The organism is Methylobacter sp. Wu8 (genome assembly GCF_036440755.1).
Taxonomy (GTDB): Bacteria; Pseudomonadota; Gammaproteobacteria; order Methylococcales; family Methylomonadaceae; genus Methylobacter_A; species Methylobacter_A tundripaludum_A.
On sequence record NZ_JAZGVT010000072.1, the window covers coordinates 57,672 to 164,137 of the forward strand.

112 protein-coding genes, 4 tRNA genes and 1 pseudogene (1 of these 117 only partly in view) are annotated in these 106,466 nt (G+C 48.4%); 69 read left to right on the forward strand and 48 right to left on the reverse strand.

The genetic code is table 11. The features are described 5' to 3' along the window. The 8 genes from V3O24_RS15110 to V3O24_RS15145 form a co-directional block, all read left to right on the forward strand. Positions 1-138, forward strand: the 3' end of a protein-coding gene (locus V3O24_RS15110; protein ID WP_331307856.1) for a pyridoxamine 5'-phosphate oxidase family protein. 357 nt of this gene lie to the left of the window's left edge; only the last 138 of its 495 coding nucleotides appear in the window; its start codon lies off the left edge, out of view; it ends in the stop codon at positions 136-138. A gap of 161 nt (positions 139-299) precedes the next feature. Further along, on the forward strand, positions 300-545 hold the full coding sequence (locus tag V3O24_RS15115; RefSeq protein WP_027148991.1) for a type II toxin-antitoxin system ParD family antitoxin: 246 nt from the start codon (positions 300-302) through the stop codon (positions 543-545). Further along, positions 545-841: a type II toxin-antitoxin system RelE/ParE family toxin gene (locus V3O24_RS15120; RefSeq protein WP_331307857.1), complete on the forward strand. Its 297-nt coding sequence runs from the start codon at positions 545-547 to the stop codon at positions 839-841. The genes V3O24_RS15115 and V3O24_RS15120 overlap by 1 nt, the downstream gene beginning before the upstream one ends. Before the next feature lie 173 nt (positions 842-1,014). Further along, positions 1,015-1,824, forward strand: coding sequence for an NAD(+)--dinitrogen-reductase ADP-D-ribosyltransferase (locus V3O24_RS15125; protein WP_331307858.1), 810 nt, complete (start codon positions 1,015-1,017; stop codon positions 1,822-1,824). An 8-nt stretch (positions 1,825-1,832) separates the two neighbouring features. Further along, positions 1,833-2,717 carry an ADP-ribosyl-[dinitrogen reductase] hydrolase gene (gene draG, locus V3O24_RS15130; RefSeq protein ID WP_331307859.1) on the forward strand — a complete coding sequence of 295 codons (885 nt, stop codon included), beginning with the start codon at positions 1,833-1,835 and terminating at the stop codon, positions 2,715-2,717. Between the two features lie 200 nt (positions 2,718-2,917). After that, on the forward strand, positions 2,918-3,640 hold the full coding sequence (locus tag V3O24_RS15135; RefSeq protein ID WP_331307860.1) for a hypothetical protein: 723 nt from the start codon (positions 2,918-2,920) through the stop codon (positions 3,638-3,640). 15 nt (positions 3,641-3,655) lie between these two features. After that, positions 3,656-4,246 (forward strand): DUF502 domain-containing protein, encoded by a 591-nt coding sequence (locus V3O24_RS15140; RefSeq protein WP_104422937.1) that lies wholly within the window; start codon positions 3,656-3,658, stop codon positions 4,244-4,246. 527 nt (positions 4,247-4,773) lie between these two features. Continuing rightward, the gene (locus V3O24_RS15145) at positions 4,774-5,574 is read left to right on the forward strand and encodes a hypothetical protein (protein ID WP_104422936.1); all 801 of its coding nucleotides are present in this window, start codon (positions 4,774-4,776) and stop codon (positions 5,572-5,574) included. Positions 5,575-5,637: 63 nt separating this feature from the next. On the opposite strand, the gene V3O24_RS15150 is transcribed toward V3O24_RS15145, so the two are convergent. The 3 genes from V3O24_RS15150 to V3O24_RS15160 form a co-directional block, all read right to left on the reverse strand. Further along, entirely contained in the window at positions 5,638-6,765 is a 1,128-nt protein-coding gene (locus tag V3O24_RS15150) for a sodium ion-translocating decarboxylase subunit beta (RefSeq protein ID WP_331307861.1), read from the reverse strand. A 123-nt stretch (positions 6,766-6,888) separates the two neighbouring features. Further along, entirely contained in the window at positions 6,889-8,694 is a 1,806-nt protein-coding gene (gene oadA / locus V3O24_RS15155; RefSeq protein ID WP_331307862.1) for a sodium-extruding oxaloacetate decarboxylase subunit alpha, read from the reverse strand. Between the two features lie 61 nt (positions 8,695-8,755). After that, positions 8,756-8,989, reverse strand: coding sequence for an OadG family transporter subunit (locus V3O24_RS15160; protein ID WP_331307863.1), 234 nt, complete (start codon positions 8,987-8,989; stop codon positions 8,756-8,758). Positions 8,990-9,154: 165 nt separating this feature from the next. Between V3O24_RS15160 and msrB the strand changes: the two genes are divergently transcribed. From msrB to V3O24_RS15195, 7 genes are all read left to right on the forward strand, one after another. Then, the gene (msrB, locus tag V3O24_RS15165) at positions 9,155-9,553 is read left to right on the forward strand and encodes a peptide-methionine (R)-S-oxide reductase MsrB (RefSeq protein WP_331307864.1); all 399 of its coding nucleotides are present in this window, start codon (positions 9,155-9,157) and stop codon (positions 9,551-9,553) included. Next, positions 9,550-10,860 (forward strand): M18 family aminopeptidase, encoded by a 1,311-nt coding sequence (locus V3O24_RS15170; protein ID WP_331307866.1) that lies wholly within the window; start codon positions 9,550-9,552, stop codon positions 10,858-10,860. The genes msrB and V3O24_RS15170 overlap by 4 nt, the downstream gene beginning before the upstream one ends. Next, positions 10,861-11,445, forward strand: a complete 585-nt coding sequence (locus tag V3O24_RS15175; RefSeq protein ID WP_331307867.1) for an alpha-ketoglutarate-dependent dioxygenase AlkB — start codon at positions 10,861-10,863, stop codon at positions 11,443-11,445. Positions 11,446-11,525: 80 nt separating this feature from the next. Beyond that, entirely contained in the window at positions 11,526-12,440 is a 915-nt protein-coding gene (locus V3O24_RS15180) for a hypothetical protein (protein ID WP_331307868.1), read from the forward strand. Positions 12,441-12,581: 141 nt separating this feature from the next. Continuing rightward, on the forward strand, positions 12,582-12,869 hold the full coding sequence (locus V3O24_RS15185; RefSeq protein WP_331307869.1) for a type II toxin-antitoxin system Phd/YefM family antitoxin: 288 nt from the start codon (positions 12,582-12,584) through the stop codon (positions 12,867-12,869). A 6-nt stretch (positions 12,870-12,875) separates the two neighbouring features. Beyond that, entirely contained in the window at positions 12,876-13,001 is a 126-nt protein-coding gene (locus tag V3O24_RS15190; RefSeq protein ID WP_331307870.1) for a type II toxin-antitoxin system RelE/ParE family toxin, read from the forward strand. 715 nt (positions 13,002-13,716) lie between these two features. Next, positions 13,717-14,148: a hypothetical protein gene (locus V3O24_RS15195; RefSeq protein ID WP_331307871.1), complete on the forward strand. Its 432-nt coding sequence runs from the start codon at positions 13,717-13,719 to the stop codon at positions 14,146-14,148. 145 nt (positions 14,149-14,293) lie between these two features. Here V3O24_RS15195 and purD read toward each other — a convergent pair whose 3' ends face one another. The 11 genes from purD to aroQ form a co-directional block, all read right to left on the reverse strand. Further along, entirely contained in the window at positions 14,294-15,574 is a 1,281-nt protein-coding gene (gene purD / locus V3O24_RS15200) for a phosphoribosylamine--glycine ligase (RefSeq protein WP_331307872.1), read from the reverse strand. Positions 15,575-15,653: 79 nt separating this feature from the next. Then, the gene (gene purH / locus V3O24_RS15205) at positions 15,654-17,234 is read right to left on the reverse strand and encodes a bifunctional phosphoribosylaminoimidazolecarboxamide formyltransferase/IMP cyclohydrolase (protein ID WP_331307873.1); all 1,581 of its coding nucleotides are present in this window, start codon (positions 17,232-17,234) and stop codon (positions 15,654-15,656) included. Between the two features lie 100 nt (positions 17,235-17,334). Further along, positions 17,335-17,619 (reverse strand): helix-turn-helix domain-containing protein, encoded by a 285-nt coding sequence (locus tag V3O24_RS15210; protein WP_104422924.1) that lies wholly within the window; start codon positions 17,617-17,619, stop codon positions 17,335-17,337. Position 17,620: 1 nt separating this feature from the next. Continuing rightward, a complete protein-coding gene (gene dusB, locus V3O24_RS15215; protein WP_331307874.1) occupies positions 17,621-18,604 on the reverse strand; it encodes a tRNA dihydrouridine synthase DusB in 984 nt (327 codons plus the stop codon). A 76-nt stretch (positions 18,605-18,680) separates the two neighbouring features. Continuing rightward, on the reverse strand, positions 18,681-19,208 hold the full coding sequence (locus V3O24_RS15220) for a hypothetical protein (RefSeq protein ID WP_331307875.1): 528 nt from the start codon (positions 19,206-19,208) through the stop codon (positions 18,681-18,683). A 13-nt stretch (positions 19,209-19,221) separates the two neighbouring features. Beyond that, positions 19,222-19,407 carry a heavy metal translocating P-type ATPase metal-binding domain-containing protein gene (locus tag V3O24_RS15225; protein ID WP_331307876.1) on the reverse strand — a complete coding sequence of 62 codons (186 nt, stop codon included), beginning with the start codon at positions 19,405-19,407 and terminating at the stop codon, positions 19,222-19,224. Between the two features lie 16 nt (positions 19,408-19,423). Beyond that, on the reverse strand, positions 19,424-20,620 hold the full coding sequence (locus tag V3O24_RS15230; RefSeq protein WP_331307877.1) for a class I SAM-dependent rRNA methyltransferase: 1,197 nt from the start codon (positions 20,618-20,620) through the stop codon (positions 19,424-19,426). 184 nt (positions 20,621-20,804) lie between these two features. Continuing rightward, a complete protein-coding gene (prmA, locus tag V3O24_RS15235; protein ID WP_331307878.1) occupies positions 20,805-21,683 on the reverse strand; it encodes a 50S ribosomal protein L11 methyltransferase in 879 nt (292 codons plus the stop codon). A gap of 99 nt (positions 21,684-21,782) precedes the next feature. Then, the gene (gene accC, locus V3O24_RS15240) at positions 21,783-23,126 is read right to left on the reverse strand and encodes an acetyl-CoA carboxylase biotin carboxylase subunit (RefSeq protein ID WP_331307879.1); all 1,344 of its coding nucleotides are present in this window, start codon (positions 23,124-23,126) and stop codon (positions 21,783-21,785) included. 19 nt (positions 23,127-23,145) lie between these two features. Continuing rightward, a complete protein-coding gene (gene accB, locus V3O24_RS15245; RefSeq protein ID WP_331307880.1) occupies positions 23,146-23,583 on the reverse strand; it encodes an acetyl-CoA carboxylase biotin carboxyl carrier protein in 438 nt (145 codons plus the stop codon). Between the two features lie 5 nt (positions 23,584-23,588). Next, positions 23,589-24,035, reverse strand: a complete 447-nt coding sequence (aroQ, locus tag V3O24_RS15250) for a type II 3-dehydroquinate dehydratase (protein ID WP_104422917.1) — start codon at positions 24,033-24,035, stop codon at positions 23,589-23,591. Positions 24,036-24,337: 302 nt separating this feature from the next. Here aroQ and V3O24_RS15255 point away from each other — a divergent pair, with 302 nt between their 5' ends. Next, a complete protein-coding gene (locus V3O24_RS15255; protein ID WP_331307881.1) occupies positions 24,338-24,679 on the forward strand; it encodes a hypothetical protein in 342 nt (113 codons plus the stop codon). 39 nt (positions 24,680-24,718) lie between these two features. Here V3O24_RS15255 and V3O24_RS15260 read toward each other — a convergent pair whose 3' ends face one another. From V3O24_RS15260 to cutA, 3 genes are read right to left on the reverse strand one after another with little or no spacing between them, the layout of a single operon-like run. Next, complete coding sequence (locus V3O24_RS15260; protein WP_331307882.1) at positions 24,719-25,234, reverse strand: TlpA disulfide reductase family protein; 516 nt, start codon at positions 25,232-25,234, stop codon at positions 24,719-24,721. Continuing rightward, positions 25,231-27,432: a protein-disulfide reductase DsbD gene (dsbD, locus tag V3O24_RS15265; RefSeq protein WP_331307883.1), complete on the reverse strand. Its 2,202-nt coding sequence runs from the start codon at positions 27,430-27,432 to the stop codon at positions 25,231-25,233. The genes V3O24_RS15260 and dsbD overlap by 4 nt, the downstream gene beginning before the upstream one ends. Next, a complete protein-coding gene (gene cutA, locus V3O24_RS15270) occupies positions 27,414-27,752 on the reverse strand; it encodes a divalent-cation tolerance protein CutA (RefSeq protein ID WP_331307884.1) in 339 nt (112 codons plus the stop codon). Before cutA ends, dsbD begins: the two co-directional genes overlap by 19 nt. An 87-nt stretch (positions 27,753-27,839) precedes the next feature. Between cutA and V3O24_RS15275 the strand changes: the two genes are divergently transcribed. Continuing rightward, the gene (locus tag V3O24_RS15275; RefSeq protein WP_331307885.1) at positions 27,840-28,277 is read left to right on the forward strand and encodes an FxsA family protein; all 438 of its coding nucleotides are present in this window, start codon (positions 27,840-27,842) and stop codon (positions 28,275-28,277) included. A 57-nt stretch (positions 28,278-28,334) separates the two neighbouring features. On the opposite strand, the gene V3O24_RS15280 is transcribed toward V3O24_RS15275, so the two are convergent. Next, positions 28,335-28,592 carry a DUF2892 domain-containing protein gene (locus V3O24_RS15280; protein WP_104422911.1) on the reverse strand — a complete coding sequence of 86 codons (258 nt, stop codon included), beginning with the start codon at positions 28,590-28,592 and terminating at the stop codon, positions 28,335-28,337. Between the two features lie 112 nt (positions 28,593-28,704). On the opposite strand from V3O24_RS15280, the gene uvrD reads away from it, so the two are divergent. The 28 genes from uvrD (at position 28,705) to V3O24_RS15420 (ending at position 57,802) form a co-directional block, all read left to right on the forward strand. Beyond that, the gene (gene uvrD / locus V3O24_RS15285) at positions 28,705-30,882 is read left to right on the forward strand and encodes a DNA helicase II (RefSeq protein WP_331307886.1); all 2,178 of its coding nucleotides are present in this window, start codon (positions 28,705-28,707) and stop codon (positions 30,880-30,882) included. A gap of 102 nt (positions 30,883-30,984) precedes the next feature. Next, positions 30,985-31,734 (forward strand): ATP-binding cassette domain-containing protein, encoded by a 750-nt coding sequence (locus V3O24_RS15290; RefSeq protein ID WP_331307887.1) that lies wholly within the window; start codon positions 30,985-30,987, stop codon positions 31,732-31,734. Continuing rightward, on the forward strand, positions 31,721-32,434 hold the full coding sequence (locus tag V3O24_RS15295) for an ATP-binding cassette domain-containing protein (RefSeq protein WP_331307888.1): 714 nt from the start codon (positions 31,721-31,723) through the stop codon (positions 32,432-32,434). Before V3O24_RS15290 ends, V3O24_RS15295 begins: the two co-directional genes overlap by 14 nt. A 45-nt stretch (positions 32,435-32,479) precedes the next feature. Further along, a complete protein-coding gene (locus V3O24_RS15300) occupies positions 32,480-32,740 on the forward strand; it encodes a DUF4160 domain-containing protein (RefSeq protein WP_331307889.1) in 261 nt (86 codons plus the stop codon). Next, positions 32,695-33,009: a DUF2442 domain-containing protein gene (locus V3O24_RS15305; protein ID WP_331307890.1), complete on the forward strand. Its 315-nt coding sequence runs from the start codon at positions 32,695-32,697 to the stop codon at positions 33,007-33,009. Before V3O24_RS15300 ends, V3O24_RS15305 begins: the two co-directional genes overlap by 46 nt. 87 nt (positions 33,010-33,096) lie before the next feature. Next, positions 33,097-33,327 (forward strand): addiction module protein, encoded by a 231-nt coding sequence (locus tag V3O24_RS15310; RefSeq protein ID WP_331307891.1) that lies wholly within the window; start codon positions 33,097-33,099, stop codon positions 33,325-33,327. After that, positions 33,317-33,535, forward strand: coding sequence for a hypothetical protein (locus V3O24_RS15315; protein ID WP_331307892.1), 219 nt, complete (start codon positions 33,317-33,319; stop codon positions 33,533-33,535). Before V3O24_RS15310 ends, V3O24_RS15315 begins: the two co-directional genes overlap by 11 nt. Positions 33,536-33,762: 227 nt before the next feature. After that, positions 33,763-33,969: a type II toxin-antitoxin system HicB family antitoxin gene (locus tag V3O24_RS15320; RefSeq protein WP_331307893.1), complete on the forward strand. Its 207-nt coding sequence runs from the start codon at positions 33,763-33,765 to the stop codon at positions 33,967-33,969. Further along, on the forward strand, positions 33,969-34,193 hold the full coding sequence (locus V3O24_RS15325; protein ID WP_331307895.1) for a type II toxin-antitoxin system HicA family toxin: 225 nt from the start codon (positions 33,969-33,971) through the stop codon (positions 34,191-34,193). Before V3O24_RS15320 ends, V3O24_RS15325 begins: the two co-directional genes overlap by 1 nt. A 359-nt stretch (positions 34,194-34,552) precedes the next feature. Next, a complete protein-coding gene (locus V3O24_RS15330; protein WP_331307896.1) occupies positions 34,553-35,674 on the forward strand; it encodes an ABC transporter substrate-binding protein in 1,122 nt (373 codons plus the stop codon). A gap of 5 nt (positions 35,675-35,679) precedes the next feature. Next, the gene (locus V3O24_RS15335) at positions 35,680-36,474 is read left to right on the forward strand and encodes a class I SAM-dependent methyltransferase (RefSeq protein WP_331307897.1); all 795 of its coding nucleotides are present in this window, start codon (positions 35,680-35,682) and stop codon (positions 36,472-36,474) included. Beyond that, positions 36,474-37,403: a hypothetical protein gene (locus tag V3O24_RS15340; RefSeq protein ID WP_331307898.1), complete on the forward strand. Its 930-nt coding sequence runs from the start codon at positions 36,474-36,476 to the stop codon at positions 37,401-37,403. Before V3O24_RS15335 ends, V3O24_RS15340 begins: the two co-directional genes overlap by 1 nt. 8 nt (positions 37,404-37,411) lie before the next feature. After that, positions 37,412-38,305 carry a branched-chain amino acid ABC transporter permease gene (locus tag V3O24_RS15345; RefSeq protein ID WP_331307899.1) on the forward strand — a complete coding sequence of 298 codons (894 nt, stop codon included), beginning with the start codon at positions 37,412-37,414 and terminating at the stop codon, positions 38,303-38,305. Positions 38,306-38,375: 70 nt separating this feature from the next. Next, a complete protein-coding gene (locus tag V3O24_RS15350; protein WP_331307900.1) occupies positions 38,376-38,654 on the forward strand; it encodes a hypothetical protein in 279 nt (92 codons plus the stop codon). Next, the gene (locus V3O24_RS15355) at positions 38,651-39,067 is read left to right on the forward strand and encodes a PIN domain-containing protein (protein ID WP_331307901.1); all 417 of its coding nucleotides are present in this window, start codon (positions 38,651-38,653) and stop codon (positions 39,065-39,067) included. Before V3O24_RS15350 ends, V3O24_RS15355 begins: the two co-directional genes overlap by 4 nt. A 76-nt stretch (positions 39,068-39,143) precedes the next feature. After that, entirely contained in the window at positions 39,144-40,034 is an 891-nt protein-coding gene (locus V3O24_RS15360) for a branched-chain amino acid ABC transporter permease (RefSeq protein WP_331307902.1), read from the forward strand. A gap of 357 nt (positions 40,035-40,391) precedes the next feature. Then, positions 40,392-41,471 carry a class II fructose-bisphosphate aldolase gene (gene fbaA / locus V3O24_RS15365; RefSeq protein WP_331307903.1) on the forward strand — a complete coding sequence of 360 codons (1,080 nt, stop codon included), beginning with the start codon at positions 40,392-40,394 and terminating at the stop codon, positions 41,469-41,471. A gap of 225 nt (positions 41,472-41,696) precedes the next feature. Next, entirely contained in the window at positions 41,697-42,404 is a 708-nt protein-coding gene (ubiG, locus tag V3O24_RS15370; protein WP_104423007.1) for a bifunctional 2-polyprenyl-6-hydroxyphenol methylase/3-demethylubiquinol 3-O-methyltransferase UbiG, read from the forward strand. 3 nt (positions 42,405-42,407) lie between these two features. After that, entirely contained in the window at positions 42,408-43,085 is a 678-nt protein-coding gene (locus tag V3O24_RS15375) for an HAD-IA family hydrolase (RefSeq protein ID WP_331307904.1), read from the forward strand. Continuing rightward, positions 43,076-43,804, forward strand: coding sequence for an SDR family NAD(P)-dependent oxidoreductase (locus V3O24_RS15380; RefSeq protein ID WP_331307905.1), 729 nt, complete (start codon positions 43,076-43,078; stop codon positions 43,802-43,804). The genes V3O24_RS15375 and V3O24_RS15380 overlap by 10 nt, the downstream gene beginning before the upstream one ends. Before the next feature lie 10 nt (positions 43,805-43,814). After that, the gene (gene sufT / locus V3O24_RS15385; protein ID WP_104422898.1) at positions 43,815-44,363 is read left to right on the forward strand and encodes a putative Fe-S cluster assembly protein SufT; all 549 of its coding nucleotides are present in this window, start codon (positions 43,815-43,817) and stop codon (positions 44,361-44,363) included. Between the two features lie 859 nt (positions 44,364-45,222). Continuing rightward, positions 45,223-45,876: a flagellar brake protein gene (locus tag V3O24_RS15390; RefSeq protein ID WP_104422896.1), complete on the forward strand. Its 654-nt coding sequence runs from the start codon at positions 45,223-45,225 to the stop codon at positions 45,874-45,876. Between the two features lie 780 nt (positions 45,877-46,656). Continuing rightward, on the forward strand, positions 46,657-47,799 hold the full coding sequence (locus V3O24_RS15395; RefSeq protein ID WP_331307906.1) for an efflux RND transporter periplasmic adaptor subunit: 1,143 nt from the start codon (positions 46,657-46,659) through the stop codon (positions 47,797-47,799). A gap of 9 nt (positions 47,800-47,808) precedes the next feature. Continuing rightward, the gene (locus V3O24_RS15400) at positions 47,809-50,919 is read left to right on the forward strand and encodes a CusA/CzcA family heavy metal efflux RND transporter (protein WP_331307907.1); all 3,111 of its coding nucleotides are present in this window, start codon (positions 47,809-47,811) and stop codon (positions 50,917-50,919) included. After that, positions 50,916-52,247 (forward strand): TolC family protein, encoded by a 1,332-nt coding sequence (locus tag V3O24_RS15405; protein WP_258076563.1) that lies wholly within the window; start codon positions 50,916-50,918, stop codon positions 52,245-52,247. Before V3O24_RS15400 ends, V3O24_RS15405 begins: the two co-directional genes overlap by 4 nt. Positions 52,248-52,429: 182 nt before the next feature. Continuing rightward, entirely contained in the window at positions 52,430-53,299 is an 870-nt protein-coding gene (locus tag V3O24_RS15410) for a class I SAM-dependent methyltransferase (RefSeq protein WP_331307908.1), read from the forward strand. A 301-nt stretch (positions 53,300-53,600) separates the two neighbouring features. After that, positions 53,601-54,797 carry a Fic family protein gene (locus tag V3O24_RS15415; RefSeq protein ID WP_331307909.1) on the forward strand — a complete coding sequence of 399 codons (1,197 nt, stop codon included), beginning with the start codon at positions 53,601-53,603 and terminating at the stop codon, positions 54,795-54,797. A 323-nt stretch (positions 54,798-55,120) separates the two neighbouring features. Continuing rightward, positions 55,121-57,802 (forward strand): pentapeptide repeat-containing protein, encoded by a 2,682-nt coding sequence (locus tag V3O24_RS15420; RefSeq protein WP_331307910.1) that lies wholly within the window; start codon positions 55,121-55,123, stop codon positions 57,800-57,802. On the opposite strand, the gene V3O24_RS15425 is transcribed toward V3O24_RS15420, so the two are convergent. From V3O24_RS15425 to V3O24_RS15485, 13 genes and pseudogenes are all read right to left on the reverse strand, one after another. Then, positions 57,799-57,966 carry a hypothetical protein gene (locus V3O24_RS15425; RefSeq protein WP_331307911.1) on the reverse strand — a complete coding sequence of 56 codons (168 nt, stop codon included), beginning with the start codon at positions 57,964-57,966 and terminating at the stop codon, positions 57,799-57,801. The two genes, V3O24_RS15420 and V3O24_RS15425, sit on opposite strands and share 4 nt — an antisense overlap. A 68-nt stretch (positions 57,967-58,034) precedes the next feature. Next, complete coding sequence (lipA, locus tag V3O24_RS15430; protein WP_331307912.1) at positions 58,035-58,991, reverse strand: lipoyl synthase; 957 nt, start codon at positions 58,989-58,991, stop codon at positions 58,035-58,037. A gap of 107 nt (positions 58,992-59,098) precedes the next feature. Then, a pseudogene (gene lipB / locus V3O24_RS15435) lies at positions 59,099-59,695 on the reverse strand (lipoyl(octanoyl) transferase LipB); the annotation flags it as partial. A gap of 256 nt (positions 59,696-59,951) precedes the next feature. Beyond that, entirely contained in the window at positions 59,952-60,215 is a 264-nt protein-coding gene (locus tag V3O24_RS15440) for a DUF493 domain-containing protein (RefSeq protein ID WP_104422885.1), read from the reverse strand. Further along, on the reverse strand, positions 60,212-61,051 hold the full coding sequence (locus V3O24_RS15445) for a D-amino acid aminotransferase (RefSeq protein ID WP_331307913.1): 840 nt from the start codon (positions 61,049-61,051) through the stop codon (positions 60,212-60,214). The genes V3O24_RS15440 and V3O24_RS15445 overlap by 4 nt, the downstream gene beginning before the upstream one ends. Next, positions 61,041-62,210 carry a D-alanyl-D-alanine carboxypeptidase family protein gene (locus V3O24_RS15450; RefSeq protein WP_331307914.1) on the reverse strand — a complete coding sequence of 390 codons (1,170 nt, stop codon included), beginning with the start codon at positions 62,208-62,210 and terminating at the stop codon, positions 61,041-61,043. The genes V3O24_RS15445 and V3O24_RS15450 overlap by 11 nt, the downstream gene beginning before the upstream one ends. Before the next feature lie 35 nt (positions 62,211-62,245). Then, a complete protein-coding gene (locus V3O24_RS15455) occupies positions 62,246-62,962 on the reverse strand; it encodes a septal ring lytic transglycosylase RlpA family protein (protein ID WP_331307915.1) in 717 nt (238 codons plus the stop codon). 56 nt (positions 62,963-63,018) lie between these two features. Beyond that, positions 63,019-63,900 carry a lytic murein transglycosylase B gene (mltB, locus tag V3O24_RS15460; RefSeq protein ID WP_331307916.1) on the reverse strand — a complete coding sequence of 294 codons (882 nt, stop codon included), beginning with the start codon at positions 63,898-63,900 and terminating at the stop codon, positions 63,019-63,021. Positions 63,901-64,193: 293 nt separating this feature from the next. Beyond that, complete coding sequence (gene rodA, locus V3O24_RS15465) at positions 64,194-65,327, reverse strand: rod shape-determining protein RodA (protein WP_104422880.1); 1,134 nt, start codon at positions 65,325-65,327, stop codon at positions 64,194-64,196. Further along, positions 65,317-67,149: a penicillin-binding protein 2 gene (mrdA, locus tag V3O24_RS15470; protein WP_331307917.1), complete on the reverse strand. Its 1,833-nt coding sequence runs from the start codon at positions 67,147-67,149 to the stop codon at positions 65,317-65,319. The genes rodA and mrdA overlap by 11 nt, the downstream gene beginning before the upstream one ends. A 17-nt stretch (positions 67,150-67,166) precedes the next feature. Next, on the reverse strand, positions 67,167-67,649 hold the full coding sequence (gene mreD / locus V3O24_RS15475) for a rod shape-determining protein MreD (protein ID WP_181049843.1): 483 nt from the start codon (positions 67,647-67,649) through the stop codon (positions 67,167-67,169). Then, complete coding sequence (gene mreC, locus V3O24_RS15480) at positions 67,642-68,700, reverse strand: rod shape-determining protein MreC (RefSeq protein WP_331307937.1); 1,059 nt, start codon at positions 68,698-68,700, stop codon at positions 67,642-67,644. Before mreC ends, mreD begins: the two co-directional genes overlap by 8 nt. 216 nt (positions 68,701-68,916) lie before the next feature. Next, positions 68,917-69,960, reverse strand: coding sequence for a rod shape-determining protein (locus V3O24_RS15485; protein WP_104422876.1), 1,044 nt, complete (start codon positions 69,958-69,960; stop codon positions 68,917-68,919). 129 nt (positions 69,961-70,089) lie between these two features. On the opposite strand from V3O24_RS15485, the gene gatC reads away from it, so the two are divergent. Genes gatC through gatB form a run of 4 tightly spaced genes read left to right on the forward strand, consistent with a single transcriptional unit; the run spans position 70,090 to position 73,916 of the window. Continuing rightward, positions 70,090-70,377, forward strand: coding sequence for an Asp-tRNA(Asn)/Glu-tRNA(Gln) amidotransferase subunit GatC (gene gatC / locus V3O24_RS15490; RefSeq protein WP_331307918.1), 288 nt, complete (start codon positions 70,090-70,092; stop codon positions 70,375-70,377). Positions 70,378-70,395: 18 nt separating this feature from the next. Continuing rightward, positions 70,396-71,847, forward strand: coding sequence for an Asp-tRNA(Asn)/Glu-tRNA(Gln) amidotransferase subunit GatA (gene gatA / locus V3O24_RS15495; RefSeq protein WP_331307919.1), 1,452 nt, complete (start codon positions 70,396-70,398; stop codon positions 71,845-71,847). Between the two features lie 12 nt (positions 71,848-71,859). Continuing rightward, positions 71,860-72,465, forward strand: coding sequence for a Uma2 family endonuclease (locus V3O24_RS15500; protein WP_331307920.1), 606 nt, complete (start codon positions 71,860-71,862; stop codon positions 72,463-72,465). Positions 72,466-72,479: 14 nt separating this feature from the next. Further along, positions 72,480-73,916, forward strand: a complete 1,437-nt coding sequence (gene gatB, locus V3O24_RS15505) for an Asp-tRNA(Asn)/Glu-tRNA(Gln) amidotransferase subunit GatB (RefSeq protein ID WP_331307921.1) — start codon at positions 72,480-72,482, stop codon at positions 73,914-73,916. Between the two features lie 193 nt (positions 73,917-74,109). Here the strand turns inward: gatB and V3O24_RS15510 are convergent, their stop codons facing one another. Beyond that, positions 74,110-74,565, reverse strand: coding sequence for a tetratricopeptide repeat protein (locus tag V3O24_RS15510; RefSeq protein ID WP_104422871.1), 456 nt, complete (start codon positions 74,563-74,565; stop codon positions 74,110-74,112). A gap of 310 nt (positions 74,566-74,875) precedes the next feature. Here V3O24_RS15510 and V3O24_RS15515 point away from each other — a divergent pair, with 310 nt between their 5' ends. Both V3O24_RS15515 and V3O24_RS15520 read left to right on the forward strand, forming a co-directional pair. After that, positions 74,876-75,331 carry a prepilin-type N-terminal cleavage/methylation domain-containing protein gene (locus V3O24_RS15515; protein WP_331307922.1) on the forward strand — a complete coding sequence of 152 codons (456 nt, stop codon included), beginning with the start codon at positions 74,876-74,878 and terminating at the stop codon, positions 75,329-75,331. A 211-nt stretch (positions 75,332-75,542) separates the two neighbouring features. After that, complete coding sequence (locus V3O24_RS15520; protein ID WP_331307923.1) at positions 75,543-77,204, forward strand: tetratricopeptide repeat protein; 1,662 nt, start codon at positions 75,543-75,545, stop codon at positions 77,202-77,204. Positions 77,205-77,261: 57 nt separating this feature from the next. Here the strand turns inward: V3O24_RS15520 and V3O24_RS15525 are convergent, their stop codons facing one another. From V3O24_RS15525 to lexA, 3 genes are all read right to left on the reverse strand, one after another. Beyond that, entirely contained in the window at positions 77,262-78,026 is a 765-nt protein-coding gene (locus tag V3O24_RS15525) for an inositol monophosphatase family protein (protein WP_331307924.1), read from the reverse strand. A 527-nt stretch (positions 78,027-78,553) separates the two neighbouring features. Then, positions 78,554-78,706 carry a hypothetical protein gene (locus V3O24_RS15530; protein WP_181049837.1) on the reverse strand — a complete coding sequence of 51 codons (153 nt, stop codon included), beginning with the start codon at positions 78,704-78,706 and terminating at the stop codon, positions 78,554-78,556. A 10-nt stretch (positions 78,707-78,716) separates the two neighbouring features. Next, positions 78,717-79,352, reverse strand: coding sequence for a transcriptional repressor LexA (gene lexA, locus V3O24_RS15535; protein WP_104422867.1), 636 nt, complete (start codon positions 79,350-79,352; stop codon positions 78,717-78,719). A gap of 173 nt (positions 79,353-79,525) precedes the next feature. Here lexA and dhaL point away from each other — a divergent pair, with 173 nt between their 5' ends. Beyond that, positions 79,526-80,200 (forward strand): dihydroxyacetone kinase subunit DhaL, encoded by a 675-nt coding sequence (gene dhaL / locus V3O24_RS15540; protein ID WP_104422866.1) that lies wholly within the window; start codon positions 79,526-79,528, stop codon positions 80,198-80,200. On the opposite strand, the gene dhaK is transcribed toward dhaL, so the two are convergent. Continuing rightward, entirely contained in the window at positions 80,183-81,172 is a 990-nt protein-coding gene (gene dhaK, locus V3O24_RS15545; protein ID WP_104422865.1) for a dihydroxyacetone kinase subunit DhaK, read from the reverse strand. The genes dhaL and dhaK overlap by 18 nt on opposite strands. A 132-nt stretch (positions 81,173-81,304) precedes the next feature. Then, positions 81,305-82,132: an HAD-IIA family hydrolase gene (locus V3O24_RS15550; RefSeq protein WP_104422864.1), complete on the reverse strand. Its 828-nt coding sequence runs from the start codon at positions 82,130-82,132 to the stop codon at positions 81,305-81,307. A 505-nt stretch (positions 82,133-82,637) separates the two neighbouring features. On the opposite strand from V3O24_RS15550, the gene hxlA reads away from it, so the two are divergent. The 6 genes from hxlA (at position 82,638) to V3O24_RS15580 (ending at position 89,287) form a co-directional block, all read left to right on the forward strand. Then, positions 82,638-83,279, forward strand: coding sequence for a 3-hexulose-6-phosphate synthase (gene hxlA, locus V3O24_RS15555; protein ID WP_104422863.1), 642 nt, complete (start codon positions 82,638-82,640; stop codon positions 83,277-83,279). Between the two features lie 2 nt (positions 83,280-83,281). Next, on the forward strand, positions 83,282-83,815 hold the full coding sequence (gene hxlB, locus V3O24_RS15560) for a 6-phospho-3-hexuloisomerase (RefSeq protein WP_104422862.1): 534 nt from the start codon (positions 83,282-83,284) through the stop codon (positions 83,813-83,815). 132 nt (positions 83,816-83,947) lie between these two features. Then, on the forward strand, positions 83,948-85,933 hold the full coding sequence (gene tkt, locus V3O24_RS15565; protein ID WP_331307925.1) for a transketolase: 1,986 nt from the start codon (positions 83,948-83,950) through the stop codon (positions 85,931-85,933). 141 nt (positions 85,934-86,074) lie between these two features. Then, on the forward strand, positions 86,075-86,761 hold the full coding sequence (locus tag V3O24_RS15570; RefSeq protein WP_104422860.1) for a hypothetical protein: 687 nt from the start codon (positions 86,075-86,077) through the stop codon (positions 86,759-86,761). A 3-nt stretch (positions 86,762-86,764) separates the two neighbouring features. Next, a complete protein-coding gene (locus tag V3O24_RS15575) occupies positions 86,765-87,904 on the forward strand; it encodes a hypothetical protein (protein ID WP_331307926.1) in 1,140 nt (379 codons plus the stop codon). A 396-nt stretch (positions 87,905-88,300) separates the two neighbouring features. Further along, positions 88,301-89,287 (forward strand): transaldolase, encoded by a 987-nt coding sequence (locus V3O24_RS15580; RefSeq protein ID WP_331307927.1) that lies wholly within the window; start codon positions 88,301-88,303, stop codon positions 89,285-89,287. 588 nt (positions 89,288-89,875) lie between these two features. On the opposite strand, the gene V3O24_RS15585 is transcribed toward V3O24_RS15580, so the two are convergent. The 11 genes from V3O24_RS15585 to hemA all read right to left on the reverse strand — a co-directional run bounded on the left by V3O24_RS15585 (position 89,876) and on the right by hemA (position 100,260). Continuing rightward, positions 89,876-90,943 carry a tetratricopeptide repeat protein gene (locus V3O24_RS15585; protein ID WP_331307928.1) on the reverse strand — a complete coding sequence of 356 codons (1,068 nt, stop codon included), beginning with the start codon at positions 90,941-90,943 and terminating at the stop codon, positions 89,876-89,878. Then, on the reverse strand, positions 90,940-91,854 hold the full coding sequence (locus V3O24_RS15590) for an AAA family ATPase (RefSeq protein ID WP_104422855.1): 915 nt from the start codon (positions 91,852-91,854) through the stop codon (positions 90,940-90,942). Before V3O24_RS15590 ends, V3O24_RS15585 begins: the two co-directional genes overlap by 4 nt. Before the next feature lie 106 nt (positions 91,855-91,960). Beyond that, positions 91,961-93,631, reverse strand: coding sequence for a secretin N-terminal domain-containing protein (locus V3O24_RS15595; RefSeq protein WP_104422854.1), 1,671 nt, complete (start codon positions 93,629-93,631; stop codon positions 91,961-91,963). A gap of 19 nt (positions 93,632-93,650) precedes the next feature. Then, positions 93,651-94,253 carry a hypothetical protein gene (locus tag V3O24_RS15600; protein WP_331307929.1) on the reverse strand — a complete coding sequence of 201 codons (603 nt, stop codon included), beginning with the start codon at positions 94,251-94,253 and terminating at the stop codon, positions 93,651-93,653. Then, entirely contained in the window at positions 94,246-94,884 is a 639-nt protein-coding gene (locus tag V3O24_RS15605; RefSeq protein ID WP_104422852.1) for a hypothetical protein, read from the reverse strand. Before V3O24_RS15605 ends, V3O24_RS15600 begins: the two co-directional genes overlap by 8 nt. Next, entirely contained in the window at positions 94,874-95,497 is a 624-nt protein-coding gene (locus tag V3O24_RS15610; protein WP_104422851.1) for a PilN domain-containing protein, read from the reverse strand. Before V3O24_RS15610 ends, V3O24_RS15605 begins: the two co-directional genes overlap by 11 nt. Beyond that, the gene (locus V3O24_RS15615; RefSeq protein ID WP_104422850.1) at positions 95,494-96,459 is read right to left on the reverse strand and encodes a hypothetical protein; all 966 of its coding nucleotides are present in this window, start codon (positions 96,457-96,459) and stop codon (positions 95,494-95,496) included. The genes V3O24_RS15610 and V3O24_RS15615 overlap by 4 nt, the downstream gene beginning before the upstream one ends. Positions 96,460-96,575: 116 nt before the next feature. Next, positions 96,576-96,998, reverse strand: a complete 423-nt coding sequence (locus V3O24_RS15620) for a M67 family metallopeptidase (RefSeq protein WP_331307930.1) — start codon at positions 96,996-96,998, stop codon at positions 96,576-96,578. A 75-nt stretch (positions 96,999-97,073) separates the two neighbouring features. Beyond that, positions 97,074-97,913, reverse strand: coding sequence for a peptide chain release factor N(5)-glutamine methyltransferase (gene prmC / locus V3O24_RS15625; RefSeq protein WP_331307931.1), 840 nt, complete (start codon positions 97,911-97,913; stop codon positions 97,074-97,076). A 5-nt stretch (positions 97,914-97,918) separates the two neighbouring features. Further along, a complete protein-coding gene (gene prfA, locus V3O24_RS15630) occupies positions 97,919-99,004 on the reverse strand; it encodes a peptide chain release factor 1 (RefSeq protein ID WP_331307932.1) in 1,086 nt (361 codons plus the stop codon). Then, positions 99,001-100,260: a glutamyl-tRNA reductase gene (hemA, locus tag V3O24_RS15635; RefSeq protein ID WP_104422846.1), complete on the reverse strand. Its 1,260-nt coding sequence runs from the start codon at positions 100,258-100,260 to the stop codon at positions 99,001-99,003. Before hemA ends, prfA begins: the two co-directional genes overlap by 4 nt. 217 nt (positions 100,261-100,477) lie before the next feature. Here hemA and V3O24_RS15640 point away from each other — a divergent pair, with 217 nt between their 5' ends. The 11 genes from V3O24_RS15640 to V3O24_RS15690 all read left to right on the forward strand — a co-directional run. Continuing rightward, positions 100,478-102,223 (forward strand): tetratricopeptide repeat protein, encoded by a 1,746-nt coding sequence (locus tag V3O24_RS15640; RefSeq protein WP_331307933.1) that lies wholly within the window; start codon positions 100,478-100,480, stop codon positions 102,221-102,223. Between the two features lies 1 nt (position 102,224). Then, the gene (gene lolB, locus V3O24_RS15645; RefSeq protein ID WP_258076560.1) at positions 102,225-102,818 is read left to right on the forward strand and encodes a lipoprotein insertase outer membrane protein LolB; all 594 of its coding nucleotides are present in this window, start codon (positions 102,225-102,227) and stop codon (positions 102,816-102,818) included. Further along, positions 102,799-103,680, forward strand: coding sequence for a 4-(cytidine 5'-diphospho)-2-C-methyl-D-erythritol kinase (gene ispE / locus V3O24_RS15650; protein WP_104422844.1), 882 nt, complete (start codon positions 102,799-102,801; stop codon positions 103,678-103,680). The genes lolB and ispE overlap by 20 nt, the downstream gene beginning before the upstream one ends. A gap of 3 nt (positions 103,681-103,683) precedes the next feature. After that, positions 103,684-103,758 (forward strand) — tRNA-Gln (locus V3O24_RS15655). Positions 103,759-103,812: 54 nt separating this feature from the next. Further along, a complete protein-coding gene (locus tag V3O24_RS15660; RefSeq protein ID WP_348529993.1) occupies positions 103,813-104,751 on the forward strand; it encodes a ribose-phosphate diphosphokinase in 939 nt (312 codons plus the stop codon). Positions 104,752-104,809: 58 nt separating this feature from the next. Further along, entirely contained in the window at positions 104,810-105,412 is a 603-nt protein-coding gene (locus V3O24_RS15665) for a 50S ribosomal protein L25/general stress protein Ctc (protein ID WP_331307934.1), read from the forward strand. 18 nt (positions 105,413-105,430) lie between these two features. Further along, positions 105,431-106,000 (forward strand): aminoacyl-tRNA hydrolase, encoded by a 570-nt coding sequence (gene pth / locus V3O24_RS15670; protein WP_104422841.1) that lies wholly within the window; start codon positions 105,431-105,433, stop codon positions 105,998-106,000. 56 nt (positions 106,001-106,056) lie between these two features. Next, positions 106,057-106,141, forward strand: a tRNA-Tyr gene (locus V3O24_RS15675). 17 nt (positions 106,142-106,158) lie between these two features. After that, positions 106,159-106,232 (forward strand) — tRNA-Gly (locus V3O24_RS15680). A 13-nt stretch (positions 106,233-106,245) separates the two neighbouring features. Then, positions 106,246-106,321, forward strand: a tRNA-Thr gene (locus V3O24_RS15685). 26 nt (positions 106,322-106,347) lie between these two features. Beyond that, the coding region (locus tag V3O24_RS15690) for a GTP-binding protein (RefSeq protein ID WP_331307938.1) at positions 106,348-106,466 on the forward strand (119 nt) is incomplete at its 3' end.

Sequence of the window (106,466 nt, forward strand, 5' to 3'; positions counted from 1 at the left end):
GGCGAGGTGGTTAGTATGCTGAGTTCCTTACCGGATTTTCATTTGTTTGCACTGCGTCCGGAAAACGGGCGGTACGTTATTGGTTTCGGTCGCGCCTTCAGTATTAATGTGGGCGATGGTTCCTTGCGTCATATCTAGCCGGGTATCTGTAAAACAGATCGGAAAATAGCTGAGCTTTATGCCGTCAATCCACTCATGTTTCCATCAATAGCCGGTTGTCGCCTTTCTGGAGTAATCGCTTGTAAAAATACCAATAACTATTAATAATTGGTATGTAGATGAAAGTGAGGTTATAGCTTATGCAAAAAAATACCAGCGTTTCGATCGGGCTGCATTTTGAAAAATTCATTGCCGACATCGTTGAAGAGGGCCGGTTCGGCTCGAAGAGTGAGGTTGTCAGGGCGGGACTTAGGCTTTTGGAGGCTCAGGAAATAAAACTGGCCGCTTTACGTTCTGCATTGATTGAAGGTGAAGAAAGCGGAATCGCTGAAAACTATTCGCTAACAGGTTTGATTGAAGAGCTTGATAAAGAAGACGGGGCATAATGCCGTCTTTTCGATTAACAAAGCAAGCCAAAGATGATTTGAAAGCTATTGCTCATTATACGCAAGAAATCTGGGGACGCGATCAGCGAAATAAGTATCTTGGCATATTGGACAATTGTTTTCACCTGTTAGCCGACAAGCCGGATTTAGGTGTGGCTTGTGATGAAATCCGAAAAAATTATCGTAAGTTTTGTATTGAGCGGCATATTATTTTCTACCACAAAGTTGCAGATAGTATTGATGTTGTTCGTATTCTGCATTGCCGGATGGATGTAGAGAAGCAGTTATCCGATTGAATTCGAGGTTTATTAATTACGAACTTAAATTTTTGCGCGAAAGCCCTCTCTGAAAAGGCTCAGCTATGGCTGCGGCCGAAAAGGTCATTTTCAAACGCATTCTGGCTAAACGGACCATTCGGTGTGAAAATTGATTCAACTTTTTATCACCTGAAGATTTCCCTAACCAACCAATGCCCGATATTTCCCAATACGGCCACAGCACCAACTTAATCGGTTTGGCGACTGCGTGCATGGCCAGCTATGTCTTTAACGATAACCCCAAACCGCTGCATATTGCAGGCACCCGCGAATCGGCTTCAGGCCTGTTCGAGCAATTGGCTTTACAGTCGACGCCCGAGGACTGCGGCCGAATATTTCAAGACTATATGTGCGTCGTTTTCGGCTTTGAAACGGAGCAACGTCTGCGGGACGATCATTCGGGAAGGCGGCGCTACCGCAACAGTTATCTCAGGTTAATACAGGATTGGGGCTTGGATTCCAACAACGCCCAAGGCGCGGTTTTTAAAGGCTGGGTCGAAAGCCGCTTCGGACTGTTTCCCACTTATCATAAACAGCGGATAGCCAGTTTCATCAGCAAAGACTGGATCATGTATATCGAAGAAAAGATGAACAGCCGTTATCACAATAACTGCATTTATATGCAGCTGGATCTGCTGTACGAATATTGCCAGTGGGTTATCGAACGGTTTCAGTTCCCGGCGGCAACCCATAAAACCCTCTATCGCGGCGTCAACTCACTGGACGATGATTGGATTGTTCTGGATCAGGATACAACCCATAAAATCGTGCGCTTCAATAATATTGTTTCCTTTACCGACCGCCGCAGCATTGCCAGCGAATTCGGCGCTTATATCCTGGAAGTTGAAGTGCCGATGGTTAAACTGGTTTTTTTTAATGAACTGCTGCCGCACCATGCCTTGCGCGGCGAAGCCGAATATCTGGTGATTGGCGGCGATTACCGGGTCAAAGTGCAGCGTTAGGGGAAAATATGTCTACAGAGCAAGTATTGAACAGAGCGTTGGGCGCTTATTTAGGCTTTGCCTGCGGCGATGCGCTGGGGGCAACGGTAGAGTTTATGACGCCGAAACAAATCCAGAAACGCTACGGCGTGCATCGGGATATGATCGGCGGCGGCTGGCTGGGCCTGGAAGCGGGCCAAGTTACCGACGACACGCAAATGTCGCTCGCCTTAGGGCAGGCCATTATCGATCATCAGGGCTGGAACATTCGGGCTGTCGCCGATAATTTTGTCGCCTGGCTGGAAAGCGGTCCGCCGGATATAGGCGATACCTGCCGGCGCGGTATCATCCGTTATCGGGATAGCGGCGAACTGTTCGGTTTGCCTCGCGATGGCGATGCGGGAAACGGCGCTTGTATGCGTAACCTGCCGGTCGTGCTGGCGACCTTAAACCGGCCGGACTGTTTTAGCGAATGGAGTTTGCAACAAAGCCATATTACCCATAACCATCCGTTGTCCAATGCGGCCGCGTTAACGCTGGGACGGATCGTCAATTGTTTAATCAACGGGCAGGAGATGGATGCTTGCAAACAGGAAGCCGAGCGGTTGATCGGTCAATACGGCGAATTTGCCTATAGTCCTTATCCGGGCAAAGCCTCGGGCTATATTGTCGATACCGTGCAGACCGTTTTGCATTATTTTTTCAGCACCGACAGTTTCGAATCCTGCCTGATTGCAACCGTTAATCAGGGCGGGGATGCCGACACCACAGGTGCGTTGGCCGGCATGCTGGCAGGCGCTAAATACGGCATTGGGCAGATTCCAGGGCGTTGGTTGCAGCAGATGGATCAACAGGTTGTCGCCCAAATACGTCAACAAACGACAGAACTTATGCGGCTTGCGGGATCGCTGTGAAACCTATTCTGTTTGATCGGCATTGCGCCGTTTAATCGCAATTAGCTTGACGGACCTTTTGGAATCCGGGGCTGTTAAAGATTAATAAAACGGATTTTCTTAAGTTAACGTAAACGGCAATCATAAATTTGCCTGCCGGCGCTCTCGGGTATAATGAAACACCGGAATAACAACAACAATAATAATGAAGGAGGAGTTCAATGCCGGTCGATATTTTACTGACGGTTGTCGCCACATCCGTCGTTCAGTCTGTTTTCGGGGTAGGCGTATTATTATTCGGCACGCCCCTGCTGCTTTTACTCGGTTACGGCTTTGTCGATACGCTGGGCGTGTTGCTGCCGGTTTCTATCGCGATAAGCGCTTTGCAAGTGCTAAGGCACTATCAAGATATTGATACCGGGTTTTATAAAAATGTGCTGGTCTACAGCATTCCTTTGGTGGTGCTGTTTTTACTGGCGGTTACCACGGTCAAAATCAATCTTAGTCTGGTGATCGGCGGATTGCTGATTTTGGTGGCGTTGAAAAGTTTCTCGGCGGCTATTGAAAAGGCACTACAGTCCATAGTCAGGCACGAAAAGATTTATCTGATGGCGATGGGCCTGGTTCACGGTGTCAGCAATTTAGGCGGCTCGATGTTAACCGCGATCATTTTCAGCAAGCATTACCCAAAAAACAAAACACGCGTAACTGCTGCGGCGAGCTATGCGACGCTGGCCCTGTGCCAGTTGGCGACGTTATTGATGATCGGCAGTGAGTTTGCAGTATCGTTTGCAGATAGAATAAGTTTTATTCAGGTGGCTGTGGTGATGTTTCTATTGACGGAAGAAATGCTTTATAACGGAATCGATAATGAAAAATACGGCAAGTTGTTTGCCTTGTTCCTGTTGGCCTCAGGTATCCTTTTAATAACAAAATCCTTATAAAAATTGGAGAGAACAATGAAAGAGTTGATTAAAAAGCTGTTGAATTATTTCCTGATCGGTGTTTTTGCGGTTATCCCTATTGTTATTATTTTGCAAATTATGATTTTTGTAAAAGACCGGGTTTCCGATCTGTTTCAATTGGTTTACGGCTATTCGGATAATTATCTCTATACACTTCTGTTTTTTGCGCTCAGTTTTAGCATTCTGATCTATATCGGCCACAAATTAGTCCAGGAAGGCCGCTCCTGGGTTATCGCCGCGTTCGACCATGTTATCGACCGGATTCCATTAATCAATACGCTGTACCGGGTGCTTAAAAAGGTTATCAATATGTTTTCAAGCCATGACCGGACTATTGCGAAGGAAGTGGTTTATGTCGAGTATCCCAAAGACGACATGTGGATGACGGCTTATGTGACCAACCGGCATGAAGATAAATACGTGTTGTTCATTCCTACATCGCCTAACCCGACTTCCGGTTTTACGGTGATCGTCGATAAATCGAAAGTCATTAAATCAACGATGAATATCGAAGAAGCGAGTAGTTTTATCATCAGTGTCGGGGTTGATTACGGCAAGGTTTCGGAAATGACCAAATTACCCTGAGTTTGATCCAGGAAGCGCTGAACAAATCGATTTCGCTCATGGTTCGACAAGCTCACCACGAACGGAGTCGACAATTCTCCGCGAAAGAAATCAAGAGCTTACCCTTCATCCTGAACTTGTCGAAGGATTTAATCAGCGTTTTCTAGGGCAAGCGGTTCGGATGCCGTTCAAGCAACAGCATTAAAAAATAGAGGACGGCGCCCAATAATTTTCATCCCACCCATACCAATCTCCTTTTCGTCGTTCCGGCACGGATTCGCTTCGTGATCTAACCGGAACCAAGAAGCCAAGGATGGCTTGCCGATACACAAGGCTGTCTTCCAATCTAAAAATTTTTAGTTGATCGGGAAATTATAGTTTGCCGGTCAATGCCGATGTCAGATGTAAACAAAATCCGGTATACAAGCGGTCGCAAGCAATTTGATTGGGTTTTGTTGACTTTAAGGAGCTTGTTTGTTATCAATGGTTTCGCCTATCGGCAAAAATAATAATAAATATAAACAATTACATGAGAGAGGAGGACGGGTATGGGATCTGATAATGGCGCTAAAACCGGCAGGTTAGCTAAATTAACCCAGTTGGAAAAAGAGGTGGCTAAGCTTTCCGAGCAGCTGAAAGAGAATAAGAAAACGATCAGCATGCTGAAAAAATCGTTAGCTGAGCGGGATTTAAGAATTCATGAACTGGAATCGAAACTGATATACGCTCAACAATCGCTGCTGAAAAAAACGATATTTACAATTCACCAGTGCAGGGATCAAATCAAGAACGGAATTGACGAAAAAATAATCAATCCGGCTTTAACGCAAATCCAGCAGCAGATTGAAGTCATTCAGGGCATCGTCTATGAGGCCAAGGATCTGATCAGCAAAAAGAAAGTATTGATTCACGAAAACATCCAAACGACTTCGAACATCGTTCACCAATGTCCCGATCACGCGATAAGGTATTTTGAAAAATGGGTCGTTGAGCCGTCCAGACGAATTGTTGAGTTGGCTGATGGCAATGTAAAAAACAGCCAGGCGCTGGTCGAGCAAAAAATCATTTATCCGGGCAAGCTGTGGTACGACAAAGCTGTTGCAACGGCATCGTCGCTGCCGACGGAGGGTCAGGTTATTTTTCAGGTTTGGGTGGCGGAACCGGCCATGCACAAACTGGAGGCTTTATTGGGCATAAGAAAGGAGCTTCGGGCCAATGCGGACGCATTGCTGAAGGGCTTGATCGGGCGGTTGAAATCCAGGGCTGAACAGGGTTTGGAAAATGCCGTCGAAGCCGTAAAAAAATCGCAGTTTTGGGACGGGAAGGGCAAGATGGAAGCTGCGCAATAGGCGGCAAAATTGCGTTTAAAAACGACGAGGCGACCGGGGCGGTCGCCTGTCTTTATCATTGCCTTACTTCACCAGGCTCAACAAAATCCCCGCCGCAACCGCGGAACCAATCACCCCGGCCACATTAGGCCCCATCGCATGCATCAGCAGGAAGTTATGCGGGTTGCTTTCCAGCCCCAGTTTATTGGCTACCCGCGCGGCCATCGGCACTGCGGAGACGCCGGCTGCGCCGATCAGCGGATTGATAGGCGTGCTGCTGAATTTATTCATGATTTTCGCCATGATGACGCCGGCCGCCGTGCCGATGCTGAACGCAATCGCTCCCAAACCCAGGATGCCCAGTGTTTTGACTTGCAAAAAGGCTTCGGCGCTGAGCTTGGAACCTACCGCTAACCCTAAGAAAATAGTAACAATATTGATCAGTTCGTTTTGTGCGGTTTGACTCAGGCGCTCAACGACGCCGCAGGCGTTCATCAGATTGCCCAGCGCGAACATCCCGATTAAAGGCGCAGCCGAGGGCAGCAGCAAGGCGCAAATAACCAGCAGCATTAACGGGAAGACGATTTTTTCGGTTTTGCCGACTACGCGCAGCTGCTGCATTTCAATTTTGCGCTCATCTTCGGTGGTTAAGGCGCGCATGATCGGCGGCTGTATCAGCGGCACTAAAGCCATGTAGGAGTAGGCGGCGACTGCGATGGCCCCCAGCAGGTCGGGCGCCAGTTTCGATGCCACATAAATCGCGGTCGGGCCGTCGGCGCCGCCGATAATGCCGATCGCGGCGGCGTCTTTTAAGCTGAATTCAAGACCCGGTATGACGTTCAGCGCCAGCGCTCCCAGCAGTGAGGCAAAGATGCCGAACTGCGCCGCAGCGCCCAGCAACAAGGTCTTGGGATTAGCCAGCATCGGCCCGAAATCGGTCATTGCACCTACGCCCATAAAGATCAGCAGGGGAAATATGCCGAGCTTAATGCCGTAATACAGGTAATACAAAATGCCGCCTTCTTCGGCGATACCGGCAACCGGGATATTGCTGAGTATAGCGCCAAAACCTATCGGCAATAACAGCAAGGGCTCAAAGCCTTTTTTGATCGCCAGGAACAGCAGCAAAAAGCCGATCAGCATCATGAAGGCCTGGCCGCCGGAAAAGTTGTAAATACCGGTGCTTTGCCAGAGTGAAATGAGATTTTCCATGAGAGGTCTCTTTATTAAATCATGTAGGGGCGGCCGGATGACCGCCCTTGTGCAGATTTACGAAGTGTAAGGCGATCGGAACCGGGCGCCTTACGGTTATTCGTGTTCTCTGTAGTTGTCCTTTTATAAAGAAATCAATACATCGCCGCCGGCAACCGCACTACCTTCTTTGACATAGACGGCGCTGACGATACCGGTCGTTTTGGAGCGTACTTCGGTTTCCATTTTCATTGCTTCCATAATCACCACGACATCGCCTTCGGCAACGATGCTACCCACATCGACCAGGATTTTCAAGATATTACCGGCCATCGGCGATTCAATCGGAACGCCGCTGCTGGCTATCAGTGCGGTATGGGGAGCTGTGATTGCAGGCTCGATCATCATGGCTGAGGCGTTGGCGCCGACGATGACGCTGAAGTTCCTGCCATCGACGTTAACCGTGTAAGCTTCCGTCGGCGGTTGGGCGGCTGAATTGCCGACATTGGCTGCGGCTGCTGGAGCCGTATTGGCGGCGGCAAAGGCTTGCGCATCCGGCGCCGCTTCAAAGGCGGCCGGATTGCCGCGGTTAGCCAGAAACTTCCAGCCGACCTGAGCAAACAAGCCGTTGATCAGCGCATCTTCTTCGACGTTGGCGGCCAGGGTTACGCCTTCGGCTTGAGCTTTCTCCTGTACTTCGGCAACCAGCTTATCCATTTCCGGCGCAATCAGGTCGGCCGGGCGGCAGGTAATCGCTTGCTCGCCGTTCAACACCTTGTCTTGCAGCGCTTTGTTGACCGGCGCGGGCGTGGCGCCGTATTCGCCTTTTAACACGCCAGCGGTTTCCTTGGTGATGTTTTTGTAGCGTTCGCCGTTCATTACGTTGATGACGGCTTGGGTGCCGACGATTTGCGAAGTCGGCGTGACCAGCGGAATAAAGCCCAGGTCTTCGCGGACGCGGGGAATTTCCAGCATGACCTCGTCGAACTTGTCGGCGGCGCCTTGTTCTTTCAGCTGGCTTTCCATATTGGTCAGCATGCCGCCCGGCACTTGGGAAATCAGGATGCGGCTATCGACGCCTTTCAAACTGCCTTCGAATTGCGCATATTTTTTGCGTATATCCCGGAAATAGGTCGCGATATGTTCCAGTTTGACCAGATCCAGGCCGGTATCGCGCCCGGTGCCTTCCAGGCTGGAGACGATGGTTTCGGTGGGGCTGTGGCCGTAAGTCATGCTCATCGATGAAATCGCGGTATCGACATTGTCCACGCCCGCTTCGGCGGCCTTGATCAGCGTGGCGACACTCAAGCCGGTGGTTGCATGGCAATGTAAATGAATCGGAATTTTGGTGCTTTTTTTCAGGCGCTTGACCAGTTCAAAGGCATCGTAGGGTTTCAGCAGTCCGGCCATGTCCTTGATGCAAATGGAATGCGCGCCCATGTCCTCGATCCGTTTGCCCAAATCCACCCATAAATCCAGGGTGTGCACGGGGCTGGTGGTGTAGGAGATGGTGCCTTGCGCATGAGCGTCGGTGCGGAGTACGGCTTTGACCGCATGCTCGATGTTGCGCATGTCATTCATCGCATCAAAAATGCGGAACACGTCGATACCGTTGACCACACAACGCTCAACAAACTTGTCCACGACGTCGTCAGCGTAATGGCGGTAGCCCAGGATATTCTGGCCGCGGAACAGCATTTGCTGCGGGGTGTTGGGCATCGCGGCTTTCAGCAGGCGCAGTCTTTCCCAGGGGTCTTCGCCCAGATAACGGATACAGGCGTCAAAGGTAGCGCCGCCCCAGGACTCAATAGACCAGTAACCGACTTGGTCCAGTTGCTTACAAATCGGCAGCAAGTCTTCAATGCGCAAGCGGGTTGCCAAAATAGATTGATGAGCATCACGCAGAACGACTTCGGTGATACCTAAGGGCTGCTTTTTAACGGTGGCCATGCTTGTTGTTTCTCCTGAAACCTTGGTAAATTGTTTAATCGTTGACCTTTGTTGGAGGCCGTTAGTTATGCTTTTTCCGATACTGGTGCATGGCGGCGGTGATCGCGGCAACAACGCTTTTATCAATGTCGACGGTAATGCCGGGAACCGCTTTTGATGCGGGCGTTTCCGGGAAATAGCGTTGCACCAGCGCCGACATGATGTTGATAGCGACTACCAGCATGGCTAAAAACAGGAACACGATGCCCATCCCGACAAACATTAATTCGATTCCGCTAGTCATTTGTTCTGTCATGGTTGATCACTTATTTAAATTCAATAACTATTGCATTGTAGCATAGGCAAAATTCAGAGCTAATCGATGTTTTTCATATCGGCGTGACCGGCTGTCCTTTTGGCTATGCCGTCTTGAACGCGTACAATAAGCATCATTATAAATGGTTGTTACGGGTGTAAAAATATGACGGATAAAGAACACGACGAAAATGGGCAGTGGCAACAAAAGTTAACGCCCGAGCAATTTAATATTTGCCGCCTGAAGGCCACCGAGCCGCCTTTTACCGGCAAATACGCCGATTGCAAAAAAGACGGCGTTTACCACTGCATTTGCTGCGGCAATCCGTTGTTCGATTCGACGACTAAATACGATTCAGGCTCAGGCTGGCCGAGTTTTTGGGATGTATTGTCCGAGCACAGCGTGGCGGAACATGCCGACTCCAGCCACGGCATGCGCCGGGTTGAAGTGGTTTGCAAATCCTGCGATGCGCATTTAGGCCATGTTTTTGAGGACGGCCCGCAACCGACAGGGCTGCGTTACTGCATCAATTCCGCGGCATTAGACTTGAAAGAAAGATCATGAGCGCAAGGCAGCAGGTTCAAAACTTACTCGATTTTATCGACGCCAGCCCCAGCCCCTGGCATGTGGTTAAAACCATCGAGGCCCAGCTTGCGGCGCAAACGCCGCCGTGGCAGCGCCTCGACGAAACGGCCAAATGGACATTGCAGCCGGGCGGGCGTTATTACGTGGTGCGCGACGATTCGTCCATCATTCTGTTTGTGCAGGGCCAAAAACCGCTGACTGAAACCGGGTTTAAAATTGTCGGCGCACATACCGACTCCCCCGGATTGAGAATAAAGCCGAATGCGGCCAGCAGCTCGGACGGCTTGGTAAGGCTGGGCGTCGAGGTTTATGGAGGCCCGATACTGGCGACCTTTGCCGACAGGGATTTGAGCCTTGCCGGACGTATCGCTTATAAAGACGATCAAGGCCGGATAACCGGTAAGCTGGTCAAATTCGATCAGCCGCTGCTGCGCTTGCCCAATCTGGCAATACACATGAACAGGACGGTTAATGAAGACGGCCTAAAGCTGCAAAAGCAGACCGAATTGCCGTTGATCTTGTCGGTATTGACCGAGGAACAACTGCCGAAAGCTTATTTTTCTGCGCTGCTGCAACAGCAATCAGGCGTAGCCGCAGAGCGTATCTTGTCCTGGGATTTGGCCGTGTACGACACGCAAAAAGGCGTGTTCTGGGGTAAGGACAGCGAGTTTTATGCCGACAGCCAGCTGGATAATCTGGCTTCATGCCATGCGGCGTTACAGGCGCTGCTTGATCCGGCCGCTTTACAGTCGGATGCCACGCGGGTATGCGCGTTGTTCGACCATGAAGAAATCGGTAGCCAAAGCAACAAAGGCGCGGACGGCAGCTTCCTACCCGATGTGCTCCAGCGCATAGCGCTTTCGACCGCAACCGGCAGCGAGGATTATGCCAGGGCGCTGGCGAAAAGTTTCCTAATCAGCGCGGACATGGCGCATGCCTATCAGCCCAATTTTCCCAATGCCTACGATCCCGGACATAAAGTTGCCGTCAACAAAGGCCCGGTGATTAAAGTAAACGCCAACCACAATTACAGCTCGGAAAGCGTCTCGGCGGCGATGTTCGCCGACTGGTGCGAACAGGCCGGAGCGCCGTACCAGAAATATTCGCACCGCTGCGATATGCCTTGCGGCAGCACCATCGGGCCGATTACGTCCGCAAAACTGGGCATACGCTCAATCGATGTCGGCAGCCCGATGTGGGCGATGCATAGCATCAGGGAAAGCGCCGGGGTGCTGGATCATGATTACATGATCAGGGTGATGAAACGGTTTTTTGCCGCACGGTAAATGGCTCCCAATCTGGTCCCGTTTGACGGCGAGCTTTATCTGATCAAACAGTTTTACAGCCTGCCGGAGTCCGACCGGCTGTTTGCGCAGTTGCAAGCCGAGCTGGCCTGGCAGGAAGAGGCTATTTTTATTTACGGTCGCTGGGTTAAGGTACCCCGGCTGATGTGCTGGTACGGCGATAGTGACGCCTGGTACCGTTACTCGGGAGTTAATCATCGGCCGGTGCCGTGGACGCCGGTGTTGCAGGCAATCAGGGAGAAAGTGGAACAACAATGCCAATGCAGCTTTAACAGCGTACTGGCCAATTTGTACCGTGACAGTAACGACTCGATGGGCTGCCATGCCGACGATGAAAAAGAATTGGGGCCAAACCCGGTGATTGCGTCATTGAGCCTGGGCGATGAGCGCTTATTCAGGCTGCATCATAAAAAAACCAAAGACAAACTGGATATAGTTTTAGGTCACGGCGATTTGCTGGTGATGGCCGGAACCTTGCAGCACCACTGGATGCATTCAGTGCCGAAAACCAAAAAATTGAAAACGCCGCGGATCAATCTGACGTTCCGGGCAATCAGGGCGGCTTGATTAAAATCGCAATTGGCTCGTGTGGAATCGGCCAATATGATATTAAACCTTCCACCTTAGACCTATAGGGGAAACCGGTCATGAACGACGATAGACGATCGCACGAAGCCTCTACTCTTAGGGCATTTTTCGACGACCAATTACAGCATCTGCATCAGCTCGTCAGTAATCTGACCAGCCATAGTCACGACACGGAGTTACAGATGAAGGAGGACAGGCAGATCGTCGAAAGTTTCGTTGATGCCTCAAACAGCAAGATGCGGGCCGTAAGCGATTATTCCGACAAGCTAAGGGGGCATGTACGGGCGCTGTACAGACATGTACTCCAAGTCGCCGATCAGATTCCTCCACCCATCGACTTGAACCTGGATGCCTTTGAGATGGATCCACTCGTCAACGCCCTGTTCGTCAATAACAATGACATCGAAAAGCTGTTTACAAACGATCACGATGTGGCTGTCTATTTACGATCCCATTGTAAAACTGAAGTTCCGGTGCTGTATGCACTGTTAACGGCCGACAAGAGCGAAAAACGCACACTGGGCATGGGCGTACAGGGAGACATGCTGATCCGCGAAGTGCCTCAGGAAGTGGTCAATTTTTCTTCGCACAAAATCCATACGCCTTGCGCCGAGAGTGCAGAGCTAAGCACCGCACTCAAAGAGTATCTGTTCGGCCGCGTGGTGGAAGATATTAAACGTGAGATGATGTCTCACATGGCAACCGACAACCCTTTCAAGCCCGGCGGCGAATCTTACGAGGCGAGAGTAAAGAGCTTGGCCAACCCGGATGTTTACCTGGATACGTTGCTAGGGCATCTCGAAGTTCCCGCCAAGCTGTTAAGTATCGATAAAAGTCATTTTAAGCTCAGCAAACTGGGCGTTAAATTAGAGGACGGCGACGACAGCCAGCGTGCAAACGAGTTCGACATCCATGAGCTGAGCTGGAGCGATAACACCCGAAACGTGGTATTGCAAGTTGCTTATGCCCGTTAAGCCAAATGCTTTTTGTTTTTTCGTTGGTGGGGGGGCAGAAAGGATGCGCTCCACTACGTTTAACGCATCCTAAAGTCGGCTTGTTTTTTAAAAATGGCTATAATGGCTGCCATGTAATTCTTATCCATTGGAACTATGAACATGAAAACCATCTCGGCTAAAGAAGCAAAAAATGCATTCGGCAGTTTTTTGGATTCGGCACAAAGAGAGCCGGTAATGATTACTGAAAAAGACCGCCCTATCGGGATCTTTTTTTCAATGCATGATGTTGAAGCGTTGATTCAAGTAAGCGAGGCCTTTAAAAAAGACATCCATGCTGGAATTCTTTCAGGAATCGCCGATGCCGAAGCGGGACGTGTAACTGAATGCAACCAAGACCATATAAACGAGTTGAAGACAAAATTAAGAGCTAGATTAGTCGCTAATTAATTTTGAATGAAAGCCCATAAAGTCGTATTCACTGCAACCGCTAATGAAGGCTTGCTTAACATCGCCGAATATATAGCCTTGGATAACCCGGCGAGAGCGGAAACATTTATCGAGGAAATTGTAGTCATGTAGGCCGGAATAAGACCACCCAAGCGTTAGCGCGAGGTGGCGTTTCCGGCAGATTCTCGCGGTGAGTGCCGGAAACACCTGTTTTTACTATCGTTCAAACAGGCTTATTCCGGCCTACAGGGCTGACAACCTTTGAAAACGGCGAGCATCACATAACCATTCCTGCTCACAATCCTTTGAAAATTGGTACATTGGCAGCGACATCGAGTCGCATTTTAAGCTTACGCGTGACGAATTGCTGAAACAACTCTTTCCTTAATTTTTCTCCGTTTATGACGGTTTGCTAGCGCGAAACCGTCTTACGGGTTCGGTGGTGCGCCGGAAACGTCAGTTCTTGCTGTCGCTCGAACCGGCTTATTTCGGTCTACAGGCCTCGCGTTTTATAACTATATTTTAGGCATGAACAAAATGACGACAACTTTAACTACCAGAAAATCACAGTTCGCACTTCATTTGACCAACAAAGTTGGTGAGCTGAGTTATTTTCTGGAGCAGATCTCGAATATATGCGAACAGTCTAGACAGCGGTTTGAGTCAAAGGAGGGGCAAATTGATGGACAAGGACAACTGTTGAACTACCAGTTTTCCGCTTTCACAGCCCTAGCTCAGACACTCAAAGATATTCTTCCAGTATTGACAGACAACTCAGTAAGTTGGGGAGGTTTGGCGCATATTAGGCACATCGATTTCATCAAGCAGGCTCGAAACGCAATTACCCATGATGGAAATTCAATTATCACACTTTGGTCTGACGGTCGCTATTACGTTCCCTGCGACATATATCTATTACGTTCCCTGCGACATATATAGAATAGATGACAAGGGTAATGCTCAGATTGTACGCGCACCCACTTTGGATATCGGCTTGATCTGTTCCGAATTTACATTCGATCTATCGGTAGAACTACTGAGAATCATAGAGCCATTGATTGATCAGTCGGAATTCTCAATTCCACCATTTGGTTTTGAATTTTTTGATCAGGCCATAATGCATCCGGCCGTTTCGGCTGAGGTGCGCCAGATTTATCTCTCATCCATAGCACCAAACCGACAAATACCGACTTCAAGCAGTATCAGTAATACGTGCGACGCGCTAGAAAAACTGAAAGTCGAAAGCACAACGCGAATAGCGAATCAAACGGCACATTGATGCCTGACCCGCTAATCAACCGAATTTTGCTCGGTAAGCCGGTCAAAGCCGGTTATCAGCAACGCTACCAAAATAAATTTTGCATCAGAACACCATCCGCTGTGGGCCGATTACGGGCAGTCATGTAGGGTGCGCTGTGCGTACCCTACGAGGATTTTATAGCCTTAAAGCCAATATCGGTGCGGTAATAGACATTATCCCAGTGGATGCTGTTAGCCAACGCGTAGGCTTTGCTTTGGGCTTCCTTAATATCACGCCCTAAAGCGCAAGCGCATAATACCCTGCCGCCAGCCGTAACCAAGTCGTTGCCGACTTGTTTGGTGGCTGCATGAAACACTTTGCGGTCTTCGTGTTCATCGGTAGGCAAGCCGGAAATGACATCGCCGCTTCGGGAGGCGTCGGGATAGCCGCCCGCTGCCAAAACCACGCCTAATGCGGCGCGTTCGTCCCAGTCGCTGTCGGTTTTGTCGAGATTTCCGGCCAGCGCGGCTTCGCAAAGCTCTACCAGATCGCTTTTCAGGCGCATCATGATCGGCTGGGTTTCAGGGTCGCCGAAGCGGCAGTTGTATTCCAATACTTTAACGGAGCCGTCGGCGCTGATCATCAAGCCTGCGTACAGAAAGCCGGTGTAAGGCAGTCCGTCTTCGGCCATGCCTTTTAAGGTCGGCTCGATGACTTCGCGCATGACCCGCTGGTGTATTTCAGGGGTGACGACCGGTGCGGGGGAATACGCGCCCATGCCGCCGGTGTTGGGGCCTTTGTCGCCGTTGTCGCGGGCCTTGTGATCCTGGGACGTCGCCATAGGCAACGCGTGCTTGCCGTCGGCAATCACGATAAAGCTGGCTTCTTCGCCGGTCAGGAATTCTTCGACGACGACGCGGTTGCCCGCTTCGCCGAACACATTGCCGGATAGCATGTCCTCAACGGCTGCGATGGCTTCCTGTTCGGTTTGGGCGACGATAACGCCTTTGCCTGCCGCCAAGCCGTCGGCTTTGACCACAATCGGCGCGCCTTGTTGCTTGATGTAAGCGATGGCTTGCTGCTGGTCGGTAAAGGATTTGAAAGCGGCGGTCGGAATGTTGTGGCGGATCATGAAGTCTTTGCAGAAAGTCTTCGAGCCTTCCAGTTGCGCGGCTTTCGCGGTCGGGCCAAAGCATTTGAGACCCGCTTGCTGGAAACGGTCAACGATGCCCAAAACCAGAGGCACTTCGGGGCCGATGATGGTCAGGCCGATCGCTTCTTTCTGTGCGAAGGCCAGCAGTGCGTCAATATCGTTGACGGCAATGGCGACATTTTCAACAGAGGGTTCCAGCGCGGTACCGGCATTTCCGGGCGCGACAAACACTTTTTCGACTTTGGATGATTGCTTGGCTTTCCAGGCGAGGGCGTGTTCACGGCCGCCGCTGCCGACGATGAGGATTTTCATAATTAAAAGGCTAAGGGCTAAGGGCTAAGGGCTAAGGGGGAGGCTTTTTTGCCTTTCGCCCTTTGCCCTTCGTCTAAAATTAATGCCTGAAATGACGCATGCCGGTAAAGACCATCGCGATATTATGCTCGTCGGCTGCGGCTATGACTTCATTATCGCGCATTGAGCCGCCGGGCTGGATGACTGCGGTGATGCCCGCTTCGGCGGCCGAATCGATGCCGTCCCTGAACGGGAAAAAGGCGTCGGAAGCCATTGCCGAACCCGGAACATTCAAGCCCGCATCGGCGGCTTTGATACCGGCGATTTTGGCCGAATAGACCCGGCTCATTTGTCCTGCGCCGACACCGATAGTCTGGCCGTTCTTGCAGTACACAATCGCGTTGGATTTGACGAATTTGGCGACTTTCCAGGCAAACAATAAATCGGCCATCTCCTGCTCGGTCGGGGCGCGTTTGCTGACTACTTTTAGGCCTGCCCTGAGCTTGTCGAAGTGGTCGGCGACGCTGATTTCGCCGATGTCCTTGTCCTGAACCAGCAGGCCTCCGGCAACGCGTTTGAAATCAAGGGATGGTTGGTTATCACTGTTCCAGGCGCCGCATTCCAATACGCGGACATTTTGTTTCTCGGCCAACACGGTTTGCGCGGCTGCGCTGATCGACGGCGCAATAATCACTTCGACAAACTGGCGCTTGACGATTTCAGCGGCGGTTGCTTCGTCCAGTTCCCGGTTAAACGCGATAATGCCCCCGAATGCCGAGGTCGGGTCGGTTGCATAAGCCTTGTCGTAAGCGTCGAGCAGGTTGCCTGCCTGGGCTACGCCGCAGGGATTGGCGTGCTTGACGATCACGCAGGTGGGCTTATCGTCAAACGATTTGACGCATTCCAGCGCCGCGTCGGCGTCGGCGATATTGTTATAGGACAGTTCCTTGCCTTGCAGTTGTTTGGACGCGGCAATCGTGCCGTTAGCCGGCGTTTTCTCACGGTAGAACGCGGCGTTTTGGTGCGGGTTTTCGCCGTAACGCATGGTCTGGTTGCGGTAAAACTGCAAGTTCAGCGTTTCGGGGAACTGGACGCCGTTAATATTGCCCAGGTAAGCCGAAATCGCGGTGTCGTAACGCGCCGTGTGTTCGAAGCTTTTTAGCGCCAGATTGAAGCGGGTTTGATGCGAAAGCCCATTGCTGCTTTTCAGTTCGGCAATAACCGATGCGTAATCGGCCGGATCGACGATCACCGCGACATCGGCATGATTTTTTGCGGCGGCGCGGATCATGGTCGGGCCGCCGATGTCGATGTTTTCAATGGCCGTGTCCAAGTCGCAGTCGGGGTTGGCGATGGTTTGCTCGAAGGGGTACAGGTTGACCACGACCATATCGATCGCATTAATGCCGTTTTCGGCCATTACGGCATCGTCGATGCCCCGGCGCGCCAAAATGCCGCCGTGGACTTTGGGGTGCAGGGTTTTAACCCGGCCGTCCATCATTTCCGGGAAACCGGTGTAATCGGAAACCTCGGTCGCAGGAATATTATGTTCAGCCAGCGTTTTGGCGGTGCCGCCGGTAGACAGGATTTCAATGCCCAGGTGGTTCAGTTCCCGGCAAAAATCCACGATACCGGATTTATCGGATACGCTGACCAGCGCGCGAGTGACTTTTATGTTCATGCAGATCTCGGAATGAAAGAGGTGGTTTGAGAAGAAGGTTGCGGGTGCATGGTTGCAGGCCCAGCGTAGCGGCGCGCCGAAAACCAACCTTGCTTGGGCATTAGGACAGGCCGTAATACTCCAGTTTTTTGCGTAAGGTGCTGCGGCTCAGGCCCAGCGCCTTGGCGGCTTTGGTTTGGTTATAGCCCGAATGTTCCAGCGTCGCCTGCAATAATGGTTTTTCGACTTCGCCGATGACCATTGCATGCAGGTCCACCGCATCATGACCGTTCAGGTGCAAAAAATATTGCTCCACGGTTTGTTTGACATGCGCGGATAAGGGAATGGCCGGGTTTTTTTTGCTGTCTATGTTAATGACTTCAGCACTTTTTTGGGATGCGTTCATATTATGCAGCACGGTCGGTGGTTAAAAGATTAAAGGCCGAATTAATCAGCGCTATTTGGTGCGACGGACATTGCGCCTGATTGATATTGCTTTGCGCATCCTGAGCCACGGAGCCAAGATGTTTAAAATACCAAGCGATATGTTTTCGGGCTATTCTAACACCGCTTGCATTGCCGTAGAAGCCATATAGTTTGTCCAGATGGCTCATCAGTGTGCCGTGTATGTCTGTAACTGTAGGTTTTTCAATATGTTTACCGTGGTTGATAAAGTGACTTATTTGGCTAAACAGCCACGGATTTCCCTGAGCGGCCCGGCCGATCATAATCGCGTCGGCACCGGTCGAATCAAGCACGAATCGGGCCTGTTCGGGGCTATCAATATCGCCGTTGGCGATAACCGGGATGCTGACGGATTGTTTCACTTTTTTAACGGTTTCATGTTCGGCCCGGCCTTCAAATTTGCAGGCGCGCGTCCGGCCGTGAACTGTCAACGCGGCAATGCCCGCATTTTCGGCTATTTGGGCTATTTCAACCGCATTACGGCTGCGCATATCCCAGCCGGTGCGGATTTTTAAGGTGACCGGAATATCGACCGCGTTAACGACGGCATCCAATATCCGCTTGACCAGCGCTTCATCCCGCAACAGCGCAGAACCTGCGGCGACCGAGCACACTTTTTTGGCCGGACAACCCATATTAATATCGATGACTTGGGCGCCCCGTTGGGCGTTGAGTTTTGCCGCATCGGCCATAAGCCGAGGGTCGGTGCCCAGAATCTGTACCGAGCGTATGCCGGTGTCGCCGTTATGATCTGTCTTTAGCAGCGTTGTTTTATGCCGGGTTAAAGCGGGATTGGACGCGACCATTTCAGACACGGCCAATCCTGCGCCGAACTGTACGCACAATTCCCTGAACGGGCGGTCGGTGATACCGGCCATCGGCGCCAGAATCAGGTTGTTTTTAAGTTGGTAAGAACCGATTTGCATGGGGAAGGCGAAGGGCGAAGGGCTAAAGGCGTAACGGAGAGTTTTTTCGTCCTTCGCCTTTTGCCCTTCGTCTAAATCACTTGTCTGTTTCCTCATTCCAGATTGGGTTGTCGCGGTCTTCCGGTTCCAGTTTGACAATGTCTTCAGGATAGATATGCCAGAAAGACTTGTCGATCTTGGCGTTGTCGTAGCCTTCTTTTTTGTCGTGGCCGAACGGACACCACCAGTTCTCAACGATCTTGACCATATAAGCGTGCCATTCAAACAGGGCGACGCTGTAAGGGCAGTACCATGTACAGTTCAGTATCCAGAACAGTTTCGACTGGGATGTGCTGGCTTTGAACGAGCCTTTCATCGTGATCTGGTTTTTTAAGGTATAGCGATGGCTGGCCCGGTCAGGCAGGAAATCCGAGTAAGTCTTGAGATTTTTAGCGCCAATCATCAGCAAATGCCAGTAAGTCATATAGGCGCTGGCAAACACAAACGGAAGGGTTGCTATGGGCAGGTAAACCAAGACCATGCCGATGGCCCTTTGCACTACCGGTACTTTTTGATGGTTTTTGCCGATGTCAACGCGGCCGGAACAGGAATCGCAAGCTTTCATTGTTTATATACCCTCATTTTTTAGTTGTTATAGGTGTTATGGTTGATTTTGTATCGTCTTGATAGAGTAGTTGGTAGATACTTAGACAACCGGCGCAGCAAAATTTCTGCGTACCGTCGCTCGTGGTCAGAGAAAATCCGCTAATTTCAACTGGTTGTCCGCAAAGAACGCAGGGTTCCTTATCTTTTCCATTGAGCATAAAAAGACCTTACATTTTACAAGCTTGAAGCGACAGAACAAAAAAAAGTTTTCAAATATTCGGTCTCGGGAGCGGCCGGGTCGATCGGGTGGTCGGGGCCTTGTCCTCCGCCCGCAAAGAACACCAGATGACGGTCGATGTGCCGTCCTGACGAACGTAAAATCTCATGCAGGTTTTCGCGGCTCAGGTGATGTGAGCAGGATGCCGAGACCAGTATGCCGTCCTTGGACAGGACCTGTAGAGCCAGATGATTCAGACGGCGATAAGCTTCATAGCCTTGTTTGAAGTCTTTTTTGCGTTTAATTAAAGCCGGTGGATCCAGTACGATAATATCATAGAGCCGGTTGTCCAGGCGGGCTTGCTTCAGGAATTCGAACACATCGTTACGCACAAAGTGCATTTTATCCTGAACCTGATTGAGCTTGGCGTTTTCTAAAGCCAGCGTCAACGCGCCTTCCGATGCGTCAACACAAGTGACCTCGGAGGCTCCGCCTATGGCGGCAGGGATGCCCCATGCCCCGGTATAGGAAAATAAATCGAGCACTCGCTGGTTTTTTGCAATACCCGCTAACTGGGCTCGGCTGTTGCGGTGATCGTAAAACCAGCCGGTTTTTTGTCCTTCCAGGATGTCGATTTTAAATTTTGCGCCGTTTTCTTCAATGATCAGCGGGTCGGGGAGCTTGCCGTAGGCCAGCTCGGATTCCAGGCTTAGACCTTCCAGTTGCCGCTGGCCGTTATCGTTTTTCAGGATAATGGCCTCGGGACTCAGCAATTCGTGAAGGGCGGCAAACAGGGATTCCTTGCGTTGTTCTATGCCTGCGGTGGTTATCTGCACCGACAATACCGGGCCGAAACGGTCGATGACCAGACCGGGCAAACCGTCGCTTTCGCCGAAAACCAGGCGGTAGTAAGGTTTGTCGAACAGTTTTTCCCGTAGCGCCAGCGCGGTCGTCAGGCGTTCTTTAAAGAAGTTGGCGCCGCATTTCAGGTTGGGTTTTCTGGACAGAAGCCTGGCGCAGATCAGGGCTTGCGGGTTGATGTAGGCGGTGCCCAGCGCCTTGCCGTCGTCGCTTTTCACTTGCACCAGATCGCCCGCGTTGAACTGTTCAAGCGGCGAGCGCTTGGTGTCGACTTCGTTGCTGAAAACCCATAGATGGCCTTTGCGCAGACGTTTGTCTTCGTTCTTTTTTAAATAAATTTCTGGATGAGCCATGTTAATCAATGAGTTTAAATGTGTAACCGCCGACTTGGTTTGTAGGTTGGGTTAGCGATAGCGTAACCCGACATTCTCGGTTAAACGCGGAATAAGCGAAAGGCCTTTAATTCACCACGAAGACACGAAGATCACGAAGAAAAAAACTTCGTGATCTTCGTGGTGATGCTTTTTTATGGTTAAATCAACACCTGATGCCGTCAAGCCTGATCCAGTCTTCCTGTTGTACCGGCGCGTTGAGCATTATGTATTGCCGGTAAGCGTTCATCACCGATTCGGCCTGTTCATGCAAGATGCCGGATAAAACCAGTTGTCCGCCCGGAGCAACCAGATTGCAAATCTGCTCGGACATGTCGATCAATGGCTTCGCCAGTATATTGGCCAGCACGATGTCGGCCTGAAACGGTGTGAACTGTTCGGGCAGATAGCAGGCGATTTTGTCCTGCACCTTGTTCTTTAGCGCGTTGCTTTGTGTTGCGGTGATTGCCTGCGGGTCAATGTCCACCGCGTGAGCTTCCTTAGCGCCTAACAAAATCGCCGCAACGGCCAGTATGCCGGAACCGCAGCCGTAATCGATGACGGTTTTGCCGGTCAAGTCGTGGCCGGCCAGCCATTCCAGACATAAAGCGGTGGTCGGATGAGTGCCGGTGCCGAAAGCGAGCCCCGGATCGAGAGTCAGGCAAACCGTGCCGGGTTCATATTGTTCCTGGTCGGTCGGGCAGACCCAGAGCTTATCGGCGAATTTCATCGGCTGGTAGTATTCCATCCAGGCGCGTTCCCACTCCTGATCGGCAATTTCTTCATGCTTCCAGTTGTGCAGCTGGTCCGGCTTAAACTGGGCGTAGACCATCGTCTTGATCAGCTCGGGTTCGGCGTCCAGTTCATAAAGCGCAATGACTTCGGTATTGCTCCATATTTTGGTCTCGCCGATAGCGGGTTCGTAAACCGGCTCGTCTTCGGCGTCCATATAGGTGACCGACACGGCGCCCAGCTTGTCGAAAAAGTCGGCAAGGCGCGGCGCAAGGTCTTCATCGGTGATAACGGAAATTTGGTGCCAGGCCATGATGAGGGTCGTTTTAGGTAGGGGCAGGGTAGTTATTAACCACGAAGACACGAAGAATAAACATAAAACTTCGTGTCTTCGTGGTGGATTTTTAAATCTTTAATAAATCCCCAGCTTTTTTTCCAGGTAATGGATGTTTTGTCCACCGGCTGCAAAGGCGCTGTCCATCATGATGTCGTGCTGTAGTGGGATATTGGTCTTAATGCCGTCGATGATGATTTCGCTTAACGCGGTGTTCATCCGGGCGATCGCGCTCTTGCGGTCTTCTCCGTGGGCAATCAGTTTGCCGATCATCGAGTCATAATAAGGCGGCACTTTATAGCCGTTGTAGATGTGAGTCTCGCAACGGATGCCGGGACCGCCGGGCATATGGAACTGGTCTATCGTACCGGGGCATGGCATGAAGGTCTTAGGATCTTCTGCATTTAACCGGCACTCAATCGCATGGCCCTGGATTTTGACCTGATCTTGGGTAATAGACAGCCGCTCGCCCGCAGCAATGCGCAGTTGTTCCTTGACGATGTCAAAGCCTGTCACCATTTCGGTGACAGGGTGTTCAACCTGCACGCGGGTGTTCATTTCAATGAAATAGAACTCGCCTTTTTCATACAAAAACTCGAACGTGCCTGCGCCCAGATAGCCGATATCGACACAGGCTTTGGCGCAACGCTCGCCGATGGCCTTGCGTTGTGCGTCGGTGATGCCGGGCGCCGGTGCTTCTTCAACCACTTTTTGATGGCGGCGTTGCATCGAGCAGTCGCGCTCGCCCAAATGGATCGCGTTGCCGTGTGAATCGGCCATGACTTGAAACTCGATGTGCCTTGGATCTTCCAGGAATTTTTCCATGTACACCGTGGGATTGCCGAACGCAGTACCCGCCTCGGCCTTGGTCATTGCGATAGCATTGAGTAACGCCGCTTCGGTATGCACGGTGCGCATGCCCCGGCCGCCGCCGCCGCCGGCAGCCTTGATGATAACCGGATAGCCGATTTCCTGAGCCAGCTTCAGGTTCTTTTTGTTGTCGTCCGACAGCGGGTCGTTGTTGCCGGGAACGCAGGGAATCCCGGCCGCCAGCATCGCATTCTTGGCGGAAATCTTGTCGCCCATCATGCGGATAGTTTCTGCATTCGGGCCGATAAACACAAAGCCGCTTTGCTTTACCTTTTCGGAAAAATCGGCGTTTTCAGACAAAAATCCGTAGCCGGGATGAATGGCTTCGGCATCGGTCACTTCAGCGGCGCTGATAATGGCCGGAATATTCAAATAGCTGTCAGCCGATGCGGCAGGGCCGATGCAAACGGACTCATCGGCCAAGCGGACATGTTTCAGGTCCCGATCCGCCTCGGAATGCACGGCGACAACCTTGACGCCCAGTTCCCGGCAGGCGCGCAAAATGCGCAGTGCTATTTCGCCGCGATTGGCGATAACGATTTTATCGAACATGAGTTTTCCGTCCCTGGTGTTATTCAATGATGAATAATGGTTGGCCATATTCGACAGGTTCGGCGTTTTCAACCAGGACTTTAGTAATGGTGCCGCTCTTATCCGCCTCAATCTGATTAAGGATCTTCATCGCCTCAATGATGCACAAGGTATCGCCGACCTGGACGGATTGGCCGACTTCGACGAAAACCTTGGTGCCCGGCGAAGCGGAGCGGTAAAAGGTGCCGACCATCGGCGATTTAACGACATGGCCGGTAATTTTTTCTTCCGCCGGCGCGGCGGCAACGGGTGCGGCTACGGTTGCCGCGGGGGCAGGTGCGGGCGTATAAGCGACAGTAGCGGGAGCGGCCGAATAACGGTTAATGCGAATGGATTCTTCGCCTTCTTTGATTTCCAGTTCGGCAATGTCGGATTCTTCGATAATTTCGATGAGTTTTTTTATTTTTCTAATATCCATGGTTTTTAGTGTCTCTCGGCTAATATCTGATGAGCGGCCAGTAAGGCCAGTTCGTATCCTGTTGCGCCTAATCCGCAGATAACGCCTTTGGCTATATCCGAGAAATAGGAGTGTTGTCTAAAAGATTCACGTGCGTGAACGTTTGATAAATGAACCTCTATAAATGGGATCTTGGTTGCCAGCAGCGCATCGCGAATGGCGACGCTGGTATGGGTGAATGCTGCCGGGTTAATAATGATGAAATCGACATGGGCATGGTAAGCCTCATGTATCAGTTCTACAATCTGGTGCTCTGCGTTGTTTTGATGGAAGTTAAGCTGATGATTGAGTTCGCCGGCTTTTTGTTCGAGTCTATGCTTAATGTCGGCGAGAGTTTGATTTCCGTAAAGACCGGGTTCGCGTATGCCCAACAGGTTTAAATTCGGCCCATTTAAAACGGTAATAGTCGCCATCAATTTGCAAGTCAGTCAGGGTTAAAAAGCATTGTTAACGGCTAATTTTGCCCAATTTATGGGGTTTTGTCCAGATATTCTCTTTTTAGCAAAAGATAGCAGCAGGATTCGAACTATTTGAAGTCATTGTCATAAATCGGCTAATTTTGAAAGCTGTTTATGGGTTGGTTTTAGCCGGCGTTCGGGAAAGCATTGTTCATCCATTTGTCAGCCGAGAACTACGCATTGACACGGTTTTTTACCGGCCTATAAAATCAGGCATCCGTAGCATGCCGTTACGGGCTAACCTAAAGAGAAAATATATGAAGATTCACAAACTTGCCGCTACGTCGATGGTCATGTTGTTGTCCGCGGGAGCAATTCTTAATAATGCGGCTGCCGCGGAATCGGAGTATTCGTTTAAAGTGACCAACAAGACCAAGGTCAAGATTACCAAGCTGCTGGTGTCCGAGGATAAGAAAGAGTGGGGTTATTTCGATATTGGAAAGGGTATCGCAGCGGGCGAGAACATGACGCTGGTTTGGGATTCAAGCACCAATAACGAGGGATGCGATCAGTATGTCAAAGCGGCTTATGCCGACGGCTCGGAATCCGAAGAGGCCAAGTTTAATTTTTGCGAAGCTAATCTGGAACTGGAGTTTTAAGGACGCTTGCCGGTAACTGTTTGTCCTTAGCCGGTGCTGCTAATTCAGTATCGGCGTAACCACTTCCATTATTTGCTGTTTGGATAGTTCGCCCGGATGCCGGAATATGATTTGCCCCTTCCGGTCAACAACAAGGGTGTAGGGAACGGCTCCGATAGTGTTGCCCAGTTGCTGGGACAAGGCGATGCCGTTGTCGCCGCCCAATAAAATCGGATAATTGATTTGAGTTGCGGCCGTGTATTCGGCTACCGGCTCCCTGTCTTCCAGCGCAATACCGATGAATTGCAGGTCTTTGTCCGCATATTGCGCCTGCAGGGCGACAAAATCGGGGATTTCCTTGAGGCAGGGCGGACACCAGGTCGCCCAGAAATTGATCACCAATACCTTGCCCCGCCATTCGGAAATGTTGTGTTGACGGCCGGACAGGTCGGGCAGGTTGAACTCGGGTAATGCGCTGGGGCCGGTTTTCTCCGCGGGTGGGAAAAGTTGCCGCGCGGTTACGCCTAAAACCAGCGCAATAATCGCGGCAAGAATAATCAGAGCTGTTTGTTTCATGACTGGACGCGTTGCAGTGATTTAATAAAGGTTTCGGCATCTTGGTAACCGATGACCCGGTTGACGGTTTTTTCCTGACGGTCCACACCGAAAAACAGTATGGTCGGCGGCCCGATCAGGTTGTACTTCGCCAGCAGGGCTTTATCGTCATCGGTATTGTTCGTCACATCGACTTGCAGCAGTACATAGCCCTTGAGCGCTTGTTTAACGCGCGGGTCGGCAAAGGTATACGCTTCCATTTCCTTGCACGAGATGCACCAATCGGCGTAAAAATCGACCATGACCGCTTGATGATTGGCGGCGGCCTGATTGATCCGGGCTTCCAGCGCCGCTGATGCGACACGTTCAAAAACAATGCCCGGTTCCGCGGCTTGCGTTGTGTTCACGCCGAGTCCTTGCAGCGGTTTTAGCGGATTGCTGTTGCCCAGGCTAAAGCCGATCAACAATAGCAGGCCGTAAGCCAGCATCGTCAGGCCCAAGCCTTTCCACAATTTGCGCCAGCCGGAACTGTTTTCAGGCAGCGGATCGACGGCGCTGAGATAAACGGCCGGAAATATCAGCAGCATCGCCCACAACAGCATAATCACGTTGCCGGGCAAAATGCGGCTGAGCATCCACACCGCGACCGCCAGCATGATCACGCCGAACACCGCCTTGGTGGAATTCAGCCAGTTTCCGGCTTTGGGCAACAGTTTTCCGGCGGATGCGCCGAGCAACAGTAACGGTACGCCCATGCCCAGACCTAAAGCAAACAACGCGCTGCCGCCTAACACCGCATCGCCGGTCTGGCCGATAAAAATCAATGCCCCAGCCAGTGGGGCCGCGACGCAAGGGCCGACGATCAGCGACGACAGCGAGCCCATGATGGCCGCGCCCAATAGCGAGCCGTCACGGTGTATTTCGCTGGAATTATGCAGCTTGACCTGTAACGATTTGGGCAGTTCCAGGTGATAAAAGCCGAACATGGACAGGGACAGCGCTACAAAAATACCGCTGAACAGGCCGATAATCCAGGGCTGCTGAAAAGCGCTTTGCAGATTGCCGCCGAACAGCGCGGCGAGTATGCCGAACACCGTGTAAGTCAGCGCCGAAGCGACCACGTAGCTTAAAGACAGCAAAAAAGCCCGGCCGGTGGTAATCCGGTGGCCGTGACCGACGATAATGCCCGATAAAATCGGGATCATCGGGAAAATGCACGGGGTCAGCGATAACAGCAAGCCGAAGCCGAAAAAACTGAGCAAGGTTACCGCGAAGCTGTCCTTGTGCAGGGATTGTACGATTTGATCCTGTTCGGAAAGTTGTTCCGGTGCGGAGGCAAGTTGCTGTGCGACGGGCAGGGCCAAGTCGATTTTTTTGCTCATCGGCGGATAGCACACGCCGCGGTCGGCGCAGCCTTGGTATTTTGCCTGTAGGGTAACGGTTTGCGCCGACTGGGTGGAACGGCTTATCGGCAGGTCGAAGCCGAGTTCGTTGTGGAAGGTTTCAACCTGGCCGAAGGCTTCATCCTGCTTGGGGATGCCTCTGGGGATGTCATAAGTCCCCAGCGTTACGCCGTCGGCGTTAACCAGCTCAAGTTGGACTTTTTCCCGGTAAAGGTAATAGCCCTCTGCGATATTCCAGTTAACATGCAGGGTGTGATCGTCTTTGACCGAGGCGAAAAACTCGAAAGCCTGGTCCGGCGGCAGCAACTCGTCTTCAAACAGATTGAGCTTTAAGCTTTGAGTTCCTTTCAGCAGTTGCTTAACCGGGTCGGCTGTGGCGGCAGGCGCGGGCAGCTTCAGGTCGAAAGTGGTTTTTTGCGGCGGATAGCAAATGCCGCGGTCGGCACAGCCCTGGTATTGCACCAGCAATTGCAGTGAGGACGCGCCGTTTTCTACGCTTAAAGTAACCGGGACGTTCAGGGTGTTGCGGTAAATGACCACATCGCCGAAGTTTTCATCATGGTGGGTTTCCCCGGCCGGAAAAACAGGCTCGCCTAAGCGTATTTGTCCGGTCTTGGACTCAAAGCGCATTTTATTGCGGTAAAGATAATAGCCTTCCGCGATGTCCCAGGAAATTTCAATCCGGTCGGCGGCCAGTGCTTTAGCTGAAACTTTAAAGGCTTGGTCGGGCGGCAGAACTTCGCCAGCGCCCAGGGCAAAGGTCGATTGGCTGAGAATCGACAGGAAACAGAGAAAAATTACTTTGAAAAATGGCATGAATCTATCCAATGCAGGTATTCAGGTAAGCCCCGTTCAATGGGGACGGCGATTATTTCAGGCAGTTCGTAAGGGTGATTGTCGCGCAGGGCCGTCTCGATAGCCTGATAGCGATCTTTATGGGCCTTAATCAGCAGCAGATGCTCCTGGGCGGATTCAATCCGCCCTTCCCATGAGTAAACAGACGTGATGCCGGGCAAAATGTTCACGCAGGCTGCCTTATTGTCTGCGACCAATAACCGGGCTATTTTTTCAGCGGTGTCTTTATCGGGGCAAGTGCAGAAAATTATTTGATGGTTGGCAGGCATGTTACGCGTCATAAAAACTGGATCGCGGATATTATCCTAGAAATTAACCGGAATTGCCCTTATATTGTAACGACGGTGATTACAACAAGAGTGCTTTAGATGAAAATTTTTCAAATACTATTTCTGGTCGTGCTGATTATCCCTTTTGCAGAAATTTATTTGCTGATACAGGTGGGCGGAATCATTGGCGCGTTTCCGACCATTTTGCTGGTGGTGTTTACCGCGGTGCTGGGCGCTTGGTTGTTGAGACAGCAAGGTTTCTCAACGTTTCAGCGGTTCCAGGAAAGTTTGGCGCAAGGCGTGATCCCCGCTTATGAAATGATTGAAGGCCCCATTATCCTGGTCGGGGGGGCATTATTGCTAACGCCGGGTTTTATTACCGATATAATCGGTTTTGCCTGCTTGATCCCGTCATTACGCAGAAAAATCGCCCAATATGTGATTGAAAACTATCTTGTTCAGGGTGGCGCGCATTTTCAGCAGGGAAGAGCGGCTGAAAATAACGTGCTGGAAGGTGAGTTTAGTAAAGAAGAGTAAGGAAAAGGTAGGCACAAGGCTAAATCCTGGTTTTTGTCTCGTGCCTTTCTTGATGGCTTAGCCTTCTGAAGAGTCGCCCTCGCCAGCGCCGCTTTCAGTTTCGCAGGTATTCTTGTTAAGCCCTGAATAGACCGGGCACCAGCCTGAATAGCCGGTTGCAACAAGAACCAGTCCCACTAATAATAAAAGAACTTCTCCGCCTGGGACGAAAAGTGAAATAACCAGAAGGGCCGCGCCCGCGTATAAACGGTATTTCTTTTCCTTCTCGCCAACATTGTGTTCAAATTTAAGCATACGTTTAAAATCAAAATTCATCTTAAAATCCTCTGTGTGTCGTTATTATTATTAACAAAGCAACGGTTCGGTCTGTCATTATCGAACCCAAGCAATATACACAGCTTCGAAAAATGTGCAAGCGAAAAAACCAATGGATGTAACTTCAATAATAGACCCCTTAAATGATGATCAGCGTCAGGCGGTTACCGCGCCGTCCCAAGCCATGCTGGTTTTGGCGGGCGCCGGCAGCGGCAAAACCCGTGTTTTAGTGCATCGTATCGCCTGGCAGATCCAGGTCGAGGGCGTGTCTGCGCACAGTATTCTGGCAGTAACCTTTACCAATAAAGCGGCCAAGGAAATGCGCGGCAGGATCGAGGATTTGCTTCAGATGTCCGCGCAATCAATGTGGATAGGGACTTTTCACGGCGTGGCGCACCGCTTGTTAAGACGTCACGCCAAGCAGGCCAAATTGCCGGAAACGTTTCAGGTGATGGATTCCGCCGACCAGTTGCGGCTTATCAAGCGCCTGCTGGCTACGCTGAATCTCGATGCCGACAAGTGGCCGCCGCGCCAGGCGCAATGGTTTATCAATGCGCAAAAAGACGAGGGCAAGCGGGCCCTGCATATGCTGGAGACCGGCGACCTCTATCAGCGCCAAATGGTGATCATCTATAAAGCCTATGAAGAACTGTGCGACCGCTCCGGGCTGGTCGACTTTGCCGAGCTGCTGCTCAGGGCGCATGAATTGCTGCGCGACAATCCCGATGTGCTGGAGCATTATCAGCAGCGTTTCCGGCAGGTGCATGTCGACGAGTTTCAGGACACCAACACCATACAATACGCCTGGTTGCGGCTGTTGACCGACGGCAGGGACAATATTTTCGTCGTCGGCGACGACGATCAGTCCATTTACGGCTGGCGCGGCGCGAAAATCGAGAATATCTACAACTTTCAAAAGCATTACCCGAATCATCAGGTCATCAAGCTGGAGCAAAACTACCGCTCGACCGGCAATATCCTGAAAGCCGCGAACAAGGTCATCAGCGTCAATGACGGCCGAATGGGCAAGGAGCTGTGGACCGATGCCGGCGACGGCGATTTGATTTCCCTGTACGCGGCCTTCAACGAACAGGACGAAGCCCATTTTGTGGTCGAGCGGATCAGGGCTTGGGTCAACGAGGGCGGACTGCGCAAGGATGTCGCGATACTGTACCGATCCAACGCCCAATCCCGCCAGTTTGAAGAACGATTGATGACCACCAACACGCCGTACCGGGTTTACGGCGGCTTGCGTTTTTTCGAGCGGGCGGAAATCAAGAACGCGCTGGCCTATTTGCGGCTGATGTCCAATCGCAATGACGACGCTTCGTTCGAGCGAGTGATCAATACCCCGACGCGCGGCATAGGCGCCAAAACCATCGACGATATTCGCGGCATTGCCAGGGATCAAGAGCTTTCGTTATGGGCGGCGGCGATCGCGCTGATTAACCAGCGTACCTTGTCGGCAAGGGCGACCAATGCGCTGATCGGTTTTTTGGAATTGATCAAGCAGTTTGAAGGGCAGGCGGAAGGCCTGGAGCTTTATGAAAAGGTCAAACTGGTCGTAGAAAAAAGCGGCCTGATCGAGCTGTATCAAAAGGACAAGGCCGACAAAGGCGAAGAGAAAGTAGAAAACCTGGAAGAGCTGGTCAACGCGGCGCGGCTGTTCGACCCCGATACGATTGGCGACCAGGACAGCGAAGAAAATCTGGGCGAGCTGGATATGTTTCTGGCCCATGCGGCATTGGAAGCCGGCGAGATGCAAGGCGACGAGTTCGACGATTGCGTGCAGCTGATGACCCTGCACTCGGCCAAAGGCCTGGAGTTCAAGCAGGTGTTCCTGGTCGGCATGGAAGAAGGCCTGTTCCCGTCGCAACAGTCCGTCGATGATGTCGGGCGGCTGGAAGAGGAGCGCAGGCTGTGCTATGTCGGCATTACCCGCGCGATGCAGCAGTTGTATCTGACCTATGCCGAATCCCGGCGCTTATACGGCCGGGAAAGCTACCCCAGACCGTCGCGCTTTCTGCGCGAGATTCCGCCGGAACACTTGCAGGAAGTCAGGATGCGGGCCGCCGTGAGCCGTCCGGTGACCGCCGTAAAGCCCAAAGCGCAGTCTTTGCAAACGGAAGGAAAATACAAGCTGGGGCAACGCGTCAGCCATGCCAAATTCGGCGAAGGCGTGGTGTTGCAGATGGAAGGCGAGGGCGCGCAGGAACGGGTGCAGATCAACTTCAAGCAAGTCGGCCTCAAGTGGCTGATCTTGGCTTATGCGCAATTGGATGTGTTGTAGAAGAGGCTCAACATCAACGCAAAGTATAAGCCCATGATTTAAAATAAGGCTTTATAATCCAAAAATTGCATTAAACCAGACAACAAACATTTTTTGCAGCCCGTGATCTTAAAACTCCAAAACATCAGTTTCAGCTTTTCACCTGAAAAGCCGCTATTCAAAAATCTTTGTTTCGCTTTGGAACAAGGAAAAATCTACGCATTGATGGGCGCAAACGGCGCAGGAAAAACCACCTTATTTAATCTGATCACCGGTTTTCACAAACCGGCATCCGGCATCATCAATTTTCAACAGCAAACCACTACAGGACTTGCGCCTTATAAAATAAACCGGATGGGCATAGGCAGAACTTTTCAAGACTTACGCCTCATTGCCAAACTCACCGTAAAAGAAAACATCCTGCTGGCAATGCCCGGTGACCCAACCGATAACTGGACAAACGCCTTGCTGCCCGGCCTTGTTTTTAAAAAACAAATGCAGCAGATGGAACGCAAAGCCGAAAAAATCATCGCCGATTATTTTTTGCAGGATGTGCAACAGGCAATGGCCGATGAAATCAGTTTCGGGCAGCAAAAGTTATTAAACCTTGCCTGCTGCGTGGCAAACCAAGCACAATTACTGTTATTGGATGAACCGGTTGCCGGAATCAGTCCGCAATACCGGGAGCAAATCACCGCCCTGATTAAGCAACTAAAACAGCAAGGCAAAACCCTGTTAATGATCGAACATAACACCGATTTTATCGCCGAAACCGCCGACCGCTTTTTGTTTTTAAGCGACGGCGCATTGTCGGAATTCGACAACTTCGAGCAACTGCAAACCAGCCCGCAAGCTGCTGATGCCTACTTCTAACGACACCTTATTAAGCGTGAACCGCCTCAGCACAGGCTACGGCAAACGGCAGGTATTATTTGACGTATCGTTTACCGTCAAACGCGGCGAAATAGTGCTGCTGATCGGCGGTAACGGTTCCGGCAAATCCACCTTGCTCAAAGCCATTTACGGCTTAGCGAGCAAGTGGGACAACCCGGAGAACAGGCGGGCATCCGTGCATTTCGCAGAGGAAGACATAACCCATAGCAAACCCTACCAGCTCATCCAAAAAGGCATCGTCTACGTCCCGCAAAAAAACAACAGCTTCGACCAGTTAACCGTTAATGAAAACCTGGAAGTCGCCGCTACCCATCTACACAACAAAACCGAATTAAGACAACGGCTAAATAGTGTGTTTGAAAAACTGCCGCAACTGACACCGCTTAAAAGCCGAACGCCTTTTCATCTAAGCGGCGGAGAAAAACAGCAACTGGCTCTGGGCATGGCGCTGATGCAACACCCTAAAATGATCTTGCTGGACGAGCCGGGCGCAGGGCTTGCCCCGCATACTTGGCAGCAAAACCTGGAAATCATTAAAACGCTTAACCGGCAAGGCATGACTTTTCTGATAGTTGAGCATAGAGTCAAAGAAACCGTTGCCAAAGCGCACAATGTTCTGTTGATGAGGTTGGGTAAGGTTGAGAATGACACCTCGTGTTACCCAATAGAACCGATGTAATTTCCAACTTTTTACCTGTTCGGTTAGACTAAGCAAAAGGAAGCTATGCCTACAATTTCAGCTTTTTACGGTATCTTGATCAAGATGTATTGGAATGAACATGCTCCACCTCATTTCCATGCCGAATATGGCGAGTTTGAGGCATTAATAAACATTCAAACATTGGAAATCGTCAAAGGAGAATTGCCTCGCGGTGCGGCAATTCTGGTTAAGGAGTGGGCTTTTTTGCATCGCGATGAATTAATGGAGGATTGGAAGCTATGCGAGCAGTTGCAGACACCCAAGAAAATCACGCCACTGGATTAAATTATCGCACACCCTGGAAAGTGACCCAGGTGCAAACGTTGCAGAAATACAGGCTGCATGTGGAATTTGCCGACGGCACCAGCGGCATAGTGGACATGGCGCATTTTTTGGCTGGAGAATGCGGCGTTTTTAAACGATTGCGGGAGACGGACACCTTTATGCAGGCGCATGTAGAACATGGCGCGGTGACGTGGCCGGGCGAATTGGATTTGGCGCCGGACAGGATGCATGAGGAACTGCAAAAAGCGGACGTTTATACCGTGCAGTGAGAAACGACCTAAAATCGTTATCAATCATCGTTCTTTTAGCATGTTTGCCCCGTCCAACTTTGAAAAATTCATTTTGTAGGTGTTTTTATGAGTATTGATCAAATTGCCAGCGAAGCATTAAGGTTAAGTCCGCATGACCGGGCAATGCTTGCACAAACAATATGGGAAAGTCTTGACGCGCCCTATCTTGTTGCGCCTGAACTGTCCGATGATGAAGCGATTGCGTTAGCGAAACAGCGTGATAGGGAGATTGAAAACGGTGCGGTAGCCCCCTTGTCGCATACGCAATTAATGTCCGGATTACGGGATGCGGATTGAATATCATCCTGCGATTGAGCAGGAATTACACAAAATTATTGAATACTACGACCTATGTTCACAAGGACTTGGGCTTGAGTTTCTCAATGAGTTTGAGCGTCAAATTTTAAAGATTGCATCGTCGCCAAGCCAATGGCGGATGGTTGAGGATGATATATGGAGGGCGTTAATCAATGTCGTTAAGTTAAAGATTAACCGTTCGCCCTGAGCTTGTCGAAGGCTGGGCGGTTAAGCCGATCATGGTTCGACAAGCTCACCACGAACGGCTTAACTTAACGGCATTGGGGCGCGTTAATGAGGCGCTTTCCTTATGTTATTTATTTTCGAGTTTTGGAAAACGATGTGCTTCGTGTAACGGTTGTTAAGCATCAACATAGACATCCTGATTATGAATTAGGCAGAAAATAAATTTGATGAGAAACTTGGAGGAATATTATGAAATTTAGCGTGACAATTGACCGTGACGAAGAGGGTATCTGGGTAGTGGAATGCCCAGCCATACCCGGCTGTGTTAGCCAAGGAGCGACTAAGGACGAAGCACTGAGCAACATACAGGATGCAATTTATCAGTGCCTTCAAGTTCGCGCCGAGCGAGGATTACCTTTGACCATCGAGACGCAGCAAATCGAGGTGGCGGCATAATGCCACCTTCGCTTCCCGTTCTTAAGGGCCGCGAGGTCGTTCTCGTGTTCGAGTCGCTCGGATGGCAGGCTGTGCGGCAAAGTGGAAGCCACATTATTATGGTCAAAGAAGGGGAAGCAATTACATTGTCTATTCCCGATCATAAGGAAGTTGCAAAAGGTACGCTACGAAGCCTTATTCGTATGGCAGGTTTGACGGTAGCAGAATTTATGGCGGCATTATAACGCTTTGGGGCTGTCGCAAGCCCACAAGCCTCAGCAAACTCCGTCTCGCTTGGGGTAATGCAGAAACGTTAAAATGCAGCCGTTATGAAATGACGACAGTTATAGGATGTGCTGAACAAAGTGAAGCGCATCGTTCGCGAATGATGCGCCTCCTATCGTCGGCACATCCTATGGCCCTGTTGCCCGTGCAGCCTGCCATGTCTTAGCGGTTTCAAACTTGTCTTTTGAGCATCGAGATCCATTTAACCGTTTATTGATTGCTCAGGCTTTGGTGGAAGGTATACTCTTTTTAATATAAAGATGGTTGATTTATTCTTATTGCGCTATAGCATAGTATGCTATATCAAAAGGTACATAAAATGTTTAAAAAAGTAATAGTTGTTCTTCTAATAATAACTGCCTTTGTATTAGGATATCTTTTGGGAATAAATAAAGATAAAACGGAATATGAGTCTATAAAAATAGGGGTTGTGATTTTTAAAACTGGGGGGGCTGCACAATATGGTGAGTGGATAAAAAATGGATTAGATATGGCACAAGAGGAAATTAATGCGAATGATTTCCTAGTGGGGAAAAAGATTGAATTAATTTACGAAGACGACAAGACAGATTCAAAAGTTGCAGTCTCTGCAATTAATAAGCTTATTAGCATAGAAAAAACTCAAATAATAATAGCAGGTGTTACAAGTTCGAGTGCTTTGTCAATTGCTCCTATAGCAGAAAAAAATAAAGTAGTTTTATTTTCACCATGCTCATCTAATCCTCAGCTAACAAATGCAGGCGATTATATTTTTCGGAATTGGCCCTCTGATAACGCAGAAGGAGAAGAAATGGCAAAATTCGCACATAAAAGTTATAAAAAAATTGCCGTAATATCTATGAACAATGATTTTTCATTAGGATTAAGAGATATTTTTATAGATAGTTTTAAAAAGTTAGGAGGTGAAGTAACTTTTTCAGATAGTTTTCAATCTGGAACATCTGATTTCCGTTCTATTGTCACAAAATTAAAAACAGTACAGTATGATGCAATTTATTTACCCGCACACGCTTTTGAAGCTGCCAATTTTATTAAACAGTCCAAAGAAATGGGGGTAAATACACAGTTTCTTGGTGTTGATACTTATGAGTCGCCAGAATTTATAAAAATAGCAGGTAATTCGTCTGATGGTGTTATTTATACAAACCTATCATTTAACCCCGCATTAAAAAGCACAACTGTTGAAAATTTTTCAAACGTGTATTTTAAAAAATATGGACAAAACCCAGAGATATACTCGGCTCAAAGTTATGATGCTTTAAAAATTATTGCATTAGCCATAAAAAAAGCTGGTGACTCGGCTTCTGGTGCAGTGAAAGCACAACTTTACGATATTAAAGACTATGATGGCGTTAGTGGTCTAACTTCATTTGATAGTAATGGCGATGTAACAAAACCAGCTATTATTAAGCATATAAAAGATGGCCAGTTTTTATTCTAAAAAATATGAAAAAAAAATATAATGAAATATTAAAGGATGTTGAATCCTTCTATGACGAGGTTGGCCTAAAATATGACATTATATATCCAAATATTATTGAATCTAATAAAAAAATTGCCGAGTCGCTAAAAAACCAAGGTTTAATTAGAGATGATTTAATTATTGCTGATTTGGCTTGTGGGAGTGGTTGGTTATTGCACGAAATACATAAATTAGTGCCTCTTGTATCTTTACATGGTTTTGATATTAGCAAAGAAAGCATATTACTAGCTAATAGAAAAATTATAGACGGTTCAATTTCATTTCATGTTGCGGATTGGCTTAATTTAGAGTCAATAGTAAACAATAAACTTGATGTGGCTCTCTGTATTGGCAATAGCTTAACTCATTTTCCAGTTAATATTCAAAGAAAAATTCTTTTCACTTTTTCTAAATTAATTAAAAATGGAGGGAGTTTAATAGTAGATTCTTATGCTGATTGGAATCAAAAGCTTAACGGTCATTATGAAATTGAACCAAAAGGATTAAAAAAATTCGAAGGGGGCGATGTTGTTTCTTATTTTTTTAGTGTTTATACAAAGAAAATGGCAGAACGGAATATTTGTTTTGCAACATACAATAACGACATAGGGAAAAGTTTTGTCGAATTAGTTAAATTTGAGCGTTATGTGACCTATCAATTCCCATTTGCAATAAAAAATGCCAAGCTTAATAAAGAGAAATTTGGGTTCTCGAAAATTGACAAAATTGCTATATCAGATGGAATAGATATTTTTGAATATTATAGGCTTTTAAAGTAATGGAAAATTTAAATAAACTTAAAATGCTATCTTTTGTTTTAATACCATTAGTGTCAATTTTGGTAGGCACTATTAGATATTTTTTTGATCCAAACAAGACTGATAGCATATCTATAATATGGCTTGTTTTTACTATTATTATAATTCCATCTGTAACTGTTCTCATCAATTTACTTATCACCAGATATAACTTTGATGGTACCCATGAGTCGTTTAAAAAAACAACTGGAGAAATAAGAAAAAATAGCGATGATTTTTTGCATGATACTAACATTCTTATTTCTGACTCAATCACAAGAAGCAATAATTACTATAATCTTCATTTAAATCCTCATAAAGATATACTCACTAAATTCATACCTAGCTTAATAGATGAATTTAATGTAAAAATAAAAGCGCTATGTAATGGATATTTATTTGAAAATGATCCTTCTAAATATCAGAAGTTTTGTTCTAATATATTTAATTTATCCGAAGAGAATAGTGTTATTAGAGCGACAAGCATCGTTGATCCAAATGGTTTTTGGGAAGATGAGAATACAATAAATTATTTCAACAATAACAAAGAATTAATTGATAAAAAGGGTGTAAAAATAGAACGTTATTTTTTTGTTAATGACGATAACAAAGACGCTTCTCTACAAGCAATTGCTAACAATATAAAATGTGGTGTTAATGTTTTTATTATTGAGGAGAGTAAAATAAAAGAACGCTTCATTAAAGATTGCGGGACAGTTAATAACAATATAGTTATTGAAAGTAAAGTTGATGGTGCTAGGAATATATATAAAGTAGATGTTTACATTGGTAACGATGAAAAATTTTCAGAAATAGATACTTTATTTAAATTGCTGGAGTCAAAAAAAACAGAAGCTGTTGTTTTTTATGAATTAACAACTGAAGAGATAACTAATTTGGCACAATTTTAAGATCGCTCATGATTCAACTAATATTTAATATTGGCATTTCGAGTGTTTTTTTTATTTTGATTGCCAGTGTTGTTTTTATTCATTATTATCCAAATAAATTTTTCAACCTCTTTCAATCTGCAATAATCACTTTCGCAGCCTACCTCGCCTACCTTTTTTCCATAAAACTAACCATACCTTTAACCCGCGCCATCCCGCTTGCAATTCTATGCTCAGTCGCCATTGGTGTCAGTACTGAATTAGGCATTTTTCGCATTATGCGCCACAGCCAAAATGACCCCGGACAAAATAGTCCGTCATTTAAAATGCTAATAGCCTCAATCGGCCTTTACACCATCCTACAAAACCTAATCTCGCTGTTCTTCGGTGACGATACCAAAAGCATCCGCACAGGTGAAGTCAAAGTAGGCCATGAAATACTAGGCGCTTATATCACCGACATTCAAATCATCACCATTGCCGTCAGCAGCGTATTGTTTATTGCCGTGTTGCTGTTGCTACATAAAACCTCGCTAGGCAAACAAATCCGTGCTGTCAGCAATAATCCAGAGTTGTGCAATATCTACGGCATCAACAGCGATCAGGTTATTTTGTATGCGACGGCGCTCAGCGCTGCTTTGGCGGCTATTGCGGGGATTTTGATTGCTCTGGATGTGGATATGACGCCGACCTTCGGTTTTAATTATTTTCTTTACGGCGTGGTGGCGATGATCATCGGCGGCGTGGGTAGTTATCGGGGCTTGGTGTTCGGTTCGCTATTATTGGCTACGGCTCAACACCTTGCGGCGTATTATATTGATACCAAATGGATGGATGCGGTAGCCTATATTATCCTTATCCTGTTTTTAATCTGGAAGCCGTTGGGATTTTCCGGGCAACGGCTTAAAAAGGTTGATGTTTAGTTGTTGTTTCGCGGACTTTTAATCTCCAGGTTGAAAAACAGCAGAAATTTTAATTAACAGGGGCAGTGCCATGTACACAACTATTAACGGTATTTATGACAACGGCCACATTATCTTAGAAGAAGCGCCGCCCACAAAAAAACGCATGAAGGTATTAATTACCTTTGTCGAGGATAGCAGTAATAAAACATCTAATGAAGCCAATATAGAAGCTCAGAAGCCTGCCGAGCAGGACAAATTGAAAGTATTAAAACAAGGGTTTTCCGAACGCTGGCAAGGTCAATTCAAGCTAAATGATAAGACAGGCGATGAGCGGTTCGATTATTTGAAACAGCGTTATCAGTTATGAAAATCTTTGTCGATTGTGATGTGTTGCTGGATGTGGGATTGGGCAGGGAGCCTTTTTGTCAGGCATCAGGGGCTCTATTAAACTATCTTGAGAATAATAAAAATACTGGTTTTATCGCTTGGCATTCTATCGCCAACTTTTTTTATCTGACGGCAAAAGGCAATAATAAACAGCAAAGTAAAAACTTTATTGCTGAATTATGTGCCTTTTTAGAAATCGTTGCTGTTTCCAACCAAGACTTAACCGTTGCCTTGGAGCTGCCTATTAACGATTTTGAAGACACAATGCAATGCGCATCGGCAATGGCTTGTCATGCAGACGTTATTATTAGCCGAAATATTAGAGACTTTCAGTATTCACCTATTAAAGCAATGTCCCCAGAGCAGTTTTTGCAGGAATTGAACGGGTTGTAAGATGAAGGGCGGGTATGATTTTTCTGGCATTAAGCAAGGTGAATTTTCGTTTTATGAACCGGAAATCTTGTAGACGATGGAATACTTATTACACCTCGCCATCTTCATTTGCTTTTACACCCTGCTTGCCCAGAGCCTAAATCTTGCTGCCGGGAAAACCGGTTTGGTGTCTTTGGCTCATGCCGGGTTTTACGGTATTGGCGCTTATACGACGGCTTTGCTTACTTTACATTTCGGCTTTTCTTTTTGGTTGAACTTGCTCATTGCGCTGTTAATCAGCGGTTTTGTCGCCTTGATCATTTCACTGATTGCACTGAGAACGGTTGAAGATTATTTCATTATTTGTACTTTAGGCATTCAGGTCATTGTTTTTTCTTTAATGAATAACTGGATGGATTTAACCCGAGGGCCTTTAGGCATTGCTGGTATTCCCGCTATTGAGCTGTTCGGCTTTAGTCTGGACAGTAAAATAGCTTTTTTGTTGATTTCTATCGGTTTTATGGCGAGCGCTTGGTATTTGTTAAAAAATCTACTTCGTTCAGGTTTCGGCAATACCCTGACCGCAATTAGCGAAGATGAAATCTACGTGCAAAGCTTGGGTAAGAATGTTTATCTTGCCAAGACCGTTGCCTTTACGCTGAGCGCTATGTTTGCGGCCATCCCCGGTGCGTTATATGCGCATTACATTTCTTACATAGACCCGACCAGTTTCACGGTGAGCGAATCTATCTTCATTCTTTCAATCGTCATTATCGGCGGTATGGGCAATTTGACCGGCAGTTTTTTGGCGGCGGCTTTTATGGTGTTATTGCCTGAAGCGCTACGCTTTGTCGGTATGCCCGACAGCATCGCTGCCAATATGCGCCAAATCATTTACGGGGCGGTGTTGGTGGTTGTGATGATGACCGGAAAAAACGGTGTGAGGGATTTTTTCCTGAACAAGAGAGGGATGCCGCATGATTACTAGGATTGCACTTCGAAGTTGAATCCGCCTCATTAAGTATTCACTCAATCTGCTTGTAACTATTTAGCCTAAAAGGTAGGGTGTGCCGCGCACTAAAGAACTGGTGGATTATTCAATCGTCGGAAAGGCGCGCATGGCACGCCCTACATGAGGATTCGTCAGAGTCTTATCTAAATTTAAGGAACACATTACATAAACAGAGCATTGCACTACCGACATCAGCTTATCGCCAAGTAGCCTATTGCATGAACACACTTTATAATATGCGGCTGGCAGCATTGGGCGGCGGATATTTTCCGCAACCGCAATGGCTCTCGGCTTGATCACCCTCAACGTAACAGATTGAAACAGGAACCCTTAATGTCTCAGAAAATTTCAGATGTAGTAAAACCCGGTGTTGTCACTGGCGATGACGTGCAAAAAATCTTTGCGATCTGCAAAGAAAACCACTTTGCATTGCCCGCGGTGAATGTGATTAACACTGATTCGATTAATGCAGCGTTGGAAGCGGCCGCGAAAGTAAAATCGGCTATCGTTATCCAGTTTTCCAATGGCGGAGCGGCATTTGTCGCCGGTAAAGGCTTAAAAGCGGAGGATCAAACGCCTGCTATCTTGGGGGCTATCTCCGGCGCTCAACACGTACACCAAATGGCTGAAGCTTACGGCGTACCGGTTATTTTGCATACCGACCACGCGGCTAAAAAATTGTTGCCTTGGATCGACGGATTGTTGGATGCTGGCGAAAAACATTTTGCAGCAACCGGCAAGCCTTTATTCAGCTCGCACATGTTGGATTTGTCTGAAGAAAGCTTGAAAGAAAACATTGAAATCTGCGGCCAATATCTGGCGCGCATGTCAAAAATGGGCATGACGCTGGAAATCGAATTAGGTTGCACCGGCGGCGAAGAAGACGGCGTCGACAACAGCGATATGGATCATTCCATGCTGTACACTCAGCCTGAAGATGTCGCTTACGCCTATGAAGAGTTAAGCAAAATCAGCCCACGTTTTACGATTGCGGCTTCATTCGGTAACGTTCACGGCGTTTATAAGCCAGGCAACGTTAAATTGACGCCTAGCATTTTGGCTAACTCACAAAAACACGTTTCCGAAAAATTCGGCGTTCCTGCAAACACGCTGAACTTTGTATTCCACGGCGGTTCAGGTTCCAGCGCCGAAGAAATCAAGGAATCGATCAGCTACGGCGTAGTTAAGATGAACATCGATACCGATACCCAATGGGCGACTTGGGAAGGCATCATGAACTACTACAAGCAAAACGAAGGTTATTTGCAAGGCCAAATCGGCAACCCGGACGGTGACGACAAGCCCAACAAAAAATACTACGATCCACGCGTTTGGCAACGTGCCGGTGAAGTCGGCATGGTGACTCGTTTGGAACAAGCTTTCCAGGAATTGAACGCGGTTAATTCCCTGTAAGCTGACAAGCTGAAAAAAAGGCCGGTGCAGTTGCCCGGCCTTTTTTTTGCCCGGCAGTCGGCGGCAGGATTGACACCAAAAATCAAGGGATGAATGATCTGCTGTTATGATGGATAATGACCTTATTATTCAAGCGGTATACAAGACGGCTTGTGACAGAACAACACATGACGAATAACCTAGTAATATAGTAAACTATATCAACCTTAAATTATGGTCGGCACGATGACAGCAACAGATAATGTACACCCGCACGAAATCCATAAGTTTGGCTCGATGGCGGAACGCTGGTGGGATACTCAGGGCGAATTCAAAACCCTGCACGATATTAATCCGCTGCGTATCGAGTTTATCAAGCGTTATGCCGATATTGACGGCAAACGCATCGTCGATGTCGGCTGCGGCGGCGGCATTTTAACCGAAGGTTTGGCCAAACAAGGCGCGGATGCGTTGGGTATCGATCTCAGCGAAGACCTGATTGATATTGCCGATCTGCATGGGCTTGAATCCGGCGTCAGTGCGCATTATCAAAAAATCAGCGCGGAAGATTTGGCCGAACAACAGCCGGAAAGTTTCGATCATGTGACCTGTATGGAAATGCTCGAACATGTGCCCGATCCGGGCTCGATTATCTTCGCCTGCGCCAGAATGGTTAAACCCGGCGGCATGGTGTTTTTCTCGACGCTGAACCGCAAACCCAAGGCTTATTTGCTGGCTATTTTTGCCGCCGAATACGTCCTGCAAATGTTGCCCAAAGGCACGCATGATTTTAAAACCTTTATCAAGCCTTCGGAGCTGTGCCAGACAGCGCGGGCGGCCGGCCTTGAATTGCAGGGCATGGTGGGCATTGAATACAATCCGTTCACCAAGCATTTCAGGCTGGGCAAAGACATAGATGTCAATTACATCGCTGCTTTTAAGCGCCCCGCGTAAGACATGACGGCTGATTTCAAATTATCCTGCGTATTATTCGACCTTGACGGTACCCTGGTCGATACCGCGCCGGACTTGATTTCATGCCTGAACCGGGCGCTAAACGTCCACGGTTTTGATGCCGTGGCGCCTGAAATCATCAAACCGTTTATTTCATTCGGCGCTGCGGCCATGATTAACGCCGGCCGTCCTGAACTTGACGATATGTTAAAGGCGGATATTCTGGAAACCATGCTCACGCATTACCAGAACAATATTGCCGAACACACGGTTTTTTTCTCCGGCATGGCTGACACACTGGCTGCGATTGAAGCGCAAGGATTGAAATGGGGCGTGGTCACCAACAAGCGCGAACGCTTCACCAACCCGCTGATGGACGCTTTAAAGTTGACCGGGCGCGCCGCCTGCATCGTCAGCGGCGATACCACGGCCAACCCCAAGCCGCACCCGGAACCGATGCTGCTCGCTTGCAAACAGGCGGACGTCGATCCGCAGGAATGCGTCTATATCGGCGACGCGCTGCACGACATTGCCGCCGGGAAAAATGTCCGAATGAAAACACTGGCCGCAGTATACGGCTACATTAAACCCGGCGATAACCCGGAAACTTGGGGCGCGGATGCGTTAATCGAGTCGCCCGAGCAAATATCAACCTGGATAGCATCACTACCATGCCGCTAACAAATCAAGTCATCTTAATTACCGGCGCCGGCGGCGGGCTCGGCAGTACAGCCGCCCTGGCGTTGGCCAAACACGGCGCGCATATTATTTTGCTGGATAAAAACATCGCCAAACTGGAAGCGGTTTACGATGCGATTGTGACCGTCAAGGCGCCCGAACCGATTATTTATCCGTTCGATCTGGCCGGCGCCAATGAAAACGAGTATCAGGAATTGGCCGACAAAATTGATGAAAAATACGGCTCCCTGCAAGGCATTCTGCATTCGGCGGTAGAGTTCAGCGCATTTTCTCCGGTCGCAACGCACAAGACCAAAGACTGGGGGCATACCTTAAACGTCAATTTGAACGCGCCTTTTTTGCTGTGCCGGGTTTTGCTGCCGGTGCTGCAAAAGAGCGAGCATGCGTCGATTGTTTTCACGTCGGATTCTTCCGCCAGAAACGCTCCCGCCTACGCAGGCGCTTACGGCGTTTCTAAAATAGCCTTGGAAGGTTTCGCCAACATACTGGCCGAAGAACATGAAGCATCCGGCAAAATCAGGGTCAATACCCTGATACCGGGACCGATAGACTCCCCGTTAAGAAAACGGGCCTATCCGGCGGAAGATAAAAGCAAGTTGCCGTCCATGAAATCATTGGCTCCGATTTATCTGTATTTATTCGGCTCAGAAAGCATCGGCATAACCGGCCAGGCTATCGACGCCCGAACCTTCTATCTATAACTGAACCATTATGGCTGAAAGAGAAGACGTTGTTTTAACCCGAGATGTCAACATTGTTACTATCCCCGACGGCAACACCGGGACTTTAACCAAGGGCCAGATAGTTACCATCCATCAGGCGCTGGGCGATAACTATACCGTGGTTAGCGAACACGGCCACATGGTGCGGATTGCCGGAGTGGATGCCGATGCGCTGGGCAAGGAGCCTCATCAATTACACACCTTGGTATCCGAAACCGACGCGGCAGCGGTTGAAAGAAACTGCTGGGAAGTGATGAAAACGGTCTATGACCCGGAAATACCGGTCAACATTGTCGATCTTGGCCTGGTCTACCAATGTAAAGTAACGCCGACAGATAACGGGCTGAATGACGTTCATATCATGATGACGCTGACCGCGCCGGGCTGCGGCATGGGGCCGGTTATCCAGGGCGATGTGGAAAAATGCATACGCGCATTGCCCGGCGTCGCCAGTGTTAATGTCGAAGTGGTGCTTGATCCGCCTTGGTCGCGAGACATGATGTCGGAAGTGGCTCAGTTGCAGTTGGGCTTGTATTAATCACTGATGTTACGCATAGCGCCACTGCAAGGCCAGCCTTGCACTCCAGTTGCTGGAAATACGCTGCCATTAACTTAATGGCAGTGACGTAGCGCGTGGGAACGAGAAAAAATAAACCCCCGCGTAACATCAGTTAATCAATTCGGCGTATAAAGGCATTTGAAACAAAGCCTTCAATAGATTTAGTCAGGCGATATAAATTTAATTCCAATGCTGCCGTGTCGTTTTTGAGTAACGCGGCTATCCCATCAAATCCACTTAAACCTTGATCCCGCCATCCAAACATGTTTTGGATGCTGCTGATCGCGCGGAATTTCGTTTTCTCATTTTAGCCCTTGCTCAGGTGAATCAATTGAGCCTACAGTTTTGGCAGCAGTTTTTTCCTTCTGTCCGGTTGTCACTATTCCCGATCTTTTTTGTAGGTTAATGGCTACATTGATGTCAGCAATTGCCGACACCATCAAAATATTTTATCTGTTTTTTTTCAGGCCGTTTGATCTTTTTACGATTTATTAATCTTAAATATATTAATGATTTTAATGTATTAGGACTTATTGGTAAGGGTTTTTGGCATTAATCACAAAACAATATATTAGATTATATTAATATAATGAATCAGAATGATTGACTGAAACCGGTACGGGCAATAGAATTTTTTTAAATTCTCGATCGGGTTGCAATCATCTTGACTGCTTATGAATAACCCTTGGCAAACCTGTGTCGGCCGAAGAGTAGCTTTTTTGATGTAGCCAATTGAAAAAACATTGGTTTTTCATGCCTTCCACTAAATTTAATTGGAAAATTCAAGTTGGCGAAGGGATTGAGGAATAACGCGTATTATAATTCGGATGAAAACAGGATGACCGCTTTTAAAGATATTAACCTGCAAGTCGGCGCACGCTTACAAATAACGCTGCAACACAGCAGCAAGCAAGCAATTTATTATACCGAGCTCATCGGTTATGTGGATGGGGAGTACCTGATAATAAAGACGCCCATGGAGAACGGGCTTTCCGTTCAAATGCAGGTAGATGATCCGCTTATCCTGCGGATATTATCAGGCGTGGATGTTGTCACGATGGCTTGCAGGGTGAAAACTATCTTTCGGGGGCCGCATTACTATATGCATCTTACTTTTCCCACCGATATTAAATCCATCGCACTACGCGGCGCCATCAGGGCCAAGGTGAATTTGCCGGTACAAGTCAATGGCGTGGACGGTGCAGGGGTTATCACCGATATCAGCGTCACCGGAGCCGGAATAGTGGCCAATCAAGCACTGGGGGAACCTAATCAGGAAGTCTCAATCTCTTTCGAGTTTCCAATAAAGCCCACCAAACAGAATGCGCATATAGACACCGGGGTGACTATTCGCAGCATTCAACAGATGCCAAGCAAGAAAAAAGATGCGCCGCCAAGGTTTGCGCACGGAATTTCCTTTCATGATATAGACCTTACCACCCAGGTGATGCTGTTAAATCTTGTTTATGAATCCATGAACAGGCTTAATTAGCGTTATTCCCCGATAATTTGAGCCGCTAAAGCGATTAACAGGCGGCTATTACTCAGGCAATCTTGTTTTTCTGCTGATAATTTAACGGTGGGAGCGGCTAAAGCCGCCCCCACATAGCCATCTCATTCGACATTATAAATTTGACTGAGCGCCGGGTTTGCCAGTCCTATTTTGTATCGGATCGATTAATATTGTATTGATTCGATACTATGGTTTAGAATCTCCCGCCCGCACTACAGATCATAGTGCGATTTAAGTGAAAAATGTTCAAGCAACGGTGTTGTATTAAGCGGCGCAGTTGATGTTGACGTTTACGGCTTACTCAAAAGTAAAAATTGACGTATACGTCTGCGCGAAACCCGCAAAGCTAACTTTACTGCGTCATATTACAGTCATACTTGATTGTAAAGGTTCTTTTGAACCGCAACACTTATCGGAATCGGCTGTTTTGCACCATAGGCGAGGTGGCCGTGTACTGAAAAACACTCTCTGAGCGGGCGTGAGGCCATATCGTTTTGTGGCATGTAAATTGCTGTTAACTCCCGTGTTAAGCGAGGATATTGCAACCAGTGTCATGAATGATGTATTTCACGTAAGTGGATTTGCTCAGATAACGATGTTTTTAGTTTCGCCAACGCCAAGACATGGATTGTATAGAGTGCAAAAATTCTACGATAAATTACCCTCTCAAATGCAATTTTACTCAATGCAGAATAGGCTTTTGCAGCTTTATTCTATGCACTGACTTTATTTATCAATGAGTTCATAGCTATAACTGTCATGCATTATTCCTCTTTAGTACTTATTTCCGTTCTTTTGTGTACCGCCTGCTCGGAGTCCGCAACAGAAAAACAAGCCGGCGAACCATCCTCAGCTGTTAATCAACAATCTGCTTCAAAAGCAGCTGGGCAAGACATCGGCAAGCCCAAAGCAATTTCGATACCCGAGGCTTCCCGTCCTTACATCACTGTAGCGGAAATCAGGCCGCAAAGCTTTGCCGCGACCGTGCAAGCCCCATCGCGCGTGGAGTTCCGCGCTAAAGCGCTGTCAACCGCGGGCGCGGTTGTTTCAGGCCGCGTCGGCAAAATCAACGTACAGGTGGGCGATACGGTTAAAGCAGGTACGCCATTGGCGGTGTTGGAAAGCTCGGAGGCTGCGCAAATGCGCTCCGATGTGTCACGCACCCGCGCGGAATTGCAGCGCTCGCAAGACAGGGCTAAACGCCAGGAGAATATGCTGAAAAGCGGCGTCGGTCTTGAGATTGAACGTAGCGAAGCCAATTTTCAACTGGAAGAGGACAAAGCGGATTATGAGCGTAGCTTGCAGGCGGCGCGGTTGCTGGGTGAGGGTACAGATCAAACGGTGGTGTTACGCGCACCGATAGAAGGTGTGGTGCTGCGAGTCGACACTTCAATCGGTACGGCAGTTCAGGCGGGAACCGTGCTGTTTGAATTGGGCGAACCCGGCGCACTGTGGATTGTGGCCGATATTTTCGAGAACGATTTGCCGCTGATAGAAAAGGGCGCCAAAGTCGAGCTGCACATTACAACCCTGCCAAAACCGGTCGCCGGACATGTTGCCGCGCTCAGCGCCGCTATGCAGGCGGATCTTAGACGGGGTGCCGTTTATATTGATCTTGACGATCATAACTTACCGATAAAGCCGGGCATGTATGCCAAATCGATGATAGAGGCGGCGGGACCCAAGCGCATTGTTTTGCCGACGACTGCGGTATTAATCAAGGACAAAAAGCAATTTGTGGTTTATGTCGAAACACAAGACGGCTTATTCGAGCCGCGTAACGTAACGATTGGGCAAGCCCACGATGGTTTTGTCCCCGTACTGGAAGGTCTTGTTGGCGGCGAGCGAGTGGTTGTTTCCGGCGCCTTGCTGCTCGATTCCGAAGCTTCGATGCTGCTGTAGGAGATCTAAATGCTACGTGCGCTCATTGAGACCTGTGTACACAGGCGGCTGGCTGTCATCACGATTACGGTTATCCTCACGATTTTTGGCGTCCATGCTTTTATGGAAACGCCGATTGAGGCGTATCCCGATGTGACCAACACACAGGTCACCGTTATCAGTTTGATGCCCGGCTACGCGCCCGAGGAAGTCGAACGGCAGGTGACCGTTCCTTTAGAGCGTGTGCTGAACGGTACGCCGGACATGATTCAGATGCGCAGCCAAAGCTTGTTTGGCTTGTCATTAATCACCGTCACCTTTGAAGACCATATCGATAGTTTTCATTCGCGCACCGAGATTTCCCAGCGCATTTCCGGCGCGGAATTGCCGCCTGAGGTTACGCCTGTTCTAGCGTCCGACTACACGCCGCTCGGTGAAATTTATAAATTTATTGTCGTCAGCGATCGCCATACCTTGTTCGAGCGGCGCTCCGAACTGGAGTGGAGTATTTCGCGCACCCTGCGCCAGATTCCGGGTGTTGCTGATGTCTTGTCTTTTGGCGGCTACTATAAAGAAATTCATATTGAGATCGATCCCGCCCGAGTCGAATCGCTAGATCTTACGTTAGAAGAAGTTGCAACCGCGATTGAAAAATCCAACCGTAACGTTGGAGCCGGGTTTCTTCGTAACGGCGACCAAGAGATGGTCGTGCGCGGTGTCGGCAATTTAGTTTCGCCCGAGGACATCAAACAAATCGTGTTAAAAAACCGCGAAGGCACGCCGATTACGGTGGGCGATGTTGCGACATTAGTGCAGGCCTACACGCCAAGACGCGGTACGGTGGGGATGGATGACCGGAAAGAAGTCGTCGAAGGGATTGCGCTGCTGCGGCGCGGACAAAACCCTACGCGCGTTCTGGACGCCTTGCATGCCAAGGTAGAGGAATTAAATGCACGCATCCTGCCGGCAGGAATGCGCATTGTCCCGTTCCTGGATCGCTCGGACCTGGTCAGTAAAACGCTGCATACCGTGTTCGACAATCTGCTGCATGGTTTTTTTCTGGTCGTAGGGGTCGTTTGGCTGTTTTTGCGCAGCATTCGTGGGTCGTTGATTGTCGCAACGGTGATTCCGCTGTCGCTGCTGGTTGCTTTCTTGGGACTGTACCAATTAAACATGCCGGCCAATCTGATTTCCATGGGAGCGATTGATTTCGGCATTATCTTGGACGGCGCCGTGGTGCTAATGGAAAACGTCATTCATCAAGCCTCGCATCAAAAGCCACGGACGCGAAAGGAGATGCTGCGTCTGATCGGCAACGCCGCCTTCGATGTGTCCAAGCCCGCTTTTTTCGCGATGTTGATCATTATTGCCGCGTTAATACCGGTGTTTACGCTGGAGCGCGTTGAAGGACGGATTTTCCGCCCGCTGGCGATGACATACAGTTTTGCCTTGGCCGGTGGACTGGCCTTTGCGTTGTTTTTAATTCCGGCCCTTTGCGCGTCATTCATTCAGCCCAAACATGCGCTGATCGCAGAGCCGCGTTTTTTGGAAAAATTGCGCCGGGTTTATGCAAAGTTGCTTGATCATACATTACGCCGCCGGTTCCCTGCACTGATGGCCGCGGGTGTTTTGCTGATTGCCGGTATCGTGGCCGGCGCCAGACTGGGTACCGAATTCTTGCCGGAACTGGATGAAGGCGATATTCATGTGTTTGTCGAAATGCCCTCCAGCGTTTCTCTGGATAAAGGGCAAGAGATTCTGCTGGATGTACGCAAACGACTGTTGCAATATCCCGAAGTCAAAGGCGTTTTGAGCCAACAGGGCCGCTCCGAAGACGGCACGGACAATGAAGGCGTGAACATGAGCGAAACCTTCGTGCATCTTAAGCCGCGCGATGAATGGCGCGAAGGCCTGCATAAAAACCATCTGGTCGATGCGATGCGCGTGTCGCTGGAGCAAATACCGGGAGTGCGCTTTAACTTTTCACAACCGATTAAAGATAATGTCGAGGAAGCCGTCAGCGGCGTGCGCGGTAAAGTGGTGCTGAAAATTTACGGGCCTGACCTTGAAAAAATGCGGGAAACGCTGGAAGAAATAAAAACAGCATTAGCCAATGTGCCGGGAGTGATTGACCTGGATATTTACCGCGAATCGCAGGTGCCGCAGCTGCGCGTGAACCTGGACCGGTCGGCGCTGGCGCGTAACGGTTTAAATGTCGATACCGTGCAGGATACCGTCGAAATAGCGATGGCTGGACGCGTGGTGTCGCAATTGTGGCAGGGCGAACGGCCTGTGCCCGTTCGCTTGAGATTCCCGGAAAAGGATCGTAACGATCAGGAAAAGATCGGCGATTTAAGTATCGTTACGCCGGCCGAAACCCGCATTCCGTTACGCGATCTCGCCAACATGGAAATTGCACGCGGACGGACGTCTATTGAGCGAGAAGCCAACAGCCGTTACATGGCGATTAAATTCAATGTCGAAGGCCGCGATTTGGGATCGGTTGTTCATGAGGCGATTGCTTTGGTCGATGCCAAAGTGAAGATTCCCGAAGGGCATTTTATCGCCTGGGGCGGCGAGTTTGAAAATCAGCAACGGGCGATGGCGCGCCTAGGCATTGTCGTGCCGATTGCGATACTGATCGTTTTAGGCTTGCTGTACACGGCGCTGCAATCCGGGCGTAGCGCGGCGGCGATTCTGATTGCAACGCCGTTTGCGATGACCGGCGGGGTATTCGCGCTTTTTCTTACCGGCATCCCTTTATCGGTGAGCGCCGCTATCGGCTTTATCGCCTTGTTGGGACAAGTCTGTTTGATGGGGCTGTTGGTATTAAGCGCGACCGAGGAAATGCGCCGCAACAGCGTTGAATTATTTGAAGCCGTGCGCGAAGGCGCAACCCTGAGGTTGCGTGCGGTGCTGATGGCCTCGTTGCTGGCGTTGCTCGGCTTAATGCCGATGGCGTTGTCGACCGGCATCGGCAGCGAGACGCAGCGGCCCTTTGCCGTGGTGATTGTCGGCGGAATGCTGACCACCTTTTTTGTCGCCATGTTTGTATTGCCTGTCATTTACAGCCTGGTGACTTCGAGATATTTATTAACACCCGAACAAGAGGATGAACTCGCAGAGGATGCAAAACTATGAACCATGAGTCTTTGAAAATTAATCGTCGTAGTGCGCTGGCAATAGCAGGATTAATGACCTGGCTGATGATGCGGCAGAATGCTTTTGCCGCCGAACCCGAGCAGGCAAACGCTCTGCCTAAGGCCGTCACCATTCAACAGCTGTTGCAAATTGTCCGGGAAAAAAGTCCAAGGTATGCAGTAGCGCGCAGTCAAATTGAAGCGGCTGAAGCGGAGGTCGTCGCGGCCAGTGTGTTGCCTAATCCGAAAGTAAGCTACGGCCGCTACGACCAAGCCGGAGGGCGGGTGGGAACGCAGTTCGACGGCATGTCGCAGCAAAATGTTACGGTGGAGTTGCCGGTACTGTTGGCGGGACAGCGGGGCGCGCGTCAAGAAGCGGCCGAGCGTAAAGTTGATGTCAGCGAAACCGATGTTCAAGTCGAATACAACCAGCTGGTTCGCGATACCTGGGGTTTGTTTGTGCAACTGTTGGCAGGACAGCAACGGGTCGTCGTGCTGAAAGAAGCGCAACAGGAACTGGAACGCTTAAAAACCATTATCAGCGGCAAAGAAAGCGCCGGCACCGCCAGCCGTTACGATGTGTTGCGCATCACCCAAGAGATGCAAAACTTACAGGCGCGCCTGGAAAATGCGCAAACCGACATAGCCGGCACGGTTGGAAAAATCGGCGTTTTGCTGGGATTTGCCGATTGGCAATTGCAGGCGTCCGGCACCCTGGCGCCGATAGGCGCTCCTGCCGATGCGAATACCCTTTGGCAACAAGTTGAAAATAATAACCCAGCGCTTGAAAGTGCGCGCCGGGAAACCGTTGCCGCCGATGCCGGACTTGAACGCGCCCGGCGTGAACGATTTCCTGTTCCCTCTTTGTTTGCGGGCACCGCGTTTACCGACAATCCTTACGGCAACGCGATTTTTTCAGGAGTTTCAGTAGATTTGCCGCTGTTCGACCGCAATCAAGGCGGCATGGCGAAAGCCGCGGCGGAAAAGAATGCCGCGTTACTGAAGCACGATCTACTGCTGGCGTCAACAAAACAGGAGTTGGAGCGTAGTTTGGATGTGCTGGCGCGCCGCCGCGACACCCTCGTAAAGTTTGAGCATGATGTACTCCAGCCTTTACCGGCATTAAAGCAAATGGCTGAAGACGCTTACCGCTTGGGTAAATCCGGGCTGCTGGAATTGCTGGATTCCTCGCGTTCCCGAATCGAAATCAAGCTGAACCATTTGGATTTATTAACCGGTGAAATTGAAGCGGAACTGGATGCGATGATGGTTTCCGGCCTGCTGGTAGCCACCTTGGAGCAGCCGAAACATATACAGCAGCAAGATTAATAATATGATGCTAAAAGACAACATAAAGTTCAAAATATGCAGGCTACCAATGTAAGCGCTAAGCCGTCCGTAGTGAGCTTGTCGAACCATGAACGGCTTAACCGTCTTAAATTTATAGTCAATATTCGCAACAAAAACGCTTAAAAATAAATCCCGTTACCGATTATGCAGGAGGAAGAATAATGCAAGGAGCGCAAACCGAAAAAGTCCCACGCGAATACGGCCTGCCTTGGCCTGATTACGAACTGCTTGATGCGGGCGGCGGCAAGAAGCTCGAACGTTGGGGGAAAATCATCACCATCCGCCCAGAAATCCAGGCCGATTTCAAACCGGGCTGGCCTTACGCCCAATGGCTGGACATGGCGCATTGGGAATTTGAAGAGCAATCCTCAACTCAAGGCCGCTGGCTTAACATCAAACCCCATGCTCCCGAACAATGGCGTATTTCCTACGGAAACCTGAACTTCGGCCTGAAGCTGACCCAATTCAAGCATGTGGGCCTGTTTCCCGAGCAACAGGCAAACTGGCGCTTTATTAAGGAACGGGTCAGTGCCGGGCAAAAGGTATTAAACCTGTTCGCCTACACCGGCGCGGCCTCGCTGGTTGCCCGTGACGCCGGGGCGGAAGTCGTACATGTGGATTCGGTCAAACAGCTGATTACCTGGGCTAACGAAAACCAGGAACGCAGCCACCTTTCCGGTATCAAATGGGTGCATGAGGATGCGTTAAAATTCGCTCAGCGCGAATTGAAGCGGAGCAAACAATACGACGGCATCATCATGGACCCGCCCGCCTGGGGCTTGGGCGCAAAAGGCGAAAAATGGAAACTGGAAAACCACCTGTCCGGTTTGATAGAGACCGCGCATGGATTGATGAATCCGGGCGCGTTTTTAATCCTTAACACCTACTCGCCCAAAATAGAGCGGACCGACTTGGCGGCGTCCGCCGGGCAGTATTTTTCTGCAAAGCAACTGGAAATAAAACAGCTGTGGCTACCGACAAAGACCGGCAAGGAGCTGTATTGCGGGAATTTATTGCGGGCAATCAAGTAACATTAACCCCAATAAGTTCGCATGCTATCCCTTCTTCAGCGGGAGAAGGTTAGGTTGAGGGGGTAAATAACAACTTATTGGGATTGGTGTAAGGTTATTTTGACCGTGTTTATCTGATCATAAGGTGCAGATGGACTGTTTAATTAAAACCGGCACAGATTCTGTGCAATCAGCAAACAAACATTTATTAAAACAATAAATTAATCCTAAATTTGAGATCGGCATAAAAATCGGCAAAATTCAAAATAAACAGTATGCTTAGCCTTATAAAAACAATATCTTATAAGTGTAGAAGATCGGCATGCCATTACCCATAGAAATGACTTACCGAATCGAGCCTTGTCTGCTTGAAAATATTCCGATCAGAATGACTGATCTAATCGCTAATCTAACAACGTCATCAGAAAGAATTGCCGGGCGCTTACACCCGCGCACAGCTGCAAGTTTAGCTGAGCTGGTTCAGATCATGAACTGCTATTATTCCAACCTTATCGAAGGGCATAACACTAAGCCTAGGGATATTGAGCGGGCCTTGGCGGATGACCTGGAAAAAGACGAGTTGCGCCGTAATTTCCAAATCGAAGCACGAGCTCATGTCAGATTGCAACAAACGATTGACCGGCTCTATGCGGCAGGGAATATGCCTGAACCGACATCGACCGAATTCCTGCGCTGGCTGCACAAAGAGTTTTACCATGATGCGCCGGAATCCATGCTTTGGATAGACAACGGCGATCATGGCTTTCGAATGGAGCCGGGGGTGTTTCGTTCCCGGCCTGAACACAATGTCTCAGTAGAAAGACATATCCCGCCTGACAGCGAGCGTGTTGTCGAGTTTATGCGTTACTTCGAGCAACGCTATCGTTTGGCATCGATGGGCAAGGGTGAACGGATTATCGCGATGGCCGCCTCGCATCATCGACTGGCCTATATTCATCCATTCCCGGACGGAAACGGTCGCGTCAGTCGCTTGATGAGTCATGCAATGGGGTTGAGCGCCGGAATCGGCGCATCAGGGCTTTGGTCGGTGTCACGCGGCCTCGCTCGCGGCCTGGAAAGCCGACAAGATTACAAGAGTAAGATGGATTATGCCGATACCCCAAGGCAAGTCGACTTGGATGGTCGTGGCAACTTATCCCAAAAGGTATTGATCGAGTTCATACACTGGTTTTTAGAAGTGTGTCTGGATCAGGTGGGCTTCATGACCGGACTATTCGAATTCGACCGCTTAGCCGAGCGCCTCAAAGCCTACGTGGAAAGCCGGGCGTTAAAAGCGGAGGCCTTTTATATTTTGGAAAGGGTGCTGATGCAGGGCGAGATGTCTCGCGGTGAAGCCGAACGCATCACCGGCTTGAAAGAGCGTAGTGCGCGGATGGTGCTTTCAAGTTTAATCAATGACGGAATCTTAACGTCGGAAACACCTAAAGGCCCGGTATCGCTGCATTTTGGGAGCGAGTCTGTTGAGTTTTTGTTTCCGAGGTTATTTGCGGAAAATTAGGTTTTGGGTATTAATAATGTGTTGGATTTACAGCGTTTTCATATTACGTTAGTTACGTTGTTGGTGCATCTCGCCTTTGCTATCCTCAAATCAGGTAAGCCATTTGACCCACATTTTTTACTTGCATAAGGGGCGGCGAGACGGTATCTACAGGACTGAAAGCTAATAGTATCCCCAACACACTATAAGGAGCTTCCCTGAGCATTCATAATAGTACAGCCTCATTTACGATGTTAGAATCGTTAGATATTGAGCTGTCACCTCACTGCAGCCGCTGTGTTTATTATTCAGAATTCCCTTTAATTACTAGAACCCAATAGAAAATGGACATCAAACACAATTTAAAAATCAGCAAGCCGGTCTCGGTATGGAATAAGCCGCTTAAAATTGAACCGAAAAAGTTTTTGCTTAATTTGGCAAAAGCTCTAGCTAAGGGAGCTCAAGGAGAATTAGAAAATGCGACGGAAACGTTGGCTGATGCTTTTGTTGATATAGCACCTGAAGATAGAGCCGGTCAATTGGCTTGGCTGTTGATTTATCGTGCATTTACATCAGCTTTAATGGAGTTGCTAAACGATAGTCAGGATTTGTTTCAACATAATGATCAAGAAGATTCAACGCTTGAAACGTTGACCGACATTCTCAGCGACCATCTGAATAATCTGGAAGTCACCATAGACTCCGAATTTTTCCGCAAGCCGCAAGAGTTGCCGTTATTAAGCGAATTCGGCAAAGCCATGCAGCACTGGTTAGTTGGTTTGGGATTATCGGAGCCTCAGGCTAAGGCTTTAGTTCAGCGTTTACCGGATAAATTTGCATTGGCTTTACACGGTGAATGGCTGAACGAGCCGGAACATTACTCGGCTATTACCGCAGCAATCGTTACACCTTTTACCCAAGCCGCGGAACAACAGCACCAGTGGATGCATTACGGTGCGTGGCTACATGAACAGGTCAACCAACGCATGTTTGCGGAAGCATTTAGCTTGCAAAATGTTTACGTACCCTTGCGGGCTTATTACGAAGAAAAACCCAAAGAGGCCAAGGGCCGTTCCATTGAAATAGAGAAATCTGAAACTACGCGTCACGTAGTCGATTTACAAACCGAACTGGCTCATTGGGTACAGAATTTCAAGGCCGAGGATGCCGTGCGCTTGATCAGTGGAGGTCCTGGTTGTGGTAAATCCTCGTTCAGCAAAATGTTTGCTATTCATGTCGCCGAGCAGACGGGCGTAAAAGTATTGTTCATTCCGCTGCATTTATTCGACCTAACCGCTGATTTAGTTGATGCGGTAGGACGCTTCGTTAACCAAAGCCGTTATTTAGTTGGCAATCCGTTGGATGCTAAAGAAGGTGAAAATCGGCTATTGGTAATCTTCGATGGTTTAGACGAGTTGTCTATGCAGGGCAAGGCTGCTGCGCAGGTAGCGCAAGAATTTATCGATGAGGTTTTACGCAAGCTCGATCATTTTGCCGCGCAAAAATTGCAGCGCCAAGTATTGATTAGTGGGAGGGATTTAGTAGTACAGGCCAATGCAAATAAATTCCGTCAGCCTAAACAAATATTGCATGTACTACCGTATTTTGTTCCAGAAAAAGAACGCGAGCATTATCAAGATATACAGAATTTGCTGGACGAAGACCAACGCCAAATTTGGTGGAAAAACTACGGAGCAGTCAGCGGCAAAAACTATCAATTCATGCCGGAGAATTTATCAGGGGACAATTTGACGGAAATCACCTGTTGGCCGCTGCTCAATTATTTGGTGGCCTTAAGTTACGAACGTCAACAACTGGATTTTAACTCCGACACCAGCCTAAATTTGGTTTACCAGGATTTATTGGAGGCGGTGTATGAACGGCAATATGAAGGCTGTAATCGCCGTCACCAAGGCACTGGTAATCTAAATTTTGCTAATTTTTGCCGAATCTTGGAAGAAATTGCGCTCGCCATCTGGCACGGCGACGGACGCACGACGACAGTTGACTATATACAGACCAGATGCAAGCAAAGCAGCTTACAGCGCTACCTGGAGGAATTTCAGGAAGGGGCTGAAAGAGGTGTAACCCGACTGTTAACGGCATTTTATTTCCGGCAAAGCGGTGAAATAAAAGGCGAAAGAACGTTTGAATTTACCCACAAGAGCTTTGGCGAGTATTTGACAGCCTGCCGTATCGTCAGAATGCTGGAGAAAGTTTGTCAGCAAATACAACGTCATGATAATGACCCGGACGACGGATGGGATGAACGCCAAGCATTAGTGCATTGGGCCGAAATCTGTGGTCCCACTGAAGTTAATTATTACCTTATGCCTTTTATAAATCATCAGGTCGCGTTGTCTCACGAAGCTCAAATTCTGCAATGGCAAGAAATTCTGGCTCGTTTGATCAGATCGGTGTTTGATCATGGCATGCCGATGGAAAAATTGGGTTTAAACAATTTTCAGGAAATGCTTAGGCAATCATGTAATGCAGAGGAAGCGTTATTAATATTGCATGCAGCTTGTGCAGGACAAACTAGGGAAATAATCAGTTTAGATTTACCGGACGTAGATGCTTTTGGTTCTTGGTTATATCATCTTCGAAGCCAAGGTCATTATTTAATGTTAGAGTCATTGGCTTTTCTCGACTTGCAATATATTGATTTATTTGGACAGTTTCTTTATGAGGCCGACTTTGAAGGAGCTAATTTGTCATATGCTAATCTTTATAGTGCCTACCTTGACGATTCATTTCTTGATGGAGCATGTTTGGCGGAAGCCGATTTATCTAGCGCAAACCTTACTGGTGCGTTTCTAAGATATGTCAATCTTGAAGGAGCAAGTCTAATAAATGCAGACTTTAGAGGTGCAAATCTTGAAGGAGCAATTTTTACCGGTGCAGACATTTCGGGAGCAAACTTTGAAGGGGCAAATTTAGAAAATACGAATCTTTTTGAGGCACTGAATATCGAATTAGCTAACCTCAAAAACACAACCTACGACACTAACAATGCATCTCATTAGTCATCAATTGCTTGATCAATTCCGTGTTGGGTTTTTTGTTCCAACTTCTGATTTATTGAGAATTGATTTTTAGATCTTAAAAACTCTACAACATGCAACACTTCTAAAGTCAAATGTTCTGTAAAGTCTTGGATCTCTTGATAAATATTTTCAGCTGTATTCATGCATTAACATCGTAGATTGACGGCTAATTTCAATTCAAAGCTAGCTTTGAACTCCGGTAGCGGTGTTTTTAAATTACAGATTTAGCCTGTAGATCAGCATGGTATGAAGACCTAACCATCGGCGCGCTGGCGACTTGTTTGAACCCCAAGGCTTTGGCAACTGCGCCGTATTCATCGAATTGTTCCGGCGTAATATAACTTTGCACCGGCAAATGGGCTTTGCTGGGTTGCAGGTATTGGCCGATGGTCAGCATTGAGCAGCCGTGGGCTAATAAGTCTTTCATGACTTGATGCACTTCGTGCGGCTGTTCGCCTACGCCGAGCATCAGGCCGGATTTGGTGGGTACTTGCGGCTGGGCTTGGTGGAATTGGTGCAGTAAGTCTAGCGAGCCTTGGTAGTCGGAACCGGGGCGCACTTGTTTGTATAGCCGGGGGACGGTTTCCAGGTTGTGGTTGAATACGTCGCAGGGTTGTTCGGCTAATAGGGCTACGGCTTTTTCGATGCGTCCGCGAAAGTCGGGTACCAGGATTTCTATTTTGGTCGCGGGTGTGTGCAGGCGGATTTTTTCGATGCAGTCGGCAAAATGTCCGGCGCCGCCGTCTCTTAAATCGTCGCGGTCTACCGAGGTGATGACGACGTATTTCAAGGCCATGGCTTGTATCGCATCGGCCAGGTGCTGGGGTTCGTCTTTGTCCAGCGCCAGCGGTTTGCCGTGTGCGACATCGCAAAAAGGGCAGCGGCGGGTGCATAGGTCGCCCATGATCATGAAGGTGGCGGTGCCGTGCTGGAAACATTCGCCCAGGTTCGGGCAGGCGGCCTCTTCGCAAACGGTATGCAGGTTGTTTTCGCGCAGCAGCTGCTTGATACGGGTGACTTCGTCGCTGGCCGATATTTTGATGCGTATCCATTCCGGTTTGCGCAACGTGGTTTCGGCAGGCTCCACCTTGATCGGGATTTTTGCCAGTTTTTCGGTGCTGCGCTGGTGGGAGTCGGGTGTGGATCGGGAGGGCGCTTGATAAGTCATTTTGCTAATGCCGTGAGATTTTGTGTTTACAGATCAAAACTCGGTTTTTTAAAACTCCTCTCCCTAACCCTCTCCAACAGGAGAGGGGATAAAGGCGCCGAATTTTGCAGAGCGGTAATTATAGCCTGGGTAACAAGGGTGGCGAGTTCAGCGTTGCTGACGGTTACGCCCAGGTCGGCCAGTTGGGTCACTTCAAGGCCCGAATAGCCGCAGGTGTTGATATGATCGAAAGGATGCAAATCCATCCGGTTGTTGATGCTCAGGCCGTGATAGCTGCAATTTCTTTTGATGCGCAGGCCGATGGAACCGATTTTCTTGTCGTTGACATAAACGCCGGGGGCGTCGGCTCGGGCGACCGCGATAATGCCGTATTGCGCCAAGGCGGAGATCATGGCTTGTTCCAGCGTTGTGACCAGCGAGCGGACGCCGAGATTCAGCCGTTTAATATCGATCAGGGTGTAAATAACCAGCTGGCCGGGGCCGTGATAGGTGACCTGTCCGCCCCGGTCGGAATTGATGACCGGGATGTCGCCGGTATCCAGCAGATGTTCAGGCTTGCCGTTTAGGCCCAGTGTATAAACGGGCGGGTGTTCGGTGATCCAGATTTCATCGGGGGTTTCGGCGTCGCGATTTTGGGTGAACCGCTGCATGTCTCGCCAGACGGATTCATAATCCTGCAAGCTTAAGTTGCGTATCGTTACCATTAAGATGACTTATGTTTGTGCAGAGTTGGTAACTTCTCAAGTAGGAGCTTGTGAAAGCCGTTCACTCATTTTGCCGCTCATTCTAAAATTCCGCTCACCCTTCGACAGGCTCAGGGCGAACGGGATTTTAGAATGAGCAGCTGTTTTTTAACCTTAACTATCAAAAAGACACGAAGAAATAACTTCGTGTCTTTTGTGTCTTCATGGTGATCTATCAATAAAAGCGTTGCAGATGTTGTGCGGCTCCGTTTATATCCTACAACGCCATCAAAACATGCGGATGATCGGTCAAATCCTGGTAAATAGCATCCAGTTGTTGCTTGCTGGTTGCTTCTACAATAACGGTTACGGCCATGTAATTGCCGTCTTTGCTGGGCCGTGTGCTTACCGCGCCTTCGTTAATGTCGACAACATGGCGGCGCACGATTTCAACAACCAGCAGGTCGAGCTCGATATTGGTTTTGCCCATTGCCTTGATCGGAAACTGGCAGGGAAATTCTAAAAGGGTTTCTTCACTCATTGGGACCGTTTGTAAGCCTGGAATAATTGATTCATTGCTTCCCATATGGGGCCGGGTTTGCCGTTTGCAATGGGTTCATTATCAAGTTGCACAACCGGTACGATTTCCCGTGTCGAGCTGGTTAGCCAGATTTCGCTGGCTGTTTGCAAGGCATCCAATGAAATGATCTCTTCGCTGTAGGGGATGCTGTTTTGCCGGGCAATGTCCAGAATGACATTGCGGGTAATGCCGGGCAATATTTCGGTGCCTTGCGGCGGTGTAATCAAGATGCCGTCGATGACGGCAAATATATTACTGGCGGCGCCCTCGGTCACATAACCGTCTTTGACCAGGACGGCTTCGGCGCAACCTTTTTCTACGGCTTGTTGCCTGAGCAAGATATTGGCCAGCAGCGTGGTGGCTTTAACATTGCACAGTTCCCAGCGGCTGTCGTCGATGCTGATGGCTTTGACACCGGATTCCAAATTTGCCAAAGGCACGATGTCTGAGCACATCGCGAATACGGTCGGAGTGACTTTTTCCGGGAAAGCGTGATCCCTTTTGTCGGAGACGCCACGGGTGATTTGCAGGTAAACGGATTGATCCCGGCCTGCATCCAGCAAAGGCGTCAGAATCTCCAGCCATTGCGCCCGTTCATGCGGGTTAACCAAGCGAATGGAGGACAGGCTGTTTTCCAGCCGCTCCATATGGTCTTCAAAGTGGAACAATTTGCCCGAGTAAGCCGGGATAACCTCATAGATCCCGTCGCCGAACAGGAAGCCGCGATCCAGAACCGATACTTTGGCTTCGGTTAGAGGCAAGTACTGACCGTTTAAATAGACGGTCTTATTGTCCATCGGATTTCTCCAGCAGCATCATTGCGCTGTCATAGATGCGCTGAAGAATGTTGCCTTGTTCGACCGCTTTCAGGGCGATCAAGTCTTTGTTGGCGACAACTTCATCTTTAAGGGTGACGTTGACGGTGCCCAGTTTTGTACCTTCCTTAACGGGGGCGGTAATTTTTTTGTCGATGTTAATGACGGCTTTAAGGTCGTTGTAATGGCGACGGGGAATAGAAACATAAAGATCTTCGGCCAAGCCAAGTTGCACATTTTTAGTGTCGCCCTTCCAGATTCTCGCCTCGGCCAGGGAGGTTTTTCCTGAATACAGTTTATGCGCTTCAAAAAAGCGAAAGCCGTAGTTGAGCAGGTTCTGGTTTTCGTTGGCTCTGGCGTTAGGGCTGCTTGCGCCCATCACGACGGAAATCAGGCGCATGTTGTTTCTTAACGCGGAGGCGACCAGGCAATAGCCCGCTGCATCGGTAAATCCGGTTTTAACGCCGTCCACGGTTTCATCGCGCGACAGCAACTGGTTGCGGTTGTGCTGAACGATGTTGTTGAAAGTGAATTCTTTTTGTGAAAACCAGCGGTAATAGTCGGGAAATTCTTTGATTAAAGCCCGGGTCAGTATGGCCAGATCGCGTGCGGTGGTGTAATGGTTGTCGATCGGCAGCCCGTTGCTATCCTGGAAGTGGCTGTTTTTCATGCCCAGACGTTCGGCATGTTGATTCATCATGTCGGCAAAAGTGCTTTCGTCGCCGGCGATATGTTCGGCCAAAGCAACGCTGGCGTCGTTGCCGGATTGAATGATGACGCCTTTTAACAAGTCTTCAACCTTAACCTGATTGCCGACTTCGACAAACATGCGCGAGCCGGGCGTTTCCCAAGCTTTTTGGCTGATGGTGACCAGATCGTCTAAATGCAAGTGGCCGTTGCTGATTTCCCGAAACACCACATAAACAGACATGATTTTGGTCAGACTGGCGGGGGCGAGCTTAACGTCGGCGTTGTTTTCCGCCAGCACTTTGCCGGAATCGTAGTTCATTAAGATGTAGGCGCTGGCAGCAATAGTCGGTGCTGCCGGGGTGCTGAGTTCGGCGTCTTCTGCGTTTGCCGCGTTTGCGGCAATTAATAAACTAAAAAATAAAAAAACGGGGAATTTTTTAAAAGGGATCATTGCTCTCTAAACGGTAGACTCAGTAAAACATGAGTTTATTGTATCATGGAGATTTGCTTTTGATCGGTTTCACTAACAAATTGAGTCGCGGTTATGCCCAGCTTTGCCAGTTGTATATTCAGCTTGTGGGCGTTTTCCGGTGATTTAATGGGGCCCATTTGAACCTTGTACAGAGTGGAGCCTTTGTGCGTTGACGGTAGTATTTCCGGCTGTGGCAAATGATGAGCGACAATCTTGTTTTTCAGGTTCATGGCCTTCTTTTTGTTGCCGAATGTACCTACTTGAAGATAGACGTTTTTCTCTTGCGTTTTTGCAGTGTTTTGCATTTGCGCTAAAGCCTGTTCAGGCGCTATCGCCTTGATTTCAACAGCCGCTGATCCGGCCTGGTGCAAATCGAGTTTTTTGGCGGCCGCGTATGACAGGTCCATCAAGCGGTTGCCTTGAAAGGGGCCTCGGTCATTGATGCGGACAATAACGCTGCGCTGATTTTCCAGATTGGTGACGCGCGCGTAAGATGAAATCGGCAGGGTTTTGTGCGCGGCCGTCATCGCGTACATGTCGTATATTTCGCCGGATGCGGTTTTTTTGCCGTGAAACTTGGGGCCGTACCATGAAGCTATGCCTTGTTTCAGGTAGCGGGTAAGGCGGGGTAATAGATTTTCCTCGTCGGCGTTCGCAGTATCGGCGTTGCTGTGGGGCGCTTTTGATGAGTGGGGGCTTAATGTTTGGCTTGAGAGGTCGTTAGTTTTCATTTGTTGGCTGCTGCAACTGCATAAAACAAACATTAAAAGTAACGGGATGATCTTATTCATGGGAATGAGCCTTTTTTATTTAAAATAGATAGGCTTAACTGATAAACGGCCATGGCGTATAAAGGACTGTGGTTGTAGCGGGTAATGACATAAAAATTGTCTAGTGCCGCCCAGAGTTCTTTGCCTTGTTCTTGCTGTTCAAAGCTAAGCAGTTTCACTTTACTGTCTAAAGGTAATTGCCTCGAAATAATTAAGTTGAGCGATTCTAACTCGGCAACCCTTAAATCAGGCTTAAGGTCATTATTGAGATCTGGTTCATAGTTTTTATACTTGGCTGTAACCGGAACGGCGATAGTTTGTCCTTTTTGCCAGTGATGTTTGGCGAAATAATTGGCGACGCTGGCTATGACATCGTTATTGTTGCGCCAGATGTCGCGGCGGTTGTCATTATCGAAATCGACGGCATAGTTTCTGAAGCTGCTGGGCATAAATTGCGGCATACCCATGGCGCCGGCGTATGAGCCTAGTGGATCGGCGGGATTGATGTGTTCATCGCGGCACAGCAGCAGGAAGTTTTCCAGTTCGCTAAGAAAGAATTTACTGCGCGGCGGATAGGCAAAGGCCAGGGTAGACAATGCATCGATGACGCGGTGGTTGCCGGTGTTTTTCCCAAATAGTGTTTCAACGCCGATAATGGCGACAATAATCTCGGGCGGGATGCCGTATTGTTGTTCGGCGGCGGCCAGGGCAGGCGCATTGTCTTTCCAGAATTGCACGCCGGCGTCGATACGGGCTTCGGTCAGGAATATTTTGCGATATTTATACCAGGGCAAGCTTTCCGACGGAGAGGCGATTCTTTTGAGTATGTCCTGTTTGATCTCGACCGTTTCGAACAAATCCTCAAGTTCGGATTCGTCAAACTGGTGCTTGGCAGACATTTGTTCGATAAAGCTATGGACCGATTCGGTGTCTTTTATGTTGCCGGTGCAGGAGATGAGGAAAAGGCAAAAGGCGAAGGGCGAAAGGCGAAGAGCGCAAGGGATGCTTCTGAGCCGGGATATAAGGTTGTATTTGAGCATCTTTTTAGCCTTGTGTTAGAGCTTGTTTGAGATTTATAAGTGAGGCGGAAATTTTAAGGTATCAATCGAAGATTTAAAGGTCCACAATTTTTAGCCTTTAGCCTTTAGCCTTTAGCCTTTAGCCTTTAGCCTTTAGCCTTTAGCCTTTAGCCTCACGAGTGCGGCAGGAATTTTTTATGCGTATGAATCGACATAAGAATGCCGAATCCGGCCAGCAAGGTTACGATCGAGGTGCCGCCGTAACTGATTAATGGCAATGGAACGCCGACAACAGGAAGTACGCCGATGACCATGCCGATGTTAACAAAAACATAAACAAAAAAGGTGAAGGCCAAGCTGCCCGCCAATAAACGGCTGTAAGTATCCTGGGCTTGCGAGGCGATATACAGGCAGCGGCTGATGATAAGCAGGTACAAGGTCAGCAGACTTACGCAGCCGAACAGTCCGAATTCTTCGGCAAAGACTGCGAAAATAAAGTCGGTGGAGCTTTCCGGTAAAAAGTCCAGTTCCGACTGGGTGCTGCCCAGCCAGCCTTTGCCGTAGATGCCGCCGGAGCCGATTGCGATTTTCGATTGGATAATATGATAGCCCCTGCCTAGAGGATCGGCTTCAGGATTCAAGAAGGTGAGCACCCGGTCGCGTTGATAGGGACGCATAAAATGCCAGAGTATCGGTGTCAGTCCCGCCAGTATGGTGCAGATTGCCAGCATGAACCGCCAGGACAGGCCGGCAAAAAACAGTACCGCAGCGCCGGAGCTGGCGACCAGTAATGCGGTGCCCAGATCAGGTTGTTTGGCGATCAACAAGGTTGGAATAATGATCAGTATGCCGGCGATCAGCAATTGCTTTGGTTTTGGCGGCAAAGCGTGTTCGGCCAAATACCAAGCGATCATCATCGGTGTGGTGATTTTGATCATTTCCGATGGCTGGAAGCGAAAAACGCCAAGGTCCAGCCAGCGTTGCGCGCCTTTACCGAATTGCCCCAGAATCAGCACCGCAATCAACAATAAGATGCCAAAGCTAAACAGCAGCGCTGAATAGCGCTTAAATTGGTAAGGATCGACATGAGCCAGCGCCGTCATTAAAAGGAAAGCCAGTCCGACGCGCGCCGCCTGGCGCATCAGTACATCCATATCCTGGCTGCCCGCGCTGTAAAGGATCACAAAGCTCAGCAGCGAGATCAGCAACAAGCCGATAAATAAAGGAATATCGATATGCAGTTTTCTGAGGACATTGCCGATCAGTGACGGCGGGTGAAATTGTTCGCTACGGGTTTCAGTTTTCATTGTTGCCCTCTAAATATTGCTTGATAACCTGCCCCGCCATGGGCGCTGCGACAGAGCCGCCGTGACCGCCGTTCTCAACGACGACCGCAACTGCAATTTTGGGATCGTCAGCCGGGGCGAAAGAAATAAATAAGGCGTGGTCGCGTAATTTGAAGTCGATGTCGTTTTCGTTGTATTTTGCATCCTGCTTAATGTTGAAAACCTGCGCCGTTCCTGTTTTTCCGGCTATTTGATAGCTGATGTTTTTGCCGATGCTTTTTGCTGTGCCGTGTGCGTCGTGAATAACATTGACCATAGCTGCGGTAATCGTATTGATATTTTCAGGGTTCAGTTCAAGGTTTTCTATAACCGGGGCGGTGGCGTCGGGATCCGGGGTATGCCTGACCAGAAAAGGGCTTACAACCTTGCCTTTATTCGCCAATGTCGCAGTGGCCCTCGCCAGCTGTATCGGTGTAACTTGAAGAAATCCCTGGCCTATCCCGGTGATCAGTGTTTCTCCCGGATACCAGGACTGATTGCGTTGATTGCGTTTCCACTCGCGTGACGGCAATAACCCTTGCTTCTCGCCGACCAGATCAATGCCGGATTTTTCACCAAAACCAAAGTGCTGTAAAAAACTGTGCATACGGTCTATGCCCAGCGTGGACGCCAGGCTGTAAAAATACACGTCGCAGGATTGGGTGATCGCTTCGGACATATTAACCGAGCCATGCCCGCCTTTTTTCCAATCCCGATAATGATGGCTGACATTGGGCAGCTGATAATAGCCGGGACAGAAAATCTTGTGTTCGGGGCTTATCGCATTGTATTCAAGTCCCGCCAGCGCAACAAACGGCTTGGCGGTTGATCCCGGCGGATACAAGCCACGCAATGCGCGGTTATAGAGCGGCTGATTTTCGGAGGATTGCAGAGCTTGGTACGCGTCATTGGCGATGCCGATAACAAACGGGTTGGGGTCGAAGCCGGGACGGCTTGCGAAGACTAACACGCCGCCGGTTTTAACCTCAATGGCGACTATCGCGCCGTTGTAGTCGCCTAGGGCGTCATAAGCGGTTTTCTGCAAATCTATATCCAGCGTCAGATATAGATTTTCGCCCGGTACCGGCGGGACCGAGTTCACCGTGTTGATCGCGCGCGCCTGTACATTGGTTTCTATTTCCGCATAGCCGGTCTTGCCGTGCAGTTCTGTCTCATAAGTGCTTTCTATGCCTATCTTGCCGACATGAGTCGACCCCCGATATTCCGCGACGGGCAGGGATTTCATTTCCGTCTCGTTGATGCGGGCCACGTAACCGACAACATGGGAGGCTAATTCGGCGTAGGGGTAATGCCGGACCAGGCGCGTTTGAATGTCGACGCCGGGGAAATAAGGCCGGACTACGGCAAATTTGGCGATTTCCTCATCGGTCATACTTATTAATAAAGGCGTACTGACGAAGCGTTTTTGCCGTTTGCGTTGTTTCTGGTATTGGTCGATTTTTTCGTCTGAGATATTAAGCAGTTTTTGTAAACGCTGCAGCGTGTCATCAAGATCCTTGATTTGCTCCGGGATCAGCTCCAGGCTGAAAGACTGGGTGTTGTCGGCCAGGACTTTGCCGTGCCGGTCATAAATAATGCCCCGCGTCGGTACCAGCGGTTCGATCTTGATACTGTTGTCTTTTGCCAGTGTTGCGTAATGTTCGTGTCCGACAATTTGCAGATAAACCAGACGGACAATCAAGCCGGATGTTAACAGCAGCATGACAACAAAGGCTGCAATAATGCGGTTGAGAAATAGACGGCTCTCTTCCAGCTTATTTTTAATCGTATAGATACGAGACATGGCGACTACAGGGGGGGTTATTTAGTGCGTCGTGACAAGCGGACGCGACGTAGTGCGGTATAGAGCAGTGGCCAGCAGAATGTGCCGGTAAAAACAGGCAGCCAGAAAGAAGCATGCAGTTGAGTGGGATGCTGAATATTCTTTAGCCAAAACAGCAGTATTTGGGAAAACAGCAGGCAAGAGAAAATAAACAGACTCTGCTGGGGCAAGGGAAATTGGCGCAAACGTTTGTGCATTATCAGGCACAAATAAATGATCAACGAATAGGCCAGTGCGTATTGGCCGAATACTCTTCCGGTCAACACATCGGTCAGTAATCCGATGATCCAGGCATGAAAGATACCGACGCGCTCCGGTACGGCAATTGCCCAGTAGATAAGCGCCAGCAGCACCCAGTCAGGATTGATGCCGGACAGGAAGCCGGGCCAAGGTGTAATTCTTAGGCACATCGCCATGACAATCGTCAGGAAAATGCGGCCAAAACCTGCGTAGCTATTCATCATTGTCTGTATCTGCCTGTTCCGCTACGGGCGTTTTATGTGTCAATCCGCTCCCGGCGGATTTGTCGTCACGGTTTATTCCAGCTGGCGTGTTCCGCGCCGATCTACTTGCGGCGGGTAGGGCGTTACCGACTGTTCCGGTCCCAGCGGGTTGGTCATGGGGGGGAGATTCGGTGGGCTTTTCGCTCAATGGTGTGGTCAGCGAAACCGGGGACGAGTCGCTCCAGACGATCAGCAACTCCCTGTTCCGGTCCAGCATGGCTTTGGGAGTGGCGGTAATGTTGACGAAAGGTTTGTTAGACATCGGAGTAAAATCATCGACAACAGCAACCGGATAACCTGACGGAAAAGTGCCGCCTAAACCCGATGTGATCAGTAAGTCGCCGGGGCGAATATCCGCATTATTCGGCAGGAAGGGCAAATTAAGGCGGTTCAGTTGGCCGCTGCCTACCGCAATGGTCAGCAGGCCGTTACGATTGACCTGTACCGGTATGGCATGGTTCGGGTCGGTAATTAACATGATTTCGGAGCTGAACGGTAATGCGCGAAAAACCTGGCCGACAACGCCGTTCGCATCGAGCACCGGCTGTTGCGGGTGAACGCCGAAACGAGTGCCTTTGTTGACGACGACTATATTTTCGTAAGGCGCCGTATTGATCGACAGTAATTCTGCGATCAGCAGCTGTTCGCCGAGTTTAAACGAGTTTTCCAATAATGCACGCAGACGAATGTTTTCTTTTTCCAACGACTCAAATTTAAGCAAGCGGGTTTTATCGATGAATTGTTCGTCGCGTAATTGGGCGTTTTCTTTTTTTAGAGTTGAGTATGAACGGACAGATTCGGTAGTTTGCTCGATCAGAACTGTCGGCAAATCGACCAGATATTTTAACGGGTCGACAAGAACGGATAACGTGGCTCGAAGCGAGTCCAATCGATGGCTACGGTGCTCAGTGATCAGTAAAGCGACTGAAGCAATTATTGCCACAAGCAGGCGGGTGTTGATGGAAGGACCGGTAGCAAATAAAAGTTTTATAGCGGGATGCCTCTTTATGTAGGTTGGATTAAGCGCGTTTCTTTGCGCCGCAACCCAGCGGGTACGGCGTTGGTTTGCGGGTTACACTACGCCCGGCAATTGCCTATGCATTGCTCTGCCGCCTGCATAAGCCACAGGGATGTGATTATGCAGGCATTGCAGGAGCGAATATCCGCGTAACCCGACAAACTGCACGCTGTCCAAATAAACGATTTAAAGGATGATTACGCTTGATTACTCCAGAGAAAAAGTCGAAACCCCTTTTTTATCCAGCATTTCCAGAACCATGCCGCCGCCTCTGGCGACACAGGTTAGCGGGTCTTCCGCTATGTAAACGGGCAGACCCGTTTCTTCGGCGATGAGCCGATCTATATCTTTCAATAATGCACCGCCGCCGGTCAAGAATATGCCGCGGGTTGCTACGTCCGAACCGAGTTCAGGCGGAGTTTGCTCCAAGGCTAATTTTACCGCGCCGACTATGCCTGATAGCGGTTCCTGCAAAGCTTCAAGGATTTCATTGCTGTTCAGGGAAAAGCTGCGCGGCACACCTTCCGCCAGATTGCGGCCTTTCACTTCGATTTCCCTGACTTCACTGCCGGGGTAAGCCGTGCCGATTTCTTGTTTGATTCTCTCCGCGGTGGCCTCGCCGATTAAGGTGCCGTAGTTTCTGCGGACATAATTGATGATGGCTTCATCAAAACGGTCGCCGCCGATACGGACGGACGAGGAATAAACGATGCCGTTAATTGAGATAACCGCCACTTCAGAAGTGCCGCCGCCAATGTCCAACACCATAGAGCCGCAGGCTTCTTCGACCGGCAAGCCTGCGCCGATAGCCGCAGACATGGGTTCTTCAATCAGATAAACTTCGCGCGCCCCGGCCATTGCCGCAGATTCGCGAATGGCGCGGCGTTCAACTTGCGTTGAACCGCAAGGAACGCAGATTAAAATGCGCGGACTGGGGCGCAGCATTTTGCTTTGATGGACTTTTTCGATAAAAAACCGCAGCATCCGTTCGGTAACCGCAAAATCGGCGATGACGCCGTCCTTTAACGGACGGATTGCAGTAATATTGCCCGGTGTGCGGCCCAACATCAGTTTTGCATCAAGACCGACAGCGGCAATTGTTTTAGCGCCGCGGATTCTGTCTTCTTTGATGGCGACAACCGAGGGTTCATTAAGCACAATTCCCTGTCCGGGAATGTAGATCAATGTATTGGCGGTTCCTAAGTCAATAGCGAGATCGTTGGAGAAAAGGCCGCGAATTCTTTTGAACATTTTTACCTGTATCCTTATGGGGAATAATTGTATGTTACTTTATCAATCAAGCGAGTATTTGAGCAAGATATAACGTATTATAAACATAATAGTAATAGAGTCTCTGAAAATTTTTATTGGGAGTTAATTGTGTCTTTAACGGCGGATGATGTGAAGAAAATAGCGCATTTGGCGCGTCTGGGGATCGAGGAACAAGATGTTGCCTCGTATGCAAAGGATTTATCGGGAATGCTGGATTTGATGACGCGGATGAGCGATCTTGATATCGATGGCGTCGAGCCTATGGCCCACCCGATGGACCAGCCGCAACGCTTGCGAGCCGATCTGGTAACCGAACAGGACAATCGCGAACAATTCCAGGCTATCGCGCCGCAAGTAGAAGCGGGACTTTATCTAGTACCCAAAGTGATTGAGTAAAAGGGAAGAGTAACAACTATGCATAACAAAACAATTGCAGAATTAGCCAAGGGCCTGCGTTCCGGTGAGTTTTCCAGCCTGGAATTGACCTCTGCTTTTTTGGACAGGATCAAGCAACACAGCTCGCTTAACGCTTATATCACCGTCACTGAAGATCTGGCCTTGCAGCAAGCCAAAGCAGCCGACGCCAGATTGGCGAAGAGCGATGGGGAACTGCTGACCGGCATTCCGGTTGCGCAAAAAGACATTTTTTGCACCGAGGGCGTTAAAACCACCTGCGGTTCGAGAATGCTGGATAATTTTATTGCACCCTACAATGCGACGGTGGTGGATAAATTCAATAACGCCGGTGCGGTGATGCTGGGCAAACTGAACATGGACGAGTTTGCGATGGGTTCATCCAACGAAACCAGTTATTACGGCGCGGTCAAAAACCCCTGGGACACTAATACAGTCCCAGGTGGTTCATCAGGCGGCTCGGCTGCGGCTGTGGCGGCGCGTCTTGCGGTTTGTGTGACAGGCACCGATACCGGAGGTTCGATACGCCAACCTGCCGCTCTTTGCGGCATTACCGGATTAAAACCCACCTACGGACGGGTATCCCGTTACGGCATGATTGCTTATGCCTCCAGTTTGGATCAGGGCGGGCCGATGACCCGTAGCGCCGAGGATGCGGCGATCATGCTGCAAACCATGGCCGGTTTCGATGAAAAAGATTCAACCAGCGTCGATGTGTCCGTACCCGATTATATGGCCGGGTTAAACAACAGGCTCGAAGGTTTGAAAATCGGTCTGCCCAAAGAATTTTTCGGCGAAGGCTTAAACAGCGATGTGGCGGCGGCGATTGAAGTCGCGGTTAACGAATACAAAAAATTGGGCGCGACAGTAACGGAAGTATCGATGCCCACTCTGGAGCTGGCCATTCCCGCTTATTATGTCATTGCGCCCGCCGAATGCTCCGCCAACCTGTCGCGTTTTGACGGTGTGCGTTTCGGCCATCGCTGCGAAAATCCGCTGGATCTAACCGATCTTTACACCCGCTCGCGCGGGGAAGGCTTCGGCAAAGAAGTCAAACGCCGCATTTTGATGGGGACTTATGCGCTGTCGGCAGGTTATTACGACGCTTATTATATTAAGGCGCAAAAAATCCGCCGCCTGATCAGCGAAGACTTCAAAAGAGCGCTGTCGGAAGTCGACGTGATTATGGGGCCGGTCACGCCATCCACCGCGTTCGGCATCGGCGAGAAAATCGGCAACCCGATTGAAATGTATTTGTCCGATATTTACACGATTGCGATTAATCTTGCCGGCTTGCCGGCTATGTCGGTTCCCGCCGGGTTTGCCGGGGGCAAACCCGTGGGCTTGCAGATTATCGGCAATTATTTTGCCGAAGACCGGCTGTTGAATATTGCCCATCAGTATCAGCAAGTCACCGATTGGCATCAACAAACGCCAAAAGGTTTTGAATAAGGAGAAGCAGACATGACCAAAATCACAGAGCTCTCGCAATTGGATTTAAACGCCACCTACAGTTATGCCGATTATTTGACTTGGCAGCTGGAGGAAACGGTCGAGCTGATCAAGGGCAAGATCATGGCGATGTCGCCAGCGCCGAACCTGAAGCACCAGAGGATTTCGCGCAATATGTTACGGCCTATCGATAATTATTTAAGGCATAAAACCTGCGAAGCCTTTCATGCCCCCTTTGACGTCAAACTTTACAACAGTAAAAAATCGAAACTGGCCGACCAGGATGTGTACAGCGTCGTCCAGCCCGATTTATGCGTTATCTGCGACAAAGACAAGCTCACTGAACAAGGCTGCAACGGCGCGCCGGACTGGATTATCGAAGTGCTCTCGCCCGGCAACAGCACGAAAGATATGCGCCTTAAATATGATCTTTACCAGGAAAACGGCGTTACCGAGTATTGGCTGGTTTATCCCTACGAACAAGCGGTTTATCAGTTTGTACTGGATCAAGACACCGAAAAATACCAACTTTTCGCCATGCATGCCGGCGACGACTTGGCAAAACCTTATCTTTTTCCTGAGCTGCACATTGATCTAGCTGACGTTTTTGCCGAATAAAAGGAACTATCAAAATGAATTCACAATGGGAAACAGTAATCGGCTTGGAAATTCACGCCCAACTCGCTACTAAATCAAAAATCTTTTCCGGGGCTTCCACCGCTTATGGCGCCGAACCCAACACCCAAGCCTGCGCAGTCGATTTAGGCTTTCCGGGCGTATTGCCGGTATTGAATGAAGAAGCCGTGCGCATGGCTGTCGTCTTCGGTATGGCGATAGAGGCGCATATTGCGCCGTACTCCGTGTTCGCCAGGAAAAACTATTTTTACCCGGACTTGCCCAAAGGCTACCAAATCAGCCAGATGGACCTGCCTATCGTCGGTAACGGGCATTTGGATATCGACGTTGACGGCGTAACTAAACGTATCGGCATCACCCGCGCACATTTGGAGGAAGACGCGGGCAAATCGTTGCATGCGAATTTTCACGGCTTGACCGGAATCGATTTAAACCGCGCCGGTACGCCGTTGCTGGAAATCGTTTCCGAGCCGGAAATGAGTTCGGCCAAGGAAGCCGTGGCGTACATGAGGAAAATGCACGAACTGGTGCGCTATCTGGGCATTTGCGACGGCAATATGCAGGAAGGTTCGTTCCGTTGCGACGCCAACGTATCGGTACGTCCAAAAGGCCAACAAGAATTCGGCACGCGGACAGAGCTTAAAAACATCAATTCATTTAAGTTTGTCGAAAAAGCCATCAACCACGAAGTCGAGCGGCAAATAGAGCTGATAGAAAGCGGCGGCGTCGTGGTTCAGGAAACCCGGTTGTATGATTCCGACAAGGATGAAACCCGTTCGATGCGCAGCAAGGAAGAGGCCAACGATTACCGGTATTTTCCCGATCCCGACCTGTTGCCGGTGCTGATTGATGAAGACTTTAAGGCGCAGATAAAAGCCCAGTTGCCGGAATTGCCTCAGGCAAAAAAGCAGCGCTTTAAAACTGATTACAGCTTGGATGAAGAAAGCGCAACCATTCTGACTTCTTCGCGTCAACTGGCCGATTATTTCGAAGCCGTGGTTAAAGAATCGGGCTGCGAAGCGAGAATTTGCGCCAACTGGGTGACCGGCGATCTTCTGGCCGCGTTGAACAAAGCCGGTCTGGAAATTACCGATTCGCCGGTCAGTCACGAACGTCTGGCCGGGCTGTTAAAGCGCATCAGCGACGACACCATTTCCGGCAAGATCGGCAAGCAGGTGTTCGAAGAACTGTGGCAGGGTACCTCGACAGCCGACGAAATTATCGAAGCCAAAGGCTTGAAGCAAATCACCGACACCGGCGCGATAGAAGCCATTATCGATAAAATTATCGCCGACAACCAGGATCAGGTTGAGCAATACCGTAGCGGTAAGGATAAAGTCTTCGGATTTTTTGTCGGACAGGTGATGAAAGAAATGCAGGGCAAGGCAAATCCCGGCGAAGTGAATAAAATGCTTAAGGCCAAGTTGCAGTAAGCCGGTAAAAAGTCTTTTACCAAACAACCATCTATTTTAGTCGGCGGTTGTTTGGTATTCACATACCTCAGAATACCTGAAATAGAAAATCCAGTGCCGTAGTAATTTCAAACTGCCTGGATGCAAGCGATGCGATTGGCGCTTTAATCGCTCCTAATCGTAAAGTACCTGAATTGGCTTGTCTGGTGGGCTTTTAAGTCAGGCGCATCGATTGAATTTGCGTAAGCGCAATCGAATGGCCCAGCGAAGCCGCTTTGGCAATCCACATAATGGCAAGGCTGTCGTCTTTAGGTAAGCCGTTACCCTCCAAATAACAACGCCCCAGCAAGTGCATGGCGTCGGTAAAATTTTGCTTTGCCGACAATTCCAGCCAGTACACAGCGCTTTTTAATTTGTTTTTTTCTAAAAAAAGTAATGCCAAGTCATTTTGTGCTTTTGCATCGCCGGAGTCGGCGGTTTTGAGAAGTTCAATATCGTCGGCTTCAAGCGCAATGCAAATATCCTGCTTGATCGAATCGAAACAGATCATGGTTTTGTAATTGGCTCCGTTATCGGAGCACTTTACACTGCCGTCGGCGATGCGGCGTCTTATGGTGCGTTCGCTCCATTCGGTTAATGTAGAGGCTGCTTGAAGGCTGATGTGCTGCATGTTACATCCCTGGTTTCAAATGAGTGTAATGTATTGGCAAGGCTTTTGGGTCGGCATTGTTGTCGTGGCAGGGTTTTTTGACCGGCATTTTATCATGGCAGCGTTTTTTGCAGTCATTTCTATCTCGACTGGTTTGCACCGCTGGTGGGGTGTTTACAGCGTCTGTGTTCGCATGAATAGGTCTATTTACTTGATTTATATAGAATATAGGTTTGTGATGAAAAAATGAAAGCGAGCTGTCAGGAGGATTGGCATAACTTCTGCTTATGTCTAAATGTTGTTTATTTTTAATTTTAAAGAGGACTAACTGATGAATGCATTATCAATGAAAAAAGCTCAACAAGGTTTCACTTTAATCGAATTAATGATCGTTGTAGCGATCATCGGTATTTTGGCGGCTATTGCGATTCCGGCTTACCAGGATTATGTAGTCAAGGCAAAGTTAAGTAAAGTCGCCACCGCAGCCGATCCAGTCAAGCTTGCTGTTGCTGCATTTGGCCAAGAACATGGTGGTGCAATGACCGGGTTCACGGCCGACAATTGGACTTCACTCGGTTTAGCAGGAGCTCCTACAGCAACTAATGAAGTTAGCGGAATTACTGTAGCAGCAGACGGAACTGTCACTGCGACAATGCGGAACATTAAACCTACGACTATTGACGCTTTAACCGTAACATGGGCGCCCGTATTTGGTAATACAGCTGTCTCATGGACTGTTGGCGGCACCGCTACCGATTTACTCGTTCAACAGGTAATAAACAAATAATAGACCTACTCGAGTTGGGGGAGGCGCTAAAAATAGTTGCTTCTCCTTTAGCTTGACAGGGTTGTGCAACCCTGCCAATGGTAATATTAAAAAACCGCTCTGGCATATCCCTTGGGCGGTTTTTTTGTGCGTATCGGAAGCACGTCAATATCTCCCTTAATTAATCTCCCAATTTATGCGCTAATGTGTTGGGCTGATATTAGGTAACATCATGAGAACTGTCTTTTCCTTATTCGCTTTATGCTTTCCGGCCGCCTTGCTTTACAGCCAGTTTTTTGGGAACCCCGTCGTCTTTGATGACATTCATTTTTTCGATGGCTCGGTACACGAGCAATATCTGGGCAAGGTATTCAGTTTTGATTTGCGCTGGTTGCCATACGCTACCCTTGAATGGACTCGTTCACTATTCGGTTTGGAGCTAATCTGGTTTCGCCTGGGTAATTTGGTTTTGCATCTTGCCGCGACTATTACCCTGTTTCTATTTCTGCGCCGGTTGTTTGAACAGGTTCTTCCCTATAATGACGAAAACAGTGGGACTTTGTCGCCGCACTGGCTGGCGTTTTTTGGCGTCTTGATCTTTGCGTTGCACCCGATCTCCGTTTATGCGACCGCCTATTTAATCCAACGTTCCACTCTGATGGCGACGTTGTTCGCCTTATTAACCTGGCGTTTGTTTCTTGAGGGTTTGATCAGAGACAACTACCGCTGGCTGCTGGCTTCAACCGTCACTTATTTTTTGGCTGTATTCTCTAAAGAGCATGCGATTATGACGCCTGCGGTAACGATAGCCCTGTTGTTGCTGGTTAACAACCAGCCTATCCGTCAACGATTGATGCTGATTTGGCCGACTTTCATGCTCTATGGTTTGATTGGCGGATTCGTAGTTCTTCAGATCAAGTCGGCACATATTTTGGGTCAGGCTTATGAGCCCATAGCGGCAAATTATATATCCCTGCTGGGGCCGGATTTTAATACGCGTCTTGCCTACCCCTTGTCAATACTGACACAGAGCTTCTTGTTTTTTAAATATCTGTGGGTATGGATTGCACCAAGTTCGTCCGGGATGTCTGTCGATATGCCGCAGGCCTTTGCTGAGGGTTTTTGGTCATGGCCGCAGACTGCCGGTCTGATTGGATTTATAGTTTATCCCATCATTGCAATCCGACTGCTGCTGCAAAAAGGGTTAAAAGGCTTGCTGGGTTTTGCGTTGCTTTGCCCGTGGTTATTATTTGCGACAGAGCTTTCAACGATCAGGATTCAGGAGTCTTTTGTGCTTTATCGCAGTTATCTGTGGATGGCGGGTGCTTTCGCCTCGTTGCCTTTTTTGTGTCAAAAATTAAGCGCAAAACAGGCGGCTATCACACTGACTTTTGTCGCATTGCTGATGATGCCCTTATCTTGGCTGCGATTGATGACTTTTTCTCACCCCTTGTTACTTTGGGATGATGCGGCTCGACAGGTCGAAAATAGTGAAGGAAAACGCCTGGGCATCGATAGAATTTTCTATAATCGAGGTAAAGAATTAATCGGGGTAGAGCACTATGCCGAAGCGATAGGCGATTTAAGCAAGGTAATCGAGCTAAACGGTCTTTATATTGGATATGCTTATCAGAACCGCGGTGCGGCCTATTTGGGCGATCGACAGTATCTGTTGGCTCTAAACGATTTTAACAAGGCAATCGAGCTGGTTCCGACGAATAAAGCGAAACTTTATCTGGGTAAGGCACATACCTTGGAAGGTCTTAATGATTCGACTGCCGCCATGCAAGCCTATAAACAAGCTTGTTCGCTGGGGCTGCAAAGCGCCTGTCAAAAAACCGGGCAGCCTGCGGTTCCGGGCAAGACGTTAAGCGAGTACCTTTTACAGCCATAGGCAAAAGGCACTTTTTGGGGAATGGAATGTGTTTTCCTAAAGCTGTAAATAAAGTTTTTACATCAGCGGAAGTATCTGGTTAAGAATCTTCCCGTTGGTTGCCAGGATATTTTTCGGAAAGAGTCCTTTATTACCTTGAAAGTCGGTAATCGTAGCGCCTGCTTCCTCTGCAATCAATGCGCCGGCGGCAACGTCATACAGGTTTAGTTCCTGCTCCCAAAACGCATCAACTTGACCATCCGCAACCAGGCACAGGTCGATTGCCGCAGAACCGAAACGGCGCTGCCCGGTTGTTATCTCGGCGATCCGGCAGAAGCGCTGAAGATTGTTTTCTTTTAAGTAAGAGCGCAAGCAGGCGAACCCGGTCGCGATCATTGCGTCGGCAAGGTTGTTTTCGTTGGATACGGTAATGGGCTGGCCGTTTTTCCAGGCTCCTTTGCCTTTTTCGGCGGCATAGTAATCATCCAGTGCGGGCGCATAGACGGCCCCGAAAACTAGCTCCTGATCGATTTCCAGTGCGACGCTGATGCCCCAAAAATACTGGCCTCTCGAGAATGAATGCGTTCCATCAATCGGGTCGACGATCCAGCGGCTGGTTTGATTGGCGCTTTGCCCGCTTTCTTCGCCCCAGAAACCGAATTGCGGGTAATGCTTGGCCAGGGCTTCTTGTAAAAAAGCTTCAACAGCGACGTCGGCAGCGGTGACCAGGTCGCGGGGACTTTTTTTAGTCACTTCTAAATTCTTCAGGTCTTTAAAATGAGTCATGGCGATCGATCCGGCTTCACGGATCACGTTTTCAACAACGGCAAGCGAAATGGGCATTTATAGTAACCTTGCAGGTAAGGGGGAGGTGGCGTTTGATAGGAGCAGGGTATAACCGGCTCAACGCTGTGAATGGTTTTGTGCGCCAGAAAGTCGGTCATCTAAATCAGGTATGTTCTGGATAAGGCAATTAAATGGAGCGCACTGTTATTTCCGCGCGAACCATATCTTTTGTCGATGATTTTTTCAAGGCATATTAGCCAAACGGATGAATAAAAGCGGTAATGCAACAGGCTGCTTGGTAGTTGTCTGTTGTAAAAGCCGAGGTTAATAGCTCTGCGCCATTAAGTTAAGGTTCCGGCAGGGAATACCGGAATTTACGGCCTTATAAATCGCAGCAGTGGCTGGATGCCGGTGCAAATTTACCGCTGGCAGATTTGCATTAACCCGGTGGGCTTCAGCCGGGATAATTCGAGGCGGCCTGTCAGAACACCCGGCATGGCAAACTCAACTTAATGGGGCTGAGTTTGGTTGCCATGCCGGGGGAATATGCTGTTTCATAGCAGCGATTGGTTTATTCAGGGTTCTTATATACGAACAAGAAAGATAATAATGACCACAAACAACAGGGTCGTTGCAAATTCCTCGATTCGTTCAGCGAACGGCGGTTTGCCGTCCCCCATAATCAGTTCAACTCGATTGGTCACTTGGTCGCGCATGTGTATTCGTTGTTGCAACATGATATTTCTCCTAATGATTTTTAGTATAACTGCGCATTTGGCCTACTAATACGCCTTGAATTTCAACTTGCTCTGGGTTGTAGTGCATCGCTTCCATCGCTGAGTTAGCGGGGATAAGTAATGTTTCGTGGGGGTATTGCTCAATAAATTTCAGCGTGGCCTCGGCTTTGTTGATCAAGGCCACCACAATTTCACCATTACGGGCATAGCTGCGTTGTTCAATGATCACCCAGTCGCCATCATAGATGCCTTGCTCAATCATTGAGTCGCCCTTCACTTTAAGGATATAGCAGGGCTTTTGCGTTTTCAGCTGCTCAGGAATAGCCATATAAGTGATATTTTCGACGGCTTCGATCGGTTTTCCGGCGGCAATAATGCCGACAAACGGCAGCGAGCTTTGATCGTCGGAATGATTGATCATTTCTTTTGCGTAGTTCGTCAGGCGAATACCGCGCTGTTTGCGTTCGGGAGCTTCGATCAGGTTTTCGTTAATCAAGGCCTTAATATGGTTATGCAAGGAGCCGCGAGACTTTAAGCCCATGCACGCACAAAGCTCTTCCAGCGTTGGCGGATGGGGAAACTTATCCTGATTTTGCAATAAGAAATCGAAGACTTCTTGTTGCTTTCTAGTGAGTGATTTAATCATAGTCTGTTCTTTGTTTGTTTTTAAAAAATATAGCACGAGAACAAATAAAGAACAAGGAAGAATTGAAGCTATCTTTTTAGCTTAACTAACTGATGGTGTGCAGCTTGGGGTATGATTGGCGCTAAGGGGGATTAAAGATTACCCAGATTACTTTTTTTGAATTGGAGGATGCCATGCAATTTGTTCCTGCACTATTACCCCGCCTGATTCAGGCAATTGATAATGTAATCGAAGCAAACGCCGAAGAAGTGACTGCGTTGGATCAGGCTATCGGCGATGGCGATCATGTGACTAATCTACAGCGCGGAATCAAGGCGCTGACAGCTCAAAGCGATGAATTGGCGGCTCAGCTTGATTGGGCGGCGACCTGGCAGAAAATCGGTATGACTATGATGACGGCGGTGGGCGGTGCATCAGGTTCTTTATACGGTACGCTGTTTGTTGCGATGAGCAAGGCGGCTCGCGAACGGCCTGTCGTGAGCGGAGTCGAACGGGCTTTGGATTTGCAAACTTTTGCAGAGATATTCAGTAGCGGTGTGGATGCGGTAAAGCTGCGAGGCAAGGCGGATGCAGGCGAGAAAACAATGTTGGATGTGTTGATTCCTGTGGCGGCAAGTTTGCGGCAGGCTGCAACCGATTCTGTGGCGTTATCTGACGTTCTGAAAAATGTTGTGCAGGCGGCGATAACAGGAATGGAGTCTACCCGGGACATGGTGGCCACCAAAGGCCGCGCTTCTTTTCTGGAGGAGCGCAGCCGAGGGCATATCGATGCGGGCGCTAAAACCAGTCAGTTAATGATTTGCGCGCTGGTCGGTGTGTTGACAGAAAATTTAACAACCCCATCGTAAGGTTGCAGTATGGACGGGGGCGTCCCACAGGCGGAGCAGTTCATCATCAAGCAAGCTCAGGGTGATAGAGCAGCCCGCCATATCGAGTGAAGTGGTGTAGTTGCCGACCAGGGAGCGGCAGATGTTAACGCCGCGTTTTTCCCAGAACCGGGATGCCAATTCATAAATCAGGTGCAATTCCATCAAAGGCGTCGCACCGAAACCGTTTATATGCAACAACGCCGATTGGCCCTTTTGCGGTTTCAGATCGTCATCAATACTGCCTGCCAGGTAGTCGACAATTTCGGTAGCGCTGCTCATGGCTCTGCGCTCGCGTCCGCGCTCGCCGTGAATGCCTACGCCCATTTCTATTTCGTTGTCGCCGATGTCGAAAGTGGGCTTGCCCAGTGCGGGGACGGTGCAGCTGCTTAATGCCACACCCATTGATGCTGTGACAAGGTTGACCCTATCGCCTAATGCCTTGCAGGTAGCTAAGTCCGCCCCCGATTCCGCCGCCGCGCCGACGATTTTTTCAACAATCAGGGTGCCTGCAACGCCGCGCCGTCCTGTGCTATGGGTTTTGGGGAAGGAGACGTCGTCGCTGACCAATAGGGTTTCGTGCGGACAATCCAGCATTTCAGCCGCGATTTCGAAATTCATCACATCGCCTGCATAGTTTTTGACGATGAATAAAACGCCGCCGCCGTTTTCTACGGCTTGTGCAGCCGCCAGCATTTGATCGGGAGTGGGGGAGGTGAATATTTGACCAGGGCAGGCGGCGTCGAGCATACCCGAACCGACAAAGCCTGTATGCAAAGGCTCATGGCCTGAGCCGCCGCCGGAAATCAGTGCAACTTTGCCGGGTGCTGTGGGTTTTATGCGCTTGACGAAATGAGGTTGGGCGTTGAATTGAATTATATCTGCATGGGCTTTGGCAAAACCTGAAAGGCTCTCGTCAAGCAGGGTATCAATGTTATTGATGAGTTTTTTCATTAAAGCGGCTCCGGGTTGTTTTCATAATGGCGACAGTGAGTCTGATTGCGTAGTAAAGGCAATATGGCCGTCAAGGCATATATTTATAGTGGTGTTTATGCCTATTGCCTGCATCCATGTAGGCAAGAATAGTTAGTTTTGCAAGGCTTGTGTCACGGCGCGGATGTCCGGCATAACCCAGGTGGGGCGGTAATCCGATGTCTTAAAATCTTCTTCGGTGGATACGCCCGATAAAACCATAAGGCTGCGTATGCCGGTGCGAACGGCGCCAAGAATGTCGGTTTCCAGCCGGTCACCGATAGCGACTGTTTGAGCAGGGTCAACGCCCAGCAATGCGAGGGCTTGCTGATAGATGATGGGCTCGGGTTTGCCGATGATGGTTGGCGTTACGCCGGTGGCGGCCGTTAATGCGGCCAGAATTGCGCCGTTGCCGTGGGTGAGACCGCGTTCTGTGGGTAACGTGGTATCGGCATTGGTGCCAATGAATTTGGCGCCGGCGCGAATATTCAGCGTAGCGGTTGCCAGTTTGTCCCATGACAAGTTTTTATCCATGCCGCAGACAACAATATCAGCCCCCATGTCGGGATTGTCTTTGTCGTCATTCAATTCATAGAGATCGGTCAGGGTAAAGCCGCGTTCAATAAGCGGTTGCCTGGCGCCGTCTTCGCCGATTACAAATACGCGGCTTTCTGCGGGATTGTTATGTTCGCTCAGGTACAGTGCTGTCGCCATGCTGGAGGTCAGGATTTCATTGTGGGTAACTTCCACGCCCATCTGCGCCAGTTTGATTACATACTGTTCTTGAGTCAGCCGGGCGTTGTTGGTCGCCAAAATAAAGCGGATTTGTTGATTGCGCAGGGTTTGAAAAAAGTCAGTCAATCCGGGCATCGGTTGATCGCCATGCCATAAAACGCCATCCATATCGATAATGAGTGCGCGAATATTGGTAAAAGGTTCCATCAGGTTGTTTCTCTCTAATAATTGGTTTTTGTTTGAAGCTTGACATAAAGCGCTTGATTTTGTCCAGGCTCGCATCATAACGGCTGGAAATCGGATCAGTAGTGCGAGTTATGCGATATTTATAGATGATGTTAGCTGTAGGCTGATTGCTGGCATGTCGAAATACTTGCAATTAATCATGCTCTTATCTACGGTTCTGCGGTGGTATGGGTGGGTTTCGGGGTAAAGAATCTCTCATATTGATGAGTCCGGGTTTAAGGGGTATTCTACCGGGCTGAATGAGATAATTATGAAGGGCAAGTTGACTTGATCTCAGGCATATAAATTTAAAGCCCATAACATTCCGTTTGTATCTTTCGTTCATCCGGCTGTTATTCATGCGCCAACGTAGAACATTGGGCATTGGGCATTGACATCGATCCCCTTTCTACTTTAAAGTTACGTTCGCATAAAGAGTAAGTAACTAAAATTATAACTATTACTATAACCCATCGGAGCACGCATCATGGCAAAACCATTAATACAAATGGCATTAGATTCATTAGATTTCGACCAAACAGTAGGCCTTGCTACCTTAGTAGCTCCTTACGTTGATATCTTTGAAATCGGAACTCCATGCATTAAATATAACGGCCTTAATCTGGTTAAAGAATTAAGAGCAAGATTCCCCGAGAAACTGCTTTTGGTTGACCTTAAAACTATGGACGCAGGCGAATACGAAGCAACACCTTTCTATGCAGCAGGTGCTGATATTTGTACAGTTCTAGGCGTATCCGGCCTTGCAACTTGTGCAGGTGTTATCAAAGCAGCAAATGCATACGGTGCAGAAGCCCAAATCGATTTAATTAATGTTGAAGACAAAGTGGCATGCGCACGCGCAACTGCTGAAATGGGTGCTCATATCATGGGTATTCACACAGGTCTGGACGCGCAAGCAGCAGGTCATACACCTTTCGCTGATTTGAACGACATCGCAAGGTTAGGCTTAAACGTCAGAATTTCTGTTGCCGGTGGCATTAAGCCGTCAACTGTACAAGATGTAGTTCGCGCAGGCGCAAACATCATCGTTGTTGGCGCTGCAATCTATGGCGCGGCTTCACCTGCTGATGCAGCGCGTGAAATTCGCGAATTGGTTGACGCGGTATAATTATGCATCAGCAACTTATCATAGAAAAGATTTCAGGTGTTCTTGAAGCTACAGATGATACCTATGATGTAAAGTTGACCCAATTGCTTGATAGCGCCAAGCGCATATTTATCGCAGGTGCTGGGCGTTCCAAGCTTGTTGGAAATTTCTTTGCAATGAGACTGGTTCATGGCGGTTACGATGTCAGCGTCGTCGGTGAAATTGTCACGCCTAGCATTAAAAACGGTGACTTGTTGATCATTATTTCCGGTTCTGGAGAGACTGAGCAGCTAATAGCATTCACTAAAAGTGCAAAAAAAATAGGTGCTAAGATAGTCTTAATATCTGCAAAAAACAGTTCGACCATTGGCGACTTGGCAGATGCGGTATTTCAAATCGGTAACGCGGAGCAGTATGGTAAGGTGTTAGGAATGCCTATGGGGACTGTGTTTGAACTATCTACCTTGTTTTTCTTGGAAGCAACCATTTCTCATATTATTCATGAAAAGGGAATTCCAGAAGAAATCATGAGAGAAAGGCACGCTAATTTAGAATAGCGGCACAGGAACGAGTGGTTATGACCACTCGTTCTAATCCTTGTGGGTAACCGCCGAAAGAACATTTCGTGGCAGAGTCGAATAGACTAAAAAGTCACCATTTAGTAATCTAATAATAGTAAGGAGAAGAATATGACTTCGCGTCGAGAATTAGCGAACGCCATACGCGCTTTGAGCATGGATGCCGTGCAGAAAGCAAACTCTGGACATCCAGGCGCACCTATGGGCATGGCGGACATTGCCGAGGTTTTATGGAATGATCACCTGCGCCACAATCCGTCCAACCCAAAGTGGTCAGATCGTGACCGTTTTGTACTTTCCAACGGTCACGGATCAATGCTGATTTATTCGTTATTGCATCTGAGTGGCTATGATTTGCCCATGAGTGAATTAGCCACTTTCCGTCAACTACATTCAAAATGTGCGGGACACCCTGAATACGGTTATGCGCCAGGTGTTGAAACAACGACTGGTCCGTTAGGACAGGGCATTGCCAATGGTGTTGGTTTTGCGATGGCTGAAAAACTGCTTGCAGACCAATTCAATCGACCAGGTCATAAAATTGTTGATCACCATACCTATGTGTTCATGGGTGATGGCTGTTTGATGGAAGGTATTTCTCACGAGGCCTGTTCATTAGCAGGTACTTGGGGTTTAGGCAATCTAATCGCTTTCTGGGATGACAACGGTATTTCTATTGATGGTCATATTGAAGGCTGGTATACGGACGATACGGCAAAACGTTTTGAGGCGTATGGCTGGCATGTTCAGTCAGTAGATGGGCATAATCCAGAAGAGATTAATAAGGCAATTGCCACGGCTAAAGCGGTAACTGATATGCCTTCATTGATCTGCTGCAAAACAACTATTGGTTTTGGTTCGCCAAACAAAGCAGGTACCCATGAATGTCATGGTGCGGCTTTAGGCGAAGCAGAAATTAATCTGACCAAAGCGGCCCTGGGTTGGGATCATGGTCCGTTTGAGATTCCTGCCTCGGTTTATGCAGGCTGGGATGCTAAAGCAAAAGGTGCGAGAACCGAAGCGGCATGGGATGCTAAATTCGCAGCTTACGCGGCGGAGTATCCAGTATTAGCAGCAGAATTCAAACGTCGTATGGCTGGTGATCTACCGGCTAATTGGAAGACTGCGACTGACGCATTGATTGCTGAAACCAACGCAAAAGCAGAAAATCTTGCCACACGTCAATCATCACAAAAAGTAATTGGTGGATTAGCTCCTACTTTGCCTGAATTTTTAGGTGGATCTGCGGACTTAACAGGCTCTAACTTAACCAGTTGCAGCAGCTTCAAACATGTCAGCGGTAAAGAGCCAGGTAATTACATATCCTACGGTGTGCGTGAGTTCGGTATGTACACTATTATGAATGGTATGGCGTTACATGGTGGCTTATTACCGTACGGCGGAACATTCCACATGTTCTCCGATTATGCAAAAAGTGCTTTGCGTATGTCAGCGTTAATGAAAATTCGCACTATTGCTGTTTTAACCCATGATTCTATTGGGCAAGGCGAAGACGGTCCAACACATCAGCCGATTGAGAACACTTCTGCTATGCGTTACATCCCAAATATGGATGTCTGGCGGCCTGCCGATACCACGGAAACGGCCGTTTCTTGGGTCATGGCGGTTGAACGTATGACAGGGCCTACAAGCTTGGTGTTAAGTCGACAAGGATTACCTTTCATAGCGCGTACTGATGATCAAATCGCAGCTATCCGCAAAGGGGCTTATGTCATTTCTGAAGCGGCGGGTAAAGCCCAGGTTATCCTGATTGCAACCGGTTCAGAAGTCGACTTAGCGATAAAATCGCAAGCAGCCTTAGCAGAAAAAGGAATTCAAGCGCGTGTTGTTTCGATGCCTTCAACAAATGTATTTGACCGTCAAGATCAAGCTTATAAAGACAGCATATTAACACCCGGTGTGAAACGTGTTGCGATTGAAGCAGGTATTACTGATTTTTGGCGTAAATATGTTGGCTTAGATGGCGCAGTTGTCGGTATTGATACTTTCGGCGAATCTGCACCGGGCGGCGTATTGATGAAGCACTTCGGCTTTACTGTTGAAAACGTTGTTAAAAACGTAGAAGCGGTACTTTAATTTTAAAAGCCATATCTGTGTTGGTTGTTACTCATTGAGTAGACTTAGAAATGATTGAATTGAGTGCTAATTCATCGATAAGTCAAAGGTACAACGCAGATATGGCTATTCCAAAAACAATGCAGAGAGGGGGATACACGCGTGAAAATAAATAATTTGACGAATGGTTTAGTTGCTACGCTGTTATTAGCCAGTCCTATCGTAGGAGCGGAAACGGAATATCCGGCAGCAGATTTCAAACCAAAAGTGATTTACCAAGATCCGGCATACAGCCAAACCAAGTCTACGCCTGCGCCTGCGGCGGCAGTTAAGGAAGAAACATCGGCTGAGTCCGATTCAAAATATCCGGCGGCGGACTTTGAACCCAAAGTCCTATATAAGGATGCAGGCTATAAGCCAAGTCAGCTTCCGGAAACATCGCCTATAACCGAACGCGCTACAGCAGCGGATTCAACAGCAGTAAGCGCGCCGTTAAAAGCCGAACAAGACTCCAAGATGAGTTACCTGTTGGGCTTGGTTGTTTTTGCAGTGGTTGGATATATCTTCCTAGGAAAACGCGAGAAAAAAGCTACAGTTAGCCATTCTCCAGTTTATTCTGGACATGTTAGCGGGCTTTCAGGGGTTGCTCGATACTTGAGAAAGCATAATATGATTGCCGCCACTGGCGTTGCAAGATATTTGGAAAGCCAAGTCGTGGTTGAAAAAGAAACAGCGGCTGCGGCTGTAAGTGGAGTTGAAAAGTATCTGGAGAAGCAGGCTACATCTGCAAAAGAAAAAGCAGAACAAGCGGGAACTGGAGTTGAAAAGTACATGCGCAACCGGGGGTGATAAGTGGATCAAAATTACTTGATCGATTTAGTGTCTGGGTTATTTGGGAACAAAAAGAAAAATGAGTCCCTGCCCAGTGCCCGCGTGTATATTAGTGATTCTAGTGGACTTACTGGGGTTGCTAGGTATTTGAAAAGCCAAGAAATTGTGCCGGTGTTAAGCGGAGTTGCTAGATATCTGAAAAACATGGAAGAGTTGTCACCAGCAAATGTAGTTGCTGGTGACTTAGATAGTCAGGAAATAGCACAGGGAGGTGTGTTGGAAGCAATAGCAAATGAAGTTGATCAGAATCTTGAAACACAGGAAGAAGTTGTATCCCCGAGCAGTGTTGCCAGATATTTGGCTAGACTGGAACAGTTTCCTGTAAGCACTGTGGCCAAGTACATGGCGAGACAGGCTATACTCGCAAAAAAAGCGCCGAAAATAAGCGGTGTTGCCAAGTATATGGCTAAACATACGGATGTTACCAACAAAACGCCCTTGACAAGCGGCGTTGCTAAGTATTTGGAAAGTAAAGATAAAATGCCGGGCATGAGCGGTGTTTCTAAGTATTTAATTAAGCGATCTATATCTGCCAAAAGCACAGCCGCAACTGGTGTTGCTAAATACTTGGAAGACGAATCTATCGCGGCGAGAAAAGCTGCTGCTGCTGAAATAGTCGCCAGATACTTGGAAGAACAGCGCATAGTCGCTATAGAGCAAGAAAAAGAAAAAGAAAAACAGCGATTGTTAGCTATAGAAAAAGAGATGGAAAAAGCAAAGGAAAGGGAAGCTGCCGCTGCCGCAGCAACTGGTGTGGCTAGATATTTGGAAGAGCAAGCAATTTTGGCGAATAAAAAACCACCGGTAAGCGGTGTTTCAAAGTATGTGGCAAAACAAATTTTATCTAGAAAAGAAGTCCCTGTTTTAAGTAGCGTTGAAAAGTACATTGCAAACCAAGAAAGAAATGCAAAAGCGGTGCCGATTGTGAGTCGAGTTGCCAAGTATGTTGAAAGAGAAGCAATGGCGGCAAGAAAAATGCCTAAAGCAAGCGGGGTTGCAAAATATCTGGAAAGACAGTCTGTATTACCGATTGCAAGTGGTGTCTCTAAATATATGGTCAGACAAATAATTGCTGCAAGAGCAAATCAGGAAAAGGTGTAGTTGAGCGTTCTCGGTAAAGTGTTGGTGTCTTGGTCAAGCGTGACTCGGCAGGTTTGCAACTAAAATAGTCATTCAGGGTTGTGTTCAAGCGCTAGTTATAATTTATCTACCGGGTTCCGATAATGTTGTACGGATGGATTCGCTGGCGGCATCGATAATTAGCTCCAAAATGAGATGAATTCAATTTTGAAGCTCTGCGAAAATTACTCATTAAAAATAAAAGTTCACCTCAAATTGGGCATGGTATTGATGTTTCCATTTTGATGGTGAACTCTTGTCACTACGGTATAATCCCGCCCTGTAATTATATTGGATGACATGCGTCTATATTCTGAATGTATTGAATATGACGAGTGTATGTTCTGTTTTTTAATTTTAAAATAAAAGGAGCCCCTAATGGCCAAGACTTTACTCGAACAATTGAGAGAAATGACGGTGGTTGTAGCCGATACTGGTGATATTCAGGCTATTGAAACTTTCAAACCACGCGATGCGACAACTAATCCTTCGTTGATTACAGCGGCTGCTCAAATGCCGCAGTATCAAGGAATCGTCGACGACACATTGAAAGGTGCAAGAGAGACTTTGGGTAAAGATGCATCTGCTGCGCAAGTAGCTACCCTCGCTTTTGAACGCCTAGCCGTTTCTTTTGGAAAGAAGATCCTTGAAGTCATTCCAGGGCGGGTTTCAACTGAGGTAGATGCTCGACTTTCATACGACACCGATGCCAGCGTCCGCGTTGGCCGTGAATTGATCGCTATGTACGAAGCCTTAGGAGTCTCGCGCGAACGCGTTCTAATCAAAATTGCTGCGACTTGGGAAGGTATACAGGCTGCTGCAGTTCTTGAAAAGGAAGGCATTCATACCAACCTGACTTTATTATTTGGCCTGCATCAAGCGATTGCTTGTGCGGAGAACGGAATTACCCTGATTTCACCCTTTGTTGGCCGTATCCTGGATTGGTACAAAAAAGATACCGGACGGGATTCTTATGCGCCTGCTGAAGATCCAGGTGTCCTGTCAGTCACAGAAGTTTATAACTACTACAAAAAATTCGGCTATAAAACCGAAGTTATGGGAGCTAGCTTCCGTAATATTGGCGAGATTGTTGAGTTAGCGGGTTGTGATTTATTGACTATTGCCCCATCCCTATTGGCTGAACTTCAGTCTACCGAAGGCAATTTGGAGCGTAAGCTGGATCCTAAAGACGCGGCTAACGCTTCAATTGAAAAACTGACTATTGATAAGGCGACTTTCGATAGAATGCATGCTGAAAATCGTATGGCTTCTGAGAAACTTGCAGAAGGTATTGATGGATTTACCAAGGCGTTAGAGTCGTTAGAAGAATTTCTCGCAGCACGCTTGGCGAGTTTGGAAGGGTAAAACGCATTTTAAATGCGGAGATGATTGTCCGTATTTAAGTATCAGAGCAAGGCGGCATGCTAATCTTGTTACGACATGTTACATGCTGCTTTTTTCTAAAAAATTAAAAACTTGCCTATTCATAGAGGTACAAACGCCGACAGTACCCCGTTATGCTGGAAAAGACTTTATATTTAACAAAATAAATGATGAATTGTTGGTAGACGTATAGGCCTAAGGTTTTATCAACGATGTTCATGCGTAGATGATTGATTATTCGATAGTCTGCCGGATTATCTGCAAACAAATTTCCCAAGTATCGGATAGGTACGATTCTCGAACATAATATTAAAACCGGTTAAGAGTGTTTCCAGTTCTTTAGTGCGGTAACATCGTTCATTCTCGGCTGATATTCTTCAGCGTCAAGTAAAACAACTCTAGCGCTTCCTCATCGCTGGGAAACACTGCCTTTTCCGCTTCGGCTGCGTCATTAGACGATGGAGGAATTTCCATTCAGTTTGATTTTGGCTTCTTCAATCTTGTTAAGCTGTGGCTGTCTCCTGCTAAATATCGTTGAAACAAAATTTACCTTGCTTACTCCAAATTGGGCTACCTGAGCTCAATTAACCGCTGCTTGATATAGTTCGCAATGGATTCTTTCAAAGTGTTTTTACTGAGCGCTTGCTGATAGGCCTCGCGGGCAATTCTTGAATTGCCGAGTTTTTCTTGGGATAGAGCAAGGCCTAGCCAGTTTTCGGCTTTTTCCGGGTTGATCGTTATTAGTCTTTGATAAGTTTTAGCTGCGTTATTAAATGATTGCAGTTGCTGATAGGATGCCGCCAATAGGGATAAATAGGTTTCGTCATTAGAATCGCTTGTTAAATCAATGCGCTGAAGTGTTTTAAGTGCACTGCCTGGATTTTTTTGTTGAAGGAATAGCTGTGCGCGGGTGTTGATAAATTGCAGGTTGTCAGGAAATAAAATCAGACTTTGATCCAGGAAATCGGCTGTTTTATTAATTTGTCCTTGATTATGCAGTTTTTTAGCCAGTAATAATCGAGCCTTAAGGTGTCGCGGATCGAGCTTAAGGATTTCTTCCAGTTTGTTGATCGTTGAATAGTCATCAAAACTATTTTCTGCCTGGCGATAAAGTAAATCGGCCTGTTGTTTATCGGTTATTTGTTTGATCAGGGCCGGTTTAGGTGGAATGGGAGTATTTTTAATAGGTTGGGCAGCAATAGTTTCTGGCGCGGCTTGACTGGGTGCTGCTGGAGTCGGTTGAGCTGGCGGCGGAGGTTGCAGTGCTGGTGTGGGTTGGATTGTCGGAACCGGCTGAGTTGCCGCATTATTTTCCGGTAGTTTCGGTTCGATTTTGGGTACAGTGTCGGATACGGCGTTTGGTGTAGCCAGTACCTGTTCATAGGGAGCAATAGGTGTGGGATCTTTTTGATTGTTTTCCGCAATGATTACTGGAGGTGTTTTAGTCAGTGTATTGCTGTGTAGATAAGCCCAATAAGTGCCGCCTGTCGCAATAATAGCCAATAAAGTCCAGATCAAGAAAGGGCGTTTTGACGATGGAGCGTGTGTTACCTGAATATTATGTTGCAGAGTCGGGGGAGTATTATTAATTGTGTTGCGATTTTCAAGATCGCGTAACATTTGGTTGATCAGACTCATAATATAACTTTACTGGTCAACCACAGATAAAGGCTGGCAACAATTGCGAGTAACAGCAGTAGCAAGTAGCGTTTGCGGGCGTCCAAGAAACTAAGTTTGGTGTCAGCGTCCTCGGTATCCAGTGCGGCCAGATAAACCTGCTTTACGCCAATTGACGAGAGGCCTTTGCCATAAGCCGCGAGCATCGCTTTATTGGCCAATATATTAATCAGTCTGGGAATGCCGCGACTATAGCGATGCATGGCTTTAATGGCCAATCTGGAGAAGATGTTTAAACTGCCCATGCCGGCGATGCGTAGCCGGTGTTTAATGTAATCGGCAACATTTTGCTGCGTGAGCGGTTTAAGCATGTAACTAAAGGTAATGCGCTGCCTGAGTTGCCGGATAGCTTTGTCGCGCAGTTGCTCATCAAGTTCAGGCTGGCCAAATAACACAATTTGCAAAAGTTTTTGTTTTTCGGTTTCCAGATTGGTGATAAGCCGCAACGTTTCTAATGTTTCAATCGACATGGACTGGGCTTCATCGATAATCAATACCGGTTTTTTTCCGTTAGCGGCGCTATTGATTAGAAAATCGTTAATCAGATTCATCAGGCCGTTTTGTCCGGTATGACGGGGGTATTCAATACCCATTTCATTGGCAATTGCCATCAGCAGACCCACTGGCGGCAGGCGGGGGTTAGGAATATACGCCGTTTCGAAAGGTTCCGGTAATTCATTCAGCAATTTTCTGCACAGCATGGTTTTGCCGGTACCGACGTCACCGGTAATTTTGATAAATCCTTCCCCGTTGTGTAGAGCAATCAGTAATACGTTGAGTGCTTCTAAATGAGAGGGCAGGTCACAAAAAAACTGGGTGTCGGGCGTTAAACCGAATGGCTGAGCATTGAGACCAAAGTGTGTTTTATACATAAATAACTTCAAAAGTGTTTTTCATGATGATGTTGCTATTATCGCAACTACGCGCGTGCTTTTGTCGGCAATACAGATTTTGCGGTCGTAGCCGGACTTTTGCAAATTATTTCCAGCGGGGCTGGGAATCAAGTTTTTCGAAGCGTCGTTTACTGGAATTTATGTCATTTTGCCAGTCGGCATCGCTGCCGATAAATGTGGCTTTAAGCAATATAATCAATTCGGATTTTTTGGTTTCACCAGTGTTGATTCTAAATAGATTGCCGATATACGGAATTCCTGCCAACCCGGTAATACCTTGTTTGTTTTCAGTATCAGTCTCCTGCATCAGGCCGCCCAGCACAATTATTTGACCGTTTTTGGCCTTGACTATGCTGTCCGATTCCCTGACCGTGGTTAATGCCAACGGTAAAGTTATGTCAAGACCGAAATCCTTGGTATCTTTTTTTACTTGGCTAATCGAAGGGTGGATATGCAGGGTAATATCATCATTGTCATCGATCTGGGGCGTAACAGCTAGCGATATGCCGGAAAAGAAAACATCGATAAGGATAGTCGGTCCGGTGGAGGCAGTGGTCGATGTGCCTGGCGTTCCACCGGTAAAACCGGTAGCGAAATATTCGTCCGCTCCAACTTTAATGATGGCTGTCTGGTTATTCAAAGTCGAAATCCTCGGGCTGGACAACACATTGGTTTTTCCTTGGCTTTCCATCAGTTCGACAAAGGCGCGAAAATCACCGGAGTTGGCCCCCAAGGTAAAAATAGAAGTAAATGTAGCTGGATTCATCGCACCAACGCCCGTTAACAGTGGCGCTTTGTTGATGCCTTCTTTGACGATGCTTTCCCAGTTGACGCCATCCTGGTGACTATCGTCAAGGTCGACTTCCAGTATTTTAGCCTCAAGGATGACCTGCCGGCTGATTTGGGACTGGGTATCAGATAGGAAGCTTTCTATTTCACGTAGCTGCATGGGTTTTGCGCGGACAATCACAATACCTGATTGCTGGTTAATATCGACTGTCGCTTGTGGATCGACGGCAATAATGTGGTTTAAAGTATCTTTCAGTTCTTGCCAGAAGTCTGTTTTTGTAATAGTGCGCACGGAACTGCTTGAAGAACCGGTGGCGGTTCCCTGCGGGTTGTTTCCCTGGGGATTGCTTCCTTGCTGGCCGCCACCGCTGCCGCCGCCACTCCCTCCCTGTGAGCCGCTTCCTTGCGAGCTGCCGCTTCCCTGTGGGTTGCCGCTTTGACCGCCTTGTCTGCCGGACGATACGCTGGTATTTGAGTTACCTATCCTGAGCAAATCCAAGCGGTCTATTTTAAAGGTTTTAGTCTGCAAGGTTGCAGGGTAGATGATGTAACCCATATCGTTTTTTTTGTAATCATAACCATAGAGTTTTTGCACGGCGTCAAGAACCTGGGGAATGGTTACGTTTTTTAGATCCAGCGAAATAGTGCCGGTTACCTCGGGATGGACCAGCATGTTTTCTTCGCTATCTACCACCAGCCCCATAAAAAATTCACGGGCATCAGCCTCATTAACCGAAATATTGAGACGTGCTTGCTGTGTCGTACTTTGTGATGCGGACAGCGTTTGATTGAAATCAGGAACCAGGGCATCGGTAACGGCGGCCGGTGTTTGAGCATTGCTATGGGGTCGGGATGATGCATCGGAAAAGGTATCGGCAATATTCGATGACTTTTGGGGATGGAGGGTGGCGCAGGATACCAATAGCAATGTCAGTGTCATGGTAATGAAGGAATGGGGGGTATTCATTTTAGTGTGTATTGGGTATTTATTGTGTTTTGTATGGACGTTGCACCAATTGCAAGGTCCTACGTTCGCCGTTTTGCTCAATGATGACCGAATTTTTCTGAATGCTGATAACTTTAATAGTCATCGGACGTGTCAGAAGATGGGGGATTTTCGGCCGTTGATCGGTTTTCGTTTGTTCTGGGGCATTGGCGGTCGTGTTCATGGAACCTGATTCCAGAAGTTGGGTAATATTGCTGCCCCCGGTTACTGCCGACATCAGGGGGGCTAATACGTTTCCCGGTGATAAGCGATTCGCTTCCGCGCTCGTAAATTCGACTACTTTATTGAGCAGATCATTTGGGTTGACCCCGGCGCCGGCGGTAGTTGCCGGAACTGTCGGTTCAGGCGTTACCGGCGGAGCTTGTTTGATTTCGACGGTTTCGCCTTGTTTGACCGAGATGCCGTTAATCGTTGCCCGTTTGGATTTTGACGAAATTAAGATCGCCGATAAGACTAATTCCTTGTCGGTCGCCACAACATCGGCGGCCGCGGTCGGAACGGGATAGCCCGGCTGCGTCGGATCACGGAATTCCGCATGGCATGGCGTAGAAGCAAGCCAAATAAGCAATATTATTTTAAACACCCAGCCAGCTCTCCTTAAAACTGAGCGTGTACGCTTTAATTGTAGTCTCCGCGGTTGGATGTTCTACGACTCGGTAGTCGATGCTTTCCCAGATAAAGTGCCAAGGTAGTGACTCCAGTGCTGCTAAGTAATTGAGCGTGTCTAAATAACTGCCGAAAAAAGTGATTGCCAGCCCGTGTTTGTATATTGGAAGTCGTTGCGGCTGCTTGGATTCCAGCAAGGTGGTTACCGGCAACGTGTCCAGCTTTATCAAGGTTAGCTGATTATTCTTGGTGAGAATATCGCTTAATGCGGAGGCCATTAAATGCGGAGGGACAAAGCTTTTGCTGCCCTGTAGCATAAGTTCCTGCAAACGGTTGTATTCGGCCTTGAGTTCGGCCAGTTTGTTCCGGTTATTAAGGTTAGGGTCGATATGGGAGCCGCTTTCAAGTTTGATTATTGTCAGTTGCTGTTCGGTTATCTGTTGTTTTAGGCTGGTTAGTTCTTTGTCAAGTGTCTGTTGCTTTTTTTGGCTCGGTTGATAGAAAAAATTGTCCCATCCGACCCATATGCCGATTAATATAGCGGCGATAACAATGATTTTTTCCCGTTGGGTCAGGGCTTCAAATTTTTCTTGAAGATTATTGAGCATGGTCTTTTTTATTCGGGGCTTCCCAAGACGTGCTTAGCTTAAAATCCATTTGGCCTTCTACGGACTCTGATTTTTGCATACTCAGTTTGGCGAAAGTGTGTCCGTTAAATATAGGTTCTTTTTGCAGCTGTTGTAGAAAAAAAGGGATTTTTTCGGGGTTAAAGGTGCTGCCTTCAATGTTGATAATCTGCTTTTGCCCATCAAGATACAGCGAACTCAACCATACCTCAGGAATCGACTGATTGGCCAGCCCCTGAAAATAGCTTGAAAATCCGGGGGATTGATCCGCGTGCTTGTCTGTCAACAGTTGCATGGTTTGCGTGATTTCGTCGAGCATGGTTTGCCATTGTGCGACTTCCGCGCTAAGTTGTGTGTCGACTTCCTGCTTGGGGATATGGGCGGAGAGAAGATTGACCCGTGCTAGTTCCGCTTCCAGGTTTTGGTGGGATTGTCGTACTTGAGTCTCCATGTTTTTTAAGTTCCAGATTGTATGTGCGCTGAAACCTATAAACAGCAAGGCTATACCCGACAGGCCAAGCCAATACGGGTTAATACCGGATTTGTTCTGTTCTTGTCTAAGGATGTCCTGATATAAATTGACTTGCTGTATCATGCTGCTTCTAATGAATAACGTAATGTTGCCCCGATAACTGGAGCGCAAAGCGATTGAGTTTGTGCATCGACTAAAATGTCGCAATCGATCATGGTGGACAGGTCTAACATGCGGGCTTCAATGCCAAGGTTGCGGCTCAGGCTGTCGAGCAAGTTATGCGTGTTTTCTGCCAAAGGAATGACCGCTAAAACTGAAATAGGCGGAATTCCGTAGTAACTTTCTACATAATCCAGCGACCGCTGGATTTCCAGAGCCAGATTGTTATGCACATTTGCGCTCGGGCTATCACTGGAAAATTGATCATCTAATTGCAGTTTTTTATAACCGATTTCAAATTTACGGGAGACATAAATAGTCGTTTCTTTTTGTATCAGCAGGGTTCCGGAAAATTCCAGCAGGTATAAAAGGGCAATGCCTCGTTGATTTTCCGGCAGCTGTACGGCTAAGTTACGCAGGGTTGTTTCCTGAATATCAATGACCTTGAGTTGCAGGCCGGCGTCGGCACATTTTTTGACCTGTTCCCTGATGATGTCAATAGGCCCGGCAATGACTTCCAGTATTTTACTGCTGTTAGCGCGAATGGGCGTGGGAGTCTGGTAGTAATCGATGACGGCTTTATCAACGGGAAAATCAATAAGTTCATTTATTTTCCAGCGTATGGCCTCGATGATTTCGCTTTCGTCGACTGTGGGGGCTTCAACGTTGACACGGCGGTAGTTATCACTGGTCAATACCAGATGGCAATCATATTCGGCAAGATTATATTGGCGCGCAAGTTCACCGAGCATGTGTTGTTGATCTATCGGTTTTCCAGTATCAATGCATTCGCAGTGTATAAGCGTTAGTTCATTGTTTTCTGTGAACTTCGATATAGCAACTGCAATGCTGTTCTGCAAAAAACTGACGCCAACAATGCCTTTGCAAACAGTTTTTTTTCTAAAGAGCTGTTTTAACAGTTGCACGATAGTGGATCCAAATCGATTTATGGGCAAAATGTTATTAACCTCACAGTTTACAGAAAATTAGCGGATATTTCTTATTTTATTTTTAAGTCGGCAGTCTTATTGTCAGTAAAAGACTACACATTCTCGGTCAAAGACAGTGTTAATTCCTGGGCCGATTTATGGTCTATCTTAAAACCGCGCATTTCTAAAACACCTTTGGTGTTTAGTGAAATAATCAGGTAAAGCGCTTCAGGGTAAGATGCCTGCTCTAAATCGGTAAGCGAGGGCGTAGCCGGTGCAGTCGGATGGGAATGATAGATCGCAAATAACTCTTCTCCCTGGTCACGCATTTTAGCCATAGCGGAAATTTGCTGGGCGGGATCAAGCTGGAATCGCTGTTGAGGATGTTCGGCGGTATTTTTGATCGGATAACAGCCGCTCGGCAGGCCGTTCTTGCTGCCGATAAGTCCGCATACTTCAAGATCCGGCGAGATTTGCGCAAGATGCAGCAGTTGATTGGTTATTTTGCGGGGAATTTGGATGTGTTCTTGGGGCATAATCTTAGGTCTCGGTTTGGTAAATCTGTGTGAGGCGGTGTTGTATTAACTCGATGGCTACGGAATGACCCTGCATTAATTCCATTGTCCATGGGTTACCCGCGGTTGCCCTGATAAATCTTTGTAGGTTTGTACATTATCATAATGCAAATCTTTAAACAGAGTCTGAGCTTGTTGTTGCTGATTGTAGCCATGTTCAATCAGCAAGTGGCCGCCGGGTTTCAGATAGTTGCGGGCAGCCCCGGCTATGGTTCTGATATCGGCAAGTCCTTGTTCCGGTGCGGATAACGCGGATTGCGGTTCGAACCGGACATCGCCTTGTTGCAGATGGACGTCATCTTCCGCGATATAAGGCGGATTGCTGACAATCAAGTCAAATTGGGTGTCGGGTACGTCGGCAAACCAGTTGCTATGGTAAAACTGGATGTTGTTGATACGGTGCTTCTCGGCATTGACTTGGGCGATGCGTAATGCGGCTAAACTAAAATCGGTGGCGCTGATTTGCGCATGCGGTCGTTCGGCGGCCAAGGTAATGGCGATAATGCCTGAACCGGTACCTAGGTCGATGACCTTCACGGGTTCATCTGCCGGGATCAATTTTAAGCTGAGCTCGATCAGCAGTTCTGTGTCAGGCCGGGGAATCAATACATCAGGGCTAACCTGGAAATCCCGCGACCAGAACTCACGGTTGCCGGTGATATAGGCGATGGGTGTTCCTTGTCGGCGTTGTGCAAGCAACGCCTTAAAAGCCTTTATTTGCTCGGGTTGTAGTTGTTTGTCCGGCCATGCGCGAAGATGGGGGCGCGACTGATTAAGCGCTTGGCATAGCAAAATTTCTGCATCCAACAAGGCTGAGCCGGAGATTAAGGCTAACGAGTCGGCAGCGTCGCGGAGTACGGATTTAATGCTGTGCATTTAACTTAGTCTTCGCCCAATTGGGTCAACAATTCGGCCTGGTGTTCGCTGATCAGCGGCATAATGACCTGCTCCAGTCCGCCCTGCATGATGTCGTCCAGTTTATACAAGGTCAGGTTGATGCGATGATCGGTTAAGCGTCCTTGCGGATAGTTGTAGGTGCGGATGCGCTCGGAACGGTCGCCGCTGCCGACTTGCAGTTTGCGGGTGGCCGATTGTTCCGCTTGGTGTTTTTCCTGTTCGGCGGATAACAGGCGAGACGCCAATAAGGACATGGCTCTGGCGCGGTTTTTATGTTGCGAGCGCTCGTCCTGGCATTCGACGACAACGCCGGTCGGGATGTGCGTAATGCGTATTGCTGATTCGGTTTTATTGATATGCTGGCCGCCGGCTCCCGATGAACGGAAAGTGTCGACTTTAAGATCGGCGGGATTGATGTCGATGGCGTCGACTTCTTCGACTTCCGGCATGATCGCGACGGTGCAGGCCGAGGTGTGGATGCGGCCTTGCGATTCGGTTTCGGGCACGCGTTGTACCCGGTGCGCGCCGGATTCGAATTTTAACTGGGAATAAACGTCCTTGCCGGTAACGCGGAGGATGACTTCTTTGTAACCGCCGTGGTCGCCGGGGCTTTCGCTGATCATTTCAGTTTGCCAGCCTTTGCGTTCGGCATAGCGCTGATACATGCGGGCAAGATCGCCGGAGAAAATAGCCGCTTCGTCGCCGCCTGTTCCGGCGCGGATTTCGATAAAGATGTTGCGATTATCGTTGGGGTCTTTGGGCAGTAACAACACTTGCAATTCATGCTCGATTGCGTCCAGCTGGATTTGGGCGTCGCTGGCTTCTTCTTTGGCCATTTCCCTTAATTCCGGGTCGCTGTCGTTGGCCATTTCTTTGGCTGAAGCCAGGTTTCCCAGGGTTTGTTGGTAACGCTTGTAGCAATCGACCAGCGGGTTGATCTGGGCGTATTCCTGGCTTAAAGAGCGGAATTTGTTTTGATTGCCTTGCACCTCGGGTTCGGAAAGTAAGGCGGCAATTTCGTCATAGCGTTCGCACAGGTTTTCGAGTTTGTGTTGTATGGATTGTTTCATTGAGAGTTGGATAATTTAAAAATTTCGCGGGCGGCGGCAATCAAGTCGTGGCGTTCGTTTTCGGCGGCGGCCCTGATTTGGGTGCTGGGCGTATGGATGAGTTTGTTGGTCAGGCTGTGGGCTAGACGGTTAAGGGCTTGTTCGGCTGGAATGCCGCTTTTTAGCAGGCTTAAGGCTTTCTGCAGGGCTTCATCCCGGGTTTGTTCGGCCTGATGGCGATAATCCTGAATGGTCGATTGAGCGCCCTGAGCGCGCAGCCAGGCTAAGAAATAATCCACTTGCGTGTCGATTATTTCCTCGGCCTGTTCTGCGGCCAGACGGCGGGAATTCATGTTTTGATCGATGGTGTTTTGCAGGTCGTCGATGGTGTAAAGATACACATCCCGGAGCTGCTCGACTTCCGCTTCAATATCGCGAGGCACCGCAAGGTCTACCATGAACATCGGTTTGTGTTTGCGTTTTTTGAGGGCGCTTTCGACACGGCCTTTGCCGAGTATCGGTAGTTGGCTGGCGGTAGACGAGATAACGATGTCGGCTTCGGCCAGATGCGCGGGCAATTCGGATAAGGCGATCGCATAGCCGTTAAACTGCATGGCCAGTGAGTGAGCTTTATCATAGGTGCGGTTGGCGATAATGATGCGGCCTATCCCTTGTTGCGACAAATGCCGGGCAGCCAGTTCTATGGTTTCGCCGGCGCCTATTAGAAGGGCGGTTTGTTCGCTGAGTTTGTCGAAGATTTGTTGCGCCAGTTGCACGGCGGCAAAGGCTACCGATACCGGGCTGGAGCCGATCGCGGTGTCGGTGCGTACTTTTTTGGCGGCAGTAAAGGTATGCTGAAACAGTTTGCCTAGGCGTTTGCCTAAAGTCCCCGCTTCATAGGCGGCCTGATAAGCCGTTTTCATTTGCCCTAGAATTTGCGGCTCGCCCAGGATCATCGAGTCCAGGCCGCAAGCTACACGGAACATGTGACGGATCAGCTCGCTATCGGTATGACAGTACAGATAAGGCGTAAAATCGGCGGCGCTTATTTGTTTGCTTTGCGCTACCCAGTCAATCAGGATTTGTTTGTTGGCCGTTGTTGAAGTGCAGTAAAACTCGGTGCGGTTGCAGGTCGACAGTATCGCGGCTTCGCTGATTTCTTTAATGCGCCACAACTCCTGCAACGAGGTTTCCAGGATTTCGGCAGGGAACGACAAGCGCTCGCGGATCGAAACCGGCGCGGTGTTGTAATTAATTCCAACTGCAAGAAGTGTCATGTATTTAAGTTCAGGGTGGAAGGTTCAAGGATCAATGTGTAAGGCCGGTTTTTTAAATTGCGAACCTTTTACCTTGAGCCTTAACGTCTGTATTATGTGAGTGTATTCTAAGAAATATAATGGCTTTATCCAAATCGAATAAATCAGCTGACTGACTCAACTGGTTTTTCTGCTAATCTATAGCAAAATATATGTAGGAAATAAATAGGACGATTGTGTGTTAATTTTTAGATTGATTTCAGTGGCAATCCTTGTTTTTCTTAATGGTTGCGCCAGTTCGCCCGAAAAACCGGGTGCGCAGGAGGAGGTAGTTGAGCCTGTAAAAATAGCAGAGCCCAAGGAAAAAGTGCGACAAAGCGAAGCGAAGACGGCGATAGATCCTGATGTGATGTATATGCTGATGGCGGCGGAGCTTGCGGGGCAAAGAGGGCAATATGCAATTGCTCTGGAAGGTTATATGGAAGCGGCCAAGCGTGTTAACGATCCCCGGTTTGCAGAAAGGGCTGCAAAGATCGCTATGTATATGAAAGATGGCGGTAAGACGGATGAGGCTGTTTCTTTATGGTTGAAGCAAGATCCCAATAATCTGATGGCAAGAAAAATTGCCGCATTGTCGGCATTGCGAACCGGTAATAAATCGGCGGCAGTTGATCATTTGAACGCGATGTTGAGAGTTGATCCTGCCGGATTTGAAAAAACGGCAATGGAATTAGCCAATGTTCTGCAAAGAGATGGTAAGTCGGATTTTTTTTATGATGCATTGGATGCGGTGGCAGTGAAAAATCCTAAGCAGGCAGCGGTCTATTTTGTGCAGGCATTGCTGGCAATGGAAATGAAAAATAATGCTATGGCTGAAAATAAAGTTCAGCAGGCTTTGGATATTCAACCGGACTGGGATAAGGCATTAATATTTCAGGCCCAGATAGCGGTATTTTCGGGAGATTTGAACAAGGCAAAAATTTTGTTAAGAAATGCGTCGGTTAAATATCCTGAAAATGACAAGCTTAAAAAGCTGCTGGCGCAGGTGTTAATAAAGTCGGCGGAATATGAGGCGGCGGGTGAGGTTTATCAAAGCATTGTTCTGGCTAATCCAAAAGACGGAGAGAGTCAGATTTCGCTGGCATTGGTGCATTTGCAGTTGGAACGCGACGGGAAGGCGGAGGACATCTTTAACCGACTGCTCGATCAACCCGAATGGCAAAATCAGGCCAGCTTTTATTTGGGGAAAATAGAGGAAAAACGTGGGCATGTGCAACAGGCCTTGGCGTGGTTTGATAAGGTGGCGGACGGGCCGTTTGTTTTTGAGTCGGCAATTTCAGCGGTTTCATTGCTGGTAAAAGACAAGAAATTTGATGAGGCCGATTCGCGGTTGGATCTGTTATCGGCTCGGTTTCCAAAACAAAGGCCGCGGATTGTTTTGATGCAGGCTGGGTTATATGGTCAACAAGGTCAATATGAGAAGGGCTTTAGGCTGTTGACTGATGCGTTGGCGGGTCAACCGGAACAGAGGGATTTGTTATATGCGCGAGCACTGATGGCGGAACGACTTAAGAAGTTGGATGTGCTGGAAGTTGATCTGAAAAAGATATTAGCCAAGTATCCTGATGACGCTGAGGCGTTGAACGCATTGGGCTATAGTCTGCTGGGTAACGCCAATCGTTATGCCGAGGCGGAAAAATATCTGCAACAGGCGCTCAAATTACAGCCGAACGAAGCGGTGATCATGGATAGTTTTGGCTGGCTACAATTTAAACAGGGAAAACTTGAACAAGCCTTAGGTTATCTTGAGAGGGCTTATGCAAAGCAACAAGAGAGTGAAATAGCCGCTCATCTTGCCGAGGTGTTGTGGAGCTTGGGTAGAAAGGAGGAAGCCAGAAAGATATTTAATGCGGCGCTTAAAAAAGCGCCGGAAGACGAATATTTATTGGATTTTCAAAAGAGAATATTGAGCGGCGAAAAATAGCGTGTTACGTTTTAAAATAGGGTTGTTGATTGGAAGTGGGTTGATGTTTTTGCTGTCAGCTTGTTCGTCTGTTTCCGTTAAGCCGGATGGAAATTATTCGAGAGCTGCAATGCTTCGTCTTTACGAGGTAGGTCATTGGTCGTTTGAAGGCCGATTGGCATTAACCGGACAAAATGACTCCTGGTCAGCTAATATAAGTTGGGAACACAGTCCTGAGACAGAGAAAATAAAGTTGTCCGGTCCGATGGGGCAGGGTGCGGTTGTTATTTCGTTAACAGGAAATGTCGTGACCATAGACAGGGGTGGGGATGATGTTCGGTCATCGGCGCAACCGGAAGAGTTTATTAATCAACAATTGGGTATGTTTGTTCCTGTGCGGTCACTCCGGTATTGGGTGGTGGGTTTGCCGGAGCCGTCTCTCGCCTATAACGATACTGATGCCGGCTTTAATCAGGCAGGATGGTTGAATGAATACAAGCAAATGCAGATTGTTGGCGATGGGGCTATGCCGCATAAAATCACGGTTATGAATAATAAGGTCAAATTAAAGTTAATTATCGATCACTGGGTTTTAAATGATACAAAAACAAATTAATCGGTCTGCGTGGGCCGAAAGGTGGCCGGCGCCAGCAAAATTGAATTTAATGCTAAGGATTACAGGGCAAAGAAGTGATGGGTATCATTTACTGCAAACGGTATTTCAATTTATAGATTTATGTGACTGGATAACATTTCACCCTGTTGATGATGGGAGGGTTAGTTTGCTGAAACCTATGCCGGGGGTGCCTGAAGAGGATGATCTGACGATTAGGGCTGCAAAGCTGCTAAAGATGGAGGCAGGCTGTGAGCATGGGGTATGCATTGAGGTCGAAAAGAATCTGCCGATGGGAGGGGGGCTGGGTGGTGGCAGCTCTGATGCGGCAACGACACTGGTTGTGCTGAATCAGCTATGGAATTTGCGGCTGCCGATGGAAAAATTGATGGAATTAGGGCTGAGTTTGGGTGCGGATGTGCCGGTTTTTATCTATGGATATTCAGCCTGGGCGGAAGGCGTTGGTGAAAAACTGGAGAAAATAAATATCCCAGAGCAATGGATTGTAGTGATAAAGCCGGACTGTCATGTAGATACAAAAGAAATATTTTTAGCTAAAAATTTGACACGGGACAGCAAATCAATCACAATAGCCGACTTTATAGCTGGCCAGAACCAAAACGACTGTCTTGGGGTGGTTAGTGAGCGTTACCAGTTTGTTAAAGATGCTTTGGTTGATTTGTCGGAATTCTCTGAGGCTAGGCTGACTGGAACAGGGGCATGTGTGTTTGCGCAGTTCGATTCGGAAGAGGTTGCAGCCAGTGCGTATCGGTCACTTCAAGGAAAGTGGCGGGTTTATCTGGTCAGGGGTGTAAATGAATCGCCTTTGTTTTCAAAGCTAAGAAACGGTAGCTATATATCTTAATATTGGGTCGTCGCCAAGCGGTAAGGCACGGGGTTTTGATCTCCGCATACCAAGGTTCGAATCCTTGCGACCCAGCCATTTATCTCCGCTAAGTTGAATTCTATTCGGGAGTGCTTGATGAGTGACACCTCTATGATGGTGTTTTCTGGAAATGCTAACTTGGCTTTGTCAGAGGGTATAGTAAAGAAGCTCAATATGCGCCTTGGAATGGCGACCGTCGGCAGATTTAGCGATGGGGAGATTGCTGTAGAAATTGAAGAAAATGTCCGTGGTAAGGATGTTTTCGTCATTCAGCCGACTTGCTCGCCAACAAATGAGAATCTAATGGAGTTGCTGGTGATGATTGATGCTCTTCATCGGGCTTCGGCATCGCGAATAACTGCGGTAATGCCATATTATGGTTATGCAAGACAGGACAGGAGGTCGCGATCGGCGCGCGTGCCAATAAGTGCAAAGCTGGTTGCAAAAATGATTGAGCAGGCGGGTGCGGATCGGATTTTAACTGTTGACTTGCACGCTGACCAAATTCAAGGCTTTTTTGATATACCTGTTGATAATGTTTATTCGTCGCCAATTCTTCTTGGTGATGTGTGGCGGCAAAAGTATAAGGACTTGATTGTTGTTTCGCCGGATGTTGGTGGGGTTGTCAGGGCTAGGGCTCTCGCAAAACGCTTGGATGATGCTGATCTTGCAATTATAGATAAGCGGCGACCAAAAGCTAACGTTGCGGAGATTATGCATATAATTGGTGATGTTGATGGGCGCAGCTGTGTATTAATTGATGATTTGGTTGATACGGCGGGAACATTGTGTCATGCGGCGGAAGCATTAAAGAAGCATGGTGCTATCAAGGTTGTCGCATATTGTACGCATGCGGTGCTATCGGGCTCTGCTTTAAAAAATATCAGTAATTCGGCGCTTGATGAGCTAGTTGTTACGGATACTATTCCATTGAGCCATGAGGCTGCTGAGTTAGGTAGGATAAGGCAGTTAAGTGTTGCGGAAATGCTGGCCGAAACCATAAGGCGAATAGCGGTTGGTGAGTCAGTTAGTTCGCTCTATGTAGATTGACGACTGTAGTTTGTAAAATTAAATTTGTTGTGCTTGATAGCACGGGGTTGAGAGGATAATGTCTAACGTATTTGAGTTTGTTGCCGCAAGTCGTGGGCAATCAGGTAAAAACGCCGCCAGAAGAGTGCGTCGTACAGGTAGCGTTCCTGCGGTAATATACGGTGGGTATGCTGAGCCTCAAATGCTTGTATTAAGTCATAATGAGGTTATTAAGCATCTTGCGCATGAAGCTGTTTATTCTCATGTTTTAGATATTAAAGTTGATGGGAAAACAGAGAAGGCAATTCTGAAGGGTGTTCAGCGTCATCCTGCTAAGTTTCAAATTTTGCACATGGATTTTCTTCGGGTAAATATGTCAGAACTTGTAAAGGTGCATGTTCCGTTGCATTTTATCAATGAGCAGGCGTCTGTTGGTGGGAAGAAGGGGGGTATTGTAACTCACGGAATGATTGATGTTGAGGTTTCATGTTTACCGACTGATTTGCCTGATTATATTGAAGTGGATTTAAGTGGTCTGGATGTTGGTGAGTCCGTTCATCTTTCCGATATTAAATTGCCGGCTAGAGTAGAAATTGTAGCTTTGGCACAGGGTTCAGAGCATGATCATCCTGTTGCGTCAATGATGGCTTCAAAAGCAAGTAAAGATGATGCGGCGGCCTAATATACCGTAAGATAGTATATGATTAAGCTTATAGTTGGCCTGGGAAATCCGGGGCGGCAGTACGAAGAGACCCGGCATAATGCCGGGTTTTTGTTTTTAGATGAGCTGGTATCTGGCTCGAGTAGTACGTGGGCTGGGGAGTCTAGATTTGAGGGGTTGCTGGCGGAGATTTCGGTTGCGGGCGGCAGGGTGATGCTGCTAAAGCCAAGTACCTTTATGAATCGATGTGGGCAGGCTGTCGGTAAGGTTGCTAGATACTATAAGTTGGCTCCTGAAGAGATTCTTGTTGTGCATGATGAGCTTGATTTTGATGCGGGTGTGGTGAGGCTAAAAAAAGATGGTGGTCATGCCGGGCATAATGGATTAAGGGATATTATTGTGCATCTAGGGTCAAAAGAGTTTTATCGGTTAAGGATTGGTGTTGGTCGGCCGTCGTCTGGAAAATCTGTTGCGGATTTTGTGTTGTCAGTCCCGTCTAAAGTTGAGCGGGAGTTGATGTTTTCAGCTTTTGATCTTGCTCGAGGGTGTGTGGGACAGATAGTTGCTGGTGATGTATCGGTGGTGATGAATAAATTGAATTCAGGATGAATGATTGATTGACAATATCTTTTTTGTAAAAGATAATAGACTGGTTATCCGATAACGGAGGGGTTCCCGAGCGGCCAAAGGGATCAGACTGTAAATCTGCCGGCTCTGCCTTCGGAGGTTCGAATCCTCCCCCCTCCACCATCTAATTAAGAAAATCCGCGGGTGTAGTTCAATGGTAGAACTCCAGCCTTCCAAGCTGATCACGTGGGTTCGATTCCCATCACCCGCTCCATATTCAAAGTTAAGCTCATATAGCTCAGTAGGTAGAGCACTTCCTTGGTAAGGAAGAGGTCACCGGTTCAAATCCGGTTATGAGCTCCATGTGTTGATTTTAGAGGTGTATTTTAATGGCCAAAGAAAAATTCTCACGTAGCAAGCCACACGTAAACGTCGGCACAATCGGTCACGTCGATCATGGTAAAACTACTTTAACTGCTGCTTTAACAAAAGTAATGGCGGAGCTTCA

Bases quoted from the DNA above. Each gene is read 5' to 3' on its own strand.
- V3O24_RS15115 (WP_027148991.1), top strand. From the start codon at position 300: ATGCAAAAAAATACCAGCGTTTCGATCGGGCTGCATTTTGAAAAATTC.
- V3O24_RS15120 (WP_331307857.1), top strand. From the start codon at position 545: ATGCCGTCTTTTCGATTAACAAAGCAAGCCAAAGATGATTTGAAAGCT.
- V3O24_RS15125 (WP_331307858.1), top strand. From the start codon at position 1,015: ATGCCCGATATTTCCCAATACGGCCACAGCACCAACTTAATCGGTTTG.
- draG (WP_331307859.1), top strand. From the start codon at position 1,833: ATGTCTACAGAGCAAGTATTGAACAGAGCGTTGGGCGCTTATTTAGGC.
- V3O24_RS15135 (WP_331307860.1), top strand. From the start codon at position 2,918: ATGCCGGTCGATATTTTACTGACGGTTGTCGCCACATCCGTCGTTCAG.
- V3O24_RS15140 (WP_104422937.1), top strand. From the start codon at position 3,656: ATGAAAGAGTTGATTAAAAAGCTGTTGAATTATTTCCTGATCGGTGTT.
- V3O24_RS15145 (WP_104422936.1), top strand. From the start codon at position 4,774: ATGGGATCTGATAATGGCGCTAAAACCGGCAGGTTAGCTAAATTAACC.
- V3O24_RS15150 (WP_331307861.1), bottom strand. From the start codon at position 6,765: ATGGAAAATCTCATTTCACTCTGGCAAAGCACCGGTATTTACAACTTT.
- oadA (WP_331307862.1), bottom strand. From the start codon at position 8,694: ATGGCCACCGTTAAAAAGCAGCCCTTAGGTATCACCGAAGTCGTTCTG.
- V3O24_RS15160 (WP_331307863.1), bottom strand. From the start codon at position 8,989: ATGACAGAACAAATGACTAGCGGAATCGAATTAATGTTTGTCGGGATG.
- msrB (WP_331307864.1), top strand. From the start codon at position 9,155: ATGACGGATAAAGAACACGACGAAAATGGGCAGTGGCAACAAAAGTTA.
- V3O24_RS15170 (WP_331307866.1), top strand. From the start codon at position 9,550: ATGAGCGCAAGGCAGCAGGTTCAAAACTTACTCGATTTTATCGACGCC.
- V3O24_RS15175 (WP_331307867.1), top strand. From the start codon at position 10,861: ATGGCTCCCAATCTGGTCCCGTTTGACGGCGAGCTTTATCTGATCAAA.
- V3O24_RS15180 (WP_331307868.1), top strand. From the start codon at position 11,526: ATGAACGACGATAGACGATCGCACGAAGCCTCTACTCTTAGGGCATTT.
- V3O24_RS15185 (WP_331307869.1), top strand. From the start codon at position 12,582: ATGAAAACCATCTCGGCTAAAGAAGCAAAAAATGCATTCGGCAGTTTT.
- V3O24_RS15190 (WP_331307870.1), top strand. From the start codon at position 12,876: ATGAAAGCCCATAAAGTCGTATTCACTGCAACCGCTAATGAAGGCTTG.
- V3O24_RS15195 (WP_331307871.1), top strand. From the start codon at position 13,717: ATGATGGAAATTCAATTATCACACTTTGGTCTGACGGTCGCTATTACG.
- purD (WP_331307872.1), bottom strand. From the start codon at position 15,574: ATGAAAATCCTCATCGTCGGCAGCGGCGGCCGTGAACACGCCCTCGCC.
- purH (WP_331307873.1), bottom strand. From the start codon at position 17,234: ATGAACATAAAAGTCACTCGCGCGCTGGTCAGCGTATCCGATAAATCC.
- V3O24_RS15210 (WP_104422924.1), bottom strand. From the start codon at position 17,619: ATGAACGCATCCCAAAAAAGTGCTGAAGTCATTAACATAGACAGCAAA.
- dusB (WP_331307874.1), bottom strand. From the start codon at position 18,604: ATGCAAATCGGTTCTTACCAACTTAAAAACAACCTGATTCTGGCGCCG.
- V3O24_RS15220 (WP_331307875.1), bottom strand. From the start codon at position 19,208: ATGAAAGCTTGCGATTCCTGTTCCGGCCGCGTTGACATCGGCAAAAAC.
- V3O24_RS15225 (WP_331307876.1), bottom strand. From the start codon at position 19,407: ATGCTCAATGGAAAAGATAAGGAACCCTGCGTTCTTTGCGGACAACCA.
- V3O24_RS15230 (WP_331307877.1), bottom strand. From the start codon at position 20,620: ATGGCTCATCCAGAAATTTATTTAAAAAAGAACGAAGACAAACGTCTG.
- prmA (WP_331307878.1), bottom strand. From the start codon at position 21,683: ATGGCCTGGCACCAAATTTCCGTTATCACCGATGAAGACCTTGCGCCG.
- accC (WP_331307879.1), bottom strand. From the start codon at position 23,126: ATGTTCGATAAAATCGTTATCGCCAATCGCGGCGAAATAGCACTGCGC.
- accB (WP_331307880.1), bottom strand. From the start codon at position 23,583: ATGGATATTAGAAAAATAAAAAAACTCATCGAAATTATCGAAGAATCC.
- aroQ (WP_104422917.1), bottom strand. From the start codon at position 24,035: ATGGCGACTATTACCGTTTTAAATGGGCCGAATTTAAACCTGTTGGGC.
- V3O24_RS15255 (WP_331307881.1), top strand. From the start codon at position 24,338: ATGAAGATTCACAAACTTGCCGCTACGTCGATGGTCATGTTGTTGTCC.
- V3O24_RS15260 (WP_331307882.1), bottom strand. From the start codon at position 25,234: ATGAAACAAACAGCTCTGATTATTCTTGCCGCGATTATTGCGCTGGTT.
- dsbD (WP_331307883.1), bottom strand. From the start codon at position 27,432: ATGCCATTTTTCAAAGTAATTTTTCTCTGTTTCCTGTCGATTCTCAGC.
- cutA (WP_331307884.1), bottom strand. From the start codon at position 27,752: ATGACGCGTAACATGCCTGCCAACCATCAAATAATTTTCTGCACTTGC.
- V3O24_RS15275 (WP_331307885.1), top strand. From the start codon at position 27,840: ATGAAAATTTTTCAAATACTATTTCTGGTCGTGCTGATTATCCCTTTT.
- V3O24_RS15280 (WP_104422911.1), bottom strand. From the start codon at position 28,592: ATGAATTTTGATTTTAAACGTATGCTTAAATTTGAACACAATGTTGGC.
- uvrD (WP_331307886.1), top strand. From the start codon at position 28,705: ATGGATGTAACTTCAATAATAGACCCCTTAAATGATGATCAGCGTCAG.
- V3O24_RS15295 (WP_331307888.1), top strand. From the start codon at position 31,721: ATGCCTACTTCTAACGACACCTTATTAAGCGTGAACCGCCTCAGCACA.
- V3O24_RS15300 (WP_331307889.1), top strand. From the start codon at position 32,480: ATGCCTACAATTTCAGCTTTTTACGGTATCTTGATCAAGATGTATTGG.
- V3O24_RS15305 (WP_331307890.1), top strand. From the start codon at position 32,695: ATGCGAGCAGTTGCAGACACCCAAGAAAATCACGCCACTGGATTAAAT.
- V3O24_RS15310 (WP_331307891.1), top strand. From the start codon at position 33,097: ATGAGTATTGATCAAATTGCCAGCGAAGCATTAAGGTTAAGTCCGCAT.
- V3O24_RS15315 (WP_331307892.1), top strand. From the start codon at position 33,317: ATGCGGATTGAATATCATCCTGCGATTGAGCAGGAATTACACAAAATT.
- V3O24_RS15320 (WP_331307893.1), top strand. From the start codon at position 33,763: ATGAAATTTAGCGTGACAATTGACCGTGACGAAGAGGGTATCTGGGTA.
- V3O24_RS15325 (WP_331307895.1), top strand. From the start codon at position 33,969: ATGCCACCTTCGCTTCCCGTTCTTAAGGGCCGCGAGGTCGTTCTCGTG.
- V3O24_RS15330 (WP_331307896.1), top strand. From the start codon at position 34,553: ATGTTTAAAAAAGTAATAGTTGTTCTTCTAATAATAACTGCCTTTGTA.
- V3O24_RS15335 (WP_331307897.1), top strand. From the start codon at position 35,680: ATGAAAAAAAAATATAATGAAATATTAAAGGATGTTGAATCCTTCTAT.
- V3O24_RS15340 (WP_331307898.1), top strand. From the start codon at position 36,474: ATGGAAAATTTAAATAAACTTAAAATGCTATCTTTTGTTTTAATACCA.
- V3O24_RS15345 (WP_331307899.1), top strand. From the start codon at position 37,412: ATGATTCAACTAATATTTAATATTGGCATTTCGAGTGTTTTTTTTATT.
- V3O24_RS15350 (WP_331307900.1), top strand. From the start codon at position 38,376: ATGTACACAACTATTAACGGTATTTATGACAACGGCCACATTATCTTA.
- V3O24_RS15355 (WP_331307901.1), top strand. From the start codon at position 38,651: ATGAAAATCTTTGTCGATTGTGATGTGTTGCTGGATGTGGGATTGGGC.
- V3O24_RS15360 (WP_331307902.1), top strand. From the start codon at position 39,144: ATGGAATACTTATTACACCTCGCCATCTTCATTTGCTTTTACACCCTG.
- fbaA (WP_331307903.1), top strand. From the start codon at position 40,392: ATGTCTCAGAAAATTTCAGATGTAGTAAAACCCGGTGTTGTCACTGGC.
- ubiG (WP_104423007.1), top strand. From the start codon at position 41,697: ATGACAGCAACAGATAATGTACACCCGCACGAAATCCATAAGTTTGGC.
- V3O24_RS15375 (WP_331307904.1), top strand. From the start codon at position 42,408: ATGACGGCTGATTTCAAATTATCCTGCGTATTATTCGACCTTGACGGT.
- V3O24_RS15380 (WP_331307905.1), top strand. From the start codon at position 43,076: ATGCCGCTAACAAATCAAGTCATCTTAATTACCGGCGCCGGCGGCGGG.
- sufT (WP_104422898.1), top strand. From the start codon at position 43,815: ATGGCTGAAAGAGAAGACGTTGTTTTAACCCGAGATGTCAACATTGTT.
- V3O24_RS15390 (WP_104422896.1), top strand. From the start codon at position 45,223: ATGACCGCTTTTAAAGATATTAACCTGCAAGTCGGCGCACGCTTACAA.
- V3O24_RS15395 (WP_331307906.1), top strand. From the start codon at position 46,657: ATGCATTATTCCTCTTTAGTACTTATTTCCGTTCTTTTGTGTACCGCC.
- V3O24_RS15400 (WP_331307907.1), top strand. From the start codon at position 47,809: ATGCTACGTGCGCTCATTGAGACCTGTGTACACAGGCGGCTGGCTGTC.
- V3O24_RS15405 (WP_258076563.1), top strand. From the start codon at position 50,916: ATGAACCATGAGTCTTTGAAAATTAATCGTCGTAGTGCGCTGGCAATA.
- V3O24_RS15410 (WP_331307908.1), top strand. From the start codon at position 52,430: ATGCAAGGAGCGCAAACCGAAAAAGTCCCACGCGAATACGGCCTGCCT.
- V3O24_RS15415 (WP_331307909.1), top strand. From the start codon at position 53,601: ATGCCATTACCCATAGAAATGACTTACCGAATCGAGCCTTGTCTGCTT.
- V3O24_RS15420 (WP_331307910.1), top strand. From the start codon at position 55,121: ATGGACATCAAACACAATTTAAAAATCAGCAAGCCGGTCTCGGTATGG.
- V3O24_RS15425 (WP_331307911.1), bottom strand. From the start codon at position 57,966: ATGAATACAGCTGAAAATATTTATCAAGAGATCCAAGACTTTACAGAA.
- lipA (WP_331307912.1), bottom strand. From the start codon at position 58,991: ATGACTTATCAAGCGCCCTCCCGATCCACACCCGACTCCCACCAGCGC.
- V3O24_RS15440 (WP_104422885.1), bottom strand. From the start codon at position 60,215: ATGAGTGAAGAAACCCTTTTAGAATTTCCCTGCCAGTTTCCGATCAAG.
- V3O24_RS15445 (WP_331307913.1), bottom strand. From the start codon at position 61,051: ATGGACAATAAGACCGTCTATTTAAACGGTCAGTACTTGCCTCTAACC.
- V3O24_RS15450 (WP_331307914.1), bottom strand. From the start codon at position 62,210: ATGATCCCTTTTAAAAAATTCCCCGTTTTTTTATTTTTTAGTTTATTA.
- V3O24_RS15455 (WP_331307915.1), bottom strand. From the start codon at position 62,962: ATGAAAACTAACGACCTCTCAAGCCAAACATTAAGCCCCCACTCATCA.
- mltB (WP_331307916.1), bottom strand. From the start codon at position 63,900: ATGTCTGCCAAGCACCAGTTTGACGAATCCGAACTTGAGGATTTGTTC.
- rodA (WP_104422880.1), bottom strand. From the start codon at position 65,327: ATGAAAACTGAAACCCGTAGCGAACAATTTCACCCGCCGTCACTGATC.
- mrdA (WP_331307917.1), bottom strand. From the start codon at position 67,149: ATGTCTCGTATCTATACGATTAAAAATAAGCTGGAAGAGAGCCGTCTA.
- mreD (WP_181049843.1), bottom strand. From the start codon at position 67,649: ATGAATAGCTACGCAGGTTTTGGCCGCATTTTCCTGACGATTGTCATG.
- V3O24_RS15485 (WP_104422876.1), bottom strand. From the start codon at position 69,960: ATGTTCAAAAGAATTCGCGGCCTTTTCTCCAACGATCTCGCTATTGAC.
- gatA (WP_331307919.1), top strand. From the start codon at position 70,396: ATGCATAACAAAACAATTGCAGAATTAGCCAAGGGCCTGCGTTCCGGT.
- V3O24_RS15500 (WP_331307920.1), top strand. From the start codon at position 71,860: ATGACCAAAATCACAGAGCTCTCGCAATTGGATTTAAACGCCACCTAC.
- gatB (WP_331307921.1), top strand. From the start codon at position 72,480: ATGAATTCACAATGGGAAACAGTAATCGGCTTGGAAATTCACGCCCAA.
- V3O24_RS15510 (WP_104422871.1), bottom strand. From the start codon at position 74,565: ATGCAGCACATCAGCCTTCAAGCAGCCTCTACATTAACCGAATGGAGC.
- V3O24_RS15515 (WP_331307922.1), top strand. From the start codon at position 74,876: ATGAATGCATTATCAATGAAAAAAGCTCAACAAGGTTTCACTTTAATC.
- V3O24_RS15520 (WP_331307923.1), top strand. From the start codon at position 75,543: ATGAGAACTGTCTTTTCCTTATTCGCTTTATGCTTTCCGGCCGCCTTG.
- V3O24_RS15525 (WP_331307924.1), bottom strand. From the start codon at position 78,026: ATGCCCATTTCGCTTGCCGTTGTTGAAAACGTGATCCGTGAAGCCGGA.
- V3O24_RS15530 (WP_181049837.1), bottom strand. From the start codon at position 78,706: ATGTTGCAACAACGAATACACATGCGCGACCAAGTGACCAATCGAGTT.
- lexA (WP_104422867.1), bottom strand. From the start codon at position 79,352: ATGATTAAATCACTCACTAGAAAGCAACAAGAAGTCTTCGATTTCTTA.
- dhaL (WP_104422866.1), top strand. From the start codon at position 79,526: ATGCAATTTGTTCCTGCACTATTACCCCGCCTGATTCAGGCAATTGAT.
- dhaK (WP_104422865.1), bottom strand. From the start codon at position 81,172: ATGAAAAAACTCATCAATAACATTGATACCCTGCTTGACGAGAGCCTT.
- V3O24_RS15550 (WP_104422864.1), bottom strand. From the start codon at position 82,132: ATGGAACCTTTTACCAATATTCGCGCACTCATTATCGATATGGATGGC.
- hxlA (WP_104422863.1), top strand. From the start codon at position 82,638: ATGGCAAAACCATTAATACAAATGGCATTAGATTCATTAGATTTCGAC.
- hxlB (WP_104422862.1), top strand. From the start codon at position 83,282: ATGCATCAGCAACTTATCATAGAAAAGATTTCAGGTGTTCTTGAAGCT.
- tkt (WP_331307925.1), top strand. From the start codon at position 83,948: ATGACTTCGCGTCGAGAATTAGCGAACGCCATACGCGCTTTGAGCATG.
- V3O24_RS15580 (WP_331307927.1), top strand. From the start codon at position 88,301: ATGGCCAAGACTTTACTCGAACAATTGAGAGAAATGACGGTGGTTGTA.
- V3O24_RS15585 (WP_331307928.1), bottom strand. From the start codon at position 90,943: ATGAGTCTGATCAACCAAATGTTACGCGATCTTGAAAATCGCAACACA.
- V3O24_RS15590 (WP_104422855.1), bottom strand. From the start codon at position 91,854: ATGTATAAAACACACTTTGGTCTCAATGCTCAGCCATTCGGTTTAACG.
- V3O24_RS15595 (WP_104422854.1), bottom strand. From the start codon at position 93,631: ATGAATACCCCCCATTCCTTCATTACCATGACACTGACATTGCTATTG.
- V3O24_RS15605 (WP_104422852.1), bottom strand. From the start codon at position 94,884: ATGCTCAATAATCTTCAAGAAAAATTTGAAGCCCTGACCCAACGGGAA.
- V3O24_RS15610 (WP_104422851.1), bottom strand. From the start codon at position 95,497: ATGATACAGCAAGTCAATTTATATCAGGACATCCTTAGACAAGAACAG.
- V3O24_RS15620 (WP_331307930.1), bottom strand. From the start codon at position 96,998: ATGCCCCAAGAACACATCCAAATTCCCCGCAAAATAACCAATCAACTG.
- prmC (WP_331307931.1), bottom strand. From the start codon at position 97,913: ATGCACAGCATTAAATCCGTACTCCGCGACGCTGCCGACTCGTTAGCC.
- prfA (WP_331307932.1), bottom strand. From the start codon at position 99,004: ATGAAACAATCCATACAACACAAACTCGAAAACCTGTGCGAACGCTAT.
- hemA (WP_104422846.1), bottom strand. From the start codon at position 100,260: ATGACACTTCTTGCAGTTGGAATTAATTACAACACCGCGCCGGTTTCG.
- ispE (WP_104422844.1), top strand. From the start codon at position 102,799: ATGATACAAAAACAAATTAATCGGTCTGCGTGGGCCGAAAGGTGGCCG.
- V3O24_RS15660 (WP_348529993.1), top strand. From the start codon at position 103,813: ATGATGGTGTTTTCTGGAAATGCTAACTTGGCTTTGTCAGAGGGTATA.
- V3O24_RS15665 (WP_331307934.1), top strand. From the start codon at position 104,810: ATGTCTAACGTATTTGAGTTTGTTGCCGCAAGTCGTGGGCAATCAGGT.
- pth (WP_104422841.1), top strand. From the start codon at position 105,431: ATGATTAAGCTTATAGTTGGCCTGGGAAATCCGGGGCGGCAGTACGAA.